The 108,674-nt window shown below is 38.4% G+C and carries 98 protein-coding genes and 1 pseudogene (1 of these 99 only partly in view); 40 read left to right on the top strand and 59 right to left on the bottom strand.

Annotated features, from left to right (window positions below; genetic code table 11):
* Positions 1 to 40 precede the first annotated feature (40 nt).
* The 7 genes from tnpA to GWJ01_RS18630 all read right to left on the bottom strand — a co-directional run bounded on the left by tnpA (position 41) and on the right by GWJ01_RS18630 (position 6,913).
* Entirely contained in the window at positions 41 to 496 is a 456-nt protein-coding gene (gene tnpA / locus GWJ01_RS18660) for an IS200/IS605 family transposase (RefSeq protein WP_161711248.1), read from the bottom strand.
* A 346-nt stretch (positions 497 to 842) separates the two neighbouring features.
* On the bottom strand, positions 843 to 1,337 hold the full coding sequence (locus GWJ01_RS18655) for a hypothetical protein (RefSeq protein ID WP_115349911.1): 495 nt from the start codon (positions 1,335 to 1,337) through the stop codon (positions 843 to 845).
* A 15-nt stretch (positions 1,338 to 1,352) separates the two neighbouring features.
* Complete coding sequence (locus GWJ01_RS18650; protein ID WP_004250892.1) at positions 1,353 to 1,811, bottom strand: hypothetical protein; 459 nt, start codon at positions 1,809 to 1,811, stop codon at positions 1,353 to 1,355.
* A gap of 2 nt (positions 1,812 to 1,813) precedes the next feature.
* Positions 1,814 to 2,086: a phage holin family protein gene (locus GWJ01_RS18645; protein WP_161711466.1), complete on the bottom strand. Its 273-nt coding sequence runs from the start codon at positions 2,084 to 2,086 to the stop codon at positions 1,814 to 1,816.
* Positions 2,083 to 2,454 carry a putative holin gene (locus GWJ01_RS18640; RefSeq protein ID WP_075674257.1) on the bottom strand — a complete coding sequence of 124 codons (372 nt, stop codon included), beginning with the start codon at positions 2,452 to 2,454 and terminating at the stop codon, positions 2,083 to 2,085. Before GWJ01_RS18640 ends, GWJ01_RS18645 begins: the two co-directional genes overlap by 4 nt.
* Before the next feature lie 91 nt (positions 2,455 to 2,545).
* Positions 2,546 to 4,543, bottom strand: coding sequence for an acyltransferase family protein (locus tag GWJ01_RS18635; RefSeq protein ID WP_161711465.1), 1,998 nt, complete (start codon positions 4,541 to 4,543; stop codon positions 2,546 to 2,548).
* A 195-nt stretch (positions 4,544 to 4,738) separates the two neighbouring features.
* On the bottom strand, positions 4,739 to 6,913 hold the full coding sequence (locus GWJ01_RS18630; RefSeq protein WP_161711464.1) for a hypothetical protein: 2,175 nt from the start codon (positions 6,911 to 6,913) through the stop codon (positions 4,739 to 4,741).
* Positions 6,914 to 7,086: 173 nt separating this feature from the next.
* On the opposite strand from GWJ01_RS18630, the gene GWJ01_RS18625 reads away from it, so the two are divergent.
* Positions 7,087 to 7,338: a hypothetical protein gene (locus GWJ01_RS18625; RefSeq protein WP_161711463.1), complete on the top strand. Its 252-nt coding sequence runs from the start codon at positions 7,087 to 7,089 to the stop codon at positions 7,336 to 7,338.
* Between the two features lie 29 nt (positions 7,339 to 7,367).
* Here GWJ01_RS18625 and GWJ01_RS18620 read toward each other — a convergent pair whose 3' ends face one another.
* The 25 genes from GWJ01_RS18620 to GWJ01_RS18500 form a co-directional block, all read right to left on the bottom strand.
* A complete protein-coding gene (locus GWJ01_RS18620) occupies positions 7,368 to 8,363 on the bottom strand; it encodes a hypothetical protein (protein WP_161711462.1) in 996 nt (331 codons plus the stop codon).
* Positions 8,364 to 8,388: 25 nt separating this feature from the next.
* On the bottom strand, positions 8,389 to 11,766 hold the full coding sequence (locus tag GWJ01_RS18615; protein WP_161711461.1) for a hypothetical protein: 3,378 nt from the start codon (positions 11,764 to 11,766) through the stop codon (positions 8,389 to 8,391).
* Positions 11,766 to 14,849: a hypothetical protein gene (locus GWJ01_RS18610; protein ID WP_161711460.1), complete on the bottom strand. Its 3,084-nt coding sequence runs from the start codon at positions 14,847 to 14,849 to the stop codon at positions 11,766 to 11,768. Before GWJ01_RS18610 ends, GWJ01_RS18615 begins: the two co-directional genes overlap by 1 nt.
* A gap of 2 nt (positions 14,850 to 14,851) precedes the next feature.
* The gene (locus GWJ01_RS18605) at positions 14,852 to 15,400 is read right to left on the bottom strand and encodes a hypothetical protein (RefSeq protein WP_161711459.1); all 549 of its coding nucleotides are present in this window, start codon (positions 15,398 to 15,400) and stop codon (positions 14,852 to 14,854) included.
* Positions 15,400 to 15,870: a hypothetical protein gene (locus GWJ01_RS18600; RefSeq protein ID WP_237585728.1), complete on the bottom strand. Its 471-nt coding sequence runs from the start codon at positions 15,868 to 15,870 to the stop codon at positions 15,400 to 15,402. Before GWJ01_RS18600 ends, GWJ01_RS18605 begins: the two co-directional genes overlap by 1 nt.
* A 1-nt stretch (position 15,871) precedes the next feature.
* The gene (locus tag GWJ01_RS18595; protein WP_020945804.1) at positions 15,872 to 18,334 is read right to left on the bottom strand and encodes a hypothetical protein; all 2,463 of its coding nucleotides are present in this window, start codon (positions 18,332 to 18,334) and stop codon (positions 15,872 to 15,874) included.
* Positions 18,334 to 18,939: a hypothetical protein gene (locus GWJ01_RS18590; RefSeq protein WP_020945805.1), complete on the bottom strand. Its 606-nt coding sequence runs from the start codon at positions 18,937 to 18,939 to the stop codon at positions 18,334 to 18,336. The genes GWJ01_RS18595 and GWJ01_RS18590 overlap by 1 nt, the downstream gene beginning before the upstream one ends.
* Positions 18,939 to 19,250, bottom strand: a complete 312-nt coding sequence (gene gp10, locus GWJ01_RS18585) for a capsid staple protein (RefSeq protein WP_020945806.1) — start codon at positions 19,248 to 19,250, stop codon at positions 18,939 to 18,941. Before gp10 ends, GWJ01_RS18590 begins: the two co-directional genes overlap by 1 nt.
* Positions 19,251 to 19,313: 63 nt before the next feature.
* A complete protein-coding gene (locus GWJ01_RS18580; RefSeq protein WP_020945807.1) occupies positions 19,314 to 19,655 on the bottom strand; it encodes a hypothetical protein in 342 nt (113 codons plus the stop codon).
* A gap of 8 nt (positions 19,656 to 19,663) precedes the next feature.
* Positions 19,664 to 20,095, bottom strand: a complete 432-nt coding sequence (locus tag GWJ01_RS18575) for a Bbp16 family capsid cement protein (protein WP_020945808.1) — start codon at positions 20,093 to 20,095, stop codon at positions 19,664 to 19,666.
* 58 nt (positions 20,096 to 20,153) lie between these two features.
* Entirely contained in the window at positions 20,154 to 21,134 is a 981-nt protein-coding gene (locus GWJ01_RS18570; RefSeq protein WP_004243350.1) for a major capsid protein, read from the bottom strand.
* A gap of 15 nt (positions 21,135 to 21,149) precedes the next feature.
* On the bottom strand, positions 21,150 to 21,827 hold the full coding sequence (locus tag GWJ01_RS18565) for a hypothetical protein (protein WP_020945809.1): 678 nt from the start codon (positions 21,825 to 21,827) through the stop codon (positions 21,150 to 21,152).
* Positions 21,828 to 21,844: 17 nt separating this feature from the next.
* Complete coding sequence (locus GWJ01_RS18560; RefSeq protein ID WP_020945810.1) at positions 21,845 to 22,159, bottom strand: Bbp19 family protein; 315 nt, start codon at positions 22,157 to 22,159, stop codon at positions 21,845 to 21,847.
* Positions 22,156 to 23,820 carry a portal protein gene (locus GWJ01_RS18555; RefSeq protein WP_020945811.1) on the bottom strand — a complete coding sequence of 555 codons (1,665 nt, stop codon included), beginning with the start codon at positions 23,818 to 23,820 and terminating at the stop codon, positions 22,156 to 22,158. Before GWJ01_RS18555 ends, GWJ01_RS18560 begins: the two co-directional genes overlap by 4 nt.
* Before the next feature lie 9 nt (positions 23,821 to 23,829).
* Positions 23,830 to 24,039, bottom strand: a complete 210-nt coding sequence (locus GWJ01_RS18550; protein ID WP_020945812.1) for a hypothetical protein — start codon at positions 24,037 to 24,039, stop codon at positions 23,830 to 23,832.
* A 185-nt stretch (positions 24,040 to 24,224) separates the two neighbouring features.
* Positions 24,225 to 25,709 carry a hypothetical protein gene (locus tag GWJ01_RS18545; RefSeq protein ID WP_004243357.1) on the bottom strand — a complete coding sequence of 495 codons (1,485 nt, stop codon included), beginning with the start codon at positions 25,707 to 25,709 and terminating at the stop codon, positions 24,225 to 24,227.
* Complete coding sequence (locus tag GWJ01_RS18540) at positions 25,709 to 26,272, bottom strand: terminase small subunit (protein ID WP_004250874.1); 564 nt, start codon at positions 26,270 to 26,272, stop codon at positions 25,709 to 25,711. The genes GWJ01_RS18545 and GWJ01_RS18540 overlap by 1 nt, the downstream gene beginning before the upstream one ends.
* 44 nt (positions 26,273 to 26,316) lie before the next feature.
* Positions 26,317 to 26,883, bottom strand: coding sequence for a hypothetical protein (locus GWJ01_RS18535; protein ID WP_020945814.1), 567 nt, complete (start codon positions 26,881 to 26,883; stop codon positions 26,317 to 26,319).
* Between the two features lie 18 nt (positions 26,884 to 26,901).
* The gene (locus tag GWJ01_RS18530) at positions 26,902 to 27,243 is read right to left on the bottom strand and encodes a hypothetical protein (protein WP_020945815.1); all 342 of its coding nucleotides are present in this window, start codon (positions 27,241 to 27,243) and stop codon (positions 26,902 to 26,904) included.
* Positions 27,236 to 27,595: a phage protein NinX family protein gene (locus GWJ01_RS18525; RefSeq protein ID WP_041701163.1), complete on the bottom strand. Its 360-nt coding sequence runs from the start codon at positions 27,593 to 27,595 to the stop codon at positions 27,236 to 27,238. Before GWJ01_RS18525 ends, GWJ01_RS18530 begins: the two co-directional genes overlap by 8 nt.
* A gap of 122 nt (positions 27,596 to 27,717) precedes the next feature.
* The gene (locus GWJ01_RS18520; RefSeq protein WP_041701164.1) at positions 27,718 to 28,113 is read right to left on the bottom strand and encodes a RusA family crossover junction endodeoxyribonuclease; all 396 of its coding nucleotides are present in this window, start codon (positions 28,111 to 28,113) and stop codon (positions 27,718 to 27,720) included.
* The gene (locus tag GWJ01_RS18515; RefSeq protein WP_020945818.1) at positions 28,110 to 28,523 is read right to left on the bottom strand and encodes a hypothetical protein; all 414 of its coding nucleotides are present in this window, start codon (positions 28,521 to 28,523) and stop codon (positions 28,110 to 28,112) included. The genes GWJ01_RS18520 and GWJ01_RS18515 overlap by 4 nt, the downstream gene beginning before the upstream one ends.
* A gap of 222 nt (positions 28,524 to 28,745) precedes the next feature.
* Positions 28,746 to 29,228: a replication protein P gene (locus GWJ01_RS18510; protein ID WP_020945819.1), complete on the bottom strand. Its 483-nt coding sequence runs from the start codon at positions 29,226 to 29,228 to the stop codon at positions 28,746 to 28,748.
* Positions 29,197 to 30,150, bottom strand: coding sequence for a DnaT-like ssDNA-binding domain-containing protein (locus tag GWJ01_RS18505; RefSeq protein WP_020945820.1), 954 nt, complete (start codon positions 30,148 to 30,150; stop codon positions 29,197 to 29,199). The genes GWJ01_RS18510 and GWJ01_RS18505 overlap by 32 nt, the downstream gene beginning before the upstream one ends.
* Positions 30,151 to 30,488: 338 nt before the next feature.
* Positions 30,489 to 30,710 carry a hypothetical protein gene (locus GWJ01_RS18500; protein WP_235050598.1) on the bottom strand — a complete coding sequence of 74 codons (222 nt, stop codon included), beginning with the start codon at positions 30,708 to 30,710 and terminating at the stop codon, positions 30,489 to 30,491.
* 134 nt (positions 30,711 to 30,844) lie between these two features.
* Between GWJ01_RS18500 and GWJ01_RS18495 the strand changes: the two genes are divergently transcribed.
* The 10 genes from GWJ01_RS18495 to GWJ01_RS18460 all read left to right on the top strand — a co-directional run bounded on the left by GWJ01_RS18495 (position 30,845) and on the right by GWJ01_RS18460 (position 37,758).
* Positions 30,845 to 31,453 carry a hypothetical protein gene (locus tag GWJ01_RS18495; protein ID WP_004243373.1) on the top strand — a complete coding sequence of 203 codons (609 nt, stop codon included), beginning with the start codon at positions 30,845 to 30,847 and terminating at the stop codon, positions 31,451 to 31,453.
* A gap of 248 nt (positions 31,454 to 31,701) precedes the next feature.
* Positions 31,702 to 31,863, top strand: a complete 162-nt coding sequence (locus GWJ01_RS18750) for a hypothetical protein (protein WP_004243375.1) — start codon at positions 31,702 to 31,704, stop codon at positions 31,861 to 31,863.
* A complete protein-coding gene (locus tag GWJ01_RS18490) occupies positions 31,850 to 33,574 on the top strand; it encodes a PD-(D/E)XK nuclease-like domain-containing protein (RefSeq protein WP_161711457.1) in 1,725 nt (574 codons plus the stop codon). Before GWJ01_RS18750 ends, GWJ01_RS18490 begins: the two co-directional genes overlap by 14 nt.
* Before the next feature lie 45 nt (positions 33,575 to 33,619).
* A complete protein-coding gene (locus tag GWJ01_RS18485; RefSeq protein WP_161711456.1) occupies positions 33,620 to 34,702 on the top strand; it encodes a RecT family recombinase in 1,083 nt (360 codons plus the stop codon).
* Positions 34,703 to 34,745: 43 nt separating this feature from the next.
* Entirely contained in the window at positions 34,746 to 35,003 is a 258-nt protein-coding gene (locus GWJ01_RS18480) for a helix-turn-helix transcriptional regulator (protein WP_161711455.1), read from the top strand.
* A gap of 26 nt (positions 35,004 to 35,029) precedes the next feature.
* Positions 35,030 to 35,875, top strand: a complete 846-nt coding sequence (locus tag GWJ01_RS18475; protein ID WP_161711454.1) for a phosphoadenosine phosphosulfate reductase domain-containing protein — start codon at positions 35,030 to 35,032, stop codon at positions 35,873 to 35,875.
* A gap of 38 nt (positions 35,876 to 35,913) precedes the next feature.
* Positions 35,914 to 36,252 carry a hypothetical protein gene (locus GWJ01_RS18470; protein WP_161711453.1) on the top strand — a complete coding sequence of 113 codons (339 nt, stop codon included), beginning with the start codon at positions 35,914 to 35,916 and terminating at the stop codon, positions 36,250 to 36,252.
* A 98-nt stretch (positions 36,253 to 36,350) separates the two neighbouring features.
* Positions 36,351 to 36,857 (top strand): hypothetical protein, encoded by a 507-nt coding sequence (locus GWJ01_RS18745; RefSeq protein WP_202611271.1) that lies wholly within the window; start codon positions 36,351 to 36,353, stop codon positions 36,855 to 36,857.
* 53 nt (positions 36,858 to 36,910) lie between these two features.
* Positions 36,911 to 37,558 carry an MT-A70 family methyltransferase gene (locus GWJ01_RS18465; protein WP_161711452.1) on the top strand — a complete coding sequence of 216 codons (648 nt, stop codon included), beginning with the start codon at positions 36,911 to 36,913 and terminating at the stop codon, positions 37,556 to 37,558.
* 2 nt (positions 37,559 to 37,560) lie between these two features.
* Complete coding sequence (locus GWJ01_RS18460) at positions 37,561 to 37,758, top strand: hypothetical protein (protein WP_161711451.1); 198 nt, start codon at positions 37,561 to 37,563, stop codon at positions 37,756 to 37,758.
* Positions 37,759 to 37,953: 195 nt separating this feature from the next.
* Here GWJ01_RS18460 and GWJ01_RS18455 read toward each other — a convergent pair whose 3' ends face one another.
* The 3 genes from GWJ01_RS18455 to guaB form a co-directional block, all read right to left on the bottom strand.
* Positions 37,954 to 39,150 (bottom strand): tyrosine-type recombinase/integrase, encoded by a 1,197-nt coding sequence (locus tag GWJ01_RS18455; protein ID WP_161711450.1) that lies wholly within the window; start codon positions 39,148 to 39,150, stop codon positions 37,954 to 37,956.
* 218 nt (positions 39,151 to 39,368) lie between these two features.
* Positions 39,369 to 40,946, bottom strand: a complete 1,578-nt coding sequence (gene guaA, locus GWJ01_RS18450) for a glutamine-hydrolyzing GMP synthase (RefSeq protein ID WP_109393964.1) — start codon at positions 40,944 to 40,946, stop codon at positions 39,369 to 39,371.
* Positions 40,947 to 41,047: 101 nt separating this feature from the next.
* On the bottom strand, positions 41,048 to 42,514 hold the full coding sequence (gene guaB, locus GWJ01_RS18445; RefSeq protein WP_109393965.1) for an IMP dehydrogenase: 1,467 nt from the start codon (positions 42,512 to 42,514) through the stop codon (positions 41,048 to 41,050).
* A gap of 169 nt (positions 42,515 to 42,683) precedes the next feature.
* Between guaB and xseA the strand changes: the two genes are divergently transcribed.
* Positions 42,684 to 44,066, top strand: coding sequence for an exodeoxyribonuclease VII large subunit (xseA, locus tag GWJ01_RS18440; protein WP_109401736.1), 1,383 nt, complete (start codon positions 42,684 to 42,686; stop codon positions 44,064 to 44,066).
* A 107-nt stretch (positions 44,067 to 44,173) separates the two neighbouring features.
* Here the strand turns inward: xseA and GWJ01_RS18435 are convergent, their stop codons facing one another.
* From GWJ01_RS18435 to maeB, 5 genes are all read right to left on the bottom strand, one after another.
* Positions 44,174 to 46,417, bottom strand: coding sequence for a TonB-dependent receptor (locus GWJ01_RS18435; RefSeq protein ID WP_161711449.1), 2,244 nt, complete (start codon positions 46,415 to 46,417; stop codon positions 44,174 to 44,176).
* A 166-nt stretch (positions 46,418 to 46,583) separates the two neighbouring features.
* Positions 46,584 to 48,752, bottom strand: a complete 2,169-nt coding sequence (locus GWJ01_RS18430; protein ID WP_161711448.1) for a S9 family peptidase — start codon at positions 48,750 to 48,752, stop codon at positions 46,584 to 46,586.
* 27 nt (positions 48,753 to 48,779) lie between these two features.
* Positions 48,780 to 49,562, bottom strand: a complete 783-nt coding sequence (locus GWJ01_RS18425) for an energy transducer TonB family protein (RefSeq protein ID WP_227003121.1) — start codon at positions 49,560 to 49,562, stop codon at positions 48,780 to 48,782.
* Between the two features lie 45 nt (positions 49,563 to 49,607).
* Entirely contained in the window at positions 49,608 to 50,477 is an 870-nt protein-coding gene (locus GWJ01_RS18420; RefSeq protein WP_161711447.1) for a ChaN family lipoprotein, read from the bottom strand.
* Positions 50,478 to 50,658: 181 nt separating this feature from the next.
* The gene (maeB, locus tag GWJ01_RS18415; RefSeq protein WP_161711446.1) at positions 50,659 to 52,941 is read right to left on the bottom strand and encodes an NADP-dependent oxaloacetate-decarboxylating malate dehydrogenase; all 2,283 of its coding nucleotides are present in this window, start codon (positions 52,939 to 52,941) and stop codon (positions 50,659 to 50,661) included.
* Between the two features lie 556 nt (positions 52,942 to 53,497).
* Here maeB and GWJ01_RS18410 point away from each other — a divergent pair.
* Positions 53,498 to 54,121 carry a response regulator gene (locus tag GWJ01_RS18410; protein ID WP_075671862.1) on the top strand — a complete coding sequence of 208 codons (624 nt, stop codon included), beginning with the start codon at positions 53,498 to 53,500 and terminating at the stop codon, positions 54,119 to 54,121.
* Between the two features lie 79 nt (positions 54,122 to 54,200).
* On the opposite strand, the gene GWJ01_RS18405 is transcribed toward GWJ01_RS18410, so the two are convergent.
* Positions 54,201 to 54,761, bottom strand: coding sequence for a hypothetical protein (locus tag GWJ01_RS18405; protein ID WP_098942509.1), 561 nt, complete (start codon positions 54,759 to 54,761; stop codon positions 54,201 to 54,203).
* 206 nt (positions 54,762 to 54,967) lie between these two features.
* On the opposite strand from GWJ01_RS18405, the gene GWJ01_RS18400 reads away from it, so the two are divergent.
* Genes GWJ01_RS18400 through GWJ01_RS18390 form a run of 3 tightly spaced genes read left to right on the top strand, consistent with a single transcriptional unit; the run spans position 54,968 to position 57,140 of the window.
* Positions 54,968 to 55,339, top strand: coding sequence for an ArsC family reductase (locus GWJ01_RS18400; RefSeq protein ID WP_109393972.1), 372 nt, complete (start codon positions 54,968 to 54,970; stop codon positions 55,337 to 55,339).
* Between the two features lie 5 nt (positions 55,340 to 55,344).
* Complete coding sequence (gene dapE, locus GWJ01_RS18395) at positions 55,345 to 56,475, top strand: succinyl-diaminopimelate desuccinylase (RefSeq protein WP_161711445.1); 1,131 nt, start codon at positions 55,345 to 55,347, stop codon at positions 56,473 to 56,475.
* Entirely contained in the window at positions 56,472 to 57,140 is a 669-nt protein-coding gene (locus GWJ01_RS18390) for a M15 family metallopeptidase (RefSeq protein WP_161711444.1), read from the top strand. The genes dapE and GWJ01_RS18390 overlap by 4 nt, the downstream gene beginning before the upstream one ends.
* 2 nt (positions 57,141 to 57,142) lie before the next feature.
* On the opposite strand, the gene GWJ01_RS18385 is transcribed toward GWJ01_RS18390, so the two are convergent.
* Positions 57,143 to 57,526 (bottom strand): DUF454 family protein, encoded by a 384-nt coding sequence (locus GWJ01_RS18385; RefSeq protein ID WP_109393975.1) that lies wholly within the window; start codon positions 57,524 to 57,526, stop codon positions 57,143 to 57,145.
* 98 nt (positions 57,527 to 57,624) lie between these two features.
* Between GWJ01_RS18385 and GWJ01_RS18380 the strand changes: the two genes are divergently transcribed.
* Positions 57,625 to 57,834, top strand: a complete 210-nt coding sequence (locus GWJ01_RS18380; protein ID WP_109393976.1) for a YpfN family protein — start codon at positions 57,625 to 57,627, stop codon at positions 57,832 to 57,834.
* Here GWJ01_RS18380 and GWJ01_RS18375 read toward each other — a convergent pair.
* The 3 genes from GWJ01_RS18375 to ypfJ all read right to left on the bottom strand — a co-directional run bounded on the left by GWJ01_RS18375 (position 57,797) and on the right by ypfJ (position 61,246).
* Complete coding sequence (locus GWJ01_RS18375) at positions 57,797 to 59,845, bottom strand: GNAT family N-acetyltransferase (protein WP_161711443.1); 2,049 nt, start codon at positions 59,843 to 59,845, stop codon at positions 57,797 to 57,799. The genes GWJ01_RS18380 and GWJ01_RS18375 overlap by 38 nt on opposite strands.
* Before the next feature lie 2 nt (positions 59,846 to 59,847).
* Positions 59,848 to 60,300: a DUF441 domain-containing protein gene (locus tag GWJ01_RS18370; RefSeq protein ID WP_006533030.1), complete on the bottom strand. Its 453-nt coding sequence runs from the start codon at positions 60,298 to 60,300 to the stop codon at positions 59,848 to 59,850.
* Between the two features lie 61 nt (positions 60,301 to 60,361).
* A complete protein-coding gene (gene ypfJ, locus GWJ01_RS18365) occupies positions 60,362 to 61,246 on the bottom strand; it encodes a KPN_02809 family neutral zinc metallopeptidase (RefSeq protein WP_109401728.1) in 885 nt (294 codons plus the stop codon).
* A 224-nt stretch (positions 61,247 to 61,470) separates the two neighbouring features.
* Between ypfJ and GWJ01_RS18360 the strand changes: the two are divergent.
* A pseudogene (locus GWJ01_RS18360) lies at positions 61,471 to 62,168 on the top strand (helix-turn-helix transcriptional regulator).
* 92 nt (positions 62,169 to 62,260) lie between these two features.
* Positions 62,261 to 62,872 carry a glutathione S-transferase family protein gene (locus tag GWJ01_RS18355; RefSeq protein WP_109401727.1) on the top strand — a complete coding sequence of 204 codons (612 nt, stop codon included), beginning with the start codon at positions 62,261 to 62,263 and terminating at the stop codon, positions 62,870 to 62,872.
* Between the two features lie 156 nt (positions 62,873 to 63,028).
* Here GWJ01_RS18355 and purC read toward each other — a convergent pair whose 3' ends face one another.
* The 4 genes from purC to dapA form a co-directional block, all read right to left on the bottom strand.
* Positions 63,029 to 63,742, bottom strand: a complete 714-nt coding sequence (purC, locus tag GWJ01_RS18350; protein WP_088495303.1) for a phosphoribosylaminoimidazolesuccinocarboxamide synthase — start codon at positions 63,740 to 63,742, stop codon at positions 63,029 to 63,031.
* A gap of 523 nt (positions 63,743 to 64,265) precedes the next feature.
* On the bottom strand, positions 64,266 to 64,856 hold the full coding sequence (locus GWJ01_RS18345) for a phosphatase PAP2 family protein (protein WP_088495302.1): 591 nt from the start codon (positions 64,854 to 64,856) through the stop codon (positions 64,266 to 64,268).
* 286 nt (positions 64,857 to 65,142) lie between these two features.
* Positions 65,143 to 66,189, bottom strand: a complete 1,047-nt coding sequence (gene bamC, locus GWJ01_RS18340) for an outer membrane protein assembly factor BamC (protein WP_109393982.1) — start codon at positions 66,187 to 66,189, stop codon at positions 65,143 to 65,145.
* Between the two features lie 16 nt (positions 66,190 to 66,205).
* Positions 66,206 to 67,105 (bottom strand): 4-hydroxy-tetrahydrodipicolinate synthase, encoded by a 900-nt coding sequence (dapA, locus tag GWJ01_RS18335; RefSeq protein WP_023581903.1) that lies wholly within the window; start codon positions 67,103 to 67,105, stop codon positions 66,206 to 66,208.
* Positions 67,106 to 67,320: 215 nt separating this feature from the next.
* On the opposite strand from dapA, the gene GWJ01_RS18330 reads away from it, so the two are divergent.
* Together GWJ01_RS18330 and bcp are read left to right on the top strand one after the other, a co-directional pair.
* A complete protein-coding gene (locus tag GWJ01_RS18330; protein WP_036912784.1) occupies positions 67,321 to 67,878 on the top strand; it encodes a glycine cleavage system transcriptional repressor in 558 nt (185 codons plus the stop codon).
* Positions 67,879 to 67,895: 17 nt separating this feature from the next.
* Positions 67,896 to 68,366 (top strand): thioredoxin-dependent thiol peroxidase, encoded by a 471-nt coding sequence (bcp, locus tag GWJ01_RS18325; RefSeq protein WP_088495299.1) that lies wholly within the window; start codon positions 67,896 to 67,898, stop codon positions 68,364 to 68,366.
* A gap of 85 nt (positions 68,367 to 68,451) precedes the next feature.
* Here the strand turns inward: bcp and GWJ01_RS18320 are convergent, their stop codons facing one another.
* Positions 68,452 to 69,528, bottom strand: a complete 1,077-nt coding sequence (locus GWJ01_RS18320; protein ID WP_109393983.1) for an AI-2E family transporter — start codon at positions 69,526 to 69,528, stop codon at positions 68,452 to 68,454.
* Between the two features lie 154 nt (positions 69,529 to 69,682).
* Here GWJ01_RS18320 and GWJ01_RS18315 point away from each other — a divergent pair, with 154 nt between their 5' ends.
* From GWJ01_RS18315 to GWJ01_RS18305, 3 genes are all read left to right on the top strand, one after another.
* Positions 69,683 to 71,155, top strand: a complete 1,473-nt coding sequence (locus tag GWJ01_RS18315) for a tetratricopeptide repeat protein (protein ID WP_109393984.1) — start codon at positions 69,683 to 69,685, stop codon at positions 71,153 to 71,155.
* Positions 71,156 to 71,163: 8 nt separating this feature from the next.
* Positions 71,164 to 71,520, top strand: coding sequence for an arsenate reductase (glutaredoxin) (gene arsC, locus GWJ01_RS18310; protein ID WP_109401726.1), 357 nt, complete (start codon positions 71,164 to 71,166; stop codon positions 71,518 to 71,520).
* A 693-nt stretch (positions 71,521 to 72,213) separates the two neighbouring features.
* Positions 72,214 to 73,464 carry an MFS transporter gene (locus GWJ01_RS18305; RefSeq protein WP_161711442.1) on the top strand — a complete coding sequence of 417 codons (1,251 nt, stop codon included), beginning with the start codon at positions 72,214 to 72,216 and terminating at the stop codon, positions 73,462 to 73,464.
* Between the two features lie 208 nt (positions 73,465 to 73,672).
* On the opposite strand, the gene hda is transcribed toward GWJ01_RS18305, so the two are convergent.
* The 4 genes from hda to upp form a co-directional block, all read right to left on the bottom strand.
* The gene (gene hda / locus GWJ01_RS18300; RefSeq protein WP_006533048.1) at positions 73,673 to 74,380 is read right to left on the bottom strand and encodes a DnaA inactivator Hda; all 708 of its coding nucleotides are present in this window, start codon (positions 74,378 to 74,380) and stop codon (positions 73,673 to 73,675) included.
* Between the two features lie 222 nt (positions 74,381 to 74,602).
* Positions 74,603 to 75,808, bottom strand: a complete 1,206-nt coding sequence (locus GWJ01_RS18295; protein ID WP_109393987.1) for a mechanosensitive ion channel family protein — start codon at positions 75,806 to 75,808, stop codon at positions 74,603 to 74,605.
* A gap of 286 nt (positions 75,809 to 76,094) precedes the next feature.
* Positions 76,095 to 77,396, bottom strand: coding sequence for a uracil permease (gene uraA / locus GWJ01_RS18290; protein WP_098942491.1), 1,302 nt, complete (start codon positions 77,394 to 77,396; stop codon positions 76,095 to 76,097).
* 191 nt (positions 77,397 to 77,587) lie between these two features.
* Complete coding sequence (gene upp / locus GWJ01_RS18285) at positions 77,588 to 78,214, bottom strand: uracil phosphoribosyltransferase (protein ID WP_023581896.1); 627 nt, start codon at positions 78,212 to 78,214, stop codon at positions 77,588 to 77,590.
* Positions 78,215 to 78,445: 231 nt separating this feature from the next.
* Between upp and purM the strand changes: the two genes are divergently transcribed.
* From purM to mgtE, 6 genes are all read left to right on the top strand, one after another.
* A complete protein-coding gene (gene purM, locus GWJ01_RS18280; protein WP_109401723.1) occupies positions 78,446 to 79,486 on the top strand; it encodes a phosphoribosylformylglycinamidine cyclo-ligase in 1,041 nt (346 codons plus the stop codon).
* Positions 79,487 to 79,499: 13 nt separating this feature from the next.
* Positions 79,500 to 80,129, top strand: coding sequence for a phosphoribosylglycinamide formyltransferase (purN, locus tag GWJ01_RS18275; protein ID WP_109401722.1), 630 nt, complete (start codon positions 79,500 to 79,502; stop codon positions 80,127 to 80,129).
* A gap of 106 nt (positions 80,130 to 80,235) precedes the next feature.
* Positions 80,236 to 80,826, top strand: a complete 591-nt coding sequence (gene speG, locus GWJ01_RS18270; RefSeq protein ID WP_088495291.1) for a spermidine N1-acetyltransferase — start codon at positions 80,236 to 80,238, stop codon at positions 80,824 to 80,826.
* Between the two features lie 46 nt (positions 80,827 to 80,872).
* Positions 80,873 to 82,954: a polyphosphate kinase 1 gene (gene ppk1 / locus GWJ01_RS18265; protein WP_088495290.1), complete on the top strand. Its 2,082-nt coding sequence runs from the start codon at positions 80,873 to 80,875 to the stop codon at positions 82,952 to 82,954.
* Positions 82,955 to 82,958: 4 nt separating this feature from the next.
* Positions 82,959 to 84,491, top strand: a complete 1,533-nt coding sequence (ppx, locus tag GWJ01_RS18260; RefSeq protein WP_088495289.1) for an exopolyphosphatase — start codon at positions 82,959 to 82,961, stop codon at positions 84,489 to 84,491.
* Between the two features lie 232 nt (positions 84,492 to 84,723).
* Positions 84,724 to 86,187, top strand: coding sequence for a magnesium transporter (mgtE, locus tag GWJ01_RS18255; protein ID WP_088495288.1), 1,464 nt, complete (start codon positions 84,724 to 84,726; stop codon positions 86,185 to 86,187).
* Positions 86,188 to 86,255: 68 nt separating this feature from the next.
* On the opposite strand, the gene GWJ01_RS18250 is transcribed toward mgtE, so the two are convergent.
* Positions 86,256 to 86,477: a hypothetical protein gene (locus GWJ01_RS18250; RefSeq protein ID WP_161711441.1), complete on the bottom strand. Its 222-nt coding sequence runs from the start codon at positions 86,475 to 86,477 to the stop codon at positions 86,256 to 86,258.
* 772 nt (positions 86,478 to 87,249) lie between these two features.
* On the opposite strand from GWJ01_RS18250, the gene GWJ01_RS18245 reads away from it, so the two are divergent.
* Both GWJ01_RS18245 and GWJ01_RS18240 read left to right on the top strand, forming a co-directional pair.
* A complete protein-coding gene (locus GWJ01_RS18245; RefSeq protein ID WP_161711440.1) occupies positions 87,250 to 88,623 on the top strand; it encodes an MFS transporter in 1,374 nt (457 codons plus the stop codon).
* Positions 88,624 to 88,818: 195 nt separating this feature from the next.
* On the top strand, positions 88,819 to 89,256 hold the full coding sequence (locus tag GWJ01_RS18240; RefSeq protein ID WP_161711439.1) for an RES domain-containing protein: 438 nt from the start codon (positions 88,819 to 88,821) through the stop codon (positions 89,254 to 89,256).
* A 23-nt stretch (positions 89,257 to 89,279) separates the two neighbouring features.
* Here the strand turns inward: GWJ01_RS18240 and GWJ01_RS18235 are convergent, their stop codons facing one another.
* Positions 89,280 to 89,909: a DNA-binding protein gene (locus tag GWJ01_RS18235; protein WP_161711438.1), complete on the bottom strand. Its 630-nt coding sequence runs from the start codon at positions 89,907 to 89,909 to the stop codon at positions 89,280 to 89,282.
* A 131-nt stretch (positions 89,910 to 90,040) separates the two neighbouring features.
* Positions 90,041 to 91,507: a dipeptide/tripeptide permease DtpA gene (dtpA, locus tag GWJ01_RS18230; RefSeq protein WP_161711437.1), complete on the bottom strand. Its 1,467-nt coding sequence runs from the start codon at positions 91,505 to 91,507 to the stop codon at positions 90,041 to 90,043.
* 562 nt (positions 91,508 to 92,069) lie between these two features.
* Here dtpA and GWJ01_RS18225 point away from each other — a divergent pair.
* The 8 genes from GWJ01_RS18225 (at position 92,070) to fbaB (ending at position 105,410) form a co-directional block, all read left to right on the top strand.
* Positions 92,070 to 93,305: an MdtA/MuxA family multidrug efflux RND transporter periplasmic adaptor subunit gene (locus tag GWJ01_RS18225; protein WP_161711436.1), complete on the top strand. Its 1,236-nt coding sequence runs from the start codon at positions 92,070 to 92,072 to the stop codon at positions 93,303 to 93,305.
* Positions 93,305 to 96,436 carry an MdtB/MuxB family multidrug efflux RND transporter permease subunit gene (locus tag GWJ01_RS18220; protein WP_088495281.1) on the top strand — a complete coding sequence of 1,044 codons (3,132 nt, stop codon included), beginning with the start codon at positions 93,305 to 93,307 and terminating at the stop codon, positions 96,434 to 96,436. The genes GWJ01_RS18225 and GWJ01_RS18220 overlap by 1 nt, the downstream gene beginning before the upstream one ends.
* Positions 96,433 to 99,516, top strand: coding sequence for a multidrug efflux RND transporter permease subunit MdtC (gene mdtC, locus GWJ01_RS18215; RefSeq protein WP_161711435.1), 3,084 nt, complete (start codon positions 96,433 to 96,435; stop codon positions 99,514 to 99,516). The genes GWJ01_RS18220 and mdtC overlap by 4 nt, the downstream gene beginning before the upstream one ends.
* The gene (gene baeS / locus GWJ01_RS18210; protein WP_161711434.1) at positions 99,513 to 100,889 is read left to right on the top strand and encodes a two-component system sensor histidine kinase BaeS; all 1,377 of its coding nucleotides are present in this window, start codon (positions 99,513 to 99,515) and stop codon (positions 100,887 to 100,889) included. The genes mdtC and baeS overlap by 4 nt, the downstream gene beginning before the upstream one ends.
* A gap of 23 nt (positions 100,890 to 100,912) precedes the next feature.
* Complete coding sequence (gene baeR / locus GWJ01_RS18205; protein ID WP_088495278.1) at positions 100,913 to 101,620, top strand: two-component system response regulator BaeR; 708 nt, start codon at positions 100,913 to 100,915, stop codon at positions 101,618 to 101,620.
* A 120-nt stretch (positions 101,621 to 101,740) separates the two neighbouring features.
* Positions 101,741 to 103,120 (top strand): prephenate-dependent tRNA uridine(34) hydroxylase TrhP, encoded by a 1,380-nt coding sequence (trhP, locus tag GWJ01_RS18200; RefSeq protein ID WP_088495277.1) that lies wholly within the window; start codon positions 101,741 to 101,743, stop codon positions 103,118 to 103,120.
* 297 nt (positions 103,121 to 103,417) lie between these two features.
* On the top strand, positions 103,418 to 104,311 hold the full coding sequence (gene yegS, locus GWJ01_RS18195) for a lipid kinase YegS (RefSeq protein ID WP_161711433.1): 894 nt from the start codon (positions 103,418 to 103,420) through the stop codon (positions 104,309 to 104,311).
* Positions 104,312 to 104,360: 49 nt separating this feature from the next.
* On the top strand, positions 104,361 to 105,410 hold the full coding sequence (gene fbaB, locus GWJ01_RS18190; protein WP_006533078.1) for a class I fructose-bisphosphate aldolase: 1,050 nt from the start codon (positions 104,361 to 104,363) through the stop codon (positions 105,408 to 105,410).
* A gap of 61 nt (positions 105,411 to 105,471) precedes the next feature.
* On the opposite strand, the gene GWJ01_RS18185 is transcribed toward fbaB, so the two are convergent.
* Both GWJ01_RS18185 and GWJ01_RS18180 read right to left on the bottom strand, forming a co-directional pair.
* Positions 105,472 to 106,827, bottom strand: coding sequence for a hypothetical protein (locus tag GWJ01_RS18185; RefSeq protein WP_161711432.1), 1,356 nt, complete (start codon positions 106,825 to 106,827; stop codon positions 105,472 to 105,474).
* Positions 106,824 to 108,674: the end of a protein kinase domain-containing protein gene (locus tag GWJ01_RS18180; protein ID WP_161711431.1), read on the bottom strand. The gene runs 4,407 nt beyond the window's last position; only the last 1,851 of its 6,258 coding nucleotides appear in the window; the start codon falls outside the window, past its right edge; it ends in the stop codon at positions 106,824 to 106,826. The genes GWJ01_RS18185 and GWJ01_RS18180 overlap by 4 nt, the downstream gene beginning before the upstream one ends.

Here is a 108,674-nt window from a genome sequence, read left to right as displayed (position 1 = left end):
CTTTCTCTTCGTTCAAGCTCAGTGTCTTTGCTACTTTGGCTTACCCCTTGAAGGGGTTTTCATATTCTTTATTGCTCAATTTATCCGAGATTAAATTCGACTTTTCTTGCTCTCTGATATACTTTTGAATTGTGGCTTCATTGAGTCCAACTGTTGTGACATAGAACCCTTCCGCCCAAAACTTTCTGTTGCCAAATTTATATTTGAGATTGGCATGTCTATCAAAGATCATCAACGAACTTTTATCTTTCAAATATCCCATGAAGCTTGATACGCATATCTTCGGTGGAATACTCACTAACATATGAACATGATCTGGCATAAGGTGCCCTTCGATTATTTCCACACCTTTATATTTACAAAGGTCTCGAAGGATTTCACCTATACTTGAACAAATTTTATTAAAAATCACTTTCCGTCTATATTTCGGCGAAAAGACGATATGGTATTTACACGGCCACTTTGTATGTGCTGAGCTTTGTGCTTTAATGCCCATAAACACCTTTCCTTATTTAAGTTACGAATATTAGCTTGAACATCTATATCGTAACGGAAAGGTGTTTTTCTTGGTATAACCTTTAATACCCACCCGCATAGCGGGTGGTTTTATATTTAAGACGCTGACGCGACTTAAACTGGCTAAAGCCCATAACAAAAAAGCCCGCAATGACGCGGGCTACAGGGCATTTTTTGCTAGTTAGTGCCGGACAATGCCGGACGTTAGATTATTCCCACTCAATTATATTCTAACATCTTAACTACATGATAAATATAAATTATATTTTAATTAGATATCACTAACACCGTCACCGATACCGTCATTATGAAATCTGTCTACTTTTTCATCGGTAAGAATTGAGGAGTTTTTCCTTTGCTTCCAGCTCTGAAATACAAAGGTTGAGTGTTCTGGTATTTTCATCTGCACGTTGAGCTTCACGCCCATATCGTTCAAGTGTTTCTCGTAGTTGTCGAGAAAGTTCACTGGCTTTGGCTTTCTCAATTCGGCAGGTATTGGTGTTATCGGTACTTGCAACTTCTGTTTTCGTGGTACCGGTTGAGAGCTGCACCCTGTCAAAGTGATTAAGAACACGATCAAGCAAAGCATCTGTGCGTATCGTATCATGCTGTTGTGCGTCATGATATATCTCCAACCTATTCTGCTGTTCATTGTCTGCTTGTTTACGCAGAACAATATTTGTGGCCACATCCTTTTCATCTAATTGATTACCTGCAATCTGTTTATTCATTGCTTGGTTATCAAAATAAATACCGCCAGCAACAAAGCCAGCGGTAAAGGAAACAGCCAAAGCAATTAGCGCTATGACAGTTTTATTCATTAATCATCACCATTATTAAATTAATGAAAAGGCTCTATCGAAAACATCATCAACATAAGGTTGTTGAGCATTTTCAACAGAAATGATTGCTTTTGCCATTTTGATTGATGTTGATTTATCAAATAGATTTAAGCATTCGTGACGTTCAAAGCCAGTATCCTTACAAACTCGTTTAATATAATTTTCAGTATGGTTGTTATCAGATGATGGCGCCCATCGTTCTATGATTTCTTCAACAGTATCTATTTTGTCACAACCAACATTAGGCTTACCTTTTTGCTTACTATAAGTTTGAAGCAATTTCATTAATGCCCGAACACCATAATAAACATTGATAAAAGTACAAAATTTATCATCATTTTGTACTGTTGCTAGACCTTGCCATTTAGAAGAACCATGTCGAATGTTGCCCGGATTATTATTTCTGATACCTCTAACGCCAGTGTTAACATAATTGCTTTTAAAAACTGACATATTCACCCCTTTATAAACTTGATGACATTGCCTTTACTGACCAACAACGTTGTGCAGATCAGGATATTGGCAAAGATGTTGTAGATATCAGCGTGATAATTAGGATCGAAGTAAGCGCGAATAGGTACGCTTGAAGAGTAAGCAAGAATGAGGAAAGCTAACCATCCACCTTTTTTACAGTGTTGTCTGCCGTCACGTTTAAAATAGAACACACGCAGAAATATGGCGGTACAGATGATGGCATTAACAATAGTGAGCAATGTTTCGCATTTCATTGTTGCCCTCCTTGTTTCGGTATATCAGCCCTTCCGTATGCTTTTACGCTTAACTTAACCACAAGCAAAGCGGAAACAAAAGCACCTACTGCATCGATATGTTCGATTTCGTATTGCTCCGGTTTCACACCGAAAAGGCCAGTAACAGAAATAAAGATAGTTGCTGCAGGACTAAAGAATATAAGACCACAAACGAAACTCAGAAAAGCCAATAGTGATCTACGTTTAAAGCTATATTCAGTAGCAGCAGTGGTAAAGAAGATGGCCCCCAACAGTGAACCCATAACAACTTCTGCTGGAAGCCCTGCGAAGTAACCAAGAAAAGCAGTTGTGCCTATCCCAGCTTTTGTGTAGACATCTTCTTGCATGAGTGTAGTACCAGTAATTAATGAGTAATCATGATACTACACAACCGACTAGATAACCAAAAATGCAAAAATGAGAAAACTCACACTTGTACTATAAGAAGCTATTTAAAACCATTTTTGCTCCAATATCAGTTAAATGACCACCACCACCACTATATATCGCACCATCGCTATTAATAATTAAACATTGTTCATTCTCACAGAAAATTTTATCTGTATAGATTTTATGTAGATTAGGGTGATCTGGTAAAATCGAATCTAACTTTTTAGTCGTTCTGATTGTGTCTGGATATGACAATTTACTAGGCGAATATTCCTTTCTATATGTAGAAATAGGAGTATTTAATTGTCCTAGTAATTGATTTCTTACATCAATATGAGGAACAGGAATTGGATAGATAACATAAACATCATGGCCTTTACTTAATAAAAACTTAATGTTATCAACATAACTTTTCCACGCTATTTCTTTGTCAAAATCAACATTTTCTGGGAATACGGATGATGATAAATTGCTTACAGGTATCCTTTTTTTAGGTAAGGAAAACTGCCAGTAATTAGCTGCAACTATAATTTTCTTTTTCTCTTGTAAGTTAGAAAAATATTTTAATCTATCCTCATTAACAACTGCACATTCAGGGACATTACCAAACCAAATATTAGGAGATACAAAAGGACACTGCTCATAAGTCATACTAATAAATCCATGACCTTTTTCATCTAATGCCTTTTTCAATTCAGGATCTAACTGACCTGCAAAACTATCTCCAATATTAATCCATTTTTTATCACCGAAAGCACAAGCCGTATCAACGGTTCTATTGTTACATAGTGATTGTTGTTGACTAGATAAATATCCCTTACCTAAATTACTTTCATCTTTTAATTTTCTAAACTCTAATACACTGAACCGTTCATTTACTTCTTTTAATTTTCCACTAAATCTATCAGAAAAGCCTTTAGTCTCTATTGTTACTTTGTAAAAAGTAAATAATAACGAAGCCATTAATATAAGTGTTATTATTTTTAAAATACTTAATTTCTTCACCCTGAATTTATTCTCTATCAAATAATAAGTTATTATAGATAATAATATTGCGATTGTTATTAAAATAATTAATTGAGAGTGATTTATTTCATCAGACTTTAGTAATCTAAAAAAAACAAAAACAGGCTGATGCCATAGATATAATGAGTATGAAATTAAACCTATAAATACAATAGGCTTAGTTGAGAATATATCATTTGCAATATCTCCTTTATTTGCAAAAATAATAAATAAACATATCCCAATAACAGGGATTGCAGTTATAAAAGATGGATGGGGATTATCATGACCAATAAAAAGCATACTATGAATAACCAAAAACAAACCAAAAACTGGCATTGCTTTGGCAATTAAGCTACCTATTGTACCATCTTTCAACATATTAAGATTTGATCTGTTATAAAATGTAGCTATACCACCAGCAAACAGCTCCCATGCTCTAGAAGGAAGTAAATAGAATGCTTCATCAGCTTTTTCTCCAACAATAATATTCGCATACTGCAAAGATACGAGCATCATGATAATTAGGATGCCTAATGTGTATCTTTTAAAAAACTTATGTATTAATAGAATAATAATTGGAAACAAAACATAAAACTGCCATTCTACTGCAAGGCTCCACGTATGAAGTAAAGGTTTATGTATACTTGCTTCAGCAATATAGCTATCTTCAGATAAGAAATAATAATTAGAGCCAAAATATAATGCCGATTTTAATGATTTCGCATAAGCAATTAAAGAGTCTGGTATTAGAACAAAATATGCACAAATTGATGTGAATATTAAAACAACGAGTAACGCTGGAACTATACGTTTAATTCTTCGCCAATAGAAATCGACTATCGAAAAATTTCCTTTTTCGAGTTTGTCTCTTATAATGCTAGTGATTAAATATCCTGAAAGCACAAAAAAGACATCTACTCCTAAGTAACCACCTTTGAAAACACTAACACCAAACAACTCAAAATTTGCATGATAAAGTATTACTGCAAATACAGCTAATGCCCTAATACCATCAAGTTCTCTTCTATAAGATAACATTACGTATGCCCCAATTTTAACTATATCATTGATATATAATATATTTTATATAGTTACAAACCATTCATAATAAAAATATCACGAGATTATACATGATGTTATCTAAAAGATGTTGCACAGCAATAAGTTATATGAAAAATAAATTAATACATCATAATCACTGTGCATTAGCATTAAGTACCAACGTATGATGATTCAGAGTACCCTTAATTCTCCACCAATAATATTGAAATTGCCCACTGTGAGCCCTGATACAACTAAAGAAACCTTTCCATTATCATTAATAACCTGAACCCTTGAATCTATAGTTCCATCTGGTTTTCTACAAGTACTACCCCATATTGTTCCAATATACTCCCTAGTTGTATTTGTATCTGCAATACGTAAGTTTAGTAATAGTAATTGCATTTCAGAATACAGTATTTGTGTACAAAAAGAACACGTTCCAGATTGTGTATCTTTTACTGAATTATATAGTCCATGTAACGTTCCATATGTATATCCAGAGTTATACTTACCACTATAATTACCTGGGATATATTCATTAACTACATTGCTAAGATGAGTTATTCTTCCTCCAACGTTAATATTTATTACTTTCTTATCAATAATCACTCCATCACCAATTTCAGACATTCTATATAATGTGTTTGATAAGTCAGAGCTAGCCTGTGTGTTTTTAAGTTCTATTACACTATATGAGAGCCCTTTATCTATAAAATAATTCTCTGGCTTAATACCTATAATGTGATTGTTTCTCTGCACTTCAATCATATTTCTTGGTTGCAACGGCTTGTGTTTAAATAGATGATTAGCCCTTCTAGGTAACATATAATTATTAGAAAAAGTTATGTGTGAATATGATTGGAAGTCAAAGCAGATGTCTCTTTCATCGCCAACATTTTCTAAATAACTATCCTTTACCGTCATATCAAATATTTCACCTTTTGAAACTATTGATACTCCCTGAGCTTCAAATGAAGCTTTATCCATAACTAATCCTGTTACACCATTCTCAAAGAAATAACCATTCCTAGTGTTTAGCGCTATGGGTGACTCTATTTTCATCAAATTACAAGCATTTCTATACTTATGACCAATAGATTCTTTAGATAATAATGGCTCTGAGTTTAGAATAATATTGTTATTAGAGTGAAGATAAAAGCAATTGTTAAAATCGAAACCTAAACCAAAGTTTCTAGCAACAAGGTTATCTGTCTTACAATTAATATGCAGTTCTTTAAACCCGAATGCTCTTCTCCCAATTATATTATCTACATTGTCATTGTTAATAACTAAGTTTCTTACATAAAGATTGCTAACATTTTGCGCCATAGCAGGATCATCCATGCATGATACCCATCTACCATTATCTTTTTTACCGGAAATAAACACATCATCAACATCACCAGTTGGCAAAAGAATTAATCCACCAAAATCCAAATCAATCAACTTCATTCGGTCTTCAAATAATGGTAGGTAAATTGTGTCAGTTATTTTACTCCTTAACCCGGAAACACCATTAATACCTACTTTATTTTCGTAACAATATTCTAATGCTTCCATTAGAGCATAGGTATCATCATGCACACCATCACCTACAACACCAAAGTCGAGAATGGATACAGAATCATCGAGTTTTTTATTTACTGTTCTTTTTGTGGAATTTTTTGTTGGATATTTATAACCAATAAAAGATGAACCAGTTTGTTTTTCCAATTCAATCAATACATCAGAAGCCGATCCACTCTCAGGTAAAACAGTGATTGGCTGACCATTATCATCAAACGCTAAAATTTTATTGGCGCGTTGTTCAGTGTTTGGTAACGCATTAATAGGTTTATCCTTGACTCGCAACGTCTTACTATCAATATCCTTAATACTGTTATCAACGTAGTCTTTATTAGCACTATCACTGCCGAACTTAGGTAGTGCCAAATTAGCAATACGATTACCTTTGGCATCGTAATAGTTCGATAAATAAGTAGGTTTACGCAGACTCAACGAGAAAGTACCCAATGCTTTTTGAATTAACATCGTTAGATAATCAAAGGCATCTTCATGTACTTCTGCAAAGAATTTCCCCTGATTACGTAAGTCAGTTTCTTGTACAACGGGTAAATCACGTTCTAATAATATCTTCCAGCCTTGAGCTAAAGGTTTATTTAAAACCACCTTACCGCCATGATAGGAACCTGCACCAACAATAGTGTAATCAGTACCATTCTTTAATGTTGTTTCATTGCCGTCACTGTCAGCAACCACAACAATCAAATGTTTGCTTTCAAAGATACGGAAACGAAAATCAAAATCCGTTGTTACGCCATTACCTACATACTCTTCATGGCTTAGTTCAGTAGATACCGTCATTGCTCATCTCCTCTGGTGTTAATGAGGATATGATACTTTTAACTACAAAATATATCCATATTTGCAATAATGGTTATCAAATAGAAAATTAAATTAACCATTTAGATAAATATTTTAATGCATTTACATTATTATAGTTTACGTAATTATTTTCATTAGTGAGGACTTTAGCCATGGAAAAGAAGTATAAATACCCTGCACCAGCTAACTATCCAGATGTAGTGAATACCGATAAAGGGATTGAAAAGTTAATTACCAAATCAAGTCTTGAAGCGCTTTTAACAAAGATGGAAAGCGATGGTCATGATGTATCAGCTCCACTTGTAGAGCTTATTGCAATGAGAAACTTTATAGTTCAAAAGATGAGAGGCAATAAAAATATAATACCATTAGTGGAATGTATTTTAAATGAATTGAAAAAATGACAACTACGCACCGCTTAAGCGGTGCTATTTTATTTATTGAAAGATTCAACTATACTTGCTATCGCCTCAGGAAATTTTATAATTTCTATGTTAAAATGTTCATCTTTTACATTACCATATTTCATATTAATGCTACTAACACGATTTATAATACCAAAGTTATTTTCTTTGTATTTCTCATATCCATTAAATAATTCAAATATTATTTTCTCTTCATTCCCAGTTTTTGATACTATGTGATTTAAAAAGTATTTTCCATGATATTCAAAGTTATCTACTTCTTTACTATCAATAACTTTCGCAGAAATATTTATTTTTTGAAGCTCGTTAATCAGCCAATCACCTCGACCTTCATTATATATTCCATGATTTATAATTAACACATCATATTGTTCTTTAAATTGTATTCCATACTCATTTGAATTAATTTCTTCAAAGCTAAAAATCATACTTGTAAATTTAATTAACTCATCTGATGCCTTATAAACTTTAACCGTTTCATTTTCCTCATAAATAAGACCATTAGAAAGTAAACTATTTATTGATTTTAACTCAATACCACTGGTCGTTTTTGTGATAGATAATAATTGTTCTGTAATATCTTTGAATCCAATAATATGATTTGATTCATATGCTATATATTTCTTTGCTAATTGGATATCTGTATATGTAAGATTTGATAAAATATTTATATAATAAATTTTTTCATGAGGATTTAATTTACTTTTAGCAAGCTCAACAGCTAGCCTTGCATACATATCAGTTTTACTACTTTCATCATCTAAATATAATCTTTTAACTAACGCAATAAAACTCTCATTAGAAAGATCTATATCACCTTCATCATACTCTTGGATTCCCATGATAAAATTATGAAATTTATCATTATCTATCGCTCGTTTTCCTTCATTGATTAGATCAAAAGTCGTAGTAGCAATATTACCGATTGGTATAAGTTCTACTAATTTTTTTAAGATAGTGGGATAAGCTTTCTTTAAAAATTTATCTTCTTCATTATTAGCCATGACAAATCTCCATATATTAAACAAATTACTTCATCTGCTCCTCAACCTGATTTAATAATGGTGACAAATAAAACAAGTTTTGGAAAGGTAATAGTTTGCGCACAGATCGCACTTCTCTATCATCAAACTCACCGTTTAATACACCTGATGTGATGTTTTTAATATCACCGCCAAGGTCAAATGTAGGACCTAGCAATGCACCAATCCCATTACGGCTTTGATAACGTGATGCTGGTGGTCCACCAAACATAGCACTCATACCATAAGTACCACCGCTAAGGTTTTCCAATACGTTGTTAGGCTCACCTAACCAGCCCATCATTCCTGACCAGTCTAAACCCTCTTTTACTAAGTTAGCCGGTTTGGTATTAATATCTCGTCCTGCCATTTTGGCCTTGAGAACATAGACTAGGGATCCAAGTGCAACCTGAAGCAATGCACCATAATAGAATGATGCATCACCAGATTGTATGCCTGAGACCAACGCTCTATTGTGAGTAGCAAAGAAGAAGGTTTTAAACTGCATAACTATCTTACCTAGTTCACTGCTCATCATTAGTGGTGTATCACCAATACCCGGTGTGATCACAGTAGTTCTTACATCTTTTAATACTGCTGCCTGAAATGTTTCACGCACAACACGATCATCCCACAAATGGCTGTGCCCTGTTAACATGCCGTCTAAGTCTTCACCGTGTCGCTTAAACTGTTCTGCTATACGCTTTAGCATTGATTCATCAATACCAATATGAGCCAGTTTCTTTATTTCTCGTTTACGTAACGAACCACCAGCATCTAAAGTGTTTGCTGCTCTAAGTACCTTAGATTGAGTAATAACACCAGACCACATTTTCATAGTATCGGTGTATTGATTCATCAACGTAAGGTTGCCAAATTTCTGTGATGACCACTGTAACCCACGTTCTAAATAACTACGTCTGCTATATGGATCATTAAGGTCAGCAATCACCTTAGAACGACTGGATAATACATATTCAAGACCAATACCCATTTCACGTAAATCAGCTTTAGCAATGCGCATAGCACCAATATCAGTTAGCATCTTACCCAATGGTTTTAACGCACTACGTAAACCGTGTTGCATAATCGGACGAGCCATATCAGGTAACGATGATATTGTCATACCACCTAATAAACGTAAAAAGTTAACGTGACGAGCCACACGACCAGCACGAACAAAAAAACTAGAGGGATCTTTAGGTGCTCCGTAGGTTCCTAATAGACGGTCACGCATAGCACGAATATCACGTAAATCAGCCTCTCTTCTCGCTTCTAATCGGCTACGTTCTTTAGGTGTGGTTGCATCAGCAATAAGCTGATTGTATTCCTCTGTAATCGCTTTGATTTGATTATCCATATCAACACGACCAAATTTAGCCGTGAGTTCAATTTCAGGCGCAACTTGGCGAATATAGTTTTCCATCACATAGTTAACATCTAATTCGAGATAGTCTTTAATGCGTTCATCAGGAATGTTTAGGGTTCTATCTTTTGTAAAACCAGCACGTTTAACTAACCCATCAGGGATCAATTCACTTGGTACAATACCGGACGGGGCACCGATAATTTTATTAACAATATCATCTGCTGCGGCATCTAACTCTTCACGCTCTAAAGGTGTCATGCGATTTAATGCGGATTGTCTAATTCTGTCATGACGAGTTAATGAATTCGCAGTTCGTGTTAAACGACGATGTTCATTCCTAAACTTGCGGGGGTTATCAAGAATATCAACGCTACGTTGTAATGCAGGTAATTTATTCTCAGCATCATTAATACGCTGTAATTTTCTTTGTAATGTTGCTTGTCTTCTTGTTTGTGTTTTATTTAGCTTAGCAAGGTTAGATAGTGAATTTAACTCAACTTCTACCGCATTCTTTTCATTAATGATTTTTTGATATTTATTAATATCATCCATCAACAAAGATTTTTTACCTGACCAGCTCTCCGCCTCTTTAATTTCAAGCCCTAAACGTTCAGCTTGTGGTGAAGCATTACGTGCTTTATCAATACCAATTTCAGCACGATCAAGACTACCTTTGGCTTTATTTATTGAGGTTTGATTAATCTCTTCTAACCAGTCAGCAATGATTTTCTTAAATTCAGTACGATCATTTAAAATTTTGTCGAATTTATAAATACGAGGGAAATAGCTTTGTGCTGTTGTCACCTTTACACCTTCACGTAAGATCCCTAATTCAACCATTCTATCTTTGGTTGCTTCGACAATAGGTCTAATAGAACGTGCCGCCTCTGCCACTTGTGGTATCGCATGAGTATCACCATTGCGCATAGCATCACCAACAGCTTCACTAAATTGGTAATAGCTCATATCACGGCCACCAGATTGACGATATTGTTTAAAGTGGTCTTTCGTTGATTCTACTTGCTTATAAACAAGTGTTTCATAACCTCTCACTTTTGTTTCAACAGCGGTAAATGTCGCAATACCTTCTTCATTTTTAGCAAAGGTAAAGTTATTTTCTGTGAGTTGTTGGTTAATTTGACGCGCTGTTTTAGAGGGAGATTGAGCAACACGGCCAACAGGGCTAACCATCATTGTTCTATTAACAAAAGAGGGTCCTTTTAGTGTCTCTTGTTCAAGTGTGGTATTAGCAACTTCCGCAGCACCAATGCTTCGATCACCAGATTGATTGGCTGGTGGATTATTACTTGGCTGAGGTTCAATAATGTCATTTCTAACTTTATTAATTAACTCACCTCGATTTCTAACTAATTGCGCCGCTGAACCTAAGGTTCCGCCTACCATGGCATCCAGCGTAACGTTAATCGCACTCTCAGTTAATGTTCGTGTTTCTTGGGTACTATGTAATGCCATTTCAGAAGCTACACCACCAGCGGTATTTGCCAATGCAAACTTACCCGCGGTTGCACCAACACTACCGCCTTTTACTATTGCACCACCTGGTATCATCATTGCAGCAACATTAATTGGATCAATAACCCCCATTGCTATACTACTCACAATACCGGCACCGCCAGAATCCATTAATTGCTGTCTGTCGTTTTTCTCACGATCAATGCGTTGTTTTATTGCTGCGGTTTCTTGAGGAGAGTTTGAATGAATAAAGGCATCGGCATAGTCTTCATAGCCTGAAAGCGTCAATTCATCTTCAAATGGGTTATAGCCTTCTACATCTTCAAATTGATTAAAAGGTGCAGTAGCAATCAAACTACCCACTGAGTTATCGATACGGAACGCCGCATCACGTAATTCTTTGGTTTGCCGTCTATCATCAAGCGGATTAATAGGGTCATACCAAGACGATGAAACATTATCACCGTAAGTAGGTTCTGGTTGCTGAACAGCATTAATATCCGCAGATAAAACATCATCAGGTTGTTGTTCGTAAATAGGCATCAGTTTTTATCCCAAGAAAAATAATTATTGAATTTATTTACTCGCTCATTGTGAGCTTCTTTGTATTGCTCACGGACACTTTGACGACGTTCATCAAACTCTGAGCGCGATTTATCCAATGCTTCTTCTCGTTCCCTTTTCTCTTGTGCTTCCTTAACACTTTGCTGGCGTTTTTCCATTACCTCTTTATACATTGGTGATGATGACTGTTCTGGTTTAAAGCGAATAGGTAAGCCGTTATCTCCCGTGTATGGACGATAAATAGGGATATCATCACTACCGGTTTGTTTTATCATTATGCCGTAGCTGTAATCTCTTGGTGTCACTGCATCAGAGACAATAACGATTTCAGTGCCAGAAGAAGCGCCACCAAATGACTTAGACATTAATTGCTTTTTCTCTTCTTCCCATTGACCCGCGATCCAATTGCCAGCACCCGATTCATTGATGCCGTATACAGCTTCTGGTGCATAACGCATAACTTCTTCGCTACCATTAATATTTGATACCGCCCACGTTCTTTTAATTTGAGCGTTAGTCATTTTCTTGGCGAGTTCTGCGTCACCGCCTGTTTCAGCAAAGTTAGCGTCATACAGTGTTTGATAGTCACGTAAGTAAGCGCCATTTTGAGTACCAGGCTTACTAACGCTTGGTGAAGAAAATGGTTTATACCAAGGGTAAAAATCATTGATATTAGATTGCGCCGCTTTATCTCTATCCTTGATATATCCTTTATCCCTGATTTGAGAAGTGATCATTTGCTTAGTGCGTTCATCTTGTTCAAATGTCGTCTTAAATGCAGTTTCTACCGCTTTTTCATCAGGCATACCCGCACGACTTAAACTATATACTTTTGAGTAATACGCCATTGTGCTTGATGGAATATCAGTCGCTGAGGCAGGATTGTTATCAAATATCTGTCCATACATTTTCGCGATAGGAAGAACAACTTCAGGATCTTTAGATGTTGCCCCCATATTCAATACAGATTTAACTTGTGATGGGATAATCCCTGTTCTTGCAGTAAGTTCAGCAACGGCATTTAAGCTATTATCATCACGCAAATTAAAGCTCTGCTGAATATGTTGTTCAAAGTAATCATCTGCTGCCTGCTGATTATTCTTATCATTAGGATCAAGCGGAAAATTATTTTGAATGGAAAGTTGTAATCGGTTAGCAGCAAACTGCTTATCTTGTTCCTTGATATTACCTTCAACGAACTTACCAAATTTCTCCCAACGTTGAATTTTGCTTTCGTAGTTTGCTTCACCCGATTGTGGTCTGATTTGAGATAACAAAGCTTGCTGTGCTTGTGGCGACATCTCTTTAGCTGCTAACATAAAACCAGCATAACGCTTAGCTTCTTGCATATCAGCAGACATAGCCGAACCTTTGTCATAGCCAAACGCAGAGATTAATTCATCATGAGTAGGCGCATTAGGTGCATCAAGTCCTCTTTCCCATGCTGCGTAAGAGTCAGCGACACGAGTACCGAATTGTTGCTGTAACTCACCTTGCTTTTGCTTACGTAGCTGTTCTGCTTGTCGTAAATATTTTGCTTGGTCAGCTTCATCTAAGGCATCGAAAGCGGCAGATCCAGTTAATAGTTTTGGTGCTTCTGATGTCGCTTGTAACTCAACAAAACCAAGTGCTGACTGTATGCCTGTTGCTATCTGCTCATCAGTGTAATTAACACGGTTACACCCATTCTCTTTATACATTATCGCTGTCGATAAATGCGTTAAGGTATCTAAGTTCGTTAAATCTAATGGCTGATTAGGTGCAACACCGAGGTAATCAGATACATACTCAATGTATGCCTGAGTATCATTATTATCTTCTGGTGGCGCCCAACGATTAATAACCTGCTCAGGTGTAACGAAACCTTGTCGAGCATAAGAAAGTAGATTTTTACCTAATGCTCTAATGCCGTGCTCAGGTGTGGCAAACTTAGCGAATGCGCCATCATCACCGGTTTGCCCTACCCATTTATTACTAGATATACGAATATTACCCGGGTTGTTGTTTCTAACGCCTCTTGTATCACCGTTACTAGGTGTATACATATTCTCTTGCTGTTTATGCAGATTATCAGCGTAAGCAGTAGCATCTTCAGGGTTATCAAAAATCCCTAAGTGCTTACCTGTTTGCTCGTATAACGCAATGGCTTCATCATCAGATAACAGCTTACCATCGTCACTTACGGTAGGTATTAGCACTTCGCCATCATCGGTACCAATAGAAATCGTTCTTACTGTACTAATTGAGCCGTCTTCGTTTTTAACTGTTGGTCTATTGAGTAAATTAATATTACCCTGTTGGGTCATTCCTTTAACTTTACCAACAGTACCACCATAGAACGCATTATTTCTGGTAGCACCACCAAGGCTTGAAGGCTCTCCATTTCGTTCTAAGAACCCCATATAGTCAGAACCGAGTTGGTTTTCAATCGCTTTACGTGCAGTCGCTACTTTGAATTCTTGTTTCTTGGCGAGGATCTGCTCTTCACCCCAACCGTGTGATAATCCAAACTCTTCTATTTGCTGAAACACTTGTTTATGTGCAGAAATATAAGCCTGATTATCACCGTACATTGATGCGGCAGACTCTGCATTTAATGTTAACGTTGATTGAAACTGATCTTGTTCATAAGCTTTGATTTGCCCCATCTCATGACGATTCGCTTGTGATGCAAACTGAACACCCATTTCTTGCGCTTGTTGCATAAAGCTTTGTCGCACAATATCGTCAGGTAATGTTGATGATATTTCACCAGCATAATCACGAAATGACTGCTCATACTCAGACGCTTTGCCAATCGCATTTTTACCTTGTTGAGAAAGTAATCCATTTTGTGGTTCGGTCATCAGTTCGTTGGCTTTCTGTCGTAGCTGTAATGCGGCATCTTGCGCCAGTGCAACGTTGGCTCTTTGTTTTGCTTCTGCAAATAAACCGACATATTGCTCACCAACACGACCAAAGCCAGCGCCAAAAGCATCAGGTGATGATTGAACAGAAAACCCATTATTTGGTAACTGCTCAGGCATAACCGTTCTATTATCGTATGTAGGAACCTTTGGCATGATTAAAATCCTTTTGGTGCTTTAGCAAATGTCTTACCCGCTTTCGCAGCACCTGAGCCACCACCACCGAATGGACTCCATGTACCACCAGCCAACTGATACGCACCATAAGCTTGAATAGGTGCTGTTAATAACGTTGTCATTGCACCCATATTGCCTGAGAGTCTTGCCATTTTTGCATTAAGGCGATCATTTTCAGCTTGCATACGATAGCCATACGCTTCACGAGAAGCGTTATTAACCATAGTTAACGCATCAAGCTCACCCATTGCGGCAGTATCACCCAAAATATCTAAAGCACCCGCAGTACTTAAATCAATGCCACTGGCTGACATTGTTGCCGCCTGTGTGCCGGCTAATTGGCGAGTACGTCTACGCTGTTCTTGTGCCTGAGCGTTGCCTTTATTAATTGCATCAAGCGCAGCATCTTCATTAATTTTGGCGTTTTGATTGGCCACTGATGCTTGAAATTTACCATCGGTATATTGTCCGTATGCTTGCAATGCAGAAGTACCAATTACTGCTGCCGCTAATGTTGTTGGTTCACACATTATTTAGCCCTCAATGTAAAACGATGGAAAGGTAACTGAAGTAAACCTGCTGGCTTTGCTTCTTCAATCTGAAACCCCAACCAATGGAGCCAAGCCTTAGCAATATGATTACGTTCATCGACATAATTCATCAGTGTTGGGTATTGCCCTAACATCTGTTTTAAAATGGGTTTACAGCGCCGTAGAAAGGTTTTCTGGTGTTGCTCTAATAAGTCAGCTCCCACCAACCAAGGAACACCTAAACCAGTAAGTAATGAGCCAGAAGCAACACCAAAAATAGTCACGACCTCATCATTAATAATGCCGGCATAAACTTTAGTAGAAACAGATAAGCCATGTCGTAATACCTGTTCAGGTGTTTGCATTGACATAGCATAGAACTCATCAACATCAGCTTGTCTTACATGTGGTAATAAACGAACGATATGTTCATGAGTGGCAGGAATAATTTGTACATGATGTTTTTTCATATTAGAAACCACCAGCATCAATACGCGGAATAACAGAGAGCACCGCTAACGGTAAAGGATCAACCTGTCTAATAAAGACACGTCCGTTTTTGCTCCAATCTGCATCTAAATTAATTTCAACAATGCCTGTGGCATCATCAACAGGATTGTCGTAAAACTCGAATTGACGTTGAGGATACTCATATAGCCGTTCTTTTTCAGTACCAGCCCAAATCCCCCGACTACTATTTACAATTAAGCTGGCAACCTTAATAAGCTTCTTCTTATCAAGTAACGTTTCTTGCCCATTGATATGGATATCAAGCGTTTCTAATTCACTGGTAATAGGTAATCCGATATGTACTACGGATGATGGCGTATCAATTTCCACTGAACCATTGATGACAATGGCCTGCGGTGAAACATTAGCATCGGAAAGAATATTAACTGTCTTACCTTCAAGATGATTTAAGCCAGCAAAGCGATAGCGGGCTATGCTCCATTCAGTAGTGGGCGTATTTTGTAATGCTGGTGGAATATTGCGATTAGCAGAAATAACCACTTGATTTTCAGATATATATTGAACAATCTTACAGCGAAGCTCTTTGTGCTCATTATCTTCAAAATAAGGAATATTGACGGCACTACCAATATCAGAAGCACTAAAGACCGGATTGCCTGAAATCACTAATTGATAGTTTTCTTGATAGTTCCACTCACCCGCTCCACCAGTGATAGTTGCTGTTTTTGATATATCAGTATTTCTACCGTCATAACTTAAGCCAGAATCCACAAAGAAAGCATCTTCTGTACGAGTAAATAAACGGCTAGCCAAGCGCTCTACATACCGAACCTGTTTACCGTTTACTGTACGCTGAACAATAAAATAGGCTGAATCTTCATTGCCTTCACTGATCGAACACGTTGACTCAAATTTCCCTTCTGTCGATTGTGGTGCCCATGCAAAAACTTGTTGTTCTCTTAAATAGGTTAAAGCCAGCATTAACCCATCGTCACGTATGCACCATGCAATAGAATATGGAACCGTAGTAAATGACCAATCAACAATGCGGTGACGTTGAAATAGGTGATTTGCCAACATAGTTAAGTCAGTGCCTTGATACCCATCGACATCAAAGGAATACGATAAATCACGCACGGCACTACCTTTCTCTTGTATATAAAGCGCAATGTTCGCAACAGAGATTGGCGGCAAATCACTTGAACCGTTAGCACCTTGTGATGACATTGAAAAACTGGAAGGTGTAAGCACTTTGTTCTGATCGCCTGTTATTTGATATTCACCGCCTGAGGTCAATGCCACCAGCGAACCGACATCAATCAAATGGCGAATTTCATTAACTTGACGACCTGCATACGTGTAGATGATGCGATCATCATCTTGAATAGGATTATTACGCCCAAAGTCTTTATAGTCACCGCTACGACTAGCCCATATCGTTTGTGGGTAGGCACGAGAGCCAGCAAAGAATAAACGTTGTTGATAATAAACAACGGTGCTTGGATAACCATCAACATCATTCCACACTGCACGCGCCCATTTATGGCTTGCATTATCTTCACCAACGGCATTGGATGGAATATAAGAGATCACCTTTCCTGTGGCTGTTTTTCCATCTTCACTTACAGTTTCAATTTTTACGATACCAAAACCACTATGCAGATATTCCCACTGGATCCCTGTATCCCCCCCCCAACCATCCCAGCTCATTCCTTCAGTATGAGACGGTCTTAGTGTTCCTGTTTTACCGCCACTATTGGCACGATAGTAATTACTGTCAGCACGGCGTTGATCATTGAGGTTAGTTGTTTTATCTGTCTCCCATACCGGAACCGCATCAATATCACGTTGCTCTAAATAGAACTGTTTGCCTATTTGCTCGGTACCAAAAATATCATGCGTAGACGTTAACGTAATTTGCCCCGTACTTGCACTGGCATAAACTTTCATTGCCTTATCGGTATTGATATCTTCAAAGGGGCCGTTTTTGGTTTCAACGGAGACTAACTTCCAATCATCATGATCGTAACGCTGTAACTCCATTGGTGGATAATCAGTATGAACAATCGTCATAACATCGGCTGATTGCGTATACTTCAAATCAAACAAATCAGCTTCTTTATAAGGTGTCGCTAATTCAAACACTTCGCCTTTATGTTCACCATCAGCATAGAGAACCTGCCCACCATCTTTAAATACGCGAATATAACGATCACCAAACTCTAACGCATAGGTTTGTACGGTGCTGAATTGAAAAGGAATAAGGCGAGACTTCTTATTTTGATACTTTGTTTCAGCAATAAATCGTGTGCCTGGTCTATTCTCAACGCCACCATATTGACGAACAATAAAGTTATGGCACTTGCGCAGTGCAGTTGAATACTTCGCAAGATCAACACGCCCATATAAGCTTGGTGCAATTTCACCGCCTGAAAAACTAGGTTGAATAAGACTAAATGGCATTATGACAACCTCGCTTGTGTGAATTCATCCATATAATCAGTTGGCTCTGCTGACTCACTTAATGAATGTGCGGCCGCACTTTTAATAACACCTTGATAAATTTGTAATGCCTCACCACCAATACCCGCATTTGATGCCAATGGACGAGCCAATTCAGCCGCTAAACGCCATGCAAGGGCATCTTTAAATAACGCATCAAACATATTGACGTCAGTAATACGCGCAACATACTCAAGCCATGCACTAGGATGATCAGTAAAAATTAATCGACCAGTGCCGTTTTTATCTGAACCAACATGAAAATGGATTGCTGTATCTGGTCTACGGTACTTTTGATGAGGTTCGACAATGCCAATGGCTTTTAGACAATCATTAGGATAGCGATAGGCATACGCCCAATTAGGTGGGGGATTATTTGTATTAGCTAATGCCACCTTTTTAGTCGCAAAGTTCCAAGGGAAATCGGCCAGCACACTATCACGGCATTGCGCATAATGAAGATTGCATTGAACGGCTTCTTTGCTGGCTTCAGTCATACTATTAATTGAACGACTATTACCAATGCGACTTAATGCAATATTGCAAATTTCAATTTCTGAGGCCATTACTCACCTCCATCAAAAAGAACATCTGCCGTTGATTTTGTGTCGCCTGCACCTAAAGCCAGATCGGTTATTTGTAACTCTACATATACTGACTTCTTACCTTCACGTTCATTAATGGATTTAGACAGTATTTTGGCAACAGCAGACAACTCAATACTTTCACCAACATCAGGAATAGAAACGCCTAGTTTTTCTATTGTGTCGTTTTCAAGTGAAATACGTAGCCCGTATGGATATTCTTCACGAGTTTCTTTTTCACCTTTGGCATTTTCATAAGTTTCGGTGCTGGTTTTTAGATTGGTTAGTTTCATTGGATATCTCTCGGCTCAAGTAGAAAATAAAAAAGGGGCTTTCGCCCCCTTTATCATCGGGGGTTAAACCCCAAGTTCTTTCCGCTTTTCATCTATTGCGGTGCGCATTTTATCTGCGCCCATATTGTGATGAGGTGCTTTACCAAATAGCTGGGTATATTGCTCACGAAGCGCATCTAGGCTTGAATCAATCGCCACACCTGAACCGCTTACAGCAATATTACTTATGCCTTCACCAGTATTATCACCAGCCCCATCAGCCACACTATGAGTATTAAGTCGAGCATCAGCGCCACCAATTAACGCTAAGTTATCGCCAGCTATACCGTCGTACTCAACCTCTTCACCGATTTCAAGTAGACGCCCAGCGATAAATGATTTTTTTAAAACCTTATATCGTGACATGTCACACCTTATTGAGTTACAGCATCGTAAATAGGATGAGCATCAACAGTTAGGTTAATACCCGCAGTGAACTTACCCGCCGTTAATGGCCCTTCTGCAACAACATATTGCAGGCGCAGGTACTTCAGAACGCCTTGAGGTACTTTCGCCACAATACGTTTACCTGCATTTAAATCAGCAATTGGTATTGCCACTGATTCAAAGATAGATTTAGCATCAGAGAATTTATCGTCTGTCGCGGTTTCTAACTTAATTTGAACCGTCGCTTCACCTGATGCTTTAGCCTGTTCAGTCACTTGTGCAAACAGCTCTAATGGCTCACCAATACCGATATCACGAAATGCGCCATGCACTGGCGTTAAGTCGATAATTTGCTTACTTACAGCAGATGCAGTAACCGCCTGATCCAGTGAAAAAAGCGTTTCTTTATCTAAAATCATTTTGACTATCTCCAAATAAATGAAAGTTAGCGGAGCCGTTAAACGATACCGCAATAACTTATTTCACCTGATCTTCAGTCGTTAAGATGGCATCAACACGGCGAACAGGAATTTCATCGAATGAAACAACTTTCTTACCGGCAACTTCTGCCATGGAAATATTGACGTTTTTGCTGTTTTTAATTTGACGACGCATCCAGCTACGAATTTGCTGGTTACAATAAAAAACAGGACGCCCCATAGAAAGGTTAGGGATCTTCTCAATTGCTTGAATAAACAAGTCTGGTAAATCGAGTGTGTCCGCTTTTTCTGGATCTTTACCAATTTTAGATAAATCAATATTGGCGATACGGACAACATAGCGCCAGTCACGAACTGAGATACCATTTTTCCATTGGAAGTGAGTACGAAAGCCTTGGTATTTACCTTTGTTCTCATCTTCTAAAGTAACTTCACCTAAATGATTTTGCTCTAAACCTGCTTTAGAACCTTTAGGGAAAATACCGTGAACCGTGTTTTCACCCCATACGACTAACCACACAGAAGTTAAGTTACTGCCAGTACCACCAGCATCAATGATGTTGACTGCATTCTTTGCTTTCATGTCGTTAAAGCGTGCGGCTAAACCTGTAAAGCGCTGAGGATGAACCGTAGCATCACCATAAATAACTGTTTCAGCCATTTGCTGGTTCATTGACTCTAAGAATGCAATTGATTCAGACAATAGAAATTCATTCTTTTGTCCGTTCAAATTAGCAAGATCTTTATCAACCTCAGAATAGGTTTCAAGCATACCAATCGCATCAGTAACCTGAGCTGTAGTTGATTTGCTTGGTGGTACACCATAATTAAGCAAACGCCATGTTGCAGATGGTAAACCAGTACGAACAGTTGTACGGTGACCCGTTGGTAAGTTACCTTCAACGAAAACCATATCATCAAGAATTTCATTAGACTGATTCAGCAATTCGACGATCTTCGCTTGCTTGCTGTCAGGGCCTTGTCGTTTAGCCCAATCAACGAGAGTTAAAGCAGGCATGTTATTTCCTCTTTGTTATCCAAATAAAACATCAGCAGCACTTTTACTGCCGTTACTGTTGCCAGTGACAAGACCGTCCTCTGACATTGCTTTGCCTATCTTGGCAAAAGCCCGAATAATCTCTGGGTGATTACCTAACCCTGTTTCTGTTAAATACAATTTCAAATCATCAGAACCATAGGTATCTAATGCCTTTTGTGCTGCACCAATAGACTCATTTGATCCTAATTCTTCATCTGCTTTAACAGTTTTAACCCATTGCTCAGTCTGCTTTTGCCAACCATCATTGATTTGTTTCTGAATAGCAGGCATGATTTTAGAGCCATAAACATCAACCAGTTTTTGCGCTTGTTCGTTGTTTAAATTCAGCTCACGAGCAATCGGCTCAAAGACTTCTAATGCACCTTTATCAAGCTCTTGCCCTTCTTCTGGTGCTTTAAATTCATACTTTTCAGGCGCACCTACATCTGATTTATTGGCATCATTTTTCTTATCAGCCGGCTTGCCCTGCTCTTCACCATTCTCTTTTTCAGTGCTTTTATTAGGATCATCACTGTTTGCTGGTGGCTCATTTTTATCTGTTGCTGATGTTTCCTGAGTAGGTTCCGTTGCTGTACCGCCACCGCCTTCACATCCCTCGCTGTGTTGCTCGTTATACAAACGACGCATAATTAATTTCTGCCATAAGTTCATGACTGTTTCTCCCGTTGTTAAACGCTTGGTGTAGCTGCTTCATTTGCCATTTGCGCATAAAGCTCAGGGCAAACTTGGTGTAATTTATTGAAAACTTTTAACCCATAGTTACGCTCGCCCTCTCTAAATGCCATTGCATAGGGATCGTTAGAAAAAGAGCTACGAAATACGCCAGAGTCAGAAATCAAACGCCAAATAACAGCACGCCCAGCTTCTGTGGACATAACCTCTTTTAGCTGTTGTTCTTCTTTCTCTTGCCTATTTTTTTGTTGAATATCGTATTCAGTGCGAGCAATTCTCTCGTCTTCATACGCATCGAATGGATGTGTCATTGAGCACCTCCACCAGCCATAGCGGACAAGGCACTATCATTATCAAGATTGGTATCACTGAGCGTTTTAGCACCATCAATAGCGGACTGAGCCATTTGCATCTGAGCCATTTGTTGTTGCTGTGCTTGTCGTTGTTGACGTATGGCTTGTACTTGCTCATTGGTTGCAACGATAGTTGGAGAGACACCAATAGCAGACGCATAATTATCAATGGCATCATCAGCATTAAGCTTATCAAGGGCTTCAGGCTTAACTTTTGCCAGATTTCCAACAAAGCCAGCAAAGCGTTCGATACTGCCAATGCCAATCGCTTTCTGCGCCTGAGCCATTACAGAAATGTACTCAACCTTTAGATCCATTCCCTGCATTTCATCAGGCGCAATGGGAAGTAAATTTTTGTTTACCAAGATTGAGAAAGTGCGATTAATCAGTTTGTCGAGTAACTCAGAATCAAGGCGCTGGAGAACAGGCCCTAATTGCAATAGCTTCTCTTCTCGCATCTCAACAACGGCTTCAATCGGCATAGAGCGCGTATTCACCATTTGCATCATGCGGAACAAATCAACAAAGTAAGCGGTATCAATCAGTTGACGGGTATCTTGAACATCTTCAAGTAGTGCTTTCAATGCTACGGGTTGAACATCAAAAATCGTTTGAATTTTATTAGTGGGATTGGCCTCATCAAGATAGTTAATGCCACCGGGTATGGTATTTACCCGTTGGTTTTTTAATGAGGCAGGCACTTGTAAAGGTGGATTGGTCAGCTTATCAATCATCTGCGCTTTACGTTTTTGCATTAATTGAAGTGCTTTAGTGCCACCTAGCGCCAACATACCGGGGCAAGATGAGCCGTAAACATCTTCACCATTCACTTCCCAACGTGGCGCCATAATAGGAAATTCATCATAGCCAGATTCATGTAACACTTTCTCGTTATCACCCGCCACTTCAAGATAAACGGATTTAAAAGGCTTGTGCTTCGCCTCTAACTTTCCTGTTTGTCGTTCAAGGTTTGGATATACGGCATGAACCACTTCAACCCATTGGCTGTACTGACTTGAATTCCACATTGATTTAACAGTATCGCTGACACTATCAGTCCCGAACTCCATCACCAACTGGCGAACGGTCATCGTAAATTTGCGATAACAAACATCAACACTCAGGCTTGGGCTATTCGCAATGTAGTAACTGCCAAGAGGGAAATGAACGGTACGGATAATACGCTGGCTATCTTCAACAACGGCCATTGCAGCAGTGCCAAAGGTGCCTAAATCGCCATACATCAACGGTAATGACTGATAGAGGTTAGAACGATTGAACACTTCGTTCATACGTTGTTCAGTGGTTTCTAGCCAAAGTTTTACAGGACCATAATCCATTAAGTCAGGATCAGGTGTTGCTAAACGAAACCAAGGACGAGCAGGACTTGTAATACCTGACATCATGCCACTGGAAAGTACCGATGAAGCTAAAGACGCCGTAGGGTCAATGATCTTACTATTACGGCGATCACCTCGATTAACATCAGACGCAGTAAAGCGCGTACTACGAGGACGAGTGAAATCTGACAATTCACGCCAATGCGGTTCAAATGAACTACGCTCTGTTTCCAACTGATTAAGTTGTTGCAGTAGCTGTTGTTTCAATGGCGTTGACATAGTCACCTCTTATTGACCAAGTAAGGTTTTACCGCTGGTGGATGCTGAACTTGTCGCACCCTGCGCACCTGTTAGTAACGTAGACTTACGACCTGCGGCTGCACGGCGACGACGCATTTCATCATCACGACTACCCGTTACTGCCGCATCTTGTTCTTGGGGTGCTGCCTGAACTGGTGGAGGAGTAGTAATTTTTGGAGTTGAGCCTAATCCGCACATAATTCACCCATATATTAAATTAACCAATATTGCATATTAAATTAATAATACATGTTATTTGACAATATTGAAAATTATAACTACCATTTTGGTTATGCAATGCCACTGCATTTTTTCTCGGTATTGTTACCACGACAGCGTGCTTTACCTTAGGACTGTTTGCCCTCTACTCCAGAGGGCTTTTTTTATGCGAATGGATCGTAATCTGAATTGCTGACATTAACGCCAGAATGAGGTGAGGAATAATTTCTATCTATTTTGGTGACTGGATAGGCGAACGTCAGCGCGAGCGCATCACCTTTACCCGGTGAACGACCAAGACGCTTTTTAATTTCTGTTTTATCTTCTAGTACAATCTTGCTATCGATAACACGAACTTTGTATTCACCACATGACAAATCATCTGCGGTTTCCTGATCATCAATAGCCCCACCAATTTTTAGCCATGTCTTAACGCTGTTATACATTTCACCGCGTTTGTTTAGCATTTGTGGATCTGTTGATGCACCACCAAACTTAACTAAACGCCATACGCGCCCCCAACTTGTTCCAATAGAGTGAATACCAGTACCATATCCAAAGTCGATATGCACAGCGTCAGCCTTGTATTGATCTTCAAAGTCAGCAATACGCTTTGCCATAACAACATCATCAGTTGTTTTAAAGCCCGTCCACAAGCACTTACTGAATAAACCTTGGCGTAAATAAATGACTGCATCATCAATACCTGAATAGGCGGGGTCAACACCAATAATTACTGGAGCATGAGCAACTTCTGCCTGTGTGACAATGCGCTTCATGGCTTCATCAGTTAAACCTGTTGGGATAAACTGTAGTTCTGATGCTGATGGGAACACACCACGAACACGGACTTTAAAGAAGTCGCTATCTTCGCCGTAATCCTCTTCCCAATTTTTAATCTGCTCTTTGTTGCTACCTTCAACGGTACGGCTATCAATCTGCTTGGTATTCCAACGATGTTTAAACTTACGAAAGCACTCACGAAAGCGCCCTGTGTTACGGGTTGGGTTACCAAATGCAATCCAAATGATTTCGGTACCTTCATCCGTTAACGCTCCTTCTGCCACTTCCCATACCAGATCGGCAATGTTAGACGCTTCATCAAACACGAGGATAATACGCTTGCCTTTGTTGTGAAGTCCTGCGAATGCCTCTGTGTTGTTCTCTGACCACGGTACCGCATCAGCACGCCAAGCATTAGCATGATTAGGATCGTTTGAGTAGATAGCTGTCTTAGTGCAAGTAAACCAATTATTAGTTAGTGATAGGCGTTGCCACTTCGCTATTTCTGGCCACGTTTTAGTACGTAGCTGATTTTCGGTGTTGGCAGTGACGACTACCTTACAATCTTCGCAGGTATCCATACCCCACTTGATGATCATTGAAATAAATGCAGATTTGCCGATACCATGACCAGAAGCACGAGCAAGTAATAATGGCTGATGGCGTGTCTTTGGATTGCGTAGATGTTCACCGATTTCATTTAATGCTTCGGCTTGCCACTGACGAGGACCATTGTATTCTTCAAGCTCTCCACCAGCTTCACCCCAAGGAAATGCGTAATACGCATAACCTAATGGATCATGCGTAAATGATGCGATATCTTCAATGAGTTGTTCTTCTGGTGATTTCTGCAAAGCTTCTGACATTACTCAACGCTCCCTTGCTGAGCACGTTTACGAGCAGATGCCAACTTATCAGCCAATGATACATTTACATCAACCTGTACTCTGTCTCTAAAGGCATTGATATCAACGTGCTTACCAATCAACTCAAGCACCTTGATTTTATCCAGCAACTTCACTTTTTTAATGCGTGTATCACCGTCAATATCAATGATATCGAATGCAGCAACACTTTTACGCCAAATAGGTGACCATTCAGATATTGGTTTAATATCGCCTTTCTCATTGAGAATATCGGCAATATCCGCATCAAGCATATCAACCAAACGCCTGAGTACATTGTCAGCACTCATCTTGGTGCGCTTATTGCGCTGTTGCATAAGTTGAGCAATACGCTCTTGAATACGGGGATCAGCCATTAGTTGTGATGCGCGCTTGCAAGCACTGCCAGATGCATATCCAGCAGAGATTGCAGCATCAGTTTGATTATCGGGGGATTTGATATATTCCTGACAGAAACGCTCCATCTTGTCGTTGATAGGCGTTGGCTGTCGTGCTGGTTTCTTTCTTGGTCTTTTGATAGTCATAATCATCACCTCTTTGGTTATTATGACAATCACAAAGATAAACTTCAAACCATATAAGGTTTTGATTGTTTAGTATTACAATAACTCATCACTGAATTACATAATTTTCTATATTCTTCAATCACTGGCTTATTTTTCATAAGGAAAGATTTTACAAAATCAATTTTAAAATTACTATCTAAGAACCCCTCAAAACCTACTACGATAAATTCATTAAAATGATCAATACATATTCTTAAATCAATTATATAATTTGTGAGTTTTGGATCTACTCTTGATATATCAAGTAAATATTTTTCAATTATTTTTGATGAATGTTTTGATATAAAAAAACACTTATTATCAATATCTTCATCATCATAGCTAATAAAAATATCTTTGAACGATGTTTGAATATTTAGTCTAATAACTTGATTGTCTTTTAGCTTTTCATAAAACAATATAAAATCCCTAAAAGGTCTACTATTTGCTTTAACCTCTTCATAAATTAGCGTTTTCAAAGCTCTAAGTTCATTACGTTTATTTTTTCTTCTCCTTACCCATTCAAAGCATTCTTTAACTAAAAATAACCATATAGCTACAGCTGTTGTGATAGGTATAAATTTATCCATATATATCTCCTTTTTTCCTCATTCTACCTTCAACATCATTTCACGCCAGCCCTTTGTTACCCAGCATTTAGTATCACCTGATAAACAGCATTGCTGAACGGGTAACTGTTCGCCACAACGCTCACACTTACGCTTAGATAGCTCCTCAGCTTGTCTCTTATACTCTGCATCATCTTTACGGATAAGCATCTGCAAGTATTCAACAACATCATACGGTTCACGACCAGGTATACGCAGAACACAATTACGCTGTAACATCTCCAGCTCTTGATTATCCACCAGTAATTCAATCTTTGTTACGCCAAGTTCCTTTTGGCGTTTACGTTGTAGTGCCTTACGTTCAGCAGGTGATTTAGCCATTAACTAGCTCCTCAGGCACATCGACTTCACCACCTAACACCACAGCGACAGTAGCGCGACAAATTGCCTCTTGAGGTGTATCGCCATCGTAGTAATCATCTTGTAAGTAATTACAGATAGCAGACCATGCAATTTGATAATGCCCGAAATCGTTACTCAACATCTCATTGATCAGTTCAATAGCGTAAGTCTCAATAAACTCACCACACTTTAACCAGTCGCTAGATGGGCTATATACACAGTTATTAGCATCAACAATAAACTCTTTGCCAATACGAACATCAACGCCAATAGCTTTACCTACCGCCCAATCAAGCGCTAATCCTTTTAGTTTTGAGGTTTTAATTTTCATCATTTGCCCTTGCGTGACATGTCACAACTGTTTGATTTGTTGAATAAGCCTAATAGCATCAATTTCTTGGCTCATAATTTCTTCCCAAACTCATTCAACGATTAATTAACTCAGTCACTAACTTAACGAATGGTAATAAGTTCATGATTTTCTGTATTTTCAGGTAACGTTACCCCTATCTTTCCCTGCTCACCCCAAAGCTTTGACGCGCTGATATTCCACACCCTGCAATCTTCATCAAAGATGGCGTCCATAACGGCTTTAATCAGGTTGTCGACATCAGGACGTTGCTGGTGGGGTTTACCATTCATCTCAATGCGTTTCTTCTTGCTCCATGATTTAGGCATAGGGATAACAAACGTTAGGTGAGCACCGCTTTCAGGTAACGTAAAACGGTTAGCTCTCATCTCGTCACAAAAAGCGTGGTACTTAACGACAGCGGGTCTTTTCTTCCATGCGTCACACTGTGTCATACGTGGCTTTGGTACAGGGTTGATATAATAAATTTGCTGTTTCATGCGCGTACCGCCACCAGCATTGCGTTCATACGGCTATGAATATCAGCAATCTTTCCATGCTGTAACGGCGGTAAGCTCTTTCTGACGTAGGTTAGTGAGCCTTTCTGACAGATAACATGCTTATCCGTAGGTTTTACTGGCTTCTTGGTCATTAAAGAGGCTTCTTTTTTGATATCTAAATCACGTAGACGCTCCATGTAATCAGGCGCTAGAGTGTATAAATAACCAATGCCGACTACCGCTCTGCGCTCAACAACGGCGCATTCAATCAACTTGATCAACGCATAATTGGTCGTTGAGCGATTTTTCTTACCATCCAGCTCTGAGGCAATCTCGGTTATTTCGTTAACTGATAACGGTTTTTTCTTGTCATGTAATATTTCAACAACAAAATCCTGCATAAATTTCATATACGATAACCCTTAAGAGATTAATCACTATGATTAATATATCCAATTTGGTTATGTTTTCAAGTATAAAAAAACAGAGTTTTTAATTAAACTCATACCTACTTAAAACGCTATCAAATCGTCTATACGCTGTTTTCACTACTAAGACACCCAATCGCATACCTACAACAAATAAAACTCACCAGTGTTTATTACGCTAAGGATTTTGATATCCAATAAACCTTATGCCGATTTATGTTTACGTTTATCAGCATTTTCTAATAAATCCATCCATGCAGGCCTTGGTCTGGTTTTATCTTCAAGTCTTAACGTAGGCTTAGGTATTACCTCTCCTCGTTGCACTCGCTCAGACCACATACGGATCATTTTATTTAATCGCTTCTCAACCTCCGCTTCTGTCAACCTAAGGTCGTATACCTTTTGCCTAAGGTCAGTGAAGATCCAATACTGCACTGGGTGCCTAAATGGGTACATCTCAGCACTATGGTAATTGCATCGTCTGGCTAGGTATTTATTGAAATCTCTAAGCATTTCATCAAATGGAATTCCAAAAGCATTAGCGTCTACCAACTTGTCAGAAAGCATTGAAATGACATCAGATAACTCTGGTGGCCACGGATTACCATTGCTACAACGTTCAATGCAGAATTTAAATATCAAATCAAATTGATCGCTATTCAATCCGCTCAGTGCTCGTTTCCACATCAATGATGGTTCCGTCCCGTTCTTCTTGCTCCACTTGTCCCCATACAGCTCGATCATTTTCCACCAAAGCGGTAACAGCATCGGGTCCGTATTTATCGTTGACGTGCTGTAAGAATTCTTGCATTGGTTTTGATTTTCCAGCGAATTGGTTACTGGTTTTATTGCTCTGACTTGTCCCATTTCTCACCTCGTTATTTTTTGAGCGTTGAAATTTAATACTTTTTGCTAATGCCATTTCCCATTGTTCATGTGTTTTTGCTTTTCCCTCTGAACTCCAGTACGTAACAAATTCTGCTAACTCGTGCGGTTTCATTGGTGTCATGAGCCTTACCCCCCAGTACGCTGCCTTTTTCGTAAAGTCCTGATCTGGCTCCCATCCATGAAACATGACAAATTTTTCAGATACGCCAAATCCTCCTGATGGAACTCGGTTATTCAAAATAGCGTTATTCGCATTATGGTTTGGCTGATAATTTTCATCGTTCCCCTTAGAGAGAGGATCTTTATAAACTTCTTCCTCTTCCTCTTCCTCTGGTAACGTTTTTTGTAACGGTGACTGCGTTACTTTCTTTTTCTTTTTTTCTCGGTGCTCTGCCACTCTCCTATTAGTAAGTGCCCGTTTTTTCGATGATTCTCCGTTATGCCTATCAAAATTAGGTAAGACTAACTTACCATTATCATTTTTCATCCAACCCACGGTTATCAGTGCATCAGCAAAGCCGGAAATGAAAGTGATCCTATCTATTACGCTTTTTGTAACGCTTCCTGCGTTACCATCTAAGGTTTGTAAATCAGCCCAAGACCAAACTCTAATTAGCTTTCCTAACACAGCATCAGGGTCTATGTTTAATATCTCTGCTATTTGATAAATCTCTGGTTTATCTGGTGTTATAACTTCAACTTTGATCCAGCTACTAGCCATTTGACACCCCCTAGCAACGGGCGCTTTCAATCAATTGTTTTAATGCTGTTCTATACCCAATTGAGTTTTCATAATTACATGTAACGCAAACACCGTTACAAACGTAACGTTCAGCAACATGACCGTTCTTGCATTTTTTACCTGTGAAAAATTTCCCAAGCCCTTTTGACGCAGCTTCTTTTCGACTAATAATCTCCATTTCAACCTCATTTAATTATGTGTATGTGCAAATACTATCCATTATTTTAAAATAGATCAACCTAAAAAGACTTATTGGTTATTAATAAAAAATTAAGGACCACCGAAGTGATCCTTATCTATAAACAGCCTTTGAATTATTATTGAATAAAGAAATTGATTAATTGCTCTCTGGTTGTATCTGCACCGAACTCAATACAAATATCATATAACTTATTGAGTTTACTTAGTGAAGGCTTACGTTTTGCATAGCGTAGCTGATGTGATAGATACAACTTGCTATACCCCGTTCTTTGAGAGAATGCTTCTCTTTGCTTAATCGTTAAGCCGTTCCAAAATTTTTTAAAGTCGAAAACTTCCATAATTTCACCAATTTGATTAACCAATAAATAATAGTAACCGTTTAGGTACTTTACCAAAAGGGTTATTTGTTTGTTTAATACATCATAACTTAATCAAATTTGTATAAAGAATAGACACCAAAGGACTTGGAGAAATGAAAAGCATTGCTGAAATTAGAAAAGATAACCTGATTTATATTATTGAACGCTACTACAACGGCAAACAAAAATTATTGGCTGATGCGTTAGGCGTAGCACCAAGTATGATCTCCCGTTACCTATCACCAAAAGATTTAAAAAGCCATCGTGAACTCACCGATCCAATGTCACGTAAAATTGAATATGTGACTAGAATTAGCAAATATTGGATGGATGTAGACCATTTAAAAGAAGGTCATGCGGAGTCAGAAAAAGAAGAATATATTCCGACTGAAATTGGCAAGATACTCTCAGATAACATCACAACATTCATGCTAAATGATGGAATAAAATCAAGAGTTAAGCTTTCTGTCGATTCAGGGCTTGCACAATCAACAGTTAACCGCATTATTAATTGTGAAGCCAGTGCCACCGCTGAAAGCATTGATGCCATTGCAAAAGCAATGGGTCGCCAAGCCTATGAATTACTGATCCCTAAAAATGATAAAGGCACTATTAACTATGATAGAAGAGCCTATTCAAAACTTCCCGCCAGCGAACAAGCTGCTATTGAAAACTTCATTGAATTTATCATTAATAAAAACCAGCCTATCTCCCACGACTAACCCTTTCCATTAAAAAGAAGTCATATACTGGCTTCTTTTTACTCTTAATAAATCATTAAATTTCATAGTGATAAAAACAAACATAACCATATTGGTGATTTGTTTGTTTTTCATGGTTGACAATGGTTAATTTATGGTTATGATTAAAAGCATAAGTTAACCAATACGGTTAATTTGCTCTTTAACAATATGGATAAAAGAGACTGATTTTTTAATGCGCTCAGACATAACCAATTTGGTGATTAGTCATGATCTTTTATATCAAAGACGGTAAGCATGTATTTACCTTATCAGGCTTAAATGAGTCACAGTCATTTGACAATTTTAAAGCCGGTATTGAGTGGGCTTATGTAAGAAAGCTCGCATTACAAACAGAACAATTAGTAGGTAAACAAAATGTCAGACACTAAGCACTTAAATGTGTTGATTGCAAAAGCTCTTTTACTTAACCAAGATATTACTGATAGCGAACAAGTAGATATGCTAACAGCTCATATCAATGGTGATATTGAAAAAGAAGAGTTTAAGCAATATGACCACTTTATTAATATCACGCTACTTGCACTTTCATTGGTTCATAATATCAGCAGTGAACTCAGTGAAGAGCAAATCGTTAACGCTATTATGTCATTTATTGATAACCCTGATATGCGTAGCGTTCGTCATAGAGTTAATCACTTTAACTCATTAATAAATCCAAAAACCACCTCAAATGAGGTAGAAAAAAAGGAAGCACCTCAGGAAGAGGTGATTTTTAACGCCAGTAAAGATAACCAAAACGGTCAACTGAAGGAAACGGAAGATATTCCAAAGGAAGAAAATGACCAACCTGCTTATTTTGAACCTGGTCGTTATCCCAATATTCCTAACGAGGTGTATCACAGTTCAAACGGCATCAGTAGTTCGATGCTAAAAGATGCTCGTATTAGTTTAATGTATTACGAGTTACGCCATGTAACAAAAGTCATTGAGCGTGAAAATAAGCGTTGTTTCGACTTAGGTAGTGCGTTTCACACGTTAACAATGGAGCCTGAAAAGTTTGATGCTGAATTCAGTGTTAAGCCAATTATTCCAGAAGGTGCCTTTACAACAACGGAAACAATGAAGTCATGGATTGACGAATACAATAATAAGTTGCCTAAAAAGCTCTCACAAGATGAGTTAAAAGCAATTATTGAAGAACATAATGCCACTCTGACACCGCAACTTTCCACCAGCGGAAAAGCCGAAGATCTAGGTCAGATATACATGCAGTTGCCCGATGAATTTAAAACCATCCCTGAAGATGGAAAATTCACAGGTGCAGCAATGAAAGCCTGTATCAAAGCCTATAACGATACTTTGCCAACACCATTGAAAACTTCAGGTAATACAGATGCATTACTTGAGCAGATATACCACCACATCAATCCTGAATTATATTTGGCAGAAACAAATAAACCTGAGCCACTTAGAAAACCCGTCAAAAAAGATGATCTCATGCAGGTCATTAAAGAAGTTAACCCTGATGCTGTATTTGAAGATGAAATCATTAGCCAGTGGCTTAGTGATAATTCAAAAATTCATGTTCAAACCGTTGACTATGAAATGGCAAATAACATGCGCCACGCAGTTATGAACCACAAAGAAGCATCCAGTTCATTAAACCACCCTAACCGCGTATCAGAAGTAAGTTACTACGGCATTGATGAAGATACCGGTCTTGAAATTCGTGTTCGTCCTGATATCGAAATTCAAACAGAAAATAACCGATTAGGCTTTGACCTCAAATCAGTAGCACTTGGTCGATTTAAACAAGATGCCATTGAAGCCATGATCCGCAGAGAAATCATTAATCGCGATTATCACATCAGTGCAGCTATGTATTGTGATGTGGCAATGCTTGACCAGTTCTTCTGGATATTCGTTAACAAAGACGAGCATTACCACTGGGTTGCTATCGTCGAAGCCTCTCCTGAATTACTTGAATTAGGTCGTGCAGAGTACAAAAAGACACTGCGTGATATCCGTGAAGCTATGGATACAGGATATTGGCCAGCGCCTATCACCACCACTCTCACAATCGGTATCACTGACTTTGAGCAGAAAAAGTTAGAAGAACTGCAAAATGAAGTCGCTTAATAAAACCGCGCTTGAACAATCAGGCGTAAGCTTGGAGTAAATATTATGTCAGAAGTAGCCACTATTGATCAGAGTAACAACTTAGCAGTATTCAACCCAGATAAGTTAAGTAGCCTAATTGAGTTTTCAAAAATAATGGCTAAAGGGAAAATTACGGTACCCGAACATTTGCGCGATAATGCTTCAGACTGTTTAGCGATTGTTATGCAGGCGATGCAATGGGATATGAACCCATTTGTTGTAGCTCAGAAAACCTATACCGTTAATGGCGTTCTTGGATATGAAGCGCAATTAGTAAACGCCTTAGTATCAAGCTCAACGGCTATTCAAGGGCGCTTTCATTATGAATATAGTGAAACCGGTTGGGAAAAACTAACCAAAAGCAAAGAGCTTACCAAACAACGAAACGGCAAAGACTATTCATTTCGTGTTCGTGATTGGACTGATGCAGATGAGCATGGTTTATGGATACGTGTAGGGGCAATTCTTCGCGGTGAAAGTGAAATTACGTGGGGAGAGAAAATTTACCTATCTAGTGTTGTTACTCGCAATTCCCCTCTCTGGTCAACAAACCCAAAACAGCAGTTAGCGTATCTCGCTGTTAAATATTGGGCACGCCTTTATTGCCCCGAAGTTATCCTAGGTGTGTATACGCCAGAAGAACTTGAAGATAGACCAATTAAAGACATCACCCCACCGAAAGAACGTGTAAGCATTGATGAAATCACCACTCAACAACAGCCAATCAATGCTGAACCCGTAAAAGAAGCTCAAGGCGAGTTTATACCTAAGTTCAATGCTGACGCCTTTAGATTAGCTATTGATGATGTTCAAACTGTCGAAGAAGCTAAAAATATTCGCGCAGAAATTGAGAACTTAAAAAATGAAATGGGGATCAACCTGTTTACTGAATTAAAAAATAAAGCAGTACAGGCATACCACCGCATTGATGCACGTAACGCCCTAGAAGCTTCTATCAACTCACTTCCTGAATCTGGCTCACCAGAAGCCACAGAAGCATTTGAAAAAGTAGACAAGCTACTTAAATCAAGCAAAAGAAAACTAGGTGATGAGTTATACGAATCTTTCTCTATCACGCTTGATGATATGCGCCCTGAATACCAGTGATCCTATTTAATGCGGAGCTGTATCGCTCCGCAGGAGTTTAAATATGAATATCAAATTACCTATCAACCCTATTCGTATGCCTGATGTTTTAAAGCGAACAGGGCTTTCTCGCTCAACTATTCGCACCTTAGAGAAGAAAGGCGATTTTCCAAAGCGTATGTACTTATCTGTGCGCTGTGTTGCTTGGGAAGCAGAAGAAGTTGATGAGTGGTTGAAAAAACGTTCTCAATCAAGAGAGACACCTAAGTGTTACACCGAACGTAAGCGTAATGAAGCAGGTCAGTTTGTGAGTAATGCCTAACACCGGTTTAACCAAAGGATATAACCATGATTCATGTTGTCAGTTTTTCTGGCGGCAGAACATCGGCTTATCTCGTGCATCTGATGGAACAAAGGCGAATCAAGGAAGATTTGGATGTTAGATATATTTACATGGACACAGGAGCAGAACATCCAAAAACATACGAATTTATTAAAAATGTCGTATCACATTGGGGTATTAACTTAACCTGTTTACGTGTCGTAGTTAACCCAGAACTCGGGCAAGGAAATAGCTACGAAGTAATACCCGTCAGTGAAATCAAGCACGATCTTGAGCCATGGAAAGCCATAGTTAAAAAATACGGACTACCCTATCCAGCCGGTGCGTTCTGCACCAGAGAAATGAAATTCAATCCAGTCACTAAATACTGCAAAGATAACTTTGATGAGTATACGACATGGATTGGAATACGAGCAGATGAACAAAACAGATTAAAGCCAAAGGATGGCATTAATTATCTAGCTGATATCAGTGATTTTGAAAAGGATGACATTAATCACTGGTGGTCAAAGCAACCTTTCAATTTAAACATTCCTGAGCACCTCGGGAACTGCGTTTTCTGTATCAAGAAAAGTGTAAATAAAATTGCTTTAGCCGCAAGAGATGAGCCCATTCTAGCGAAGCAATTTATTGATGTGATTAATGGAGATGTCAGAGAAGTTAATCGAGAGCAGCAATCAAGCCAAATTATGTTTAGAGGAAATAATTCACTGGAAGGGATAATTGCTTTATTCAAGGATCACACAAGAGATGAAATCGCTAATGTAGTTAAAGGTTCTGGCGGATATAAATCCGGTTCTTGTAGCGAGTCTTGTGAAGCCTTTAATTGCCAGTTGGATTTACCTATTTAATAAACAGACTCAGTGCAAGGATGCAACAGGAGATAGATATGACAGATAAACTAAAAGAAGAGATTGAAAAATTACAGAATAACGCTGCTAGTGAGCTGGTTATGTCTTGGTACTTAGCAAGATTAGCAAACACAATATTAATTGCGTGTTATTCGCTTGAAAAAGATAATGTCAGCCTTGCTAAAGAGTGGTTGTTTGGAGCTATGGAGATGTGGCCTGAGGTTGATATTTTTGAAGATTTAAAAGATAGCAATGGCAATGCCTATGACCTGCAAGCTTGGTTTGATAAAGGTATGGAAGGAGAAAAAAATCAACCTCAATATCTGAAAATCATTCGCGAACAATATCCAGAAATCGAAAAGCTACGGACCGCTTAATTTAACTCTCAGGGATGCAATGAAGAGGAATGAATATAATGAGACGAATAGATTTAATTGTTATAATGTATTAACAATTAATAACCGGCGTACAAAAAATGACGAATTTAAACCAAAATGATGATGCATTTTTCCATTCAATAAAAGAATTAATCAACAGTAATCTTGGTCAAGATGTAGATATTGAGATGTTGAAATTCATTACTGAATTTTACTTTCTATTTAGTGTGATGGAGATGAAATTAGCAGGCGGAGATTTCACCTTAGATAGAATAGATTACATAGCTAATTATGTCGCCAAAAAGGATAAAGAATCAGAAAATATTGATAAAATATATAACTTCCTTAGAGATAGATATAGTAATGATGAAAAACATCAAGTTTTAATGAGTGGGCGAAAAAAAGCTATTGAGCTTTACTCAAAAATAGTAGCAGAAATTGATGAAGGCGATACTAGTTTAGTATCAAAAATTAAAATTATACTTATAGTTCTTTACAGAATAAGAAATAATTTATTTCATGGTGCAAAGCTTGAGCATGATTTAAATATTCAGAACAGCTTATTTACCAATCTGAATGACGCATTAAAAATAATATTAATCTAGTAATAAACCACCCTGCTAAAGCAGGGTTTTTTATACCTAAAATAAGGAGAAATATGAGCCATAAGAAATACGACCTTATCTATTGTGATCCTCCGTGGGATTACAAAAATAAAGTTTCAAACGGTGCTGCTAAAAATCATTATCCAACAACTTCCCTCTTCAATTTAACCCATCTCCCTATTCATTCTATTACATCTGATAATGCAGTTCTTGCCATGTGGTATACAGGTAATTTTGTACTCGAGGCTATTAAATTAGCCGAAGCGTGGGGCTTTAAAGTCCGCACAATGAAAGCTTTTACATGGGTTAAGTTTAACCATTTAGCATGGCAACGAATTGATAAGGCTATTCAAAACAGTGAGTTATTTGATTATCACGACCTGTTTGAACTATTAGATACTGAAACAAAAATGAATGGGGGTAACTACACCAGAGCCAATAGTGAAGATGTTTTAATCGCTACTCGAGGCAATGGATTACAACGCATTAGTGCTAGCGTTAAACAAATCGTATTTAGTTCTTTAGGTGAGCATAGCGAAAAACCGTGGGAAGTAAAAAACCGCCTTGAACAGTTGTACGGTGATGTAAGTCGCATTGAGCTATTCGCTCGTGACATGTCACAAGGTTGGGATGCATGGGGCAATCAATGTCCTAACAACAGTATCGAACTTATCAATTCTCATTTTATTTATAAGGAATAAATATGCCTGATATCGCAGATGATGCTAATGATTTAACGGATCTACAAATCAACACCGCATTAGCAAATAGAGAGCCACCAGCCAAAAGCTTAACAGGGTTTTGTATCTGGTGTCGTGAAGAACCTGTAACAGAGAATAGCGCTTACTGTTCTAAAAAGTGTGGTGATGATCATGCTCAGTACAAAAGGAAAAACGGTTAATGATTATTTTACTCACATTATTAGCCGTGTACTTATGGCTTGCTGGGTATCTGTTTTCAGAGTCTAAACACGAAAGCGACAATATAAAAGATATTGTGGCCAGACTGTTTTACTCCACAATCTGGCCTGTTGTTGGTGTGCTTTACCTATCGTCACTACTTGCTTATAAAACACTTGGCGAAGAATGACAAAGCGTTAATCTTTCTCTTTTATCCATTCATCCACCATGTCAGCCCACTCTTGTAACATCTTCCTACGCTGTTCAGCATATTCAGCCTTGTTGTAAACAGCTCTAACGCCATTTTGAACGTGTGCTAAACATTTCTCTATCCAATCTGAGTTATAACCTGCCTCGTGCAATAGCGTACTGGCTGTGCGTCGTAAATCGTGAACAGTAACCAGTTCGAACTCAATACCTTTTTCATTGATACGTTTTACGGTGCCATCAATCACATTATTTAATGCAGCATTAGAAAGTGGCTTTTTAATATCATATCGACCAGGCATTAAGTAATTGCTTCCCATCGCGCAGACTTTCATACCGGTGAGGATATCCATTGCTTGGTCAGAGAGATAAATAACATGCTCTTTTCTCCCCTTCATTCGCCCTTTAGGGATCACCCATTGCCTATTTTTAAAGTCTATTTCATCCCATGTAGCGTGAATAAACTCAGACTTTCTGACTAATGTTAGCAAGACAAATTTAACGGCCAATTTTAAGGTTGGATAACAACTATAGTTTTCTAGTTCACGAAATAAGATACCGATTTCTTTCGGTGACATTGCCCTTTCGCGCGCTTGAAAAGTCCCTATCGAAGATGCCTTTATTGCATCTGCTGGGTTACTAATTTCATAACCTCTATCTATGGCATAAGTAAAAACAGAGCCAACAATCTCACGCACTTGTAATGCAGTCGCTTTTGCGCCCCTATCTTTTATCTTTTCACACAATGCTCTAAGCCGTGGCGTGGTGATCTCTTCTAGTTGAAGCTTGCCGAATACGGGATAAATTTCTTTTTTAATAATCGCTTCTTTCATGGCCCTTGTAGAGTCAGCATATTGGGCATCATTAAGAAAATTGACGGTATAGTCTTTGAATACCGTCCCTATTTTTTTACTCTCAATACCGTCACGCTTCTTTGAAGCTGGCGATATACCTGCGTTTAGTAGCCTTTTTGCTTCAATTAATTCAGCTCTTGCTTCTGCAAGCGTGATACCGTCAGCACTGTATCGACCAAAAGTAACCGTTTCTCTCCTTCCATTAAAACGATAATCATATCTAAATGAAATAACACCATTTTTTGTCACTGCAACGTATAAACCATCTCGATCAGACACTTTATAAAGCTTGTCTTGTGGCTTTAAACTTCTTAGTTTTGTATCGGTCAGCATGCTATAACCTCAATACTGATACCGTCAAATGACAGCAAATTTATGACGGTATCAGTGTCTTAATTTTATAATTTATTTTTTGATACCGTCACATATACCGTCATTTTTTTCGGTTCTTGTCAACCATTACTAACCATAGAAAACAAAAAAGCCATCAGTAACTTACTGATGGCTATTGGTTTTTTAACCTTTATCAACTATTGCTGATAAACGGTATTTTATTCCCACTCAATCGTTGCAGGTGGTTTACCACTGATATCATAAACAACGCGGGAAATTCCGCCCACTTCATTGATAATACGGTTAGAAACGCGACCTAAGAAGTCATATGGTAAATGTGCCCAATGCGCTGTCATAAAGTCCACAGTTTCAACTGCACGTAATGAAACAACCCAATCATATTTACGACCGTCGCCCATAACACCCACTGAACGCACAGGTAAGAACACGGTAAATGCTTGGCTTACTTTGTTATATAAATCAGCTTTATGCAGTTCTTCGATAAAGATAGCATCAGCACGACGTAATAAATCACAGTACTCTTTTTTGATCTCACCTAATACGCGAACCCCTAAACCTGGGCCCGGGAATGGGTGACGATAAAGCATGTTGTATGGTAAGCCTAACTCTAAACCAATCTTACGCACTTCATCTTTAAACAGCTCTTTTAATGGCTCAACTAAGCCCAGCTTCATATCTTCTGGTAAGCCACCCACGTTATGGTGCGATTTAATTACATGAGCTTTACCTGTTGCAGATGCAGCAGACTCAATCACATCAGGATAGATAGTGCCTTGTGCTAACCATTTAACTTGTGGCTGTTTAACAGCTTCTTCATCAAAGATTTCAATGAATGTATGACCAATAATTTTGCGTTTTTTCTCAGGATCATTCTCGCCTTTTAACGCAGTTAAGAAACGCTCTTCCGCTTCAACATGGATAATATTTAGGTCAAATTTACCTTTAAACATTTCCATGACTTGTTCTGCTTCATTCAGACGCAATAAGCCGTTATCAACAAATACACATGTTAAACGTTTACCAATCGCACGGTTTAACAATAATGCAGTTACTGATGAGTCAACTCCGCCTGATAACGCTAAAATAACGTGATCATCACCAATTTGCTCTTTTAAACGAGCAACCGTGTCTTCAATAATTGCGGCAGAAGTCCACAGCGCATCACAACCACAGATATCTAAAACAAAACGTTTTAAAATCGCTAAACCTTGATGGGTATGTGTAACTTCAGGGTGGAATTGAACACCATAAAAACGTTTTTCTTCATTCGCCATGATAGCAAATGGGCAAGTTTCTGTGCTCGCTACTGTTACAAAATCTGATGGAATAGCAGTAACTTTGTCACCGTGGCTCATCCATACATCTAATAATGGTTTACCATCTTCACTAACAGAATCTTGAATATCACGGAACAGTGCGCAAGTTTCACGAATTTCAACTTGTGAATAACCGAATTCACGCTCACCAGAAACTTCGACGTCGCCACCTAATTGCATCGACATCGTTTGCATACCATAACAAATTCCTAATACAGGAACGCCTGCATTGAATACGTATTCTGGTGCGCGAGGGCTGTTGTCTTCAGTAGTACTTTCAGGGCCACCAGACAGAATAATACCATTAGGATTAAATTCACGAATTTGTTCTTCTGTAACATCCCATGCCCAGAGTTCACAATAAACGCCGATTTCACGAATACGACGAGCAATAAGCTGCGTATACTGTGAACCGAAATCAAGGATAAGAATGCGATGATTATGGATATTTGCTGTCATTTGTGGTGAATTCCAAAACAGATAAAGTCATAAAGTTGAAAGGCTTGCTAATTTATAATCAAAACAAAGTAATAACTAAAACAAGCCTTTCTCGGAATAAATTACATACCTAAGCGATAGTTAGGAGATTCTTTTGTGATGGTCACATCATGGACATGGCTTTCTTGAATACCCGCACCACTGATACGAACAAATTCAGCTTTGGTATTCAAATCTTTAATTGTTGCGCAGCCTGTTAAGCCCATGCATGAGCGTAAACCACCCATTTGTTGATGAACGATAGTTTTCAATAAACCTTTATAAGCAACACGACCTTCGATACCTTCTGGTACTAATTTGTCTGCTGCATTATCAGTTTGGAAGTAACGATCTGATGAACCTTTAGACATCGCACCTAATGAACCCATGCCTCGATAAGATTTATAAGAACGGCCTTGGAACAGTTCGATCTCGCCAGGAGATTCTTCAGTACCTGCAAACATTGAACCAACCATAACGCAAGCTGCACCTGCTGCTAATGCTTTTGCGATATCGCCAGAGAAACGAATACCGCCGTCTGCAATAACAGGAATGTTGCGATCTTTCAGAGCATCAACAGCATCTGCAATAGCAGTAATTTGTGGTACACCCACACCGGTTACGATACGTGTTGTACAAATTGAGCCTGGGCCAATACCTACTTTAACCGCGCTCACACCAGCATCTGCTAGTGCTAATGCACCTTCTGCGGTTGCAACGTTGCCACCAATAATAGGTAGATTTGGATATAATGCACGAGTATCACGAATACGCTGTAAGACACCTTCAGAGTGACCGTGAGATGAGTCAATAAGTAAAACGTCAACGCCTGCAGCAACTAATGCAGCAACACGCTCTTCGTTACCGGCACCCGCACCAACAGCAGCACCAACACGTAAACGACCGTGTTCGTCTTTACAAGCATTTGGTTTACGTTCTGCTTTCTTGAAGTCTTTTACAGTGATCATTCCTTTCAGGTGGAAGTTGTTATCAACCACTAAGGCTTTCTCTACACGTTTTTCATGCATTCTTTGCATGACAACATCTCGTGCTTCACCTTCTTGTACAGTCACTAAGCGCTCTTTTGGTGTCATTACTGCTGTAACAGGTTGGTCTAAATCAGTAACAAAACGAACATCACGACCAGTAATAATACCCACTAATTCGTTGTCATTGGTCACAACTGGGTAACCCGCAAAGCCATTGCGTTCAGTCATTGCTTGAACTTCACGTAAAGAAGTTTCTGGTGTTACGGTGATAGGATCAGTGACAACACCACTTTCATGTTTTTTCACACGACGAACTTCTTCAGCTTGGCGTTCGATAGACATGTTTTTGTGGATAAAACCAATTCCACCTTCTTGAGCTAATGCGATAGCTAAAGGCGCTTCAGTCACAGTATCCATTGCAGCAGAAAGCATAGGAACATTTAGGCGGATTGTTTCAGTCAGTTGAGTGGACAAGTCGGCAGTATTAGGAAGAACAGTGGAGTGTGCAGGAACTAACAAAACATCATCAAATGTAAGTGCTTCTTTTTTAATTCGTAACATAGCAATATCTCACCAAGGCGGCTTTTAGGAAATAGAAAATATTGCCGCGGAATTATACACACCGTAATCGGTTGCTTCTAGCTTTTTTTCAAAATTTTTATTGATCCTGCCACTAACTTAGGTAGTATCAATCAATTAAGTCTTTGTTTTAAAATTTGATCTGGCTCACATGACACTACCGATAAACAATAATATTTTTACTGTTAGCCGTCTAAATAAGACCGTTCGCCAGTTATTAGAAATGGAAATGGGTCGCATTTGGATCAGCGCTGAAATTTCCAATTTTACTCAACCCTCTTCTGGTCACTGGTATTTTACGTTAAAAGATACTAATGCCCAAATTAGAGCGGCGATGTTTCGTGGGCAAAATACTAAAGTTACTTTTCGCCCTCAACATGGACAGCAAGTCTTAGTGCGCGCAACAATTACATTGTATGAGCCAAGAGGTGATTACCAATTGATTGTTGAAAGTATGCAACCTGCTGGCGACGGACTTTTACAACAACAATTTGAGCTATTAAAACAAAAACTCAGTGCTGAAGGTTTATTTGATGCTATTCATAAAAAACCCCTGCCATCACCTGCTCAACAAATTGGTGTTATCACTTCATCAACAGGAGCAGCACTGCACGACATTTTAAATATTCTTCGTCGTCGTGATCCCTCTTTACCTGTTCTTATCTATCCAACTGCGGTTCAAGGTGCTGAAGCGCCTATGCAGATTGTTCATGCCATCGAACTTGCTAACCGTCGTAAAGAGTGTGATGTTTTAATTGTTGGTCGTGGCGGTGGCTCGTTAGAAGATCTCTGGGCATTTAATGATGAACGTGTTGCTCGTGCTATTTTTGCCAGCGAAATTCCGATTGTAAGTGCTGTTGGTCATGAAACTGATGTAACCATAGCTGATTTTATTGCCGACCTTAGAGCACCAACTCCTTCTGCAGCAGCAGAACTAATCAGCCGTAACAAGCTTGAGCTATTGCGCCAATTACAATCACAACAACAACGCCTTGAAATGGCAATGGATTACTACTTAGCGAAAAAATTACGTGCAATAACACAGCTTCATCATCGATTACAGCAACAACATCCTCATTTACGTCTTGCTCGTCAGCAAAATGTATTGGCTTCAACACAACAGCGTTTAGTTTCTAGTTTTCAGCGACTATTGCAAGCCAAACAACATCAACAAACACAACTACAAAAACGCCTTAATTACCAAGAGCCTAGTTCCCAAATTCAAGCATTACTTCGCCAACAACAACAGTTGATTTACCGTATGCGAGAAAGTATTTCACAACAGTTATCTCGTCAACGTGAACAATTCGCTATTAGCTGTTCTCGTTTAGAAAGTGTGAGTCCTCTCGCAACACTTTCTCGCGGTTACAGTATTAGCGAAACAGAGTCTGGAGAAGTGCTGAAAAATACCAAACAGGTAAAAGTGGGTGATCCGCTAAAAACGCGTGTTGAAGATGGTTGGATCACCAGTGAAGTGGTTAAAACACAAAAGATAAGAGCTAAACGTAAGACCGCCTCTAAAAATGAGGATTAGCCATATCAAATGGCTTAGATCAATATAGATACAAAAGGAAAACGGCATCAGAATAATATTGATGCCGTTTTTTATTATTTATACTTTAAGATAATTATTACGTTACATTAAAAACGGACTTCTCCTGCAAATAAATAGCTTCGACCTCGAGCAGTTTGAGTATTACTTCCTGGCTCTTGCATTATTGGTGCTGAATTACTTCTATCAAGCGCATTAGAATAGTTTTTATTCATTAAATTATGCACAGCAAACTTCAAAGAAATATTTTTATTAATTTTGTAATTACTATAAAGATCAATAACCGTTGGGATATTATCTTGTTGCACCATAGGGACTTTACCCGTATCAAAATCAACACCTTCAGGTGAAGATTTACGTGATTTTCCTGTGATTTGTATCACAGTACCTAGTTCTAATGACCGGTCATCAAAGAGACGAATACCTGTATCTATAGTGGCATAATATTTAGGAAGCTCAGAAGCAGGTGTTTGTCCAAAATCTAAACTAGCAATTGATGTGGGTTGTGATGTGCGTTGATCACTATAAGACAGATTAGCGTAAAATACCTCTGCATCATAATTAGCTTGTAACTCATATCCACGTAAAACCACAGGATCGATACTGTTAGTATGAAGATTAATATTACCGTCATTTTCCATATTGGCGTAATCATCCAATGTTAATGTATCATCAACTCTACAACGGATCCCTCCTTTACACACGATAAAAGATTCACTAGAAATATAATTTTTGACCTTTGTGTAATACCATAATCCTTTAAATCGAAAACTATCACCTTCGATAATTAAATCTGGACGGTAACTATTAAACCCAAGCTGGAATGTATCAGCCTTTTCACTCTTTAAATATGGATTCATTGAAGCCCCACCTTCATTGGCAAAAAAGATCTCTTGTGAGGTGGGCGCTCTCATTGTATGAGCATAACTTACAAAGGGCTGAAATTCAGAAATAATTTCAGCGGAAAATAACACCCCAGGATCCCAATTTCTATCATGACGATTTACATTCATTTCACCTTCAGGGAAACATGCATCACGAGCAGCACACGCTGGTTTATACCCTTTTATATTGTAATCCACATAATTTAAATTTAGGTCGAGAGTATAAATATCGTATTCAAATTTCATTTGTGAAAAGAAGCTAGTTAAATCATTTTTTCCTTGTGGTGCAAACACATTATTTTCAACCATATTTTGTGATTGCCACGGATCAGTGGAGGGGGCGATAACACTACGTTTGTATTCTGTTGACATTAATTTAGAGCCAAGTGTTAATGCCATATCCATTTCACCGTAATTAAAGCGACTGGTATTTTTCGCCACTAGTGAGTCTGATATATTTTTAGCATTTGCTTCTCGCAAACTCACAAGAGAATCACCCTCAAATTTTTGTGATGCTTGGCTGTGGCTAAGCAGAATTTCACTATCAAATAAATCATTTAACGGTGTATAGCGATATTTCGCATAATAATCTTTAGCATCTATTTTTCGACGATTAAAATTGTTGTTATAAAAACGACCACTTAATTCTAATTCATGAGAATCATTTGGTTTTATATTTATTTTAGTGAGTTCTGAGTGTGGTCTTTGATTAAACTCTTTGCTTGTCGAAAATTCTTCACTATTAAAACCAGCACCATTTTTATAAGAAGACTCTATTTTATGTCCACTTAACGCAAACATCGCACCAACTGTACCATTATCATTAAATAATGAACGTTGTCCTGCCACCGCGACCATGCCGTTATAACCTAAGCCATTCGTACCACCAGCAGCTTTACTTCTTACACCCCAAGAGTGGTTTTCAAATAAAACATCTTCAACACCAATGGTTTTAAAATTAGCACTTCCTGCTAGTGCATTAATACTATTTTCACCATCTTGTTGACCACGAGAAATATCGATTTTAATAATAAAATTCGGATCAATCATGGTATTAAATTGATTGTAAGGTTGTGCGCCATGAGCATATTGACTAGGTGATGTGCTATACATCGTTTGCGTAACACCATCTACCATCATATTAACGCGCCCAAAACCGCTAAGCCCGCGAATATTAACACTCACACCGGGTTGACTTACATCCATTTGAGTGTAAGCCCCAGGTGTTGATCGTAATGCTTGTTCAACAGACTCTAGATTATTAATTTCACCAATAGAACTATAAGCACCTGGTTTTCCCAATGCTTTTTGTTCTGGTGTTTCTTTTTGTGCTGATGAAACTTTTAAGCTACTAAATTGAACCGCTTTATCCGCTTCAGATGCGATGACAAGATGATTAACACCCGAAAATAAAATAAGAGTGCTAAGTATTTTCCTTTTAAATTTCATAATAAACCTATTCTTTATTTTTATTTAAATAGGCTCACGTTGCTTTATATAAAGTAATTAAATCAAAAAATATTATTATTGTTATATTTGCTTTAAATAATAGCACTGTCTCCCTTAAAGAGAGACAGGCTAATTTTATTAAACTTATTTATTATTACAGATTATTCTATTTTATATTTTGCGCTTTAAAATAGACTTCAGGTTGTTCTAACATCAAAATAAAGGCATATTCTTTTGCAGTATCGCGTAAGCGATTAAAACGTCCTGATTTACCGCCGTGTCCCGCACTCATATTAATATCAAGTAATAATAGATTATTATCTGTTTTTAATTCACGTAATTTAGCAACCCACTTTGCTGGTTCCCAATATTGTACTTGTGAATCATGTAATCCTGTAGTGACTAATAGATGAGGATAAGCCTTAGCAACGACATTATCGTATGGGCTATATGATTTTAAGCGGAAATAAACGTCTTTATCGGCAGGATTTCCCCACTCTTCATATTCCCCTGTCGTTAATGGAATTGAAGCATCTAGCATTGTTGTCACAACATCAACAAATGGGACTTGAGATACAACACCACGGTATAATTCTGGCGCCATATTCACAACAGCGCCCATTAATAAACCACCAGCACTGCCACCCATAGCGTAAACATGTTTAGGTGCTCCGTAACCACCAGCAATTAGGTATTTAGTGGCATCAATAAAGTCAGTAAAAGTATTAACTTTATGTTCCATTTTACCTTGGTTATACCAGCGTTTACCTAATTCACCACCACCACGCACATGCACAATCGCATAGACAAAACCTCTATCTAACAAACTTAAACGAGGTGAGCTAAATGATGGATCAATGCTACTACCGTAAGAGCCATAACCATAAATTAAGATAGGATTTTCACCTTTCTTAAATAAGTCTTTTCGATAAACTAATGATACGGGAACTTCAACACCATCTTGTGCTTTTACCCAAATGCGCTCACTTTCATACAAATCACGTTCAAAGCCTTTCACTTCTTGCTGTTTAAGCAGTTGCTTTTGATGTGTTTGCATATTCCATTGATAAGTTGAAGATGGTGTTGTCATGGATGTATAACCAAAGCGAAGCTCTTCACTATCTGCTTGAGGATTAAACCCTAACCATGCCATATAAACAGGATCGTCAAATGTGACATTGGTTGATTGACCTGTTTTCCAATCAATTTGACGCAATGACACTAGGCCTTGCTTTCTTTCTTCAACCACTAACCAGCGATTAAAGAGATCAAAACCTTCTAAATCGACATTTTTTTGTGGTGCAATGACGGTTTCCCAAGGTTTATCAATGGATGATGTTTTATAAAGACCAAACAATTCACTCTCATGATTCGAGCGAATATAAAATTCACCATTAAAATGGTCGATATCATATTCGCGCCCTTCTTGACGTGCAGAGAAGATAACCATTGGTTTTTCTGGGGCATTAGCGTCAATTAAGCGAGACTCTGAAGTAGTTGAACTTTCAATAGAGACCAGAATGTAATCTTCAGATTTACTTTTACCCATCCAGGTATAAAAACGATCGTCGTTTTCTTCGAAGATTTTGATGTCTTGTTTACGATCAGTGTCATATTGATGGCGATAGATTTGATAAGGCAGTAGCGTTTGCGGATCTTTATCAACATAAAAGAGTGTTTTGCTATCATTTGCCCATACTAAGTTTGCTGAGATATTGGTTAATACATTCTCTTTCCATGTGTTATCTGACAAATCTTTATAGGCAACATTGTAGTTTCTACGCCCTTCTTTATCTTCTGCAATAGCAATGCGTTTGTTATCTGGGCTGATAGTCAGATCACCTAATTGATAGAATTCATGCCCTTTCGCACGTTCGTTTCCATCAACAAGGACTTCCCACTCACCTTCACTATTAACAGGCTTACGCTGATAAATAGGGAAATCTTTACCTTCTTGATAAATAGTACGATAAGTATAGCCATTATAAATATAAGGTACTGACTCATCGTTTTGAGCCATACGGCTAACCATCTCATTGAAGAGTGTTTCTTCTAATGCCTTACCTTCTTTCATTACAGACTCGGTATAAGCATTTTCGACATTCAGATAATCAAGCACTTTAGGATCTTTGCGTGAATCATCTCGTAGCCAATAATAATTATCGGTGCGCGTATCTCCATGATCTGTCATCACATGAGGTACTTTATTCGCTTTTGGTGGCATCACTAGGGAGTCCTTCTGATTTTGAGCCAATGCAGGTGTTGCTGAAATTAACAATGCCATGATCGCACTCGTTAATTTCAACGTCATCCGTTTTTTTGTTGCGATTAACATAACGTTTTATTTCCTTTTAACCTGTCGTTAGAACGTTAGTGTAGAAAACTCAATTGGCATTTCAACCATTATTTTACCTTTCGACAATAACTCTATCGGCGGTATAGGTAAGGGCTCTGCGCGTTTGAGTACTCTTTGTGCTTCTCTATCTAAAGAGCGCACGCCACTACTGAGAATTAGTTCACTCGATATGACATAACCTTGTTCATCAACAATAAAGCGTACTTTAGAAATACCGGTTCTACCTTTGCTTTTTGCTTCTTCAGGATAGGCTTTATAGCGATTAAGATGCCCTTTTGTTTTAGCTTGCCATAATGCTAATGCGTTTTCTGAACTATCTGAATCGCTGTCATAATTTGCACTAACATCATTAGATTGCTGTTTCGCCGCGGAGCGACTGCTTGAAGGTGCTGATTGGCTAGACACATTTTCACTCATAATCGGTGCAGGTTTTACAGGAGAGGTAACAGGAGTTACTTTAGCAGTTTGCTCTACATTGACTCTTTTTTTCGGTTTTTCGAGTAAAATATCCGCATTTTCATTCACAATCAGATCGGGCTGTTTTTCAGCAACATCTTGCTCTACCTTTTTTTGGCTTGCCACCGCCAGTTGTTGATCAACTCCTACAACCTGTTTTTCATCACTGAGCGCTTGTACATTTTCACTTAAGCTCATCATTACAGCTAATTCGGGCTCTTGTATAAATATCTTATTCTCTTTATTTAAATAAAAATAAGCCATAACAAAAACAGCATGTACACCGATAGCCAAAATTAAGGCTTTAGAACTAAAAAGCTGAAATTTTGGCATTTGATCCATACAAGAAGAAATAAACATATTCGTGTTATCAATAAATTAAGGTAATGCGACAGGTGTTGTCCAAAGATAATCGGCATGAACTGAAGTAACATCACTTCCCTCTTCCGCCATTATCACAACAGTCACGTTTTCATTCGGTGCTAAATCAGCAACATGTAAAGGTACGCCCATTACTTTTGTAGCATGAAAAGATCCCGCAATTAAAAGTGCAGGTGTCGGAGCATCTAATAAACTTTTAGCCATTGCACGATCACGCAATTGCTGGATAACAGTCATTTTTTCTGCTTGTATTTTATCAAGCTCACCACCATGAGAAAGCTCGATTGTTTTTTGAATAAGTTGGCGAACGGATGTATCAATTGAATGCACACCATCAATAATAGGAGGATTTTTATACGCACTAGATATTTCACTGCGATCAATATTGGCGGCTAATAAAGGATAATCGGCGCTTAGTCCTGCTTTAACAATATTGCCATACCATTTCCAAGGCCAGCCTGAATTCCATTTTAATGCAGCCATTAATCGCTCATCACGTAAGTATTCAGAGCCTGAATAACGTTTCTTTGTATTATCAACTAATGATTGCTGGCTTGGTGTTAGCATCTCAAGTAAAACTGAGCCTTGTGGTCGTTTTTTAGGCAACTCTGTCATCAACCAATATTCAATATCATGATGATAAGCATTGTCATGTTTTTCACCAATAATCACACGTGATTGACTTGCCAATCGTGTTAACAGTGTTTCTGCCGTGATGGATTGCCCAGTCTGAGTATCAATGATATTTGCCGACTGAATAATTGCCAGATCTACGGGTGATGCAGGTTGTTTTTCTATTACATGACATGCTGAAAGACTAATTAATGAAACTAGTAGTAAGATCCTTTTTGATATTGAGAAAAACATAATCATCCCATTAGTTATATATACTTATTTTAATTGGACAAATAGGTTAATGCCATTACTAATAATTATCAATATCATTCTTATATTAATTTGCATTTAATGCTTTTATGACTATTTTAAGGACACAAAAAAAGCGCCTGATAAAAGGCGCTTTATAGATGTAACTATCTAATTAGTAAAATTAGTTTTGAGATTGTGCCTGAGCTTCAACAACAGCTAATGCCACCATATTCACGATACGACGTACTGACGCAATTGGTGTCAAAATGTGAGCAGGTTTAGCAACACCCATTAATACTGGCCCTACTGTTACACCATCAGAGCTAGTTACACGTAATAAGTTATAGCTAATACGTGCAGCTTCCATTGTTGGCATAACTAACAGGTTTGCGGAGCCTTTTAATGGGCTATCAGGCATCACATCACGGCGAATAGACTCTACTAATGCCGCATCTGCGTGCATTTCACCGTCAATTTCTAATTCAGGTGCGCGTTGTTTGATTATCTCTAATGCTTTTCTGAGTTTGATTGAAGATGGGCTATCGAATGAACCGAAGCTCGAACGAGAAACTAGCGCTGCTTTTGGTTCACTACCAAATCGACGGATAGTATCAGCAGCCATAATCGTTATATCGGCTAGTTGTTCTGCGGTTGGATCTTCATTAACGTAAGTATCTGTAATAAAAGTGTTACCACTTGGCAATAACAGTGCGTTCATTGCGCCAGCCGTTTCCATTCCTTCACGTAAGCCGAACACATTTTTATAGACTTCAAAATGTTCAGAATAGCTACCTACTGTACCGCAAATCAGGCCATCCGCTTCGCCTCGGCGAACCATAATGGCACCAATCAGTGTTGGATTACCAATCATTGCACGGCGAGCTTGCTCTTGTGATACACCACGACGTTTCATGATTTGGTGATATTCTTGCCAGTACTCTTTGAAACGTGGATCATTTTCATTATTCACCACTTCAAAGTCTTTACCAGCTTTAATATGTAAACCCAATTTCTGAATACGCATTTCAATCACACTAGGACGACCAATTAAGATTGGTGTGGCTAACCCTAATGTTACTAGCTCTTGTGTTGCATGTAGTACGCGGTTTTCTTCCCCTTCTGCTAACACAATACGTTTTTTCTCTTTTTTCGCTTGAGAGAAAATAGGTTTCATAAATAAGTTCGTTTTATAAACAAACTCATTAAGGTGTTCGATATAAACAGAGAAGTCTTCAATTGGACGTGTCGCAACACCAGAATCCATCGCTGCTTTTGCAACTGCCGGTGCAATTTTCACAATCAAACGTGGATCAAATGGTTTTGGAATAATGTATTCAGGGCCAAAAGAGAGCTCCTGATCACCATAAGCAGAAGCAACTTCTTCGTTTTGTTCTGCTAACGCTAATTCTGCAATAGCATGAACACAGGCGAGTTTCATTTCCTCATTAATTGTAGTCGCACCAACGTCTAATGCGCCACGGAAAATGAATGGGAAACACAATACGTTATTAACCTGGTTTGGGTAGTCAGAACGTCCTGTGCAGATAATCGCATCTGAACGTACTGCTTTTGCTAGCGGTGGTAAAATTTCAGGCTCTGGGTTTGCAAGCGCGAGAATAAGAGGGTCGCGTGCCATTTTTTTGACCATTTCTTGCGTTAATACGCCCGGCCCTGAACAACCTAAAAAGATGTCGGCATTATTAATAACATCATCTAATGTACGAGTACCGTTATCTTCAATCGCATAAGCCGCTTTAGTTTCTGCCATATTGGCTTCACGACCGCGGTAGATAACCCCTTTAGAGTCACATACAGTGATGTTTTCGCGTGTTAACCCTAAAGCAACCAATAAGTTCATACATGCAATAGATGCGGCACCGGCTCCTGATACCACTAATTTTACTTTGCTGATCTCTTTTTTAATAATACGTAAGCCATTGAGAATAGCGGCTGTAGAAATAATCGCTGTACCATGCTGATCATCATGGAATACAGGAATGTTCATTTTCTCGCGCAGTTTTTTCTCAATATAGAAACACTCTGGGGCTTTAATGTCTTCAAGGTTAATACCACCAAATGTTGGCTCTAATGATGCAATAATATCAACGAGTTTATCAGGATCTGTCTCATTAACTTCGATGTCAAAAACATCAATGCCAGAAAACTTCTTAAACAAAACGCCTTTACCTTCCATCACAGGCTTACCTGCTAAGGCACCGATATTTCCAAGTCCAAGTACTGCAGTACCATTTGAAATCACTGCGACAAGGTTGCCTTTGGCTGTGTAGCGATAAGCGGCAAGAGGATCGGCTGCAATTTCTAAACAAGGAGCGGCGACACCCGGTGAATAAGCTAATGCTAAATCACGTTGAGTTATGAGTGATTTTGTCGGTGTTACTGTGATTTTGCCTGGTACGGGAAATTCATGAAAATCTAGAGCGCTTTGTTTTAATTTGTCTTCCATCTTCATATCCTTTGTATCAATAGGGTAAGGGCTTCGTTAGTATAATGGTAATGGAGCGTTAAATCATGACGGCTCCGACACTTTTTTCAAATTAGTAAACGAGATCCATTATAAACCATTAATACCTAATTATAGGTATATTATTAACGCTATTTAATTTCATCTGTGTAATAAACTCGAACAGAAAAAAGACAATATTTGTTTATTATTTACCAGATATTAAATTAACATTTAAAATAATTAAATTTTTTATATAGTTTAAAAAAACAATAACTATTTTCACTTGTTGATTATTTTTAAAATAGCCTCACCTCCGCACAACTCATTGTAACTATAAGGATTTTATAGAATTAGATTTTTTGTTAGTCTTTTTGGTTATTTTCTTTTTTACCCGTAACAATAATTGGTGTAATATTGCCAACCGTCAATTTTATTTTCTTATTCTTTTAATAAGATGTCTGATTCTAATTTTTATTCCTCATTTGGAATTTACTTTTTTATTTTCTGCTATTGGAAAGATTACACACATTATTATTTTTTTTTAGGGAGAGGGGTTATGCCTAGCTACTCAATTATGATAGTGGATGATCACCCTATCATGAGATATGGATTACGGCTATTGTTAGAAAAAGACAAGGATTTTGTCGTAGTAAGCGAAAGTGGCAATGCTCAAGAGGCTGTAACCGCTGCAAAACAATTGAATCCAGACTTAATTATGATGGATTTAAATCTACAAGGGCGTTCAGGTATTGATATTATTCGAACACTTCGCCGCTCTGGTTTAACATCTTATGTTCTTGTTTTATCCGTTTCTGATTCACGTAATGATGTTTATGCTGCGTTGGATGCAGGCGCAAACGGTTATCTTTTAAAAGAGTGTGAGTTAGACATGCTATTACTTAGCCTACGCAAAGCAGCTGTTGGGCATCCAGTTTATAGCGAGCGAGTGTGGCAATATATTCAGCTTAGACAAAACTATTCAGATCCACTTTCAGCGTTGACTAAAAGAGAGTTGGATGTTCTTCATGAAGTGTCTGCTGGAATGAAAAATAAGCAAATTGCTGAGAATTTATTTATTTCTGAAGAAACAGTGAAAGTTCACATTCGTAATATTTTAAAGAAACTGCAAGTCACTTCTCGTTTAGCTGCCAGCCTTATTCTTATTAAGCATCAGCACTAAACGTTTTACCCCGACACTAGGTCGGGGTAATAAGATATATCGTTTTAATATTTCACTTAAGACTGCATTAAGTCATTTATTACTCAATAGGTACTGGATAACTCAATACTTTAAAATGATTATCAGGTAGTTTTTCGATATTTAACTGATACAGCTCTCGGTTTATCCCATTAATCACAATATCAAGTTCGCTAAAAGCAGATTGTATTTCTTCATTGGTTGCCCATGAAGGAATACCTTTCACTCCATAATAGAAATAAATTTTACTTTTACCTGAGCCTATTGGCTGAATTTCTTTTATCTGACTAATGAAAAGATGACCATAACAGAAGTCTTGATAAGGTTGCCAAGCTTTGCGCCCTTTTTCACTAAGATTGAACACCCACTCTTCTCCATTTGCGGTTTGTTCAATCAATCCTGCTTCGACTAATGCATGCATTCTTTCTAATACCCAAGGTGCATCATCTTCATTGCTGTACACAGGCCATTTCCCTTCGCCCAAACACAATAAATAATCACTGTTAAAAAAAGCCTCTAAGGCTATTTTATACTCATCAACTTTTGAACTGTTTTTTTCTTCGTCTGCCCAGCTAAAAGAAGAGAGTAAAAGCAATATAAGACTCAGTGAAATACTTTTCATATTTTCTTTTACCAACGGAAATCTTTATTCGTATTTGTATTACTCTACGCTACACAATTCGTTACACTAACGTGACAGTTTAATATCCGATATATTTTATAATGTAAATAGGATTTTTCACTACAACAAAAGCTGTTATTTTGGAATTGTATAACACTCATTCACATCAATACTAATATTACGTATTGTCATATAAGGAAAATATCATGTCCACGACAAACCTGACATATACCATGTACGGCATAAAAAATTGCGATACCATCAAAAAAGCGCGTAAATGGTTAGATGATAATCATATTCCTTACGCGTTTCATGATTACCGCAAAGAGGGTTTGACGGAAGCATTATTACGCACCTTTACAGAAAATTTAGATTGGCAGACACTTGTGAATAAAAGAGGAACAACTTGGCGTCAATTATCCGATGAAGAAAAGAACGCAATCAATGATGTTACCTCAGCAATTTCACTTATGTTAGATAAACCAGCCATTATTAAACGTCCTATTCTTGTATCATCTGACAACCGTTTTATTGTTGGTTTTGATACCAATGATTATTCGACCTTTACAGGAGCCTAATTTTTATGTCCTGCCCTGTTATTGAGCTTGCACAACAACTGATTTCGCGTCCATCAATCAGCCCTGATGATCAAGGTTGTCAGCAATTGATTATTGATAGGCTTGCCCCTCTTGGTTTTACTATTGAAAGAATGCCTTTTGGTGAAACTGAAAATCTCTGGGCTTGCCGTGGTGGTGAAGGTGAAACGCTGGCTTTTGCTGGCCATACTGATGTTGTACCAACAGGTGATCCTAATTTATGGGATAACCCACCTTTTGAACCGTCTATTCGTGATGGTATGTTATATGGGCGCGGAGCGGCAGATATGAAAGGCTCGCTTGCTGCCATGATTGTAGCAGCTGAGCGCTTTGTTGGCTCTTATCCTGATCACCGTGGGCGACTCGCTTTTTTAATTACATCAGATGAAGAAGCTAAAGCCGCAGATGGTACGATTAAGGTCGTACAATCATTAATATCACGTGGCGAACGCCTTGATTATTGCCTTGTGGGTGAACCTTCAAGCCAACATCATTTAGGTGATATGGTAAAAAATGGTCGTCGAGGCTCAATAACAGCAAATTTAATTATTCAAGGTGTGCAAGGTCATGTCGCTTATCCTCACCTTGCAGAAAATCCTATTCATCTTGCCTCTCCTTTTATCCAAGAACTTGTTAATACGGTTTGGGATGAAGGCAATGAGTTTTTCCCAGCCACCACTATGCAAATTGCCAATATTCATGCAGGTACAGGCAGTAATAATGTGATCCCCGGTGAGCTGTTTATTCAATTTAATTTCCGCTTTAGTACCGCAATTACGGATGATGAAATTCGTCAACGCACAGAAGCGTTATTACAAAAGCACCAACTTCGCTACCAATTAGAATGGTCGTTATCTGGTCAGCCTTTTATTACTGGGCAAGGCAAATTACTTGAAGCAGTACGCTACTCAGTTAAGCATTACACCAATTTAGAGCCAGAACTCTCCACCAGTGGAGGCACTTCTGATGGCAGATTTATCGCCCAAATGGGAGCACAAGTTGTCGAATTAGGCCCCGTTAATGCAACAATCCATAAAGTTAATGAGTGTGTTAATGCAGCCGATTTACAACAACTTAGCCGAATTTATCAGCGGGTTATGGAGCAACTTATTTTATGATAACGCCTTTAATGCTAACGGGCCGTTCTACCGATCATTTAGTCACTTTATCCGGTCAGCATCGCTTACAATTTAATGCCACTAAGGCTTTTTTAGCATTACAGCAACAAGCCACAAAAGCAGGCTTTAAATTAATGCCAGCTAGCTCTTTTCGTGATTTCAATCGCCAATTAGCGATATGGAATGGAAAGTTTGAAGACAGTCGCCCTGTTTTAGATGCACAAAGCCAGCCTATGGATATTCATGCATTATCAGAAGGTGAACGCTGTCTCGCTATTTTAAAATGGTCAGCCTTGCCCGGTGCAAGTCGCCATCATTGGGGTACTGAGATTGATATTTACGATCCTTTTCGCTTACCTGAAGGTCAATCATTACAATTAGAACCTTGGGAATATGAAGAAGGTGGCTATTTTGCAGAACTTAATGAATGGTTAACAGAGAATATGTCAGCGTATGATTTTTATCGCCCTTTTACTCATAAAGAGAGCGATATTGCTTATGAACCTTGGCATATTAGTTACTGGCCTCTTTCTCATGAAGCTTCGCTTGCTTACACACCTGATATTCTAAAATCGGTGTTAGAAGAAGAAAATATTTATGGTAAACAGTGGCTACTAGCTAATCTTGATGAAATATTTGCACGTTACATTGTTTTGCCTGAATAACGTTATTTTTCACATGGGGCTTCTTGTTGATCGTTAACGGGAAGTCTCCACATAAATATCAACAAACACACTAAGATTATTAGCAATAATATTCTGACCCAAAGCATAGACACTAACCACAGTGAAATCGCAAAGGTAATTAAGATCACTAAGATGGCTTTAGGTTTTGCCCCTTTAGGCATAGCGCGATAAGTTTGCCAATATCGTAAATAAGGGCCAAACCAAGAGCGATAAAGTAACCAATAATGGAAACGCTTTGACGAACGAGAAAAACACCATGCGGCTAGTAATAAGAAAGGTGTAGTAGGTAATACAGGTAAAATCACCCCTAATGTGGCTAATCCCACACATAACCAACCTGCTATAATCAATAATATCCGTTTCATGCTGTGCTTTTCCAACTCATGCTTTATTGCGTTATTTTATAGAGTAAATAAAAAAGATCCTCATTCTCAACAACAATTTTAAAATAGAAGGCTTATTTATGCACTGGCTTGCTGACTATTGGTGGGTAATCATAATTCTTTTAGTAGGAATTATTATTAACGCTATTAAAGATATGAATAAAATCGATCCCAAGCAATTTCTTAAAAATAAGCGCAAGTTACCACCACATCGTGATTTTAATGATAAATGGGATGATGAAGATGATTGGCCTAAACAAAATCAAAACAAGAAGGATGAGAATAAGTAGCTAACCCCTGTTGATAACACGATGTTAACTGAGCATCTTTTTCAGCCATTAATTGCGCGCATTGCTCTCTTAATTGCTTAGTTAAGGCTTTTTTTCCTAATAAAGAAAACTCAGTCACACACTGCTCAACTGACTTTTTGTCTACAAAAAAAGCCTCTAATAACGGATAGTGTTGCTCATAACCCACCAAAAAGTTAGCAACACTCTCATAAACAGTAAGGGCTGGTCGATGAGCAAATGCAAAACCCGCCATCATTAACCAGTCGTCTTGTGGTGTAGCAATATGACTTGGTATTAACTTATCCGCTAAACAGAGTTTCGTTTGCTGTTCTATCTGCGGATATTGCAAAGCAAAAGCGCGTAAAGAAGAGTGCAATAACTGTTTGCCTTTTTCTGTTAATGGATAAATCGCCATTGCGGCATAACATCCACTGCTCGCCTCTTTATGTACTCCTAATCGCACTATTTGAAAGCCACATTGCATCCAAAATCGCGCCAACACCTCAGTGTAACCAAAGCTTACAGAAAGATAATCAATAGTCTGTTTTTGGCTTTCTTTTACAATATTAGCAATTAAAGTTGCAGCAATTTTTTGACGTCGATATTGAGGCAAAACAGCAATGCGGCTAATACGCAATGAATTCAAACACATTGCATCAGGTGTTAAACCATAAGTTACTAATGATTGAGCAACCAGATTACCTCTAGGCCTACGAGTCCCTAGCCAGACATCATGAGCGAGGTCGAAAGATAGCCCACCTTCTTCAATACACCACACAGCACCCACGATTTTTTTATTAATGGATGCTGACCAATAACGCTGCTTTTGACCATCGAGTAAACGTCGTAGATCAAGTGGCGTTGTTCGATAATGCGCACTAGTGAGCAATTGATAAAAATCATGTAGTTGTGAAATGTTATTGTGCCAATTTCCTTGGATCTGGTGGATATCGACCTCACCTTGTTGCTGGCGTTTAAAATCATACTCAAACTCATCAAGCAATAACAATTGATTAAGCCAATTTTCTAATGGGCAATCTTTAGCCCAACGAATGGGCGTTTGTAATTGAAGTGTACGTAAATTAGGAATGTTATCTCCTAACTTCAGCATAAAACCACGCCCTGTTCCCTCATAACCTTGCACTGTGGTTGTCATTAATACATGAGGGAAATAACCACAAAGTGCTTCTAGTTGTGCAATAGGTAGAGAAGCAGCCTCATCAATAATCAGCCAATCACTTTGAATTTCGTTATTTATGCATAGCGCTAATAAATTATCTGGAGAATAAAATGAAATGACTTTATTGGTGTGTGAAAATAAAACATCTGTACTATTTTTAGCTGGCGCACATACCAGTACATTTCCCTGATATCGCTCAATAAACATTCCTGCCAGCGCTGACTTCCCTCTGCCTCTTGGTGCAATAACACTCCAAACACCGGATGTCGATGAGAGTAAACTATCTAAAATCGCTTGCTGCTCTGCGGTCGGTTTACCTTCTGGAAGCGCCCAAAGCTTAGTTTTTTCAATCAATGAGGGGAATTGAAATGGCTTTGATTGTTGCCAGACAATCCCTTGAACATTACCTAAAGTAATATTTTTTAGCCATGCCATAAAATTTGGTGTTGAAAGTACGCCTTGAGCATCATTCCAGCGCTGACTATCGTTATCGATATAACTATCCCAGCTTTCAATATTAGGTAAACACAAAATCAATAAACTACCTGCTTTTAATGTGCCCGTTAACATGGCTAAAGCATCAGTATTAAATCCCTCATTGGCATCAAAAATAGCATGTAAAAACTCACGCCCTAGCAGGCGAATAGCTTGTTCAGGCAAAATAGCATGGGGTTGATTGGAAGAAATTGTGACCCAGTCTCCTTGGCATAATTGAGTAATTTGCTGGATCTGCGTCATTTGCCATGTAGGATCACCCGCTAGTAGCAATAACTGACGTTGCCCTAATTGGGCTAACTTTTGCTGATATTGATGTAAATAGGAAACTGGCACAGCTAGGATTTACCGATTAACAATGAAAGAATACCGGCTGCAATTAATGGCCCCACAGGCACACCTCGGAAAAGTGCTACACCAATGACGGTTCCCACTAATAAGCCAGCAACTGTTGAAGGCTGGTTATTCATTAAAGAAACACCTCGTGCACCTAGCCAAGAAACCGCGATACCTATTGCAATCGCTAACAATGATTTCCAGTTTAAAAATGAGTTAAGAACTTCTTGCCCTGAAATACGCCCCGTTGCAATGGGTGTCATTACTCCAATAGTCAAAATTAAGATCCCGATGGTCATGCCATATTTTTCAACAACAGGAAAATATTGATTTAGAGGCGTGATTTTAATCACTAGCAAAGCAAGCATTGCTAACGTTACAGTCATATTATGACTAATAATGCCAAGTCCGGCGAGAACCAGCAAAATTAATAGTGAGGGATCAACGTTACTCATGTTTGTTCCTAAGCCTTTCTCTTTATAGCGTTAATTGTCTTTTATTTATTGGCGAATGGTATTAGTTCAAAGACGAAGAAGCAAATGTATCGCAAGATTTGATATTGCCACTGTTATAGCCACGCATAAACCAAGTTTTACGTTGCTCTGCAGTACCGTGTGTAAAGCTATCAGGTACGGCATAACCTTGTTGCTGTTTCTGTAATTTGTCATCACCGATCGCTTGCGCCGTTTTAATCGCTGTTAATAAATCGCTTTCATCAATACGACCTTCACCTGCAATAAAGTGTCCCCACATTCCAGCAAAACAGTCTGCTTGCAGTTCTAATTTTACGGATAAACGATTCGCTTCTGCTTTTGAGCGTGCCATTTGCTGCTTTTCACGCATTTGATTAGTAATACCTAATAAATGCTGAACATGGTGCCCTACTTCATGCGAAATCACATAACCTTGAGCAAATTCACCGCCGCCACCTAGGCTATGTTTCATTTCATTATAAAAAGAGAGATCAAGATAAATTTTTCTATCCGCAGGGCAATAAAAAGGCCCCATTATTTTTGTACCTGTGCCGCATTGCGTTGTGGTGCTATTGGTATATAAAACAAGTTTAGGATAGCTATATTGTTTGCCCGCTTGTGCAAAAATAGTTTGCCAAAAATCTTCCGTACTAGCTAAAACAACGCTACTAAAATCTGCTGCTTCATTATAAAGGGCACTTTGTTGTTCGCTTCGTTGTGGTGCTTGGTTGGTTTCACCAGTTAATGAGTTAAGATCAAATCCCATAAAACTGGCTATCACTAAAATAATAATAACCACAAATCCGTATTTAGTGCGTAATAAAAGTGTAATTAATCCTAATGGAAGATTACCACCGCCTGATGCGGAGGAAGATTGCCCTCTTCTATCTTCAACATTGTCACTTCTTCGGCGATCATTCCAACGCATAACTTATCCCCACAGTTTAAATAGACGACTTTAGCTTTATTATGAACAAATTTGTTACTTGATTTGAGATAATAACAAAAAATTGCAATCTCTATTCCCTATTTTTTGAGAACAAGATAATAGAGACTATTAGAGAAAATAACTCAACACATCCTAGTCATTTCATAATAGAATTCTTATTTCTTACCTTTGTGTTTTTTCTTCACTAATAAATAGATAATTTAATGACTCGAACTCAACGTTTACTCACTTTATTGCAGATTTTAAAAGAAAATCGCTATCCGATAACGGCAGAAGCGCTAGCAGATAAATTGCAAATTAGTGTCAGATCTATTTATCGTGATATTGAATCTTTGCGTAATCAAGGTGCTGAAATCACGGGGGAAGCTGGTATAGGTTATCAACTAAAATCAGGCTTACTCCTGCCACCATTAACCTTTGATATTAATGAACTTGAAGCGCTTGTTTTAGGCCTACGTTGGGTAGAAAGTCATACAGATAAAGAATTAAGTCACTCGGCATTACGGGCAATTAATAAAATCAATGCAGTGGTAACAACACAGTACCAAACCTTACTTGAACAAAACACATTATTTGTTCCCACTAACCGAATTATTGAAGTTAATCATACCATTGCTAAAGATATGCGTTTTAGTTTACGCGAAGAAAAGAAAGCAAAAATAGATTATCAGGATGCCCAAAAAAATTAAGCACTCGGATTATTTGGCCTATTGCTGTAGGTTATTTTCAAGATCCTCAGGTTATTGCAGCATGGTGTGAATTACGCCAAAGCTATCGCCATTTTAGGCTTGATCGTATTATCTCTTATGAAGTCTTAGGTGATAATTTGCCTTACCCAAAAAGCTATTTATTCTCACGTTGGAAAAAAGAGATATTGAAAGAGACTCCTGACAAGAATTGACACACGATTTGGATAATATCTTCCTTGCTGTTCTTAGCTTAGCTATTTCAGTTTAAACAATATCATATTAATCAACACAGTAAGGAAACATTATGAGTGAGCTTATTCTTTATACTAATGCAATGTCTCGTGGTAACACAGCTGAGCTTTTCTTAAAAATATTAGATGTGTCTTATCAGCGTGTTGAATTAGAATATGGCGAACCTATGCGTACCCCTGAATATCTTGCTATTAATCCAATGGCAAAAGTTCCGGCATTAGTTGATGGTGAAATCGTCGTTACAGAGACAGCAGCAATTTGTGCTTATTTAGCAGACAAGTTTATTGAAAAAGGATTTGCTCCTGCCCTTAATTCACCTGAGCGCGCTGCTTATTATCGTTGGTTCTTTTTTACCACAGGCCCTATTGAAGCGGCATTCACCGTAAAAGAGCTTGGTATTAAACTTAATGAAGAGCAGCAAAAATCATCTGGTTTTGGTTCTTTTGAACGCACTTTTCATTGCTTAGAAACGGGCTTAGCCAGCGCTAAACCTTATCTTTGTGGTAAAAATATGATGGCCGTTGATGTGTATGTGGGCTATTTCCTTATATTTTTATGCAAGTATGCATTTATCCAACCTACACCACTGATTAACCAATATATTGATAGCCTTGCGCTTAATAAAGAAATTAAACAATTATTAGAAAGCTTAGATTTACGATAAATTTTCTTATTATTGAATATCATTCAATTAAGCTATCGCTATAGTTACTTGTTTAATACATTCTATTTAATACGCCCCATTTAAGACAAAAGGTCAGCTTTTAAGCTGACCTTTTCTAATTACATCTTATTTAACCTGACGTAATCGTTTGCGTATTTAGTCTAAAGAAACACCGATTCGACGTGCAACTTCTTCGTATGCTTCTATTAATCCGCCTAAGCTTTGACGGAAACGGTCTTTATCCATTTTATCTAGGGTATTTTTATCCCATAGACGGCTACCATCAGGAGAGAACTCATCACCTAATACAACCTTGCCATGAAATAGACCAAACTCAAGTTTAAAATCAACTAAAATAAGCCCTGCTTTATCAAAGAGTTCGCTAAGGACATCGTTTGCTTTATAGCTCAAACGTTTCATTTCTGCGAGGTTTTCTTTAGATACCCAACCAAAAGTTTCACAATAAGATTCATTGACCATAGGATCATGACGAGCATCATCTTTTAAGAATAAATCAAAGATTGGTGGGTTTAAAAGTGTACCTTCTTCGATACCTAAACGTTTGACTAATGATCCCGCAGCGCGATTACGGATAACGCATTCAACAGGTACCATATCGAGTTTTTTTACTAGCACTTCATTATCAGAAAGCAAACGTTCCATCTGCGTTGGGATACCCGCTTCTTCCAGTTTATTCATAATGAAATGGTTAAATTTGTTATTTACCATGCCTTTACGATCAAACTGTTCAATACGTTGGCCATCTAACGCTGATGTATCATTTCTGAATTCAAGGATAAGAAAATCAGAAGATTCAGTGGCATAGACCGTTTTGGCTTTTCCACGATACAACTCAGCTTTTTTCTGCATCTGACACACTCCAAAGATGTGATAGGTTTAACAAGAAATTTGCTTCCCATACTCTACTCTAGATCAGACAAAAAAGCTTTTAAAACGTGAATGCTATCACTAAAAAATCTCGCCCTTAATCCAGAACTCACAACGTTTTTTTATTAAAAATAATCTCTGTTATTAGAAATCATATTTCAATTAATTCTATTGAATAATTACACTAATAATGAAAGTTATAATCGCCAATCAAAAATCGCTTGATAAAATCAGAATATATAAAAAATAAAAAGTCAGAATAAGAATAATTATAGATTATATCACTCCATTATTTCTATTTTTAGATGATATTCTTAGTAAGCATTATTTTGTTTCACATTACATTTATTTTGAGTAATCAATAATAAAAAAACCAGATTAATTTCTTTTTATTGAAATTTAATCTGGTTATCAGTGTTAGCATCAACAAGTTTTAATGATTATCTCTAATCTATTTTTATATTTTAAAAGACCCATATTATCTCTTAATAGCATAATGCTTTAATTAAATAATGTAACAGTAAATCTCATAAGCAAACCAACCTAATAAAGCACCAGCAGGTAAATCAATTAAGTAATGTTGTTTCGTGAACATACAGGATAATGCAATAAATAATGGAAATAAGAAAACCCAAGGCCCTAATGTTGCATAAGCAAGACATGCGGTGAGTGTAGCAACGGAAACGTGCATACTTGGGAAACAGTTTGAGGAATCATCAAAATACTGAACAAACTTAAGAAATTTCTCTGACGCTGTTTTTCCTGGGTTTAAGGTGCGCCAATGTGCAGGGGTTGCAACAGGGAACACAACAAAGAAAAACATTTGCATGACTAACAAAACAATATAACTAAAAACAATCATAATGAATTGTCTTGAGTCTTGAATGATCCAGTTGAGATATAAAATTGCAGGATAATATAAAAAGCTATAGATCCATGACCACCATGGCCAGAAAGGAATTTTTTCATCAATCGGTGAATTAATAACTTTCACTTCTCTCAATGTATATCGTTGAGTAAAAAAATAAAATTGATAAACACCTACAATAAGTATCCCACTTAATATCAAGTGAATAATCATATCACCTGCACTCATAAATACTCCTTCATATAGTCAGAGAATGCTTTGTTATTTTTATTTAAGGATAAGAATTGACGCAATATTGCATAAATTTAAGCGTATTGCATTAAGATTAATATTATTAATAAATTTAAATTAAATCCTATCATTAAAAGAGTATTCAACTAATGATGTTTAGTTTGATAGCTTCAATTACATTTTATAAATAAATTTCAATTTAGATTAAAACAATTAAGTTAAGAACATAAAAAAGCCGCACAATGTTTATTGTGCGGCTTCTTATATTTTTAAAGAATAATGCTTATTTAACTGGTTTACTGAAAGCAGCTTTCAGTGCAGCAACCATTTGATCATTTTGTGATTGTGTTAATGGTTTACCTTTATCACTGATAAATTGTAAACTACTGCGGTTATTTAAATCGCCGACTTGTAATTTATAATCCGCTTCTTCAACAGTTGGTCTATCAACACCTAACGCACTCCAGTTCGCACTGCTCATTCCTTTATAGGTTACTTCAATTGAACCTTTAGAACGTGTGCGATCGCCCATCTTCATACCAACACTTTCTAATGCGATAGGTAATCTATCCCAAACCACATCAAATGGTGCACGAACGATAATTACTGGAAGACCCGCATTATCACTGCCACTTTGGACATCGATAATACCTTGTAAGCTACTGCTTGCCGTATTTTCGCTTAAATTACGCATACGATTTAAGCCATCAACCAATTCGTTAAGCATTAAAATATTGTAACGCTTCACTTCAGCCGGATCAGTCACCTCAGTCTCGCCTTGGCGTAAACCTTCGTTAGTCACTGTTAACGAAATAGCATTACCTGACTGAGCAATCACTAAACGCTGACGTGTTTGGAAAGGTACGTTTTCATCTGCACGTAACCATGTGATCCAATCAGTGTGGATCTCTTTTTGCCCAGCATCACTTTTGGTAATCGCAACACCTTTCTCTTTTAAGATAGAGCTAACTTGCTCATACAGTGTTGTGTTTTCAGGTGAATTTGGTAATAACAAACGGCTGTTATCTGCATTATTTTCACTGCGTGAACCACTTAACAGATTCAGTGCTTGAGTTGGTGGACGAATATCAAGCGCTAAACCAACAGGTTCAGTTTTTTTAGGGGTTGGAATGTCATATTCCCCATTTTGTAAAGGCAACACCATACCCGCCGGAATCGCTAAATTCTTTAGCCCTGCCGTCTCTAAATAAGACTCATCACCACTGACCTGACGTTTATAGCGCTGATCACTCGAACAGGCTGCCAGTAAAACCACCAGCGACAGACCCGCGACTTTCATAATCTTTGATTTATGCAATAGTGTTGCCATTAAAATTCCCTAAGTTTTACAGTATTCCCGCTGTTAACAGCGCTTTCTCAACAATTTGCTGACCTGATGATGTCAACGGAGTCATAGGTAAGCGCAATGTGGCGTCTTCAATCAATCCAATACGTTGACACGCCCATTTAGCTGGGATTGGATTAGGTTCAACAAATAACTGATGATGTAAGTCCATCAGACGTCGATTAAGTTCACGTGCTTTTGCAAACTCACCTGCATTTGCTAATCGACATAATTCTACCATCTCTGACGCAGCAACGTTAGCAGTAACCGAAATAACACCATGACCGCCAAGTTGCATAAAGTCTAATGATGATGCGTCATCGCCACTTAATAAGATAAAACTATCATCATTAACCAATTCTTGGATTTGACTAACACGACTTAAGTTCCCTGTCGCCTCTTTAATTGCCACAATATTATCCAACTTGGCTAAACGTGCAACAGTTACAGGCAATAAATCGCATCCAGTACGACCCGGTACATTATACAGGATTTGTGGTAATGCTGTGCTTTCAGAAATCGCTTTAAAGTGCTGATATAATCCTTCTTGTGAAGGTTTATTATAATAAGGCGTGACACTTAAACAACCTGCAATACCTTTATTTTCAAATTGTTGTGTAAACCAAACTGCTTCAGATGTTGCATTTGCACCAGTACCAGCAATCACAGGAATACGCCCATCGGCCATATCTAATGTCATTAGAACGACATCAACATGCTCATCATGACTTAATGTTGCAGATTCTCCTGTTGTACCAACAGAAACTATTGCGGCACTGCCTGCATTAACATGATAGTCAACTAATTTACGTAAACTAACCCGGTCAACATTGCCTTTTGCGTCCATTGGTGTAACCAATGCCACCATACTGCCTGTAAAATTAAATTCGTTATTCACCATAATCATTGCTCCGAGATAGACGTATACTCAATGGTACTCATTCATTGCTCTATTGAAAACTACTTAACTCTAGGTTTCTAATGAAATTTGCTAATATTCTTTGATATGAATTAAAGAGATATAATAATTGAAGATAGTGAGCCTGAGATCTTGGCAGAAATCGAAATTTGTGTTTACCTGTTAAGAATAAACTGAAAGTCAAAAGGAACCTTATTTTGCCCATACCTGATAAACATTTTCTCGTCATTACTGCATTAGGTGCTGACCGTCCTGGTATTGTTGATACCATTACACAATTAGTCAGCCAATGCGGATGTAATATCGAGGACAGCCGACTTGCGATGTTTGGTCAAGAGTTTACGTTTATCATGCTACTTTCAGGTGGCTGGAACGCTATCGCACAATTAGAAGCGTTGTTGCCCATTAAAAGTGCGGAACTGGATTTATTGACCGTAATGAAAAGAACCACCAATGGTGCACCGATTACCTATCCTTCAACAATCGCAGCAAAAGTTGATATTGAAGATGCGCCCGGTATTGTAGAACGCTTTACTAATCTATTTAGCCAACATAATTTTAATCTTGCTGAATTAATATCTAAAACACACCCGTCAGAAGATGGTTCACCAGCCCGTTTAGAAATACAAATTACGGCGCATAATCCATTAGATGATCATGGTCTTGTTATTAATGAGAAATTTAATCAATTATGTACAGAGCTGAACGCTCAAGGCACAATAAGTATCGTAAATAGTCTGATGATGAAACAGTAAAAATGGAGAATGACCTAATGAACCCATTAAAAGCCGGTGAAAAGGCGCCTCAATTCAGTCTGCCCGACCAAGATGGAGAAACAATTAATTTATCTGATTTCGCTGGCCAACGTGTGCTCGTTTATTTTTACCCTAAAGCAATGACACCTGGTTGTACAACTCAAGCTTGTGGCTTACGTGATGAAATGGATGCACTAAAAAAAGCTAAAGTTGAAGTACTCGGCATCAGCACAGATAAATCAGAAAAACTTTCCCGTTTCGCTGAAAAAGAGATGTTAAATTTCACGTTGCTTTCAGATGAAGATCATAAGATTGCAGAAGAGTTTGGTATCTGGGGAGAAAAGCAATTTATGGGGAAAACTTACGATGGCATTCATCGTACAACATTCTTAATTGACAAAAATGGTGTTATCGAACACGTATTTGATAACTTTAAAACCAGTAATCACCATCAAGTCGTTCTCGAATATCTCGCTCAGCATCCATAATAAATGCTTTGAATTGATAAAATAACAGACAGTTTTCACTGTCTGTTTTTTTATTTATATTTTGTTAATACATTCAATGCGGTAATTAGCTTTTCTTTGTATGTTGCTCATTCGCAATTTCATCAGGTAATGCATGCAATACTGCTTTTATCAGCGTTGCTAATGGTATAGCAAAGAAAACTCCCCAAAATCCCCACATTCCACCGAATATAATCACTGACAATATAATAACTAAAGGGTGCATATTTACAGCTTCAGAGTACAAAATTGGCACTAATAAATTACTATCCAATCCTTGAACAACAAGATAAGCGATAAATAACGCCCAGAAATCAGAACCTAATCCCCACTGAGATAATGCAATCACAATAACGGGGATCGTTGCTAAAACAGCACCAACATAAGGGACTAAAACAGAAACACCGACGATAACAGCAAGTAATACAGAGTAGCGCAAATCGAAGAAAGCAAATACAAAATAAGTAAAAACACCCACAATTATCATTTCGGTTACTTTACCCCGAATATAATTGGTAATTTGCTGGTTAACTTCAATCCAAACTTGAGCCGCCAATATTCTGTTTTTTGGTAAAACACGACGAACCGCATTAAGCATCTGTTGCTTATCTTTAAGTAAGAAGAACGTCATTAAAGGCACAAGAATAAGATAAATCGACAGTGTAATAATTCCGATTAACGAAGCTAAAGACACTTTTAATACAGACTCAGCCACCGTTGAGAACTTACTGCGTAAGTTTTCTGCCATCATATCAACAATGCCCGCATCCATTAATGCAGGGAAACGATCCGGTAATTCATGCGCAAATGCATTGAACTTATTGATCATATTTGGGATATCTGAAATTAGTGTCATCCCCTGTTGCCACACCGTTGGCGCTAAAATCAAAATTACAATGGCACTAATACCGATAAAGAGTGTCAGAATTATCGATACTGCCCATATACGGGCGCATCCTAATTTCTCAAGTAAATGAGTTGGCCACTCTAAAAGATAAGCAAGCACAATTGCCACTAATAAAGGAGCAAGTATGCCACTGAAAAAATACAGAATTGAAAAACCGGCAATCAAAATGACCACAAGGGCGATAACTTGTGGATCAGCAAATCGGCGTTTGTACCATTGAACAAGCAAGTCCAGCATGAAAATAAAGATCCTTTATAATAATCAGAATAATAGGGCTGTATGTATTCATTTACATAAGCAATAATCTTTTGACAGATTTTACGTTAGGTTTTGCTATCATACATCATTAATTATTAATTTTTCGTTAAGATAGCTATCAGGATACAGTTGTATGAAACTCAGACTTAAAAAACCATTAGTCGCGCTTCTTGTTTCTGCGTTGCTATCAACATCAGTAGTACCCGCTCAGGCTGCGATTGATATTGAAGACTCTTTACCTGATATGGGAACCACCGCAGGTTCAACATTAAGCATCAATCAAGAAATCGCTATGGGTGATTACTATACTCGCCAACTGCGAAATAGTGCACCATTAGTTTTTGACCCATTACTTTCTAACTATATTAATAATTTAGGACAAAAACTCGTTTCGAATGCCAGTTCGGTCAAAACCCCTTTTCACTTTTATTTAGTTAACAATCCCAATATTAACGCCTTTGCTTATTTTGGGGGAAACATTGTTTTGCATTCCGCACTCTTTCGATATAGCCGAACAGAAAGTGAATTAGCCTCTGTTATGGCTCACGAAATCACACACGTTACTCAACGACATTTAGCACGAATGCTTGAAGATCAGGCTAAAACAACGCCTCTTGCTCTTGCGGGGGTATTAGGTTCTATTCTGATATTTATGGCGAATCCGAATGCAGGCCTTGCGACCTTTACGGGAAGTATGGCAGGTATGCAGCAAAATATGATCACATTCACGCAAATGAATGAGCAAGAAGCAGATCGTATCGGAATACAAACACTCTACCGTGCTGGGTTTGATCCTAAAGGGATGCCTGACTTTATGCAAATTCTTGCAGACCAAGTACGATATAGCTCTAAACCGCCTGAAATGTTATTAACGCACCCCTTGCCCGATAGCCGTTTATCCGATGCAAGAAGCCGAGCAAGTCAATTCCCTGCTCGACAAATCCCACAGTCAGCTGATTTTCTGTTTGCAAAAATGCGTGTATTAACCATGTTGACGAAAAATCCAACATCAGAAAATGCACTACAAACGACACTTGATCAATTTAGACAAGGCACTGCTCTTGAAAAATCAGCGGCTAATTATGCGTTAATACTGCTCTATTCTCGTGATCGTAAATTTGATGACGCAAGAAAACTGCTCACTCCCATGTTAGAAAAAGATCCGAATAATATTTGGCTTATTGACGCCATGACGGATATCGATTTAGAACAAAACCGTGCAGGCGATGCGGTTGCAAGATTACAACGGGCATTGAAACAAAGACCCAATAACAATGTTCTTATTGCCAACTTAGCTAATTCATATATGCATAATAAGCAATATAACGAAGCTAACCGCCTGCTTTATCGTTATACCTTTGATAATCCAAGCGATCCTATCGGTTGGCAATTAATGGCAGAAAATTCAGCTAAGCAAGGTGATAGAGCTCATGAATTAGCCGCTTATGCAGAAGATTTGGCCCTAAGAGGTGACTTTGAAACGGCAATTCGTTATTTAGGTGATGCAAGCCGACAAGTTAAATTAGGTAGTAACGACCAAGCTCGCTTTGATGCTCGTATAGACCAATTAAGAAAAATTCAGCAAAGAGATAGTCAATTTAAATAAGGGACAACATGACCAAGAAAGTGACGATTTATCACAATCCACGCTGTTCAAAAAGCCGTGAAACCTTACATTTACTAGAAGAAATGCAAATAACGCCTAATGTTATTCACTATCTAGATACAGCTCCTTCTATAGCAGAAATTAAAACACTGCTAAAAGCATTAGATTTTAATGACGCAAGAGAGTTAATGCGCACAAAAGAAGAAATTTATAAAACGCTAAAACTGGCTGATGAAACATCGCAAGATGCATTAATTCAAGCAATGCATGAAAACCCTAAACTTATTGAACGCCCTATTGTGGTTGTAGGTAATAAAGCCCGTTTAGGTCGCCCACCAGAACAAGTGAAAGAACTGTTTAATTAATCTTCAAAATTTAAAGCCCATATTTATGTTCTTACATATATGGGCTTCTCTCTATCCACTTCATTATTAATCTCGCAATCGTTTACTCTCTTTTCTCAAATAAGAAACCAATCATCAAATGTTGTTAAATTGTAAAAATTACAATTAGCAAAGTGTTTCTTATTTCCACAATAGAAAAAAAACAATCGCTTTATGCTTTCAAAAATTTTCATCTCAATTTCATATTTTTTATGAGTAAGAAATCGCCATTTTTGAAAACTTTTATTTAGATCACACTACGCCGCATAAACTCACAATTATGAGAAAAAAATAATCATGCGTTTCATTTATATTGTGACTCAAGTCTCTTTACACAAATGTATTCCTACATATCATGAGCATCAGAAAATATGATAGCAGAATTGATAAACTATAAATTCTTGCCAAAATATTTTTTCATTATCATCCAAGAAAGAAATTAACAAAAAATACACATTTAAAACAATACTGCAACACAACAATAAGCTTTCAATTTGTTATTTACTCTATCTCTTCTTTCATTGATGTTTTTTAACTTGATGACAATTAATCAGTGTGAAATGAAGTTGTAGATGTATATGAAATAAACAACGTTATAGCCAACATTATGGGCAATTAAAACTAACCAATCACCATTATTGGTGTCGGGTGATTGCTAGGCTAATAGGAAAACAGATGAATATCGTACTTAGATTAAAACTTGTCTCATTCCTCCAGTTCTTTATATGGGGATCTTGGCTTGTAACATTTGCCTCGTATCTCTTTGGAGAGCTGCATTTTAAAGGTAGTGATGTTGGGCTTATTTTCAGTGCTCTTGGACTTGCCTCACTTATCGCCCCCGTCATCATGGGATTTATTGCAGATAAAATAAATAACCGAAAATTAGTGTTTATTACCCTGCATATTTTTTCCGCATTAGCATTAGTGCTAATGTCGCAAATGACAACAGTAACTACACTATTCTTTGCAACTCTATTACATTTATTGTTCTTTATGCCAAGTATCTCAATGGCAAACAGCATCATTTTTGAACTGTTAGAACAAAAACATTTAGAGCCTAATAACTACTTCCCTAAAATTCGTGTTTACGGCACTGTTGGCTTTATTGCAGCCATGTGGGTGATTAGCTTCTTAGGTTTAGGTAATAGCTACCATCAACTCTTTGTTGCAGCGATCGCATCTATTGCTTTAGCTGTATTTGCAATGTTCTTACCTGCAACTAAAGCTGCTGATAAAAACGAAACTAAAGCCGAAGAAGTTGCATTTAGTATCACCAACATCTTGCAAGTATTTAAAAAGAAAAATGTCGTTGTTTTCTTATTTTTCGCAACATTGTTAGGATCTGTACTACAAATTACTAATACATTTGGCGTGCCATTCCTGCAAGATATTGCACAATCTCCAAATGCAGATGATTCATTCTTTGCACGTTATCCTTCTGTGTTCTTATCTATTTCACAGATTTCAGAAGTCGTATTTATTCTGTTCCTACCACTGTTATTAAAACGTGTAAGAATCGAAACTATCGTTTTATTTAGTATGATTGCTTGGATCTTACGTTTCGGTTTCTTTGCTTATGGTGACTACACATCATTAGGTCAAATCGTCTTATTGTTATCAATGATTGTGTATGGTTGTGCATTCGACTTCTTTAATATCTCTGGCTCACTGTTCTTAGAAAAAGAGATCCCATTACAATATCGTTCAACAGCACAAGGTATGTTTATGACCTTAGTGAACGGTTTCGGTACTTATTTAGGTGCAATGTTAAGTGGATGGGTGATTGACTTATATACCACTAATGGCGCAGTTGATTGGAAATCATTCTGGTTAATCTTCACAGGCTACACCGTTGCAATCACTGTACTTTATCTGATTTTCTTACTGGTTCCTCAGAAGAAAGCCAAAGTAGCAGAAGCAAACTAATTATTTAACCCTCCTCCTTTATTGTTTGTGTCTCTCACCGCTTGCCTTGTATAAAGACAAGCGGTTTTTTTATCTCTTTTTATCAGAGATAATAGAAATACCACGGTTTAAAAAAACCAAGAATTGTTACCTTCAATAGATATTAGATTTGGGAAATAGAGATAGGATTTAGATTATTAGCCTCACCGAATAAGATGAGTGAGGCGATTTAAAGTTTGAGAATGTCTTTCACAAATGGGATGGTCAGTTTACGTTGAGCAACAATAGAGGCGTGATCAAGCTCATCAAGCATTTCAAATAAGGTTCGCATTTTTCTGTCCAAACGTTTTAATACAAAACGCCCGACATCTTCAGGTAATTCAAACCCGCGAAGTTTTGCTCTTAATTGTAACGCTTGAATTTTCTCTTCATCACTTAAAGGTTGCAGGCGGTAGATTTGCCCCCAATCGAGTCGAGATGCTAAATCAGGAAGTTGTAGCTCTATTTGGCGAGGTGGCCTATCCCCTGTAATTAATAAACAAGTTCGCCCATGCTCTAAAACGCGGTTATAAAGATTAAATAAGGCGAGTTCCCACTCTTCATCACCTGCAATACATTGCACATTATCAATACAAACTAAGGATAAGTGTTCCATGCCTTCCAGAACATCAGGAACAAAATAGGCTCGTTTATCAAGAGGAACATAACCAACAGCATCGCCTTTTAGTGAAAGCTCAGCACAAGCGGCATGTAATAGATGACTCTTTCCACCTCCGTCACGAGACCAGAAATAGATATAACTGCCATGAGATTGATGAATGGCGGTTCGAATTGCCGCGACTAATGACGCGTTTTCCCCTGCATAAAAGCTATCGAATGTCTCATCATCGGGCAGAGATAGTGGTAATGATAGCTGTGACGGCGTATTCAGAAGCACCTCACCTGAATAGTTTAATAAACGTGGTGATTCTAACACAAATTCTCACAAGGTCAGAATCAATATTAAAAAAGCACATTGCACTGATTAAGATAACAGCAAAATTATCGTGATAAGCCTATTTTATAGGCTCTTAGTGACTTATTTATTTGTCGCCTCTCTGTATCACAAATTGTTTAGTGCAACATCAGAAAATATTTCTTGTTTATTTAATCGTCTTTATTATCTAAATTTTAATTTCGCAACATCATTACCTGAAGGTTGCTGATAAATATCGAGCTTAAAATATTTGGCTGATGCATTTATATACTCAAAAATTTCAGATTGAGTCTCTTCATATTCAACCCACGTAGTTGCACGAGTAAAACAATATAACTCTACAGGTAATCCCATCGGTGTAGGTGGCATTGTTCTGATCACTAAATACATATCAGGCCGAACATCACCACGCATCTTTATCCAATTTAGCATGTACTTACGAAACAATTGTAGGTTTGTCACCCCTTTTGTTTCTAACCACTCATTAATGTCACCAATCTCTTCTTCCTTTCCTTCTAGCATCGTTTCGATGCTCTTACGAAGCGGTGCTATATTTTTTAACTCTAATACTAACTCTTGCGTTGCAAATGAAATCGAAGATTGGTCAATATAAAAACTACGCTTGATCCGACGCCCTCCTGATGAAAACATTGGTTGCCAGTTTGTATATTTTTCAGTCAAAAAATCTTTGGTTGGAATACGTGAAATCGTATTATCCCAATTACGCACAGTGATCGTATGTAATGCGATATCAATAACCTCACCGCTGATATTACTACTGGGCAATTCAATCCAATCATAAAGCTTTAATACTTTTCCGTTAGAAATAAGAATATTGGCAACAAAAGAGATAAGTGTATGCTGAAAAACAAACATTAATACCGCAGCAATGGCACCAAAGCTTGAGATAATAATAAGTGGTGATTGTTCAGTAAATAACGCAATAATCAGGATAAAAGAGATAATCCAAACCACAATTTTGGCAATCTCAATATAGCCTTTGATAGAGTTATTTCGATGCCACGCTTTTTTGGCGTGCCTAATATTAAAGATATCAAGCGCGTTATTTAGCAATGAGGCAATATTGATGATAATAAAGGCGCGAGCAACCGTCTCAAAAATAATATTCATTTCGGCTGAAAAAGACGGTAATAGCTGATTAATATAGAGAACGAGTGTAACAGCAACGATAGATGCACTCTTTTTAGCTATATCTTCTATCGTTTCTTCATCTGAAAGTTCAGTAAATAAAAAAAGTAAACGCTTTGCTATTCGGCGGAAAATCATTTTGGCGAGAAACCACACCACCAGCAACACAATAACTAAAAATACTGTGGTAAAAATCTGCTTTGATGTAATGAAATCATAAATTTCAATCAGCTTTTCCATAAATTACGTTATACCTTTTTTGAGACGCTTCCAATCTTAAAACGAATATCACTCAAACCACAGACAAATTGCCTGTTCCGTATAAGAACAGACCCCCATTGTCTCATTTATTTCATTTAAATAAACATCATGATTGAATTAATCATGCTCTCCTAAGTTTTAAATACTTAAAATATCAATAATCTTAGTTTTTAATATGACATAAAAATAAAACACAATAAAAAAGGTGGAGATCATCCACCTTTTTTATTAATTTCAGCATATTGCTTTAGATTTTCTTAGTCGATTACTTTTTGTTTGCTGTACCACTCACCGATTCAATGGTGTTATCCACTAATTCTGTTTCAGGGCGAACAATACTGACTAGTTTAAAGATTAAGCTTAAAACAATACCTACGATAGTTGCTAATGCCATGCCTTTTAATTCAGCCGCACCAATCTGAATGGATGCACCACTCACACCAACAATCAGAATAATTGCAGTTAATATCAAGTTTTGTGGTTTGTTGTAATCCACTTTTGAATCTAACAAGACACGAATACCTGATGCACCAATAACACCGTAAAGTAGTAATGAAACCCCACCCATCACTGGAACAGGTACAGCAGCAATAGCAGCAGCAAGTTTACCGACGCAAGATAATAAGATAGCGAGAATTGCTGCGCCACCAATAACCCATGAGCTGTAAACTTTAGTGATAGCCATAACACCAATATTTTCACCGTAAGTGGTATTTGGTGTTGAGCCAAAGAAACCCGAAATAATGGTAGAGAAACCGTTTGCGAACATAGAACGATGTAAGCCAGGGTTTTTCATTAAATCGCGTTGCACAATATTGGCTGTAACAACAAGGTGTCCAACGTGCTCTGCAATAACTACTAATGCGGCAGGTAGAATAATAAAGATGGCACTCCATTCAAAACGTGGAGAATAGAATGTCGGTAGTGCAAACCAGTTAGCTTCTTTAATTGGAGTAATATCAACAACGCCCAAGAAGAAAGAGAGTGCATAACCAACTAATACCCCGATAAGAATAGGAATAATAGCAAGGAATCCTCTAAACATCACCGAGCCTAAGATTGTCACACCTAAAGTTACCATAGAAATAAGCAGTGTTTGATTATCAACTGGTGCATCAGCACTTGGTAATAATCCTGCCATTCCTGCAGCGGTTCCTGCTAATTCAAGCCCGATGACGGCAACGATTGCGCCCATTGCCGCAGGCGGAAACATCACATTGATCCAGCCTCGCCCTGCTATTTTAACAATACCTGCAACGATACAAAATAACACGCCACAGACGATGAATCCCCCGAGTGCTAATTCATACCCTAGAGGTAACAGTAAAAGTACCGGTGAGATAAACGCGAAACTTGAACCTAAATAAGCAGGAATGCGTCCTTTACAAATAAAGAGATAAAGCAGGGTTCCGATCCCGTTAAATAACAATATTGTTGCCGGATTAACTTTAAATAAAATTGGCACAAGTACGGTGGCGCCAAACATTGCAAACAGATGTTGAAGACTCAACGGAATTGTTTGTAATAATGGTGGGCGCTCTTCTACCCCGATTGCACGACGAGTCATGCTTACGACCTCTCTTTAATATGAATGTGAAATTGGTTTGTATTTTTAACTTTATACTCGTCTTACTTTAAGCCACCGCGTTACTAACTACGCTCACTCGAACGACTCATCTAGCGACACCTTAAAATATTTAGAGTATAGAACAAATAAGTGGTCCAAAAAAAAGCCGACTATCAAAGTCGGCTTAATTATTATTTTGTACCAAATATCTTATCACCAGCATCGCCAAGACCTGGAACGATGTACCCGTGCTCATTAAGATGACTATCAATAGATGCAGTATATAATTCCACATCTGGATGAGCTTCTTCTAATGCCTTAATTCCTTCTGGAGCAGCAACCAGTACTAATACTTTAATTGAAGTACAGCCCGCATTTTTTAATAAATCAATTGTGGCAATCATAGAGCCGCCTGTTGCTAACATAGGGTCAACAACAAGAGCCATACGCTCTTCAATATTGGATGCTAATTTCTGGAAGTAAGGGACAGGTTTTAATGTTTCTTCATCGCGGTAAACGCCAACTACACTGATTCGGGCACTAGGAATATTTTCTAATACTCCATCCATCATCCCGATACCTGCACGGAGGATAGGAACTACTGTGATTTTTTTTCCTTTAATCTGTTCTATCTCTACCGAACCACACCAACCTTCTATTGTTACCGTCTCTGTTTCTAAATCGGCGGTAGCTTCATACGTCAGTAGACTGGAAACTTCTGAAGCCAGTTCACGAAAGCGTTTAGTGCTTATATCATGATCTCGCATCAGCCCCAATTTATGTTGAATGAGTGGGTGTTTTACCTCAACGATCTTCATAATTTCTCCTAATGTACGACGCAGCCTGACAAAAAAATCGCGAGATTATACCGCTTTTTTGCCAACATTCCATCGTTTTTCTATTGATATTGATCAAACGCACAGCTTTTAACCACACCAACATGAATAATTGTGACCTATAAAGAAGATCCTCGCAAACGTTTGCTTTGCCTGTTAGAATAGCGTCCGCACACATTTTTTCTTAACAGCAACTTGCCGTGAGGGCTCTACGTGACTAACAAATCCTCTCTCAGCTATAAAGATGCCGGTGTCGATATTGATGCAGGTAATGCTTTAGTCGATCGTATCAAAGGTGTAGTAAAAGAAACCCGCCGTCCTGAAGTTATGGGAGGTTTAGGTGGTTTTGGCGCACTTTGTGCAATTCCATCTAAATACCGCGAACCTATTTTAGTTTCAGGCACTGATGGCGTAGGAACTAAACTTCGCCTTGCGATGGATTTAAATCGCCATGATGACATCGGTATTGATTTAGTCGCAATGTGTGTCAACGATTTGATTGTTCAAGGTGCGGAACCCCTTTTCTTCCTTGACTACTATGCCACAGGAAAATTAGATGTCGATACCGCAGCACGCGTAGTAACAGGTATTGCAGAAGGTTGTAAGCAATCTGGCTGTGCACTAGTCGGTGGTGAAACTGCTGAAATGCCAGGAATGTACCACGGTAACGATTATGATATCGCAGGCTTTTGTGTCGGTGTGGTTGAGAAATCAGAAATTATCGATGGTAGCAAAGTTAAAGCTGGCGATGCACTAATCGCTTTAGCATCAAGTGGTCCTCATTCTAATGGCTATTCATTAGTCAGAAAAATTCTTGAAGTCAGCAATACGCAAGCTGAAAACACACCATTAGGCGATAAATCATTAGCCGATCACCTATTAGCCCCTACTCGTATTTATGTGAAGTCACTGCTTTCATTAATTGAAAGTGTGGACATCCATGCTGTAGCACATATTACAGGTGGCGGATTCTGGGAAAATATTCCTCGCGTATTACCTGAAAACACGCAAGCGCGTATCGAAAGTAAAAGTTGGGAATGGCCATTGGTTTTCAAATGGCTACAAGATGCCGGACAAGTCAGTACACATGAAATGTATCGCACCTTTAACTGTGGCGTTGGTTTGTTAATTGCCGTTAACCCAAATGACGTTGAAAAAACATTAGCACATCTGGCTGAATGTGGTGAAAACGCATGGTTAATTGGTGAAGTTGCGCCACAAGCTACTGGTGAAGCACAAGTTATTATTAACTAATGAAAGCATGTGAATGAAAAATATTGTCGTCCTTATTTCAGGAAACGGCAGCAACCTACAGGCGGTTATCGACGCCTGTAGGGCAAATAAAATCACAGGAAATGTGGTTGCTGTCTTAAGTAATAAAGCTGATGCATATGGTCTTGAACGAGCAAAACTGGCTAATATTCCAGCTTATTTTGTTGATCCTGCTCTATATAATGACAGAGCGGATTACGATAAAGCGTTAATTGAACAAATCGATGCTTATCAGCCCGATATTGTGGTTTTAGCAGGCTTTATGCGTATTTTATCGCCTGATTTTGTCACTCACTATCAGCATAAATTATTAAATATTCATCCTTCTTTGCTTCCTAAATATCCTGGATTACACACTCATCGCCAAGTTTTAGCGAATAAAGACTCTTTTCATGGTGTTACCGTCCATTTTGTTACAGAAGAGCTTGATGGTGGTCCCATGATTATTCAGGCGCGTATTCCTGTTTTACCCGATGATACTGAACAATCATTACAAGCAAGAATACAAACTGAAGAGTATCGTATCTATCCATTAGCGATCGGTTGGTTAGCTGACGAGCGATTAAAAATGAAGAGTAATCAAGCTTTTCTCGATGATATTGCGCTTTTCGACAACCTTGGTTAACTATTTCGTTTAAGATAAAAAGTCACATTGTGCTACACTGTAGCTCGCGTGACTTTTTTTGTGTCACCCTTTTCTCTTTTTATTCAATGCATTCACCGAGGTGCTTATGTCCGGTGGTAAGAAAGTTCCACCTATAAAATTACGTCCTCTCGAACGAGAAGATCTCTCTTTTGTCCATCAACTTGATAATAATGCCAGCGTTATGCGCTATTGGTTTGAAGAGCCTTATGAGGCTTTTATCGAGTTAAGCGACCTTTATGAAAAACATATTCACGACCAAAGTGAACGCCGTTTTATTGCCGAAAGTGATGGTACTAAAGTTGGGCTTGTCGAGTTGGTTGAAATTGATTATGTTCACCGTCGTGCTGAATTCCAAATCATCATCGCACCGGCACATCAAGGCCACGGATATGCTGCACGAGCCGCAAAGTTGGCGATGGATTATGCTTTTTCTGTACTTAATTTATACAAACTCTATTTGATCGTCGATAAAGAGAATGCTAAAGCGATTCATATTTATGAAAAGCTTGGCTTTAAAAAAGAAGGTGATTTAATAGATGAGTTTTTTGTTAACGGTGCCTACCGTTCTGCGATTAGAATGTGTACTTTCCAAGCGCCTTATTTTGAACAAAAAGCCAAAGAGGCGAAACCCGAAAATTTTGTTAAGCCGGGTGCGACCATTAAGCAACACGTCTGATTTATTCAGATATTAAGTTTTAACTTTAACCCTTGTTGGAGTTCAGATGTCCCAGGAACGACTCTATATTGATAAAGAGATCAGTTGGCTTGCGTTTAACGAGCGTGTATTACAAGAGGCGGCTGATAAACGAAACCCGTTAATTGAAAGAGTCAGGTTTCTGGGGATCTATTCAAATAATCTTGATGAGTTCTATAAGGTTCGCTTTGCCGATGTAAAACGCCGTATTTTAATTAATGAAGAGCGTGGTTCACGCTCTGCATCAAGTCATGCTCGCCATCTTATAAAGAAAATTCAGTCAAAAGTGGCTAAAGCTGACCAAGAGTTTGATGCCTTATATAATGATTTGTTACTTGAAATGGCGCGAAATCAAATATTTTTAATTAACGAACGCCAAATCTCACCTAATCAACAAATCTGGTTACGCCAATACTTCCGTCAAAATTTAAGAAAACACATCACGCCTATTTTGATTAATCCTGAAACAGACTTAGTTGAGTTTCTTAAAGATGACTATACCTATTTAGCGGTTGAAATAGCGCAAGGGCAAATTATTCATTATGCCCTACTAGAAATTCCATCAGATAAAGTACCTCGTTTTGTCATTCTGCCAACAGACCAAGGTCGTAGTAAGAAAAAATCCATGATTTTATTGGATAATATTTTACGCTACTGTCTTGATGAAGTGTTTAAAGGCTTTTTTGATTACGACTCATTAAGTGCTTATTCCATGAAAATGACGCGAGATGCAGAGTACGATCTTGCGACAGAAATGGAATCAAGTTTACTTGAAATGATGTCATCGACATTAAAACAGCGCCTTACCGCAGAACCCGTCCGTTTTGTTTATCAACGGGATATGCCTGATGAAATGGTGGCACTACTGCGCAGTAAATTAGGTTTATCGAATAATGACTCCGTAATAGCTGGTGGTCGTTATCATAATTTTAAAGATTTTATTAACTTCCCAAATGAAGGGAGTAAATTTCTTTTAAATAAAGTGATCCCACGCTTACGCCATGTGTGGTTTGATAATTTCCGTAATGGCTTTGATGCAATACGTGAGCGCGATGTCTTACTCTATTATCCTTATCATACCTTTGAGCATGTGCTGGAATTGTTGCGCCAAGCCTCTTTCGATCCAAGTGTTATCTCAATAAAAATCAATATTTACCGTGTCGCTAAAGATTCTCGGATCATTGATTCGATGATCCACGCTGCGCATAACGGCAAACGTGTCACTGTTGTCGTTGAGTTACAAGCTCGCTTTGATGAAGCAGCAAATATTCACTGGGCAAAACGCCTGACAGAAGCAGGTGTACACGTTATTTTCTCAGCCCCAGGTCTGAAAATTCACGCGAAGTTATTTATCATTTCACGTTTAGAAAATGGTGAAATTATTCGCTATGCTCATATTGGTACCGGGAACTTTAACGAAAAAACAGCGCGTCTTTATACTGACTATTCATTATTAACGGCGAATACCGAAATTACTAATGAAGTGCGCCGCGTCTTTAGTTTTATTGAAAATCCTTATCGTCCAGTGACTTTTGAACATTTAATGGTTTCACCACAAAACTCGCGTATTCTGTTAAATCAATTAATCACAAACGAAATTCACAGTGCCCAAGCCGGACATCCAGCAGGGATCACATTAAAAGTGAATAACTTAGTTGATGAAGAGCTCGTTAATCGCCTTTATGACGCGTCAGAAGCTGGCGTAAAAGTACGATTATTAGTACGTGGAATGTGTTCTTTAGTCCCTAATCAACCGGGATTTAGTGAAAATATTCAGGTAACCAGCATTGTTGACCGATTTTTAGAACACGATCGTGTCTATGTGTTTACTAATAAAGGCGATGAAAAAATCTTTCTCTCTTCTGCGGATTGGATGACGCGAAATCTTGATTATCGTATTGAAGTTGCAGTGGCTTTGCTTGATCCTCAACTTAAACAGCGCGTTCTTGATATTCTGGATATTCAATTTAATGACACCGTAAAAGCACGTTATATCGATAAAGATTTAACAAATAGCTATGTTCCTCGTGGAAATAAACGTAAGATCCGTTCCCAGCTTGCTGTCTATGAGTACATTAAATTGTTAGAACAACCAGATCCACGAGCGTAATTCTATGCCTTTATCACAAGATGACTCTTCACCACGTCCTTTAGAAATTGCGGCTATTGACCTCGGTTCTAATAGTTTTCATATGATTATTGCGCGGGTTGTTAATGGCGCATTACAAGTATTAAGCCGTTTAAAACAGCGAGTTTATCTTGCTGACGGGCTTGATGATGATAACGAATTAAGCGAAGAGGCTATGTTACGTGGGCTTTCAGCCCTTTCTCTTTTTGCTGAAAGGTTACAGGGCTTTCCTGCGGAAAATGTCACTGTCGTGGGAACGCATACTTTGCGCGTCGCCACTAATGCGAAAGTCTTTCTTCAACGCGCCAAAGAAGTTATTCCTTATCCTATCGAAATTATTTCGGGACACGAAGAAGCTCGACTTATTTTTATGGGTGTTGAACACACTCAATCTGAAAAAGGTCGAAAGCTCGTTATTGATATCGGTGGTGGCTCAACAGAATTGGTTATTGGTGAAAATTTTGAACCAATCTTAATCGAAAGCCAACGCATGGGTTGTGTCAGTTTTAGCCGTCAATTTTTCCCAGAACAGAAAATCAGTGAATCCGCTTTTCGTAAAGCACGAGAAAAAGCCGCGCGTAAAATGGAAAAAATTGCATGGCAATACAAAATGACTGGCTGGGATGTGGCTTTAGGGGCTTCAGGAACGATTAAAGCAGCTCATGAGATCTTAGTTGAGTTTGGTGAAAAAGACGGTGTTATCACACCAGAACGCCTGCTTATGCTCACTAAACAAGTTTTACGATTTAAAAAATTTAAAGATATCGCCCTACCGGGTTTATCCGATGAGCGTAAACATGTTTTTGTACCGGGTTTGGCGATTTTATGCGGTATCTTTGATTCTTTAGGATTAAAAGCCCTACATCTTTCTGATGGTGCATTACGTGAGGGTGTGCTTTATGAAATGGAAGGCAGATTCCGCCATCAAGATATTCGTCAACGCACAGCAAAAAGCCTTGCAGAGCACTATAATATCGATAGAGAGCAAGCAAAACGTGTTCTTGAAACAATGCAATCTCTCTACGCTCAGTGGGCACAGCAAAATCCTAAATTAGTTCGTCCTGATTTAGAAGCTATTTTAATCTGGGCTGTCATGTTACATGAGGTGGGATTAAGCATTAATTTAAGCGGGTTACATCGTCATTCTGCCTATATTCTTTCAAATACTGATTTACCCGGTTTTAATCAAGAGCAACAGCTGTTATTAACAACCCTAGTTCGCTATCACCGAAAAGGGATCAAGTTAGATGAGTTGCCAAAATTTAATCTTTATAAAAAGAAACAGTATTTCCCACTCGTACAAATACTAAGATTAGCAACTTTACTTAATAATCAGCGACAATCGACGACAAAACCCGCATCTTTGCGTTTAGTTACAGATGAAAATCATTGGACGCTTTATTTTCCTAAAAAATATCTTTCCGATAACACATTGATGGAATTGGATTTAGAAAAAGAACAAGAGCATTGGCAGTCGGTTCCGGGTTGGAAACTGGATATAAAAGAGGAATCTGCTTAACAATATGATATTATACAGAAAAAGACGCTAGTCAATGCGTCTTTTGTTGCATCTATCATACAACAACTATCACATAACAACATAGGTTTGATTTGTGACCATAATATGAACATCACCAACGCAATATTGTTCAAGATTCATATTTTTTATACGGAGAAGACCGATAATCATCCTAAAATGGAATAATTAGTGTCAATGGTTATCTCCCTCGTAAGAATTAAAAAGGAATAACATGTCTCAAACAGCTATCAACAATGATACTGCGGCTGCCATCAATCCGTATTCACAAAAAGTGGCACACCTGCGTCAGCAAATTTTGAGCATCTTTCTCGAAGATGATCATTTTGTTGAAACCGTTTTAGGTGAAGCAAGTGAAAATGATAGGCTGAGCCACCATGAACTTCATGAAAAAATCACCACTGTTAGAGAATTACTACAAGATCTACACGCGGCAGATATTGCAGATATTCTTGAAGCCCTCCCCTATGACGAACGTCTAGCACTGTGGCATTTGGTTGATAATAATGAACGTGGTGCTGTTTTAGTCGAAGCTTCTGTCGCCGTTTGGGACAGCTTAATTAAAGATATGACTGACCGTGAGTTATTACGATCGGTCGCCACATTACATGTGGATGAGCAAGCATATATCGCAGAGCACTTACCTCGCGATACGATGCGTCGCCTTCTTACCTATTTAGAACCAAGCCTGCGTAATAGAATAAGAGAAGTTCTTCAATATCCAAAAGACAGTGTCGGTCAGATGATGGATTTTGAGTTCGTCACTGTGCGAGGCAATGTCACATTAAAAACGGTACAGCGCTATTTACGCCAACGAGGCTCTATTCCTGAAGCAACGGATAAAATTTTCGTTATTGATAATAAAAATCATCTATTGGGCGAGCTTCCATTAACCACCGTTTTAACCCAATCTCCTGATAAGCTTGTCTCTGATGTAATGAAAACAGACACTGTTAGCTTTATGCCAGAAGAAAAAGGTGAAGATGCAGCGGGCGCGTTCGAACGTTATGACTTAATTTCTGCAGCTGTTGTTGATAGTAACGGTCTTCTAATGGGGCGATTAACCGTTGAAGATATCGTTGATAACATGCATGAAGAGAGCGATACCAATATTCGTCGTATGGGTGGTTTGAGCCCAGAAGAAGACGTCTTCGCACCCGTTGGACAAGCTGTTAAAACACGTTGGACTTGGCTGGCTATCAACTTATGTACTGCTTTCGTTGCCTCTCGTGTTATTGGTGTCTTTGAAGATACCATTTCCCAATTAGTCGCCCTCGCCACATTGATGCCGATTGTTGCGGGTATTGGGGGAAATACAGGTAATCAGACCATCACAATGATTGTTCGCGCATTAGCGCTACACCAAATTCAAACCGGAAGCTTTTCTTTCTTAATTTTAAGAGAGCTTGGTGTTGCCTTTATTAACGGCGTTGTTTGGGGGGGAATAATGGGAATTGTCACTTACCTCCTCTATGGCGACCTTGCTATGGGTGCGGTAATGACAATGGCGATGGTATTAAACCTCTTAATGGCTGCCATGATGGGTGTATTGATCCCAATGACAATGATTAAATTAGGTAAAGATCCTGCAATTGGTTCAAGCGTTATGATAACCGCAATTACAGATACAGGTGGTTTCTTTATCTTCTTAGGTTTAGCAACTATCTTCTTAGTCTAAGAAAAGCCTCAATAATACTAACGCCACTGCTAATAAAATACAGTGGCGTTTTTTATATCGATAAATAATTAAGCCGTTGTTGAAAGGTAATAATAGACAAGCAACAATGCGATAATCAATGAAGTAATAAAAGTCTTTTTAACAGAGGCAGTTAGTAAATAGCCGTCATTTTGATTGGTGTTATTAAGCATGGTTTTTAATACCAAACTACCACCTAATGCGACGATAGAAAGTGATGCAAACAGAACAATTGCAGCTAAGAGAACAGCACTCATTGAGATAGAGACCATAAATCCTCCGACATATCAATTGACTTCCTGATGTAATTATAACCAAGAATAGTTTTTTTGATGCCTCTTTTTGTTTTTATTTTTAATTTAATGGCAAAACACAGAAAAACCACATTATGCATAAAAATACAAAAATAAAGTTATCATTGTAAATTTTATTAGATTTTGATTTCAACAAATAAAGAAATAGTGAAATTTAATTTCAACTAATTAGAATTTAACATACAGTAGAATATTCTAATAATTCATTTTCTATCAGATCATATCTTTCATTATTAATACTGTTAGCTTTCTTAATTATCTAATAATAACTTTATTTCCGGAAAATAATAAATTAACGCATCTCTTAATTTATTATTTTTACGGTTATTTAAATTAGAATAAATATATTCAGCATTAAACATTTTTTATTTAAAAATACAGAGTTCTTACTTATTTGTAAGTCATTTAATATTTTTATTTTATGTTGGTAATTATTAAAATATCAATATTTAAACAAATGAAATAACAACAGCAAAAACAAGATAATCTAAAAACACCCCTAAAAACCAGTTAATGCTGTTGTTTTAATTTCATCTATTTACATTATTAAGAGCTTCCTGTTATAACTTAAACCATCATCACAACATTATTCTTTCTCGCATAAATAGTCTTTAAATAACCTTTTGCTGTTATTTATTTTCATCCTATTTTATTCGCTAATTTAAAAAGAATTTAATTGTGAACTTATTACTTATTATTTTTATCACGATGATTATTATAGGTTGTTATTATGACATCACAATCACACTCCACTCAGCCGTTGAGTCAACCTACGGCAAGACCATTGAACCGCAACGACTATAAAACGTTGGGTTTATCCTCACTAGGGGGAACTTTGGAGTTCTATGATTTCGTGATCTTCGTGTTCTTTACGAAAACATTGAGCCACTTGTTCTTTCCCGGTGATAACGCCTTTATTGCACAAATGCAGACATTAGGTATTTTCGCAGCCGGTTATCTTGCTCGCCCTCTGGGTGGCATTATTATGGCACACTACGGAGATATTATTGGTCGTAAACGTATGTTTACCTTAAGTATCTTCTTAATGGCGGTACCAACATTAGTTATTGGTTTATTACCAACTTATGCCAGCATTGGTGTTGCAGCACCATTATTGTTGTTATTAATGCGTATTATGCAAGGTGCGGCTATTGGTGGTGAAATGCCGGGTGCTTGGGTATTTATCGCAGAGCACACACCAAAACAACGTTATGGATTAGGTGTAGGAACATTAACCTCAGGTATTACAGGCGGTATTTTATTAGGTTCCATCGTTGCGATTATCGTTCAACGTAGCTATACCGGCCAAGAAGTGAATGATTTTGCATGGCGTATTCCCTTTATCTTAGGGGGCGTATTTGGCTTAATCTCTGTTTACTTACGTCGTTTTTTACAAGAAACCCCTATCTTTAAAGAGATGGCGGCGAAAAAAGCATTAGCACAAGAAATGCCAGTCGTTTCAGTTATTAAGAACCACAAACAAGCGTGTTTAATTACTGCTGCGTTAACATGGTCTTTATCAACGGCTATCGTTGTCACCATTTTAATGACACCGGGCGTTATTGTTGAAGGGATCTATAAAATTGATAGAACAACGTCATTAGAAGCAAACTGTGTTGCAACATTAACTTTAACCTTAGGTTGCATATTCTGGGGTTGGATTGGTGACAAATTAGGAACGCGCGCTTCAATGACATTATCATGGGGTGGTTTGATTGTTACTGCATTCCATTTCTATGGCAGTTTAGATGCCGCGATGACAGGTTTTCAGTTAGCGTTTAACTATGGTTTGATGGGCTTTTTTGTAGGAGCGATTGCAACTACACCGATTGTTAGCACAAGAGCATTTCCACCATCAATTCGTTTTTCTGGCTTGTCTTTTGCTTACAATATGGCTTATGCCTTATTCGGTGGATTAACGCCAATGTTAACAGGTATATGGTTAGAAAAAACCGCAATGGCGGGTGCCTATTATGTCGCTGGCGTATCATTATTAGCTATTGCAGTCGCTTTCTTACCTTTAGCGCATAAAGGTTGGGCGGCAGTAAAACCCACAACAAGAGAGAAAGATGTTGCATTGCAGATTGATAAAGTGATTGGTTAAGCCTTTATCAATGTATAAATATGTTCTATAAGTATCCCCTTATACAATACCGCCCTTAATGAGGGCGGTATTTTTTTGTGTTTTGCAGTTTTTCTGAATTTTATTACTTTGAAAATCAAAACCTTGAAAAGGTTTTGATTGAACTCTACCCTATTCAAACGTTTTATTTTCTTAATAGGGAATATTTGAAAGCTGATGGCATATCAAAACAGAAAAAACTTTATTATTGGATCTAGTGATTTAAAAAAAGCACAGATATATACACTAAGTACTACACGTAAAACAAAGCTTATCGATATATCAAGACTACAAGGCATACTGCATATCACCGCCGACAAAATGACGGGCAAGCATTATAACCTTACTCAATCTATTGTTGACTGGGCAGCGAATACACCAGAGCTCGATTATGATGGTATAACATATCCTTCAAGGCACTATTTGGGCATGTGTACTGCTTTTTGGGCGAAGAAAGAGCGCCTTGCTCCTTTAGTAGAGCTATCACATTGTTCTATTGATACTTATAGTGATAATAGAAAAGAAAACTTCCCACAAAATTGGTTATATGATGATATTTCAGGAATTGAGATCATTACAGAAACATTGCAATTTGATATTAATATCGACGAATAAACAGCCCAATACTGGGCTGTTTATTAAAGAGCAACGTGTTTACCAAAAAGGTTAGCTTGATGAATAAGTTCCTGCATTTGCTCACTCATTCGTCCATATTTTTTTAATGCATCTATGACATTAAGATTTTTGTCATCATCAAAAAAATACATGCTTGTTAAAAAAGAGACTTTGGTGGTCGAGCTCATATCACCCAGTAAAACTAAGATTTCATCTAAACCATCAATCAACTGGTTACCATTAAACTGAAATATGGGTAATCGATACTCGCCTCCTACTTTAACAGCTAATAGTTTATTTGCTTTCAGGCGGTTATTAATTGTCTGACGTTTGACACCTAAAATTTCGGCGGCTTGGCTAGCTCTACATGTTCCGCCTAATGCTTTTAATTGCTCTGAAAACTTAATAGCCCCTTCATTTAAACGAGCAATTTGGCGTTGTTCCCTTGGCGATATCTCACTGGCACGCTCCAGCTGTGTTTCAAAAATAAGCCTAGCGAGTTCGTTATCTGTCATTTCTAATGCATTAGTTAAACTTTTTTTCTCTGCTAATGTTTCAACTAACTCTTGAGTTAAATTAGCCATTCTTTTAAGAACAGCCATTCTCTCTATTGATAACGCTTGAGGTGAGCTTTTTTGTATTGTGGTATTCATAACGCCTCCTTTACTCTTTACTGATTATATGATGAGTAAAGTGTAAAAAACAAGTACGATTTACATACAAAAAAGGATGCCTTATGGCATCCTTTATTCTTCTTAAGAACCTGTTTTTTTAATGGCAAAAATTACTGTGTCATTTTGCTCAGCATAGGTGCTGTGATCAGCATTAGAACTGCGATAACACCTGTTACAATACCGATTTGTAAGAAGACACTGCTGTAAATTTCTAATGAAGCATGAGCGCTTTGCACATCTTCAGGTACTGCCATTAAACTTGCCACTTTACCTGCAATAATTGCTGCGGCTGCCGAAGTTAAGAACCAAGCGCCCATGATAAAGCCCATTAAACGCTGTGGTACAAGTTGAGCAACCATTGCAAGACCAAGCCCTGAAATCATTAGCTCACCGATACTTTGGAAACCATAACTTGCTACTAGCCACCATGAAGACACAATACCCGCTTCATTTGCCATGCTAGCACCCAGTGGTAACACTAAGAATGCAGTTGCACTTAAGAACATCCCTACGGTGAACTTATATGGCATTGGCAGTTTATCACCCATAAAGTTATACACAGCCGCTAATAGCGGGCTTGCTAACATGATCCAGAATGGATTAAGTGATTGGAATTGCTCTGGTTCAACGCTGAAACCTAACAGAGAGTGTTCAACGTTATGGATTGCGAAGAAGTTTAAAGACGTTGGCATTTGATCGTAAAGAACAAAGAAAACCACTGCTTCAACCATCAATAAGAATGCAACAATCATCTTGCGACGTGCAGCACCTTTCATCATAAAGGTTTCGCGCGCAAAAATTAGAATGATACCTAATGAGATAATTGCTAAAGACCAACTTGCGACTTCATTATTGTGTAACAGCCAAGTCGATAATGCTGTGAGTGCAACGATACCCACCAGCGTTAATAATAATTTTGAATAATTAAGCGGTTCAAAGTCAGGTTTAGAACCTTTATCTTTGATCCAACCACGACAAACCATAAAGTTTGCTAAGGTGATCAGCATACCTACAACGCTTAATGCAAACGCAACATCCCAACCATAATTAGCTGCTAACCACGGTGTTGCTAACATAGATAAGAACGAACCTACGTTGATAGACATATAGTACATCGTAAATGCACCGTCTAATTGCGGATCGTCTTTCTCATAGCATGTTGCTAATAACGAAGATGGGTTGGCTTTAAATAAACCATTACCTACTGCAATCGTTGCAAGTCCCCAATAAATCACGTCTTTATCGTGATCTGAGAATGCCACCATTGCATAACCAATTGCCAGTACGATTGCCCCAAGAATAATAACCCTTTTAGTACCAAGGATTTTATCCCCAAGCCATCCACCGATAGCAACAAAGCCATAAACTAATGCGGTAAATGCAGCAAAAACAGTGATAGCTTCTGCTTCACCCATGCCCAGCATTTTAACCAAGTAAACGGCCATGATCCCTTGCAGACCGTAATAGCCGAAACGTTCCCATAATTCTATTGAGAAGATGAGATAAAACGCACGAGGCTGTTTAAACGCATTCAGGCTCGGTTTTTGTCCATCATCAGGTGTGTTTGCAGTTGACACTAAAAACCTCTAATTATTCTATTATGCCTTTATATTTAGGCTAATTTTTTACAAAAATTTCTTTATTTAAGACAGAGTTAAAGCTCGGTGAATTTCATACTGGATTGTTATTCTTTGAAAAGAGTTCAACGCAGAGAAAAACAAGGTTGGCATTCTATCACTGGAAAGCATAATTATCTAAGAATTATAACTAACTATTGCGTTTTATCATAGTTACAGGCATTTGTACAAAATAGTTATGCGATTAAAAAAACAGCAAACAAAATAACCCACTGATAATCAATAAATTATTTTCTACTTAATTATCCCTATATAAACAATTAAGCTACGCTACTGCTTACCCCTATTTTGCCAAATTATCCCTTATTGAATAACAACGATAAAATAATACCAGTAGCAATTTGTTTTAATTGATTAAAATAACGCCAATAAAACACATTCCTTGACTTAATTTCCATATTTCCTCCATTTTTAACTGTGAAGAAACAGGTAGAATGTCACCATTCCAAATTTTCATTTCAGTATTTCTGATTAGCTAGTTGCCAGTGGGATCACAAAAGTAATGAATAAAAACAAAAATGCTAAAAAAAGAGTTTCTCTCATTATCGCTTTAATCGTCGTAATCGCAGGTGGTTACGCCTATTGGCAATTTAATGCAGCAAAAACAGCGTCGCCTGAAAATAAAGAAGCTCAAGCAACAAACTCACAAAGTCGAGGTACATCTGGATCTCGTCGCCCGCCTTTACCACCAGTTCAAGTTGCAACATCAATACAAGAAGATGTGCCACAATTTTTATCTGCTTTAGGTACAGTAAAAGCCACAAACAGCGTAACGGTTACTAGCCGCGTTGAAGGTCAACTAATGGCATTACATTTCACGGAAGGACAACACGTTCAGAAAGGTGATTTATTAGCTGAAATTGACTCTCGTCCATTTGAAGTTCAATTAGCTCAAGCTAAAGGACAGCTTGCAAAAGATCAGGCTACATTAGCTAATGCGCGTCTTGACTTAGCCCGTTATCAGAAATTAGCAAAAACCAATTTAGTCTCACAACAAGAGCTAGATAATCAGCAAGCTTTAGTAAAACAGTCTGAAGCGAGCATTCGTATTGATGAAGCCTCTATCAGTAATGCACAACTGCAACTCACTTACAGCAAAATCACAGCACCTATTTCAGGTCAAGTGGGTTTAAAACAAGTTGATGTCGGTAATTATATTTCTGGTGGTTCATCTACGCCTATCGTCGTTATCAATCAAATGGACCCTGTTGATGTACTTTTTACATTGCCAGAACAAGATCTAGCGAATGTTATTCAAGCACGTAAAAATAATGCAGATTTACCTGTCACCGCATTAGATAGAAATAATCAATTTGAATTAGCTAAAGGAAAATTATTTAGTGTTGATAACCAAATTGATGCAACAACCGGCACCATTAAATTAAAAGCGCGCTTCCCTCAGCAAGAGACGACGTTATTTCCTAACCAATTTGTCAATGTTCGTCTTTATGTCACCACATTAGAGAAAGCCGTTGTTATTCCAAATGCAGCGCTACAAATGGGTAATGAAGGTCACTTTGTTTGGGTGGTGGATAGCGAAAATAAAGTGAGTAAATTACGTGTTGAAGTTGCCTTACAAAATGCGGAAAAAGTCGTGATAGCTTCCGGTTTATCGGCAGATCAACGTGTTGTCACCGATGGTGTGGATAGATTAACTCAGGGTGCGAAAGTCGATATCGTGACACCAACAGCGCCAAAGACGAAAGAAAATAACCGTGTTGTTGCGGAGAAAGCATAATGACCGAAAAAACACACGGTACAGGCGGGGGGCCATCTCGCTTATTTATTCTGCGCCCTGTTGCAACAACCCTTTTTATGGTCGCCATACTCTTAGCCGGGATTGTCGGCTATCGTATGCTGCCCGTTTCTGCATTACCTGAAGTTGATTATCCGACGATTCAGGTCGTTACTCTCTATCCCGGAGCAAGCCCTGATGTAATGACATCAGCGGTTACTGCTCCACTAGAACGTCAATTTGGACAGATGTCTGGGTTAAAACAGATGTCGTCACAAAGCTCTGGTGGGGCTTCGGTGATCACACTGATGTTCCAATTAACATTACCATTAGATGTTGCAGAGCAAGAGGTACAAGCTGCGATAAATGCGGCGACTAATCTGCTGCCATCCGATTTACCTTATCCACCAATTTACAGCAAAGTAAACCCAGCAGATCCGCCTATTCTAACCTTAGCGGTGACTAGCTCAACATTACCGATGACACAGTTGCAAGATATGGTTGAAACTCGTATCTCGCAAAAGATTTCACAAGTTAATGGTGTCGGTTTAGTGGCATTAGCGGGTGGTCAGCGCCCTGCTGTTAGAGTCAAACTCAATGCACAAGCCGCAGCATCTTACGGTTTAGATAGCGAAAAAATTCGTGTAGCAATTAATAATGCGAACGTTAACTCAGCGAAAGGTAGCCTTGATGGGCCAACTCGCTCTGTGACGTTATCCGCTAATGATCAGATGAAATCATTAGAAGATTACCGCCAATTAATCGTTACTTATAAAAATGGTGCGCCCATTCGTCTATCTGATATTGCAACTATTGAACAAGCACCTGAAAACAATCAGTTAGGTGCATGGGCGAATAATGAGCAGGCGATTATTATTAATGTTCAACGTCAACCCGGCGTTAACGTCATTGATACCACTGATAATATTCGTAATTTATTACCCGATTTAGTCTCCAATTTACCGAAATCAGTGAATGTTGAGATCTTAACTGATAGAACTACAACAATCCGCGCTTCAGTTAAAGATGTACAATTTGAGCTAGGCTTAGCTATCGCCCTTGTGGTGATGGTGATTTATCTCTTTTTACGTAATGGTGTCGCGACCTTAATCCCAAGTATTGCTGTACCACTTTCATTAGTGGGTACGTTTGCCGTGATGTATTTTTGTGGATTCTCTGTCAACAATCTCACCTTAATGGCATTAACCATTGCCACAGGCTTTGTTGTCGATGACGCTATTGTTGTAATTGAAAATATCTCTCGTTATCTCGAACGTGGTGATAAACCGCTAACAGCTGCCTTAAAAGGCGCTGGAGAGATTGGTTTTACCATTATTTCGCTTACCTTCTCTCTGATTGCCGTACTGATCCCACTGTTATTTATGGGTGATATTGTAGGTCGCTTATTTAGAGAGTTTGCAATCACTCTTGCTGTCGCCATTCTAATCTCTGCGGTGGTTTCGCTCACATTAACGCCAATGATGTGTGCTCGATTGCTAAAACCTGAAAATGAAATCAAACACAACCGTTTTGAAATGGCGTGCGAACGTTTCTTTGAAAGAATGATTGCAGTGTATGCAGTTTGGTTAAAACGTGTTTTAAACCACCAATGGATAACCCTTGGCGTGGCACTTAGCACATTGGTGCTGACTGTATTGCTATATATGTTTATTCCTAAAGGCTTCTTCCCATTACAAGATAATGGGCTATTGCAAGGAACCATTGAAACCTCACAATCCATCTCTTATCAAGCAATGGTAGAAAAACAGCAACAGGTCGTTGATAAATTAATTGATGATCCCGCTATTGATAATATTGCTAGTTTTGTGGGCATTGATGGAAGCAACGCAACCTTAAACACTGGCCGCTTGCAAATTACATTGAAGCCTCTTGATCAGCGAGACTCCCGTATTGATGTGATTATTCCTCGTTTACAAGAGCGTATTGCTTCTATTTCAGGAATGACTCTCTATCTGCAACCCACCCAAGATTTAACGATTGATACGCAAGTTTCTCGTACTCAGTATCAATTTACACTACAAGCAACATCATTAGATGAATTGGCTTATTGGGTGCCAAAACTTTCTCAAGCACTAAAAGATAGCCCTGAATTAACTGATATCAGCAGTGATTGGCAAGATAACGGCATGATGGCGTATATCAAAGTGGATAGAGACTCAGCAAGTCGTTTAGGCATTTCAATGAGTGAAATTGATAACGCACTTTATAATGCTTTTGGTCAGCGTTTAATTTCAACTATTTACACTCAAGCCAATCAGTATCGCGTGGTATTAGAACAAGATATTCGTAATGGTGATGGATTACAGGCACTTTCTGCTGTGCATTTAACGGGTAAAGATGGTGCGATGGTACCTTTATTATCTATTGCATCCGTTGAGCAACGCTTAGCGCCACTTTCTATTAATCATCAAGAGCAATTTCCTTCGGCAACCTTCTCATTTAATGTCGCGGAACAATCTTCTCTTGAAGAAGCGGTGAAAGCAGTGAAATTGGCTGAAGAGCAAATTTCGATGCCAAGAGATATCACGACTCAATTCCAAGGTGCGACGTTGGCGTTTGAAAGTGCGCTTTCAAGTACTTTGTGGCTAATTATCGCAGCAATCGTCGCAATGTATATTGTATTAGGTGTGCTATATGAGAGCTTTATTCACCCTATTACTATTTTATCTACACTGCCAACAGCAGGTGTCGGCGCATTATTGGCGTTAATCGCCGCAGGCAATGAACTTGATATTATTGCGATTATTGGGATCATCTTGCTTATCGGGATCGTAAAGAAAAATGCGATCATGATGATAGACTTTGCCCTTGCTGCCGAACGAGAACAAGGTTTAACGCCTTACGAAGCGATTTACCAAGCGTGTTTATTGCGTTTCCGCCCAATCTTAATGACCACAATGGCAGCCCTTTTAGGTGCTCTACCTTTAATGTTAAGTACGGGTGTAGGGGCAGAATTACGTCAGCCATTAGGGGTTTGTATGGTCGGTGGCTTAATTATGAGCCAGATCTTAACCCTGTTTACAACACCAGTGATTTATCTGTTATTTGATAAATTATCGCTCTACATCAACCGTAATAAACACGTCGAGAATAATAACGGGGCTGTATCATGAAGTTCTTCGCCCTCTTTATTCAACGACCCGTAGCAACTACGTTGCTTAGTTTGGCGATTTCGCTATGTGGTGCATTAGGGTTTATGTTGCTCCCTGTTGCTCCATTGCCCCAAGTTGATTATCCGGTTATTAATATTTACGCCTCCTTACCCGGGGCGTCACCAGAAACGATGGCGTCTTCTGTGGCAACACCGCTTGAACGCTCTTTAGGGCGAATTGCCGGTATTGATGAAATGACATCAAGCAGTTCGCTTGGAAGTACTAGCATTACGCTGGTGTTCGATTTAAACAAAGATATCAACACCGCAGCTCGTGATGTACAGGCAGCGTTAAATGCCTCACAAAGTTTGTTGCCTTCAGGTATGCCAAGCCGTCCGCGTTATTATAAATCGAATCCTTCTGATGCTCCGATTATGATCTTAACGCTCACCTCTGATACTCAAAATACAGGGGAGCTTTACGATCTCGCCTCAACACGGTTGGCACAAAAAATCTCACAGATTGAAGGTGTGAGTGAAGTTTCGGTTGGTGGAGGATCATTGCCCGCGATACGTGTCGCCCTCAATCCCGATGCGTTATTTAACCAAAATGTCAGTCTTGATGATGTTAGAAAGGCGATTAATCAAGCAAATGTGCGGCGACCTCAAGGCTTTGTCAATAACGATGAAAGTCGTTGGCAGATCCAAACTAATGATGAACTCAGTAAAGCGGCTGAATATCGCCCTGTGATCGTGCATTACAATCAAGATGCCGTTGTACGTTTAAGTGATGTGGCACAAGTTACCGACTCAGTACAAAACTCGCGAGCCGCAGGAATGAGCGGCGGAGAGCCTGCAATTTTGCTGGTTATTCGTCGTGAAGCGGGTGCCAATATCATTGAAACTGTAAATCGTATTCGTGATGAGCTTCCAGAATTACGTGAGCTTATTCCTGCAAGCGTTGACTTAAAAGTCGCACAAGATAGAACACCAACTATTCGCGCATCATTAGCAGAAGTTGAACGTGCGTTAGCCATTGCTGTGGCACTGGTCATTTTAGTTGTATTCTTATTTTTACGCTCAGGTCGCGCCACGCTGATCCCTGCGGTTGCTGTACCCGTTTCATTAATTGGTACCTTTTCAGCCATGTACCTTTGTGGCTTTAGTTTAAACAACCTTTCATTGATGGCATTAACTGTAGCGACAGGCTTTGTAGTTGATGATGCCATTGTGGTGCTTGAAAATATTTCTCGTCATATTGAGAATGGTTTAAAACCTAAAGAAGCCGCCTTGAAAGGGGTTGGTGAAGTCGCTTTTACTGTCCTTTCAATGAGTATTTCTCTTGTTGCCGTTTTTATTCCATTACTGTTAATGGATGGTCTTGTTGGGCGATTATTTAAAGAATTTGCCATCACCCTAACAACGGCCATTGCTATCTCGCTATTTGTGTCTCTAACGCTAACCCCCATGATGTGTGCGCATTTACTCAAAGGAATGAAACCCAAAGCGCAGTCACATTTACGCGGTTTTGGTAAGTTACTTTTTCGCGCTCAGCAAGGTTACAGTGTCACATTGCAGGCTGCATTGCGCCATCGACGCTGGGTTATGGCCATTTTTCTCGCCACTTTGGGTTTAAATGCTTATTTATACATCAGTGCGCCAAAAACATTTTTCCCCGATCAAGATACGGGTCGTTTGATGGGATTTGTGCGTGCAGATCAGAGTATTTCATTCCAATCGATGAAAGAAAAAATGACCCGTTTTATGCAAGAAATTAATGCAGATAAAGACGTCGATAGCGTAACAGGCTTTACAGGTGGAGGCCGTATTAATAGTGGATTTATGTTTATTTCCCTCAATCCACTGTCAGAGCGTACCGATAGCGCAAATCAAGTGATTAACCGCCTAAGGACAAAATTAGCTAATGAACCCGGTGCCAACCTCTTTTTAATGCCAGTGCAAGATGTTAGGGCTGGTGGACGCCAAGCGAATGCCAGTTATCAATTTACATTATTAGCGGATGATTTAAGCGAGTTGCGTAAATGGGAGCCGATTGTCCGTAAAGCTTTAGGCGAACTGCCCCAGCTTGTCGATGTTAACTCTGATAAAGAAGATAAAGGTGCTGAAATGGCACTGACTTACGATCGCGATACTATGTCGCAATTAGGTATTAACGTCAGTGATGCCAATAATTTGCTGAACAATGCTTTTGGTCAACGTCAGATCTCTACCATTTATGCGCCGTTAAATCAGTATAAAGTCGTGATGGAAGTCTCTGAGCAATATACACAAGATGTCTCTGCGTTAGATAAAATGTATGTAGTCAATAATCAAGGTGAGCGCATTCCATTATCTGCATTTGCAAGTTGGTATCCGGCAAATGCGCCATTAAGTGTTAATCACCAAGGATTATCTGCATCTTCAACTATTGCCTTTAATATTCCTGAAGGCTATACATTAGCTGATGCAATTGATTCTATTGAACGCACAATGACAGAGTTAGGTGTGCCTAATACCGTCAGAGGGACTTTTGCAGGTACAGCACAGATTTTCCAAGAAACCATCAAATCACAGCTTATTCTTATCTTAGCGGCGATTGTAACGGTCTATTTGGTATTAGGTGTGCTGTATGAAAGCTATATTCATCCGCTAACCATTTTATCTACCCTACCTTCTGCGGGTGTAGGCGCTTTATTAGCATTACAGCTTTTTAATACGCCTTTTAGTCTAATTGCACTTATTGGCATTATGTTGCTGATTGGTATTGTGAAGAAAAACGCCATTATTATGGTGGATTTTGCAATTACTGCTCAACGTGAAGGCAAATTGTCGGCTAAAGAGGCCATTATTCAGGCTAGTCTACTGCGTTTTCGTCCTATTATTATGACAACGCTTGCCGCATTATTTGGGGCATTGCCATTAATGTTAGGTAGTGGAGATGGTGCCGAGTTAAGACAACCTTTAGGAATAACAATTGTAGGTGGTTTATTAATGAGCCAACTACTAACCCTTTATACAACCCCTGTTATTTATCTATTTTTTGATGGATTGCGTGAACGTTGGCAACAACGACGTATCAGCAAAAAAGAGGCAAATGCATGAAATTGAGAAGCAAGCTGTTCTTAGTGGTTTTCGCTACTTGTATGGTGGTTGTTCTCGCCATGCATATTGGTATCCGTGGTAGCTTCCAGCAAGGATTCATTGGTTATATCAAGAAAAACAGTGAACAGCGTGCAACTCTTTTGGCAGAAGCCTTAACTGAACAATACGCTTTAACAGGAGATTGGCGTTTTCTCAATAGAGATGATCGTTCTCTTTATCAAATATTACGAAGTATTGACCAAATAAGCCAAAGCACTGAAGGCCCTCCACCAAAAGGCTGGCGCACACAGTTTTGGATCGTTGATAAAAACATGAAGCGCTTATTTGGTCATGACAATCAATTTCCCGCAGAAACATTTAAAAAACCCATTACTTCTCATAATGAAATTGTGGGTTGGGTGATTGTCAGTGCCGCAGATAAAATCAGTAGTGAAGCGGATATCAGTTTTGATAAACAACAACTGCGTACAAGCTGGATAATTGCAGGTTTAACGGTTCTTTTAGCTTTATTTATTACACTGATCCTTTCTCGCAATATGATACGCCCTGTTAAACGCCTCGTTGAAGCGACACATAAATTAGCAGCTGGTGATTTTTCTGTACGAGTAACGCCTACAAGTAAAGATGAAATCAGTCAACTCGCTATCGACTTTAATCAACTTGCCAGCACACTAGAAAAAAATGAGCAAATTCGTCGCGATTATATGGCTGATATCTCACATGAATTGCGGACTCCTCTTGCCATTTTAAAAGGCGAGCTTGAAGCGTTACAAGATGGTGTCAGAAAACCCACAACAGAAACGCTAAACTCCCTTTTATTTGAAGTTACAAATCTGACAAAACTGGTTAATGATCTCCACCAGCTTTCATTATCAGATAGAGGCTCTTTAACTTATCGTAAAGATTTTATTGATATTAATGAGGTGATTTTGTTGGCTGTGGCTTCTTATCGCCACACATATCAAACTAAAGATATTACGCTACTCACCGAGTTAGATGATTTATCGCCACTCATTGTACAAGCCGATCCTGATAGGTTGATCCAGCTTTTCCATAATCTGCTAGAGAATAGCGTGCGCTATACTTATTCGGGTGGTCAATTACATATCAGCACCCATAAAGGGCAAAACCATGTTCTTATTGCATTAGAAGATAGTGCTCCGGGGCTTGATAGTGCTCAATATGAAGTTGTTTTCCAACGTTTTTATCGTGCAGAAAACTCACGAAATCGTGCAAGTGGTGGTTCAGGTTTAGGTCTTGCGATTTGCGAAAATATCGTTGAAGCTCATAATGGTAAAATAAGTGCTATGCCTTCCTCTTTAGGTGGCATGAAAATCCTTATAGAATTACCCGCATATTCTGATGATCTTTAAGCCTATAACCATTGAGCCAATAAATGACAGTATCTGAATCGCCCTATTCAATCCTGATTGTTGAAGACGAACCTAAACTTGCCCAATTGCTTATTGATTACCTTCAAGCATCTGGCTATCAAACTCATTGGTTAGCGGATGGCGCTGAAGTGAGTCATTGTGTAAAACAACAACATTACGATTTAATCTTGTTAGATCTCATGTTGCCAGTTAAAGATGGCATTACGGTCTGTAAAGAGTTACGTCAGTTTTCAGATATTCCCATCATTATGGTGACAGCTAAAACAGAAGAAGTTGATAGATTACTTGGGCTTGAGATTGGTGCTGATGATTATATTTGCAAACCCTATAGCCCAAGAGAAGTGGTAGCCCGAGTCAAAACCTTATTGCGTCGTTTTTATCGACCACAAGATATTGTTCAAAGCGATAAATTAGTCGTTATTGATGAGCAGGCTTATCAAATCCAATACAACAATAAAATTCTCGATTTAACGACTGCGGAATTTCGTTTGCTAAAAGCCTTAGCCACGCAACCCGGTAAAATATTAACCCGTGATCAGTTAATGGATCACCTTTATGATGACTACCGCATTGTCACGGATAGAACCATTGATAGTCATATTAAAAATTTACGACGCAAACTTGAGCAACTTAACGATCAAATTGAATTTATTCGCTCAATTTATGGTCAAGGTTATCGTTGGGAAACCCAAGCTTACCGTTTTCGATGATATTTTTTCAGGAATACATTGAACCTCGCTACACTTAAGCGCTAGAATCCACCCCTTTATGATATACCCCTACCCAATGTGTGGGGGACTGACTTGAAATCAGAACCAGGAAATTTAACCATGTTTACACCCGAATTGCTCTCTCCTGCTGGCTCATTAAAAAATATGCGCTATGCATTTGCTTATGGCGCAGACGCCGTTTATGCAGGTCAGCCACGTTATAGCTTACGTGTGCGTAATAATGAGTTTAACCACGAAAACCTTGCTAAAGGTATTCAAGAAGCCCACGAATTAGGTAAGCGCTTCTATGTTGTGGTTAATATCGCACCGCATAATGCTAAATTAAAAACCTTTATCCGTGACTTAAAACCCGTCATTGATATGGGTCCTGATGCGCTGATTATGTCTGATCCGGGTTTGATCATGATGGTGCGTGAAGCCTTCCCTGAAATGGATATCCACCTTTCAGTACAAGCCAATGCCGTTAACTGGGCAACCGTAAAATTCTGGCGTCAAATGGGATTAACTCGTGTGATCCTGTCTCGTGAGCTCTCTATTGATGAAATTGCTGAAATTCGTAAGCAAGTTCCTGATATGGAATTAGAAGTTTTCGTTCACGGTGCATTATGTATGGCTTACTCAGGTCGTTGCCTGTTATCTGGCTATATTAATAAGCGTGACCCAAACCAAGGTACTTGCACTAATGCTTGCCGTTGGGAATATAAAGTCGAAGAAGGCAAAGAAGACGATGTAGGTAATATCGTTGAAAAATACACGCCAATCCCAGTTAAAAACGTTGAGCCTACTTTAGGTGTTGGCGCACCAACCGATAAAGTCTACTTAATCGAAGAAGCAAAACGTCCTGGTGAATATATGACTGCGTTCGAAGATGAACACGGTACTTATATCATGAACTCTAAAGACTTACGTGCGATTGAACACGTTGAGCAATTAACTCAAATGGGTGTGCATTCGCTGAAAATTGAAGGTCGTACTAAATCCTTCTATTACTGTGCCCGTACAGCTCAAATGTACCGTCGTGCGATTGATGATGCCGTTGCAGGCAAACCCTTCGATCCAACACTGCTAACGACATTAGAAGGCTTAGCACACCGTGGTTATACAGAAGGTTTCTTACGTCGTCATACCCATGATGCATACCAGACTTATGAATATGGTTACTCTGTCTCTGACACTCAACAATTTGTTGGTGAATTCACAGGTAAACGTGTAAACGGTTTAGCCGAAGTTGATGTTAAAAATAAATTTGTTTTAGGTGATAGCCTAGAATTAATGACACCAACTGGAAATATTCAATTTACGCTAGAAGCGCTGTTTAACAAAAAACAACAGCCAACCGATGTTGCACCAGGTAATGGTCACATGGTTTATTTATCTGTTCCTGAAGATGTTGATTTAGATTTTGCACTGCTGATCCGCAATCTACAAGGTACAACAACACGTCAACCGCATAAAATTGATGCGGTAGAAGTGAAGTAAAGCGTCATAATCTGATTTAAAGTGGTCAATTTCAAATACAGATCACATCAATAATGATTTGTTTACCGTATCATCAGTTCCGAAAAATAAAGAACTAGAATGAATACAGTAAGACTAGGAACCACCTCCTTGGCAAATCCAATCTCCCTTGGATTTGCCTTTTCTTTTTATACTCTCCTTAGCAACTCTCTCTTACATAAAGCCCATTCTCTTTTTCGTTATCATTTGTAAAAAAAATAGTAATTTTCTCGATATCCATTACCTTTAAAAGAGTGATTCAATTAAAGGGACTCATCAATGAGTAAAATTAGTTTGCTAATCATTAATGGAAAAAGCGCTAACAACAGTGCATTGAGAAAAGCGGTTTACCAATTACGTAACGAAGGTTTTAATCTCCAAGTAAGAGTGACTTGGGAATCTAGTGATATACAACGTTTTGTACAAGAAGCTATCGATATGCAAGCCGAAACGGTGATTGCCGCAGGCGGCGACGGAACGATTAATAGCGTTGTTTCTAAATTAATTCATCTCTCCCCCTCATCTTTACCGACACTTGGCATTATTCCCTTAGGCACAGCAAATGATTTTGCCACCAGCGCACAGATCCCTCGTGATATGGAAAATGCGCTTAACTTAGCCGTTAAAGGCCGTGCAATACCTATTGATGTAATCGCCGTGAATAAGACACACTATTTTATCAATATGGCATCTGGGGGCTTTGGAACTAAAATCACAACAGAAACGCCTGAAGCATTAAAGTCTGCATTAGGTGGAGCTGCCTATTTTATTAATGGTCTTTTAAGTATCGACTCTTTAAAAGCGGATCATTGCACAATTGAAGCGGAAAATTTCCACTGGGAAGGTGAGTCTCTTATTTTAGCTATCGGCAATGGCCGTCAAGCTGGTGGAGGACAAAAACTATGTTCTGATGCCTTAATTAATGACAATAAGCTCAATATCACCATCGTTGAGGCTCACGAGCTTCTCCCATCCATTTTAAGCAGCATGTTTGATAGCAAGAAGAATGACAAGATAATCGAGCGAGAAAGTCGCTGGGTAAACATTAGTGCTTCTCATGAAATGGTGTTTAATTTAGATGGAGAACCCCTTTTAGGGAATAAATTTGAATTTATTGTGTTACCTGAAGCGATCCACTGCCGGTTACCGCCTCAATGTGACTTGTTATCTTAATGTAGATAAATGACAATCACTCTCATCTCATCATGAACTGGAGTATGTAATGACTGATATAGTAAGTTTGTTAGGTGCTGATGCAAAATCATTATTAGAACATCGTTGCCAAACCATCCCGAGCGAAAATCTCTACCTGCCAGGTTCTGACTTTGTTGATCGTGTTATGATTGATAACAATCGCCCTAATAGCGTATTACGTTCAATGCAAACCCTGTTTAATCACGGGCGTTTAGCGGGAACAGGTTATCTGTCTATTCTACCTGTTGACCAAGGTGTTGAGCACTCTGCCGCAGCCTCTTTTGCAGCAAACCCACTCTATTTTGATCCGAAAAATATTGTTGAGTTAGCGATTGAAGCAGGTTGTAACTGTGTTGCCTCTACTTATGGTGTTCTTGCTTCTGTTTCTCGCCGCTATGCACACAAAATCCCTTTCCTTGTGAAACTAAACCACAACGAAACTCTAAGCTACCCAGCGCAATATGACCAAACACTGTATGCCAGTGTAGAACAAGCTTTTGAAATGGGTGCTGTTGCAGTGGGTGCGACCATTTACTTTGGTTCACAAGAAAGCCGTCGCCAAATTGAAGAGATCTCAATGGCTTTTGAGCGCGCTCATGAATTAGGTATGGTCACAGTATTATGGGCTTATTTACGTAACCCAGCCTTTAAGAAGGATGGCGTTGATTACCATGCAAGTGCGGACTTAACCGGTCAGGCAAACCATTTAGCCGCAACAATTGGTGCTGATATCGTTAAACAAAAAATGGCTGAAAATAACGGTGGCTTTAAAGCGATTGGTTTTGGTCATACTGATGAGCGTGTTTACACAAAACTCACCACTGAAAACCCAATTGATTTAGTTCGTTACCAATTAGCAAACTGCTATATGGGTCGTGCGGGATTAATTAACTCTGGTGGTGCTTCAGGTAATAATGATCTTGAAGATGCTGTTCGCACTGCGGTTATTAATAAACGTGCTGGTGGTATGGGTCTGATCTTAGGACGTAAAGCGTTCAAGAAATCAATGAAAGACGGCGTTGCCCTAATTAATGCAGTACAAGATGTTTATCTAAATAAATCTGTCACTATTGCTTAATTGATCGATTTAAATGTGAAAGCCACTCAACTTGAACTGAGTGGCTTTTATTGTTTATTGCTTAGCGGCTAAACGTTTTTGGTTTGTGCACTTGTGTCACTGCATGTTGATGAGCAGTATCTTCACTCTCTATCACTTTCATTGCATTTTGCCCTGCTGGCAATGCTCGCTCAATCAATAATTCTGCGTGAGACTTCGCCAAAATTGTTTGTAATTGCTGATGTTGACTACACCAAATGGCATCAACATCTTTATCACGTGTCGTATCACGTTGATGTGTTAACGCCACTGTTCTTGCTTGAAAACGCGCCTGTTTTCCGCCTAGCTCTAAGCCATAATCAGAAATAGTGGCATGAGGCACAACAACTTGCCCATTATCAAGCCACGAATTTACTGCATTTTTATGCACCACATAGCCTAACTCACTTAAGCCAGCTAATACGGCTTCACATTGCTGTCTCATCGAAAGTTGTTGCTCGTGAGTTTCAATTGCCTGTTTTAGCTTGGTGATCATCACATCAAGTTGCTCGGCTGTTGCTAATGAGGCAACTGCTTCTGTATCACGACTCAGTGTCAGCATCTCTTTATCATCAAAGCTTTCAAGCTCTGCACATAGACGTGCTAATTCTTCCATTAACTCAATGCGTCTTATGCTATTACGCAAACTTTCAGCCATATTCATTATCAGTGAATCTGCCAGTAAACGCTGTTTCTTGCTATCAGAAAGCTTTTGCATTTCAATAAGCTGATTTGCATGATGATTGGTTTCTACTTCATTCCCCACTAGCCGTAACTTTTCAATCATCAATTCAATTTGGTGACATTGCTGTGCAAATGGGCTTTGAGGCTCACCACTTTGCCATAACTGTTGGGTGTATGTGGATTGTGCTTTTAATTGTGTCAATAATTCAGTTTGAGCGGGGCTAAGTTGTGCTTTTTGCGCCTCAATTTCACCCGTTACACGAAATAGCAATAAGCTAATTTCTTCCACACTCATGTTTTCGCTCAATTCAATTTCAGCCTTTAAAACACTGTTGGGTGCTAATTGTGATTTTAGTTGTTTTAACAGTACCGATGATTTCTGTTTCCCCTGTTGGATATGACGTACAAGCGCTTTTTCTTCAATGACTTGTTCACGTAGGTTTTTCATATCCTGTCGTAACGGTGCAATAAACTGGCCTAATTTTTCTGTTAAGCGACTCACTGAACGAGCGTCTAATGCATCCAATTGCTGATTATCTTTAACCAATGCATTAAAAGTCGATCCAATTTGGCTCACACGTTCATCTTGATATGTGAGTTGTTCAACTAATGCCTTCCATTGCTTGAATTGTTTTTTGCTATTCGCTAATTGTCGGTGATAACGAATAACTGTGGTTTCTTTTACAGAGATATAATGCACTGATGAACTCATCATTCACTCACTTTTTCATTCAGTAAAGAGGCATGTTGTAAGGCTTCAAGAAGTTGTTGTTGCGCTTCTTGGCGATGATAAAACCATTGTGTCAACGAAACGCGATAATGATAAGGCACCACTTTACGCAAAATATCTTTTCGCCATAACTCACGAGCACAAGCCTGAGATAACCACTCATGTTGTGGCATATCGCACTCAATTCCCATCAGTAATTTGCCTTGCTGCTCATCTTCGATTAAACAGTCAAACGAGAAAATACCGACTTGTTGTGATGGTGCAATATGATATCCCTGAGACTCAATAAAGCGTTTCACATCAATAACAAACTGATCGTTTACCTGATCTTGCGTTGCCACGCTGGCTTGAGTACGGCATAAACGGGCTAATAAACGTTTATTTTCCTCTTGTTTATTAATCTGGTGGCAATGACTCGCGTAAGTTAAGTACCCTTGTAAGTAATCGCGCGGAATTTCAGGGTGTTTATTCGTACTTAATAGGTCAGAGATTTCATCAATCGGCATTGACGACATGATAACCACTTGCTTTTTCGCTCTGGTGATCGCGACATTTAAGCGACGCTCTCCTCCAGTTTGCCCTAGCACACCAAAATTACGCCTAAAAGTACCTTGTGCATTACGACCAAACGTCGTCGAAAACAAAATAACATCTCGCTCGTCACCCTGTACATTCTCGACGTTTTTCACAAAAAACGACATATCTTCATCGTTATCCAAGCGTGCGCATTCTTCGGTGTAAGCCTTTAAAAAATCCACATCATAGTCATTGCGATCACGAATATGTTGATTAATTAATTGAGCTTGTTTCTGATTAAACGTCACCACTCCCACAGAAGGGCGTTTATCAAAAGGCACCTTCCAGAGTGTTGCTAAATGTTCAACGATCGCCAATGCCTCTTTTTCGTTGGTTTGATTAATATAAGTGCCATTAATCGCCATAAAATGCAGCGGTTTTACTGTGCTAATGGTTTTCGCTGAATGTTGGGCAGGAATATTCAGCCGATTTTCGTAAAAGGCATAATTTGAGAAATTAATTAATTCTCTAAATGCCGAGCGATAGTGAATATCTAAGGTATGAATAGGCAATACGGTTCGTGCAAGGTGAAGCAAATCAGGGCAATGGCAAATTTGGCTTGAGTCCCATTGCTCACTACTTTTCTCTTGTTGTTCATCTTCCTCGTTATCGTTATCTTCGTCGTCTTCATTTTCGTTAAATTTACCGCTGAAGAAAGATGAAGGCGGCATCTGTTTCTCATCACCACTCACAATGGCTTGTTTGCCGCGATATAACGTCGGTAATGCAAATTCAATAGGCATTTGCGAGGCTTCATCATAAATAACGCTATCAAAAAGTCCTGCCTTTAAAGGCAATATTTGGCTTGCCACATCTGGCGTCATCAACCAAATAGGGCGCAATCTTAACAATCCCATTTGAGTCGCTTCGTCAATAAACTCGCGTAACCGTAATGCTCTAGGCCCAGTTAAGCGTGTTATTCTTTCCCAATGACGCGCATTTTCAATTCTTGATAATTCGATATTTTCAGTTAATAACTCACGATTTACTTGTTGTAATCGCTGATAGCTCTCTGTTAATTGCTCAATATATTCCTGTAATTGTTGAGCAGTATGCGTCTTTAATACTGTGTTTTTTATTTCAATTTCAGTTTTAACAGCAACATAAAACATATGACTCAATGTTGCTTTTAAAAGCTCGACAGGGTTAGAAGATGAACTTTCATTTTTATCAAGCCATTGACGTGATAATGCTAAAACTTGCCAATCATTGTGCGTAAAATGCGTTGTTCTTTCTCGAAATAGCTGAAATTGACT

This window comes from Proteus sp. G2618 (assembly GCF_009915995.1).
GTDB lineage: Bacteria > Pseudomonadota > Gammaproteobacteria > Enterobacterales > Enterobacteriaceae > Proteus > Proteus terrae.
The sequence above is the reverse complement of the archived record's forward strand: the minus strand, read 5'-3'. Positions and strand labels throughout refer to the sequence as shown.

Bases quoted from the DNA above. Each gene is read 5' to 3' on its own strand.
- tnpA (WP_161711248.1), bottom strand. From the start codon at position 496: ATGGGCATTAAAGCACAAAGCTCAGCACATACAAAGTGGCCGTGTAAA.
- GWJ01_RS18655 (WP_115349911.1), bottom strand. From the start codon at position 1,337: ATGAATAAAACTGTCATAGCGCTAATTGCTTTGGCTGTTTCCTTTACC.
- GWJ01_RS18650 (WP_004250892.1), bottom strand. From the start codon at position 1,811: ATGTCAGTTTTTAAAAGCAATTATGTTAACACTGGCGTTAGAGGTATC.
- GWJ01_RS18645 (WP_161711466.1), bottom strand. From the start codon at position 2,086: ATGAAATGCGAAACATTGCTCACTATTGTTAATGCCATCATCTGTACC.
- GWJ01_RS18640 (WP_075674257.1), bottom strand. From the start codon at position 2,454: ATGCAAGAAGATGTCTACACAAAAGCTGGGATAGGCACAACTGCTTTT.
- GWJ01_RS18635 (WP_161711465.1), bottom strand. From the start codon at position 4,543: ATGTTATCTTATAGAAGAGAACTTGATGGTATTAGGGCATTAGCTGTA.
- GWJ01_RS18630 (WP_161711464.1), bottom strand. From the start codon at position 6,913: ATGACGGTATCTACTGAACTAAGCCATGAAGAGTATGTAGGTAATGGC.
- GWJ01_RS18625 (WP_161711463.1), top strand. From the start codon at position 7,087: ATGGAAAAGAAGTATAAATACCCTGCACCAGCTAACTATCCAGATGTA.
- GWJ01_RS18620 (WP_161711462.1), bottom strand. From the start codon at position 8,363: ATGGCTAATAATGAAGAAGATAAATTTTTAAAGAAAGCTTATCCCACT.
- GWJ01_RS18615 (WP_161711461.1), bottom strand. From the start codon at position 11,766: ATGCCTATTTACGAACAACAACCTGATGATGTTTTATCTGCGGATATT.
- GWJ01_RS18610 (WP_161711460.1), bottom strand. From the start codon at position 14,849: ATGCCAAAGGTTCCTACATACGATAATAGAACGGTTATGCCTGAGCAG.
- GWJ01_RS18605 (WP_161711459.1), bottom strand. From the start codon at position 15,400: ATGTGTGAACCAACAACATTAGCGGCAGCAGTAATTGGTACTTCTGCA.
- GWJ01_RS18600 (WP_237585728.1), bottom strand. From the start codon at position 15,870: ATGAAAAAACATCATGTACAAATTATTCCTGCCACTCATGAACATATC.
- GWJ01_RS18595 (WP_020945804.1), bottom strand. From the start codon at position 18,334: ATGCCATTTAGTCTTATTCAACCTAGTTTTTCAGGCGGTGAAATTGCA.
- GWJ01_RS18590 (WP_020945805.1), bottom strand. From the start codon at position 18,939: ATGGCCTCAGAAATTGAAATTTGCAATATTGCATTAAGTCGCATTGGT.
- gp10 (WP_020945806.1), bottom strand. From the start codon at position 19,250: ATGAAACTAACCAATCTAAAAACCAGCACCGAAACTTATGAAAATGCC.
- GWJ01_RS18580 (WP_020945807.1), bottom strand. From the start codon at position 19,655: ATGTCACGATATAAGGTTTTAAAAAAATCATTTATCGCTGGGCGTCTA.
- GWJ01_RS18575 (WP_020945808.1), bottom strand. From the start codon at position 20,095: ATGATTTTAGATAAAGAAACGCTTTTTTCACTGGATCAGGCGGTTACT.
- GWJ01_RS18570 (WP_004243350.1), bottom strand. From the start codon at position 21,134: ATGCCTGCTTTAACTCTCGTTGATTGGGCTAAACGACAAGGCCCTGAC.
- GWJ01_RS18565 (WP_020945809.1), bottom strand. From the start codon at position 21,827: ATGAACTTATGGCAGAAATTAATTATGCGTCGTTTGTATAACGAGCAA.
- GWJ01_RS18560 (WP_020945810.1), bottom strand. From the start codon at position 22,159: ATGACACATCCATTCGATGCGTATGAAGACGAGAGAATTGCTCGCACT.
- GWJ01_RS18555 (WP_020945811.1), bottom strand. From the start codon at position 23,820: ATGTCAACGCCATTGAAACAACAGCTACTGCAACAACTTAATCAGTTG.
- GWJ01_RS18550 (WP_020945812.1), bottom strand. From the start codon at position 24,039: ATGTGCGGATTAGGCTCAACTCCAAAAATTACTACTCCTCCACCAGTT.
- GWJ01_RS18545 (WP_004243357.1), bottom strand. From the start codon at position 25,709: ATGTCAGAAGCTTTGCAGAAATCACCAGAAGAACAACTCATTGAAGAT.
- GWJ01_RS18540 (WP_004250874.1), bottom strand. From the start codon at position 26,272: ATGACTATCAAAAGACCAAGAAAGAAACCAGCACGACAGCCAACGCCT.
- GWJ01_RS18535 (WP_020945814.1), bottom strand. From the start codon at position 26,883: ATGGATAAATTTATACCTATCACAACAGCTGTAGCTATATGGTTATTT.
- GWJ01_RS18530 (WP_020945815.1), bottom strand. From the start codon at position 27,243: ATGGCTAAATCACCTGCTGAACGTAAGGCACTACAACGTAAACGCCAA.
- GWJ01_RS18525 (WP_041701163.1), bottom strand. From the start codon at position 27,595: ATGAAAATTAAAACCTCAAAACTAAAAGGATTAGCGCTTGATTGGGCG.
- GWJ01_RS18520 (WP_041701164.1), bottom strand. From the start codon at position 28,113: ATGAAACAGCAAATTTATTATATCAACCCTGTACCAAAGCCACGTATG.
- GWJ01_RS18515 (WP_020945818.1), bottom strand. From the start codon at position 28,523: ATGAAATTTATGCAGGATTTTGTTGTTGAAATATTACATGACAAGAAA.
- GWJ01_RS18510 (WP_020945819.1), bottom strand. From the start codon at position 29,228: ATGTGGAAACGAGCACTGAGCGGATTGAATAGCGATCAATTTGATTTG.
- GWJ01_RS18505 (WP_020945820.1), bottom strand. From the start codon at position 30,150: ATGGCTAGTAGCTGGATCAAAGTTGAAGTTATAACACCAGATAAACCA.
- GWJ01_RS18500 (WP_235050598.1), bottom strand. From the start codon at position 30,710: ATGGAAGTTTTCGACTTTAAAAAATTTTGGAACGGCTTAACGATTAAG.
- GWJ01_RS18495 (WP_004243373.1), top strand. From the start codon at position 30,845: ATGAAAAGCATTGCTGAAATTAGAAAAGATAACCTGATTTATATTATT.
- GWJ01_RS18750 (WP_004243375.1), top strand. From the start codon at position 31,702: ATGATCTTTTATATCAAAGACGGTAAGCATGTATTTACCTTATCAGGC.
- GWJ01_RS18490 (WP_161711457.1), top strand. From the start codon at position 31,850: ATGTCAGACACTAAGCACTTAAATGTGTTGATTGCAAAAGCTCTTTTA.
- GWJ01_RS18485 (WP_161711456.1), top strand. From the start codon at position 33,620: ATGTCAGAAGTAGCCACTATTGATCAGAGTAACAACTTAGCAGTATTC.
- GWJ01_RS18480 (WP_161711455.1), top strand. From the start codon at position 34,746: ATGAATATCAAATTACCTATCAACCCTATTCGTATGCCTGATGTTTTA.
- GWJ01_RS18475 (WP_161711454.1), top strand. From the start codon at position 35,030: ATGATTCATGTTGTCAGTTTTTCTGGCGGCAGAACATCGGCTTATCTC.
- GWJ01_RS18470 (WP_161711453.1), top strand. From the start codon at position 35,914: ATGACAGATAAACTAAAAGAAGAGATTGAAAAATTACAGAATAACGCT.
- GWJ01_RS18745 (WP_202611271.1), top strand. From the start codon at position 36,351: ATGACGAATTTAAACCAAAATGATGATGCATTTTTCCATTCAATAAAA.
- GWJ01_RS18465 (WP_161711452.1), top strand. From the start codon at position 36,911: ATGAGCCATAAGAAATACGACCTTATCTATTGTGATCCTCCGTGGGAT.
- GWJ01_RS18460 (WP_161711451.1), top strand. From the start codon at position 37,561: ATGCCTGATATCGCAGATGATGCTAATGATTTAACGGATCTACAAATC.
- GWJ01_RS18455 (WP_161711450.1), bottom strand. From the start codon at position 39,150: ATGCTGACCGATACAAAACTAAGAAGTTTAAAGCCACAAGACAAGCTT.
- guaA (WP_109393964.1), bottom strand. From the start codon at position 40,946: ATGACAGCAAATATCCATAATCATCGCATTCTTATCCTTGATTTCGGT.
- guaB (WP_109393965.1), bottom strand. From the start codon at position 42,514: ATGTTACGAATTAAAAAAGAAGCACTTACATTTGATGATGTTTTGTTA.
- xseA (WP_109401736.1), top strand. From the start codon at position 42,684: ATGACACTACCGATAAACAATAATATTTTTACTGTTAGCCGTCTAAAT.
- GWJ01_RS18435 (WP_161711449.1), bottom strand. From the start codon at position 46,417: ATGAAATTTAAAAGGAAAATACTTAGCACTCTTATTTTATTTTCGGGT.
- GWJ01_RS18430 (WP_161711448.1), bottom strand. From the start codon at position 48,752: ATGTTAATCGCAACAAAAAAACGGATGACGTTGAAATTAACGAGTGCG.
- GWJ01_RS18425 (WP_227003121.1), bottom strand. From the start codon at position 49,562: ATGCCAAAATTTCAGCTTTTTAGTTCTAAAGCCTTAATTTTGGCTATC.
- GWJ01_RS18420 (WP_161711447.1), bottom strand. From the start codon at position 50,477: ATGTTTTTCTCAATATCAAAAAGGATCTTACTACTAGTTTCATTAATT.
- maeB (WP_161711446.1), bottom strand. From the start codon at position 52,941: ATGGAAGACAAATTAAAACAAAGCGCTCTAGATTTTCATGAATTTCCC.
- GWJ01_RS18410 (WP_075671862.1), top strand. From the start codon at position 53,498: ATGCCTAGCTACTCAATTATGATAGTGGATGATCACCCTATCATGAGA.
- GWJ01_RS18405 (WP_098942509.1), bottom strand. From the start codon at position 54,761: ATGAAAAGTATTTCACTGAGTCTTATATTGCTTTTACTCTCTTCTTTT.
- GWJ01_RS18400 (WP_109393972.1), top strand. From the start codon at position 54,968: ATGTCCACGACAAACCTGACATATACCATGTACGGCATAAAAAATTGC.
- dapE (WP_161711445.1), top strand. From the start codon at position 55,345: ATGTCCTGCCCTGTTATTGAGCTTGCACAACAACTGATTTCGCGTCCA.
- GWJ01_RS18390 (WP_161711444.1), top strand. From the start codon at position 56,472: ATGATAACGCCTTTAATGCTAACGGGCCGTTCTACCGATCATTTAGTC.
- GWJ01_RS18385 (WP_109393975.1), bottom strand. From the start codon at position 57,526: ATGAAACGGATATTATTGATTATAGCAGGTTGGTTATGTGTGGGATTA.
- GWJ01_RS18380 (WP_109393976.1), top strand. From the start codon at position 57,625: ATGCACTGGCTTGCTGACTATTGGTGGGTAATCATAATTCTTTTAGTA.
- GWJ01_RS18370 (WP_006533030.1), bottom strand. From the start codon at position 60,300: ATGAGTAACGTTGATCCCTCACTATTAATTTTGCTGGTTCTCGCCGGA.
- ypfJ (WP_109401728.1), bottom strand. From the start codon at position 61,246: ATGCGTTGGAATGATCGCCGAAGAAGTGACAATGTTGAAGATAGAAGA.
- GWJ01_RS18355 (WP_109401727.1), top strand. From the start codon at position 62,261: ATGAGTGAGCTTATTCTTTATACTAATGCAATGTCTCGTGGTAACACA.
- purC (WP_088495303.1), bottom strand. From the start codon at position 63,742: ATGCAGAAAAAAGCTGAGTTGTATCGTGGAAAAGCCAAAACGGTCTAT.
- GWJ01_RS18345 (WP_088495302.1), bottom strand. From the start codon at position 64,856: ATGAGTGCAGGTGATATGATTATTCACTTGATATTAAGTGGGATACTT.
- bamC (WP_109393982.1), bottom strand. From the start codon at position 66,189: ATGGCAACACTATTGCATAAATCAAAGATTATGAAAGTCGCGGGTCTG.
- dapA (WP_023581903.1), bottom strand. From the start codon at position 67,105: ATGGTGAATAACGAATTTAATTTTACAGGCAGTATGGTGGCATTGGTT.
- bcp (WP_088495299.1), top strand. From the start codon at position 67,896: ATGAACCCATTAAAAGCCGGTGAAAAGGCGCCTCAATTCAGTCTGCCC.
- GWJ01_RS18320 (WP_109393983.1), bottom strand. From the start codon at position 69,528: ATGCTGGACTTGCTTGTTCAATGGTACAAACGCCGATTTGCTGATCCA.
- GWJ01_RS18315 (WP_109393984.1), top strand. From the start codon at position 69,683: ATGAAACTCAGACTTAAAAAACCATTAGTCGCGCTTCTTGTTTCTGCG.
- arsC (WP_109401726.1), top strand. From the start codon at position 71,164: ATGACCAAGAAAGTGACGATTTATCACAATCCACGCTGTTCAAAAAGC.
- GWJ01_RS18305 (WP_161711442.1), top strand. From the start codon at position 72,214: ATGAATATCGTACTTAGATTAAAACTTGTCTCATTCCTCCAGTTCTTT.
- GWJ01_RS18295 (WP_109393987.1), bottom strand. From the start codon at position 75,808: ATGGAAAAGCTGATTGAAATTTATGATTTCATTACATCAAAGCAGATT.
- uraA (WP_098942491.1), bottom strand. From the start codon at position 77,396: ATGACTCGTCGTGCAATCGGGGTAGAAGAGCGCCCACCATTATTACAA.
- upp (WP_023581896.1), bottom strand. From the start codon at position 78,214: ATGAAGATCGTTGAGGTAAAACACCCACTCATTCAACATAAATTGGGG.
- purN (WP_109401722.1), top strand. From the start codon at position 79,500: ATGAAAAATATTGTCGTCCTTATTTCAGGAAACGGCAGCAACCTACAG.
- speG (WP_088495291.1), top strand. From the start codon at position 80,236: ATGTCCGGTGGTAAGAAAGTTCCACCTATAAAATTACGTCCTCTCGAA.
- ppk1 (WP_088495290.1), top strand. From the start codon at position 80,873: ATGTCCCAGGAACGACTCTATATTGATAAAGAGATCAGTTGGCTTGCG.
- ppx (WP_088495289.1), top strand. From the start codon at position 82,959: ATGCCTTTATCACAAGATGACTCTTCACCACGTCCTTTAGAAATTGCG.
- mgtE (WP_088495288.1), top strand. From the start codon at position 84,724: ATGTCTCAAACAGCTATCAACAATGATACTGCGGCTGCCATCAATCCG.
- GWJ01_RS18250 (WP_161711441.1), bottom strand. From the start codon at position 86,477: ATGGTCTCTATCTCAATGAGTGCTGTTCTCTTAGCTGCAATTGTTCTG.
- GWJ01_RS18245 (WP_161711440.1), top strand. From the start codon at position 87,250: ATGACATCACAATCACACTCCACTCAGCCGTTGAGTCAACCTACGGCA.
- GWJ01_RS18240 (WP_161711439.1), top strand. From the start codon at position 88,819: ATGGCATATCAAAACAGAAAAAACTTTATTATTGGATCTAGTGATTTA.
- GWJ01_RS18235 (WP_161711438.1), bottom strand. From the start codon at position 89,909: ATGAATACCACAATACAAAAAAGCTCACCTCAAGCGTTATCAATAGAG.
- GWJ01_RS18225 (WP_161711436.1), top strand. From the start codon at position 92,070: ATGAATAAAAACAAAAATGCTAAAAAAAGAGTTTCTCTCATTATCGCT.
- GWJ01_RS18220 (WP_088495281.1), top strand. From the start codon at position 93,305: ATGACCGAAAAAACACACGGTACAGGCGGGGGGCCATCTCGCTTATTT.
- mdtC (WP_161711435.1), top strand. From the start codon at position 96,433: ATGAAGTTCTTCGCCCTCTTTATTCAACGACCCGTAGCAACTACGTTG.
- baeS (WP_161711434.1), top strand. From the start codon at position 99,513: ATGAAATTGAGAAGCAAGCTGTTCTTAGTGGTTTTCGCTACTTGTATG.
- baeR (WP_088495278.1), top strand. From the start codon at position 100,913: ATGACAGTATCTGAATCGCCCTATTCAATCCTGATTGTTGAAGACGAA.
- trhP (WP_088495277.1), top strand. From the start codon at position 101,741: ATGTTTACACCCGAATTGCTCTCTCCTGCTGGCTCATTAAAAAATATG.
- yegS (WP_161711433.1), top strand. From the start codon at position 103,418: ATGAGTAAAATTAGTTTGCTAATCATTAATGGAAAAAGCGCTAACAAC.
- fbaB (WP_006533078.1), top strand. From the start codon at position 104,361: ATGACTGATATAGTAAGTTTGTTAGGTGCTGATGCAAAATCATTATTA.
- GWJ01_RS18185 (WP_161711432.1), bottom strand. From the start codon at position 106,827: ATGATGAGTTCATCAGTGCATTATATCTCTGTAAAAGAAACCACAGTT.